At 72.0% G+C, this 112334-nt stretch carries 101 protein-coding genes and 3 pseudogenes (1 of these 104 only partly in view); 41 read left to right on the plus strand and 63 right to left on the minus strand.

What is annotated here, in order from left to right; translation table 11 throughout:
- Nucleotides 1-145 precede the first annotated feature (145 nt).
- From ACZ6EG_RS00540 to ACZ6EG_RS00570, 7 genes are all read left to right on the plus strand, one after another.
- Nucleotides 146-955 (plus strand): NAD-dependent epimerase/dehydratase family protein, encoded by an 810-nt coding sequence (locus ACZ6EG_RS00540; protein ID WP_391972563.1) that lies wholly within the window; start codon nt 146-148, stop codon nt 953-955.
- A gap of 271 nt (nt 956-1226) precedes the next feature.
- Nucleotides 1227-1997, plus strand: a complete 771-nt coding sequence (locus tag ACZ6EG_RS00545; protein WP_383647676.1) for a DeoR/GlpR family DNA-binding transcription regulator — start codon at nt 1227-1229, stop codon at nt 1995-1997.
- Between the two features lie 86 nt (nt 1998-2083).
- Nucleotides 2084-3454 (plus strand): ABC transporter substrate-binding protein, encoded by a 1371-nt coding sequence (locus ACZ6EG_RS00550; protein ID WP_391972564.1) that lies wholly within the window; start codon nt 2084-2086, stop codon nt 3452-3454.
- Nucleotides 3451-4395 carry a carbohydrate ABC transporter permease gene (locus ACZ6EG_RS00555; RefSeq protein WP_356607787.1) on the plus strand — a complete coding sequence of 315 codons (945 nt, stop codon included), beginning with the start codon at nt 3451-3453 and terminating at the stop codon, nt 4393-4395. The genes ACZ6EG_RS00550 and ACZ6EG_RS00555 overlap by 4 nt, the downstream gene beginning before the upstream one ends.
- Nucleotides 4392-5267 carry a carbohydrate ABC transporter permease gene (locus tag ACZ6EG_RS00560; protein ID WP_391972565.1) on the plus strand — a complete coding sequence of 292 codons (876 nt, stop codon included), beginning with the start codon at nt 4392-4394 and terminating at the stop codon, nt 5265-5267. Before ACZ6EG_RS00555 ends, ACZ6EG_RS00560 begins: the two co-directional genes overlap by 4 nt.
- Nucleotides 5264-6253, plus strand: coding sequence for a zinc-dependent alcohol dehydrogenase family protein (locus ACZ6EG_RS00565; protein ID WP_391972566.1), 990 nt, complete (start codon nt 5264-5266; stop codon nt 6251-6253). The genes ACZ6EG_RS00560 and ACZ6EG_RS00565 overlap by 4 nt, the downstream gene beginning before the upstream one ends.
- Nucleotides 6254-6575: 322 nt before the next feature.
- A complete protein-coding gene (locus ACZ6EG_RS00570) occupies nt 6576-7793 on the plus strand; it encodes a TerD family protein (RefSeq protein ID WP_469601626.1) in 1218 nt (405 codons plus the stop codon).
- 39 nt (nt 7794-7832) lie between these two features.
- Here ACZ6EG_RS00570 and ACZ6EG_RS00575 read toward each other — a convergent pair whose 3' ends face one another.
- From ACZ6EG_RS00575 to ACZ6EG_RS00590, 4 genes are all read right to left on the minus strand, one after another.
- Nucleotides 7833-8399, minus strand: coding sequence for a TetR/AcrR family transcriptional regulator (locus ACZ6EG_RS00575; protein ID WP_391972567.1), 567 nt, complete (start codon nt 8397-8399; stop codon nt 7833-7835).
- Nucleotides 8400-8463: 64 nt separating this feature from the next.
- Nucleotides 8464-10047: a TROVE domain-containing protein gene (locus tag ACZ6EG_RS00580; RefSeq protein WP_469600440.1), complete on the minus strand. Its 1584-nt coding sequence runs from the start codon at nt 10045-10047 to the stop codon at nt 8464-8466.
- A 478-nt stretch (nt 10048-10525) separates the two neighbouring features.
- Nucleotides 10526-11986 (minus strand): alkaline phosphatase PhoX, encoded by a 1461-nt coding sequence (locus tag ACZ6EG_RS00585; protein ID WP_469600443.1) that lies wholly within the window; start codon nt 11984-11986, stop codon nt 10526-10528.
- 284 nt (nt 11987-12270) lie between these two features.
- Complete coding sequence (locus tag ACZ6EG_RS00590) at nt 12271-13698, minus strand: hypothetical protein (RefSeq protein ID WP_391972570.1); 1428 nt, start codon at nt 13696-13698, stop codon at nt 12271-12273.
- A 308-nt stretch (nt 13699-14006) separates the two neighbouring features.
- On the opposite strand from ACZ6EG_RS00590, the gene ACZ6EG_RS00595 reads away from it, so the two are divergent.
- Nucleotides 14007-15830, plus strand: coding sequence for an endonuclease/exonuclease/phosphatase family protein (locus ACZ6EG_RS00595; protein WP_469600448.1), 1824 nt, complete (start codon nt 14007-14009; stop codon nt 15828-15830).
- Nucleotides 15831-15851: 21 nt separating this feature from the next.
- Here ACZ6EG_RS00595 and ACZ6EG_RS00600 read toward each other — a convergent pair whose 3' ends face one another.
- The 3 genes from ACZ6EG_RS00600 to ACZ6EG_RS00610 all read right to left on the minus strand — a co-directional run bounded on the left by ACZ6EG_RS00600 (nt 15852) and on the right by ACZ6EG_RS00610 (nt 17673).
- A complete protein-coding gene (locus tag ACZ6EG_RS00600) occupies nt 15852-16556 on the minus strand; it encodes an antibiotic biosynthesis monooxygenase (protein ID WP_391972572.1) in 705 nt (234 codons plus the stop codon).
- A gap of 173 nt (nt 16557-16729) precedes the next feature.
- On the minus strand, nt 16730-17257 hold the full coding sequence (locus ACZ6EG_RS00605; protein ID WP_391972573.1) for a DUF3618 domain-containing protein: 528 nt from the start codon (nt 17255-17257) through the stop codon (nt 16730-16732).
- A complete protein-coding gene (locus tag ACZ6EG_RS00610) occupies nt 17254-17673 on the minus strand; it encodes a phage holin family protein (RefSeq protein ID WP_391972574.1) in 420 nt (139 codons plus the stop codon). Before ACZ6EG_RS00610 ends, ACZ6EG_RS00605 begins: the two co-directional genes overlap by 4 nt.
- A 154-nt stretch (nt 17674-17827) precedes the next feature.
- Between ACZ6EG_RS00610 and dapA the strand changes: the two genes are divergently transcribed.
- Entirely contained in the window at nt 17828-18751 is a 924-nt protein-coding gene (gene dapA / locus ACZ6EG_RS00615; protein WP_391972575.1) for a 4-hydroxy-tetrahydrodipicolinate synthase, read from the plus strand.
- Here the strand turns inward: dapA and ACZ6EG_RS00620 are convergent.
- The 12 genes from ACZ6EG_RS00620 to ACZ6EG_RS00675 form a co-directional block, all read right to left on the minus strand.
- Nucleotides 18736-18966 (minus strand): hypothetical protein, encoded by a 231-nt coding sequence (locus tag ACZ6EG_RS00620; protein WP_356607811.1) that lies wholly within the window; start codon nt 18964-18966, stop codon nt 18736-18738. The genes dapA and ACZ6EG_RS00620 overlap by 16 nt on opposite strands.
- Before the next feature lie 315 nt (nt 18967-19281).
- Nucleotides 19282-20271, minus strand: coding sequence for a 2,3,4,5-tetrahydropyridine-2,6-dicarboxylate N-succinyltransferase (gene dapD / locus ACZ6EG_RS00625; RefSeq protein ID WP_469600453.1), 990 nt, complete (start codon nt 20269-20271; stop codon nt 19282-19284).
- A gap of 98 nt (nt 20272-20369) precedes the next feature.
- Entirely contained in the window at nt 20370-20915 is a 546-nt protein-coding gene (locus ACZ6EG_RS00630; RefSeq protein WP_469600455.1) for a TetR/AcrR family transcriptional regulator, read from the minus strand.
- Entirely contained in the window at nt 20915-21235 is a 321-nt protein-coding gene (locus ACZ6EG_RS00635; RefSeq protein WP_391972578.1) for a DMT family transporter, read from the minus strand. Before ACZ6EG_RS00635 ends, ACZ6EG_RS00630 begins: the two co-directional genes overlap by 1 nt.
- Before the next feature lie 86 nt (nt 21236-21321).
- Complete coding sequence (locus ACZ6EG_RS00640) at nt 21322-21654, minus strand: metal-sulfur cluster assembly factor (RefSeq protein WP_064727279.1); 333 nt, start codon at nt 21652-21654, stop codon at nt 21322-21324.
- Nucleotides 21651-22121, minus strand: a complete 471-nt coding sequence (sufU, locus tag ACZ6EG_RS00645) for a Fe-S cluster assembly sulfur transfer protein SufU (RefSeq protein WP_391972579.1) — start codon at nt 22119-22121, stop codon at nt 21651-21653. Before sufU ends, ACZ6EG_RS00640 begins: the two co-directional genes overlap by 4 nt.
- 17 nt (nt 22122-22138) lie before the next feature.
- Nucleotides 22139-23395 carry a cysteine desulfurase gene (locus ACZ6EG_RS00650; protein ID WP_391972580.1) on the minus strand — a complete coding sequence of 419 codons (1257 nt, stop codon included), beginning with the start codon at nt 23393-23395 and terminating at the stop codon, nt 22139-22141.
- Nucleotides 23392-24156 (minus strand): Fe-S cluster assembly ATPase SufC, encoded by a 765-nt coding sequence (gene sufC, locus ACZ6EG_RS00655; protein WP_356607823.1) that lies wholly within the window; start codon nt 24154-24156, stop codon nt 23392-23394. The genes ACZ6EG_RS00650 and sufC overlap by 4 nt, the downstream gene beginning before the upstream one ends.
- Nucleotides 24157-24163: 7 nt before the next feature.
- Nucleotides 24164-24481 carry a non-heme iron oxygenase ferredoxin subunit gene (locus tag ACZ6EG_RS00660; protein ID WP_356607825.1) on the minus strand — a complete coding sequence of 106 codons (318 nt, stop codon included), beginning with the start codon at nt 24479-24481 and terminating at the stop codon, nt 24164-24166.
- A complete protein-coding gene (sufD, locus tag ACZ6EG_RS00665) occupies nt 24478-25662 on the minus strand; it encodes a Fe-S cluster assembly protein SufD (protein ID WP_391972581.1) in 1185 nt (394 codons plus the stop codon). Before sufD ends, ACZ6EG_RS00660 begins: the two co-directional genes overlap by 4 nt.
- Before the next feature lie 58 nt (nt 25663-25720).
- A complete protein-coding gene (gene sufB, locus ACZ6EG_RS00670) occupies nt 25721-27142 on the minus strand; it encodes a Fe-S cluster assembly protein SufB (RefSeq protein ID WP_003976894.1) in 1422 nt (473 codons plus the stop codon).
- A complete protein-coding gene (locus tag ACZ6EG_RS00675; protein WP_391972582.1) occupies nt 27139-27900 on the minus strand; it encodes a helix-turn-helix transcriptional regulator in 762 nt (253 codons plus the stop codon). The genes sufB and ACZ6EG_RS00675 overlap by 4 nt, the downstream gene beginning before the upstream one ends.
- 160 nt (nt 27901-28060) lie before the next feature.
- Between ACZ6EG_RS00675 and ACZ6EG_RS00680 the strand changes: the two genes are divergently transcribed.
- The 4 genes from ACZ6EG_RS00680 to ACZ6EG_RS00695 all read left to right on the plus strand — a co-directional run bounded on the left by ACZ6EG_RS00680 (nt 28061) and on the right by ACZ6EG_RS00695 (nt 31856).
- Complete coding sequence (locus ACZ6EG_RS00680; protein ID WP_391972583.1) at nt 28061-28849, plus strand: AAC(3) family N-acetyltransferase; 789 nt, start codon at nt 28061-28063, stop codon at nt 28847-28849.
- 235 nt (nt 28850-29084) lie between these two features.
- The gene (locus ACZ6EG_RS00685) at nt 29085-30008 is read left to right on the plus strand and encodes an ABC transporter ATP-binding protein (RefSeq protein ID WP_391972584.1); all 924 of its coding nucleotides are present in this window, start codon (nt 29085-29087) and stop codon (nt 30006-30008) included.
- Nucleotides 30005-30778 (plus strand): ABC transporter permease, encoded by a 774-nt coding sequence (locus tag ACZ6EG_RS00690; RefSeq protein WP_469600465.1) that lies wholly within the window; start codon nt 30005-30007, stop codon nt 30776-30778. Before ACZ6EG_RS00685 ends, ACZ6EG_RS00690 begins: the two co-directional genes overlap by 4 nt.
- 55 nt (nt 30779-30833) lie before the next feature.
- Nucleotides 30834-31856, plus strand: a complete 1023-nt coding sequence (locus ACZ6EG_RS00695; RefSeq protein WP_469600468.1) for a COX15/CtaA family protein — start codon at nt 30834-30836, stop codon at nt 31854-31856.
- 19 nt (nt 31857-31875) lie between these two features.
- Here ACZ6EG_RS00695 and ACZ6EG_RS00700 read toward each other — a convergent pair whose 3' ends face one another.
- The 3 genes from ACZ6EG_RS00700 to ACZ6EG_RS00710 form a co-directional block, all read right to left on the minus strand.
- Nucleotides 31876-32982, minus strand: a complete 1107-nt coding sequence (locus tag ACZ6EG_RS00700) for an amidohydrolase family protein (RefSeq protein WP_391972587.1) — start codon at nt 32980-32982, stop codon at nt 31876-31878.
- A gap of 81 nt (nt 32983-33063) precedes the next feature.
- Nucleotides 33064-33396: a hypothetical protein gene (locus ACZ6EG_RS00705; protein WP_356607841.1), complete on the minus strand. Its 333-nt coding sequence runs from the start codon at nt 33394-33396 to the stop codon at nt 33064-33066.
- 98 nt (nt 33397-33494) lie between these two features.
- The gene (locus ACZ6EG_RS00710) at nt 33495-34463 is read right to left on the minus strand and encodes a heme o synthase (RefSeq protein ID WP_384693099.1); all 969 of its coding nucleotides are present in this window, start codon (nt 34461-34463) and stop codon (nt 33495-33497) included.
- Nucleotides 34464-34819: 356 nt separating this feature from the next.
- On the opposite strand from ACZ6EG_RS00710, the gene tkt reads away from it, so the two are divergent.
- Genes tkt through pgl form a run of 5 tightly spaced genes read left to right on the plus strand, consistent with a single transcriptional unit; the run spans nt 34820 to nt 41436 of the window.
- Complete coding sequence (gene tkt / locus ACZ6EG_RS00715; protein WP_391967534.1) at nt 34820-36922, plus strand: transketolase; 2103 nt, start codon at nt 34820-34822, stop codon at nt 36920-36922.
- Nucleotides 36923-36956: 34 nt separating this feature from the next.
- Complete coding sequence (tal, locus tag ACZ6EG_RS00720) at nt 36957-38075, plus strand: transaldolase (protein WP_356607845.1); 1119 nt, start codon at nt 36957-36959, stop codon at nt 38073-38075.
- Between the two features lie 3 nt (nt 38076-38078).
- The gene (gene zwf, locus ACZ6EG_RS00725) at nt 38079-39602 is read left to right on the plus strand and encodes a glucose-6-phosphate dehydrogenase (protein WP_356607847.1); all 1524 of its coding nucleotides are present in this window, start codon (nt 38079-38081) and stop codon (nt 39600-39602) included.
- Entirely contained in the window at nt 39599-40657 is a 1059-nt protein-coding gene (gene opcA / locus ACZ6EG_RS00730; protein WP_391967535.1) for a glucose-6-phosphate dehydrogenase assembly protein OpcA, read from the plus strand. Before zwf ends, opcA begins: the two co-directional genes overlap by 4 nt.
- Nucleotides 40654-41436 (plus strand): 6-phosphogluconolactonase, encoded by a 783-nt coding sequence (pgl, locus tag ACZ6EG_RS00735; protein WP_391967536.1) that lies wholly within the window; start codon nt 40654-40656, stop codon nt 41434-41436. The genes opcA and pgl overlap by 4 nt, the downstream gene beginning before the upstream one ends.
- Before the next feature lie 71 nt (nt 41437-41507).
- Here the strand turns inward: pgl and ACZ6EG_RS00740 are convergent, their stop codons facing one another.
- The 5 genes from ACZ6EG_RS00740 to ACZ6EG_RS00760 all read right to left on the minus strand — a co-directional run bounded on the left by ACZ6EG_RS00740 (nt 41508) and on the right by ACZ6EG_RS00760 (nt 48172).
- Nucleotides 41508-42347 carry a carbohydrate ABC transporter permease gene (locus ACZ6EG_RS00740; RefSeq protein WP_356607853.1) on the minus strand — a complete coding sequence of 280 codons (840 nt, stop codon included), beginning with the start codon at nt 42345-42347 and terminating at the stop codon, nt 41508-41510.
- A 10-nt stretch (nt 42348-42357) separates the two neighbouring features.
- Nucleotides 42358-43722 carry an ABC transporter permease subunit gene (locus ACZ6EG_RS00745; protein ID WP_469600477.1) on the minus strand — a complete coding sequence of 455 codons (1365 nt, stop codon included), beginning with the start codon at nt 43720-43722 and terminating at the stop codon, nt 42358-42360.
- A gap of 6 nt (nt 43723-43728) precedes the next feature.
- Nucleotides 43729-45057: an ABC transporter substrate-binding protein gene (locus ACZ6EG_RS00750; protein ID WP_469600480.1), complete on the minus strand. Its 1329-nt coding sequence runs from the start codon at nt 45055-45057 to the stop codon at nt 43729-43731.
- A 36-nt stretch (nt 45058-45093) separates the two neighbouring features.
- A complete protein-coding gene (locus ACZ6EG_RS00755) occupies nt 45094-46719 on the minus strand; it encodes a glycoside hydrolase family 13 protein (protein WP_391967539.1) in 1626 nt (541 codons plus the stop codon).
- Nucleotides 46720-46900: 181 nt separating this feature from the next.
- Entirely contained in the window at nt 46901-48172 is a 1272-nt protein-coding gene (locus ACZ6EG_RS00760) for an ABC transporter substrate-binding protein (RefSeq protein ID WP_469600483.1), read from the minus strand.
- A 167-nt stretch (nt 48173-48339) separates the two neighbouring features.
- Here ACZ6EG_RS00760 and ACZ6EG_RS00765 point away from each other — a divergent pair, with 167 nt between their 5' ends.
- Genes ACZ6EG_RS00765 through ACZ6EG_RS00775 form a run of 3 tightly spaced genes read left to right on the plus strand, consistent with a single transcriptional unit; the run spans nt 48340 to nt 52104 of the window.
- On the plus strand, nt 48340-48855 hold the full coding sequence (locus ACZ6EG_RS00765; RefSeq protein ID WP_391967541.1) for a PadR family transcriptional regulator: 516 nt from the start codon (nt 48340-48342) through the stop codon (nt 48853-48855).
- On the plus strand, nt 48852-49640 hold the full coding sequence (locus ACZ6EG_RS00770; RefSeq protein ID WP_384693069.1) for an ABC transporter ATP-binding protein: 789 nt from the start codon (nt 48852-48854) through the stop codon (nt 49638-49640). The genes ACZ6EG_RS00765 and ACZ6EG_RS00770 overlap by 4 nt, the downstream gene beginning before the upstream one ends.
- 55 nt (nt 49641-49695) lie before the next feature.
- On the plus strand, nt 49696-52104 hold the full coding sequence (locus ACZ6EG_RS00775) for an FtsX-like permease family protein (RefSeq protein ID WP_469600488.1): 2409 nt from the start codon (nt 49696-49698) through the stop codon (nt 52102-52104).
- A 28-nt stretch (nt 52105-52132) separates the two neighbouring features.
- On the opposite strand, the gene pgi is transcribed toward ACZ6EG_RS00775, so the two are convergent.
- The 11 genes from pgi to uvrC form a co-directional block, all read right to left on the minus strand.
- Entirely contained in the window at nt 52133-53785 is a 1653-nt protein-coding gene (pgi, locus tag ACZ6EG_RS00780; protein ID WP_391967544.1) for a glucose-6-phosphate isomerase, read from the minus strand.
- A 126-nt stretch (nt 53786-53911) separates the two neighbouring features.
- Nucleotides 53912-54247: an RNA polymerase-binding protein RbpA gene (locus tag ACZ6EG_RS00785; RefSeq protein ID WP_003976875.1), complete on the minus strand. Its 336-nt coding sequence runs from the start codon at nt 54245-54247 to the stop codon at nt 53912-53914.
- 202 nt (nt 54248-54449) lie between these two features.
- The gene (gene secG / locus ACZ6EG_RS00790; protein WP_053128919.1) at nt 54450-54680 is read right to left on the minus strand and encodes a preprotein translocase subunit SecG; all 231 of its coding nucleotides are present in this window, start codon (nt 54678-54680) and stop codon (nt 54450-54452) included.
- Nucleotides 54681-54830: 150 nt separating this feature from the next.
- On the minus strand, nt 54831-55607 hold the full coding sequence (tpiA, locus tag ACZ6EG_RS00795; RefSeq protein WP_391967545.1) for a triose-phosphate isomerase: 777 nt from the start codon (nt 55605-55607) through the stop codon (nt 54831-54833).
- A 5-nt stretch (nt 55608-55612) separates the two neighbouring features.
- Nucleotides 55613-56824 (minus strand): phosphoglycerate kinase, encoded by a 1212-nt coding sequence (locus ACZ6EG_RS00800; protein WP_391967546.1) that lies wholly within the window; start codon nt 56822-56824, stop codon nt 55613-55615.
- Between the two features lie 138 nt (nt 56825-56962).
- On the minus strand, nt 56963-57970 hold the full coding sequence (gene gap / locus ACZ6EG_RS00805; protein WP_053128925.1) for a type I glyceraldehyde-3-phosphate dehydrogenase: 1008 nt from the start codon (nt 57968-57970) through the stop codon (nt 56963-56965).
- Nucleotides 57971-58197: 227 nt separating this feature from the next.
- Entirely contained in the window at nt 58198-61149 is a 2952-nt protein-coding gene (locus ACZ6EG_RS00810) for a M14 family metallopeptidase (RefSeq protein ID WP_391967547.1), read from the minus strand.
- Nucleotides 61150-61374: 225 nt separating this feature from the next.
- Nucleotides 61375-62367: a DNA-binding protein WhiA gene (gene whiA, locus ACZ6EG_RS00815; RefSeq protein ID WP_356607877.1), complete on the minus strand. Its 993-nt coding sequence runs from the start codon at nt 62365-62367 to the stop codon at nt 61375-61377.
- Nucleotides 62358-63449 carry a gluconeogenesis factor YvcK family protein gene (locus tag ACZ6EG_RS00820; protein ID WP_053128931.1) on the minus strand — a complete coding sequence of 364 codons (1092 nt, stop codon included), beginning with the start codon at nt 63447-63449 and terminating at the stop codon, nt 62358-62360. The genes whiA and ACZ6EG_RS00820 overlap by 10 nt, the downstream gene beginning before the upstream one ends.
- Nucleotides 63446-64462, minus strand: a complete 1017-nt coding sequence (gene rapZ, locus ACZ6EG_RS00825) for an RNase adapter RapZ (RefSeq protein WP_391967548.1) — start codon at nt 64460-64462, stop codon at nt 63446-63448. Before rapZ ends, ACZ6EG_RS00820 begins: the two co-directional genes overlap by 4 nt.
- Nucleotides 64459-66576, minus strand: a complete 2118-nt coding sequence (gene uvrC / locus ACZ6EG_RS00830) for an excinuclease ABC subunit UvrC (protein ID WP_469600497.1) — start codon at nt 66574-66576, stop codon at nt 64459-64461. Before uvrC ends, rapZ begins: the two co-directional genes overlap by 4 nt.
- Before the next feature lie 414 nt (nt 66577-66990).
- On the opposite strand from uvrC, the gene ACZ6EG_RS00835 reads away from it, so the two are divergent.
- Entirely contained in the window at nt 66991-67941 is a 951-nt protein-coding gene (locus tag ACZ6EG_RS00835) for a hypothetical protein (protein WP_391967550.1), read from the plus strand.
- Between the two features lie 118 nt (nt 67942-68059).
- Here the strand turns inward: ACZ6EG_RS00835 and ACZ6EG_RS00840 are convergent, their stop codons facing one another.
- Nucleotides 68060-68485 carry a Rieske (2Fe-2S) protein gene (locus tag ACZ6EG_RS00840; protein ID WP_391967551.1) on the minus strand — a complete coding sequence of 142 codons (426 nt, stop codon included), beginning with the start codon at nt 68483-68485 and terminating at the stop codon, nt 68060-68062.
- 240 nt (nt 68486-68725) lie between these two features.
- Between ACZ6EG_RS00840 and ACZ6EG_RS00845 the strand changes: the two genes are divergently transcribed.
- Both ACZ6EG_RS00845 and ACZ6EG_RS00850 read left to right on the plus strand, forming a co-directional pair.
- Nucleotides 68726-69817 carry a LacI family DNA-binding transcriptional regulator gene (locus ACZ6EG_RS00845; protein WP_469600502.1) on the plus strand — a complete coding sequence of 364 codons (1092 nt, stop codon included), beginning with the start codon at nt 68726-68728 and terminating at the stop codon, nt 69815-69817.
- Nucleotides 69814-70722: a carbohydrate kinase family protein gene (locus ACZ6EG_RS00850; RefSeq protein ID WP_383649722.1), complete on the plus strand. Its 909-nt coding sequence runs from the start codon at nt 69814-69816 to the stop codon at nt 70720-70722. The genes ACZ6EG_RS00845 and ACZ6EG_RS00850 overlap by 4 nt, the downstream gene beginning before the upstream one ends.
- A 154-nt stretch (nt 70723-70876) precedes the next feature.
- Here ACZ6EG_RS00850 and ACZ6EG_RS00855 read toward each other — a convergent pair whose 3' ends face one another.
- Nucleotides 70877-71740, minus strand: coding sequence for a helix-turn-helix domain-containing protein (locus tag ACZ6EG_RS00855; RefSeq protein ID WP_469600506.1), 864 nt, complete (start codon nt 71738-71740; stop codon nt 70877-70879).
- Nucleotides 71741-71841: 101 nt separating this feature from the next.
- On the opposite strand from ACZ6EG_RS00855, the gene ACZ6EG_RS00860 reads away from it, so the two are divergent.
- Nucleotides 71842-72411, plus strand: a complete 570-nt coding sequence (locus ACZ6EG_RS00860) for a YceI family protein (protein WP_391967554.1) — start codon at nt 71842-71844, stop codon at nt 72409-72411.
- 110 nt (nt 72412-72521) lie between these two features.
- On the opposite strand, the gene uvrA is transcribed toward ACZ6EG_RS00860, so the two are convergent.
- Nucleotides 72522-75569: an excinuclease ABC subunit UvrA gene (gene uvrA / locus ACZ6EG_RS00865; protein ID WP_469600509.1), complete on the minus strand. Its 3048-nt coding sequence runs from the start codon at nt 75567-75569 to the stop codon at nt 72522-72524.
- A 222-nt stretch (nt 75570-75791) separates the two neighbouring features.
- Between uvrA and ACZ6EG_RS00870 the strand changes: the two genes are divergently transcribed.
- Both ACZ6EG_RS00870 and ACZ6EG_RS00875 read left to right on the plus strand, forming a co-directional pair.
- Nucleotides 75792-76478, plus strand: a complete 687-nt coding sequence (locus tag ACZ6EG_RS00870) for a maleylpyruvate isomerase family mycothiol-dependent enzyme (RefSeq protein WP_391967556.1) — start codon at nt 75792-75794, stop codon at nt 76476-76478.
- A gap of 49 nt (nt 76479-76527) precedes the next feature.
- The gene (locus tag ACZ6EG_RS00875; RefSeq protein WP_391967557.1) at nt 76528-77184 is read left to right on the plus strand and encodes an MBL fold metallo-hydrolase; all 657 of its coding nucleotides are present in this window, start codon (nt 76528-76530) and stop codon (nt 77182-77184) included.
- A 75-nt stretch (nt 77185-77259) separates the two neighbouring features.
- Here the strand turns inward: ACZ6EG_RS00875 and aroQ are convergent, their stop codons facing one another.
- The 7 genes from aroQ to ACZ6EG_RS00910 all read right to left on the minus strand — a co-directional run bounded on the left by aroQ (nt 77260) and on the right by ACZ6EG_RS00910 (nt 86609).
- Nucleotides 77260-77733 carry a type II 3-dehydroquinate dehydratase gene (aroQ, locus tag ACZ6EG_RS00880; protein WP_391967558.1) on the minus strand — a complete coding sequence of 158 codons (474 nt, stop codon included), beginning with the start codon at nt 77731-77733 and terminating at the stop codon, nt 77260-77262.
- 398 nt (nt 77734-78131) lie between these two features.
- On the minus strand, nt 78132-79232 hold the full coding sequence (locus tag ACZ6EG_RS00885; RefSeq protein ID WP_469600515.1) for a calcium:cation antiporter: 1101 nt from the start codon (nt 79230-79232) through the stop codon (nt 78132-78134).
- 204 nt (nt 79233-79436) lie between these two features.
- Complete coding sequence (locus tag ACZ6EG_RS00890) at nt 79437-80438, minus strand: TerC/Alx family metal homeostasis membrane protein (protein WP_384693018.1); 1002 nt, start codon at nt 80436-80438, stop codon at nt 79437-79439.
- Nucleotides 80439-80692: 254 nt separating this feature from the next.
- Nucleotides 80693-82735, minus strand: a complete 2043-nt coding sequence (locus tag ACZ6EG_RS00895) for a TerD family protein (protein WP_469600518.1) — start codon at nt 82733-82735, stop codon at nt 80693-80695.
- 92 nt (nt 82736-82827) lie between these two features.
- Nucleotides 82828-83406: a TerD family protein gene (locus tag ACZ6EG_RS00900; protein WP_356607909.1), complete on the minus strand. Its 579-nt coding sequence runs from the start codon at nt 83404-83406 to the stop codon at nt 82828-82830.
- Between the two features lie 139 nt (nt 83407-83545).
- Nucleotides 83546-85687 (minus strand): excinuclease ABC subunit UvrB, encoded by a 2142-nt coding sequence (uvrB, locus tag ACZ6EG_RS00905; RefSeq protein WP_469600521.1) that lies wholly within the window; start codon nt 85685-85687, stop codon nt 83546-83548.
- Between the two features lie 40 nt (nt 85688-85727).
- On the minus strand, nt 85728-86609 hold the full coding sequence (locus tag ACZ6EG_RS00910; RefSeq protein WP_391968259.1) for an MHYT domain-containing protein: 882 nt from the start codon (nt 86607-86609) through the stop codon (nt 85728-85730).
- A 291-nt stretch (nt 86610-86900) separates the two neighbouring features.
- On the opposite strand from ACZ6EG_RS00910, the gene ACZ6EG_RS00915 reads away from it, so the two are divergent.
- Both ACZ6EG_RS00915 and ACZ6EG_RS00920 read left to right on the plus strand, forming a co-directional pair.
- Nucleotides 86901-87797 carry a glycerophosphodiester phosphodiesterase family protein gene (locus ACZ6EG_RS00915; protein WP_391967562.1) on the plus strand — a complete coding sequence of 299 codons (897 nt, stop codon included), beginning with the start codon at nt 86901-86903 and terminating at the stop codon, nt 87795-87797.
- Nucleotides 87798-87877: 80 nt separating this feature from the next.
- Nucleotides 87878-88432, plus strand: a complete 555-nt coding sequence (locus ACZ6EG_RS00920) for a methylated-DNA--[protein]-cysteine S-methyltransferase (protein ID WP_391967563.1) — start codon at nt 87878-87880, stop codon at nt 88430-88432.
- A gap of 28 nt (nt 88433-88460) precedes the next feature.
- Here ACZ6EG_RS00920 and ACZ6EG_RS00925 read toward each other — a convergent pair whose 3' ends face one another.
- Complete coding sequence (locus ACZ6EG_RS00925) at nt 88461-88889, minus strand: VOC family protein (RefSeq protein ID WP_469600526.1); 429 nt, start codon at nt 88887-88889, stop codon at nt 88461-88463.
- A 124-nt stretch (nt 88890-89013) separates the two neighbouring features.
- On the opposite strand from ACZ6EG_RS00925, the gene ACZ6EG_RS00930 reads away from it, so the two are divergent.
- Nucleotides 89014-89919, plus strand: coding sequence for a pseudouridine-5'-phosphate glycosidase (locus tag ACZ6EG_RS00930; RefSeq protein ID WP_391968260.1), 906 nt, complete (start codon nt 89014-89016; stop codon nt 89917-89919).
- Nucleotides 89904-90833 carry a carbohydrate kinase family protein gene (locus ACZ6EG_RS00935; RefSeq protein WP_469600529.1) on the plus strand — a complete coding sequence of 310 codons (930 nt, stop codon included), beginning with the start codon at nt 89904-89906 and terminating at the stop codon, nt 90831-90833. The genes ACZ6EG_RS00930 and ACZ6EG_RS00935 overlap by 16 nt, the downstream gene beginning before the upstream one ends.
- Nucleotides 90834-91006: 173 nt before the next feature.
- Here the strand turns inward: ACZ6EG_RS00935 and ACZ6EG_RS00940 are convergent, their stop codons facing one another.
- Nucleotides 91007-91801 (minus strand): methyltransferase domain-containing protein, encoded by a 795-nt coding sequence (locus tag ACZ6EG_RS00940; RefSeq protein ID WP_391967566.1) that lies wholly within the window; start codon nt 91799-91801, stop codon nt 91007-91009.
- Nucleotides 91802-92083: 282 nt separating this feature from the next.
- Between ACZ6EG_RS00940 and ACZ6EG_RS00945 the strand changes: the two genes are divergently transcribed.
- Nucleotides 92084-93211 carry a magnesium and cobalt transport protein CorA gene (locus tag ACZ6EG_RS00945; RefSeq protein ID WP_391967567.1) on the plus strand — a complete coding sequence of 376 codons (1128 nt, stop codon included), beginning with the start codon at nt 92084-92086 and terminating at the stop codon, nt 93209-93211.
- Between the two features lie 17 nt (nt 93212-93228).
- On the opposite strand, the gene ACZ6EG_RS00950 is transcribed toward ACZ6EG_RS00945, so the two are convergent.
- Complete coding sequence (locus tag ACZ6EG_RS00950; protein ID WP_469600533.1) at nt 93229-93672, minus strand: PPOX class F420-dependent oxidoreductase; 444 nt, start codon at nt 93670-93672, stop codon at nt 93229-93231.
- 79 nt (nt 93673-93751) lie between these two features.
- Entirely contained in the window at nt 93752-94384 is a 633-nt protein-coding gene (locus ACZ6EG_RS00955; RefSeq protein WP_361018483.1) for a nucleoside/nucleotide kinase family protein, read from the minus strand.
- A 163-nt stretch (nt 94385-94547) separates the two neighbouring features.
- Between ACZ6EG_RS00955 and ACZ6EG_RS00960 the strand changes: the two genes are divergently transcribed.
- Nucleotides 94548-95027 (plus strand): anthrone oxygenase family protein, encoded by a 480-nt coding sequence (locus ACZ6EG_RS00960; RefSeq protein WP_391967569.1) that lies wholly within the window; start codon nt 94548-94550, stop codon nt 95025-95027.
- A gap of 300 nt (nt 95028-95327) precedes the next feature.
- Complete coding sequence (locus tag ACZ6EG_RS00965; protein ID WP_391967570.1) at nt 95328-96818, plus strand: glutamate synthase subunit beta; 1491 nt, start codon at nt 95328-95330, stop codon at nt 96816-96818.
- Between the two features lie 109 nt (nt 96819-96927).
- On the opposite strand, the gene ACZ6EG_RS00970 is transcribed toward ACZ6EG_RS00965, so the two are convergent.
- Nucleotides 96928-97203, minus strand: a complete 276-nt coding sequence (locus ACZ6EG_RS00970) for a DUF397 domain-containing protein (protein ID WP_391967571.1) — start codon at nt 97201-97203, stop codon at nt 96928-96930.
- Nucleotides 97204-98064, minus strand: coding sequence for a helix-turn-helix domain-containing protein (locus tag ACZ6EG_RS00975; protein WP_391967572.1), 861 nt, complete (start codon nt 98062-98064; stop codon nt 97204-97206).
- A gap of 215 nt (nt 98065-98279) precedes the next feature.
- Between ACZ6EG_RS00975 and ACZ6EG_RS00980 the strand changes: the two genes are divergently transcribed.
- From ACZ6EG_RS00980 to ACZ6EG_RS00990, 3 genes are all read left to right on the plus strand, one after another.
- Nucleotides 98280-98921 carry an ATP-binding protein gene (locus ACZ6EG_RS00980; RefSeq protein ID WP_391967573.1) on the plus strand — a complete coding sequence of 214 codons (642 nt, stop codon included), beginning with the start codon at nt 98280-98282 and terminating at the stop codon, nt 98919-98921.
- Nucleotides 98918-99352 (plus strand): hypothetical protein, encoded by a 435-nt coding sequence (locus ACZ6EG_RS00985; protein ID WP_356607943.1) that lies wholly within the window; start codon nt 98918-98920, stop codon nt 99350-99352. The genes ACZ6EG_RS00980 and ACZ6EG_RS00985 overlap by 4 nt, the downstream gene beginning before the upstream one ends.
- A 400-nt stretch (nt 99353-99752) precedes the next feature.
- Complete coding sequence (locus ACZ6EG_RS00990; RefSeq protein WP_469601630.1) at nt 99753-101618, plus strand: ABC transporter ATP-binding protein; 1866 nt, start codon at nt 99753-99755, stop codon at nt 101616-101618.
- A 39-nt stretch (nt 101619-101657) separates the two neighbouring features.
- Here ACZ6EG_RS00990 and ACZ6EG_RS00995 read toward each other — a convergent pair whose 3' ends face one another.
- From ACZ6EG_RS00995 to ACZ6EG_RS01015, 5 genes and pseudogenes are all read right to left on the minus strand, one after another.
- On the minus strand, nt 101658-101843 hold the full coding sequence (locus tag ACZ6EG_RS00995; protein ID WP_053129041.1) for a hypothetical protein: 186 nt from the start codon (nt 101841-101843) through the stop codon (nt 101658-101660).
- A 155-nt stretch (nt 101844-101998) separates the two neighbouring features.
- Nucleotides 101999-102676: a DUF899 domain-containing protein gene (locus ACZ6EG_RS01000; RefSeq protein WP_469601633.1), complete on the minus strand. Its 678-nt coding sequence runs from the start codon at nt 102674-102676 to the stop codon at nt 101999-102001.
- Between the two features lie 150 nt (nt 102677-102826).
- Nucleotides 102827-104353 (minus strand): annotated as a pseudogene (locus ACZ6EG_RS01005) (amidohydrolase); the annotation flags it as partial.
- A gap of 51 nt (nt 104354-104404) precedes the next feature.
- On the minus strand, nt 104405-106291 hold the full coding sequence (locus ACZ6EG_RS01010) for an FUSC family protein (protein WP_469600541.1): 1887 nt from the start codon (nt 106289-106291) through the stop codon (nt 104405-104407).
- Between the two features lie 248 nt (nt 106292-106539).
- Nucleotides 106540-107307 carry a nucleotidyltransferase domain-containing protein gene (locus tag ACZ6EG_RS01015; RefSeq protein ID WP_391967577.1) on the minus strand — a complete coding sequence of 256 codons (768 nt, stop codon included), beginning with the start codon at nt 107305-107307 and terminating at the stop codon, nt 106540-106542.
- 144 nt (nt 107308-107451) lie between these two features.
- Here ACZ6EG_RS01015 and ACZ6EG_RS01020 point away from each other — a divergent pair, with 144 nt between their 5' ends.
- The 3 genes and pseudogenes from ACZ6EG_RS01020 to ACZ6EG_RS01030 form a co-directional block, all read left to right on the plus strand.
- Nucleotides 107452-107949, plus strand: coding sequence for a hypothetical protein (locus ACZ6EG_RS01020; protein ID WP_391967578.1), 498 nt, complete (start codon nt 107452-107454; stop codon nt 107947-107949).
- Complete coding sequence (locus tag ACZ6EG_RS01025; RefSeq protein WP_469600546.1) at nt 107946-108398, plus strand: RidA family protein; 453 nt, start codon at nt 107946-107948, stop codon at nt 108396-108398. The genes ACZ6EG_RS01020 and ACZ6EG_RS01025 overlap by 4 nt, the downstream gene beginning before the upstream one ends.
- A pseudogene (locus ACZ6EG_RS01030) lies at nt 108395-108862 on the plus strand (GNAT family N-acetyltransferase); the annotation flags it as partial. The gene ACZ6EG_RS01025 and the pseudogene ACZ6EG_RS01030, both read left to right, overlap by 4 nt.
- 119 nt (nt 108863-108981) lie before the next feature.
- Here ACZ6EG_RS01030 and pip read toward each other — a convergent pair.
- Both pip and ACZ6EG_RS01040 read right to left on the minus strand, forming a co-directional pair.
- Nucleotides 108982-109959, minus strand: a complete 978-nt coding sequence (gene pip, locus ACZ6EG_RS01035) for a prolyl aminopeptidase (protein ID WP_391967580.1) — start codon at nt 109957-109959, stop codon at nt 108982-108984.
- Nucleotides 109960-110027: 68 nt separating this feature from the next.
- Nucleotides 110028-110741 carry a uracil-DNA glycosylase gene (locus tag ACZ6EG_RS01040; protein ID WP_469600549.1) on the minus strand — a complete coding sequence of 238 codons (714 nt, stop codon included), beginning with the start codon at nt 110739-110741 and terminating at the stop codon, nt 110028-110030.
- Between the two features lie 279 nt (nt 110742-111020).
- Here ACZ6EG_RS01040 and ACZ6EG_RS01045 point away from each other — a divergent pair, with 279 nt between their 5' ends.
- Nucleotides 111021-111605 (plus strand): RNA-binding S4 domain-containing protein, encoded by a 585-nt coding sequence (locus ACZ6EG_RS01045; protein WP_391968262.1) that lies wholly within the window; start codon nt 111021-111023, stop codon nt 111603-111605.
- Between the two features lie 116 nt (nt 111606-111721).
- On the opposite strand, the pseudogene ACZ6EG_RS01050 reads toward ACZ6EG_RS01045, so the two are convergent.
- Together ACZ6EG_RS01050 and ACZ6EG_RS01055 are read right to left on the minus strand one after the other, a co-directional pair.
- Nucleotides 111722-112070: pseudogene (locus ACZ6EG_RS01050) on the minus strand (DoxX family protein); the annotation flags it as partial.
- A 79-nt stretch (nt 112071-112149) separates the two neighbouring features.
- Nucleotides 112150-112334, minus strand: the 3' end of a protein-coding gene (locus ACZ6EG_RS01055) for a class I SAM-dependent methyltransferase (protein WP_469600552.1). It continues 496 nt past the right edge of the window; the window shows 185 of its 681 coding nt (coding positions 497-681); the start codon falls outside the window, past its right edge; its stop codon occupies nt 112150-112152.

Here is a 112334-nt window from a genome sequence, read left to right on the forward strand (position 1 = left end):
AAGCCGCCTCACCAACAGCGTCAAGGAGGCCAGCCCTTGACGGCTGACCACGGGTTCCTTAGCGTGTCCACGCATATGAACGTCTGCCGCTCATGCGTACGGCCGACGGTCCAGGAGCACCACAGGAGACCTAGGAGCCCCGAGGATGCCCGCTCCCCGCACCGTTCTGCTCACCGGCGCCGCCGGCGGCCTCGGCACCCTGATGCGGAACCTGCTCCCCGCCTTCGGCTACGAGCTGCGCCTGCTCGACCTGCGCCCGATCGAGGGCGAGCCGGACGCGATCGTCGCCGATCTCGCCGACCGGGCGGCCCTGCGGGAGGCGGTCCGGGGCGTCGACGCGATCATCCACCTCGCGGGCATCTCCCTGGAAGCCCCCTTCGAGAAGATCCTGAAGGCCAACATCGAGGGCACCCACCACCTCTACGAGGCCGCCCGCGAGGAGGGCGTCGACCGCATCGTCTTCGCCTCCTCCAACCACGCCGTCGGCTACACCCCGCGCCCCCGCGGGGACGACCCGCTCATCCCCGTCGAGACCCCGCGCCGCCCGGACACCTTCTACGGCCTGTCCAAGTCCTTCGGCGAGGACCTCGCCCAGTTCTACTGGGACAAGCACGGGATCGAGACCGTCTCCGTCCGCATCGGCTCCTGCTTCCCCGAGCCGACCAGTGTGCGCATGCTCTCGGTGTGGATGAGCCCCGGCGACGGCGCCCGCCTCTTCCACGCCGCCCTGACCGCCGAGGGCGTCGGGCACAGCGTCGTGTACGGCTCGTCGGCCAACACCCGCCTGTGGTGGGACCTCACCTCCGCGCGGGCGCTCGGCTACGCGCCGCAGGACGACTCCGAGCCGTTCGCCGCCAAGCTCATCGCCGAGCAGGGGGATCTCGACCCGGACGAGCCGGCGCACGCCCGCCTGGGCGGCCACTTCGTGACCGACCCCCCGATCTGGCCGCACTGACCGGAACCGGTCGATCACGAGGCGGGCGGGCACCGAACGGGCCCGCCCGCCTCCGCATACGGGCATCGACGCCGCCCGTTCCCACTCCCCGAGCCGTCGCGTGCCAGGTCCGCGGCGGGCACCCGATGACCGAAGCGGGCACGATCGGGCAGCATCGGGCCCGCAACAGGCCTGGTCAGTGCCGCACCGCCGCTGTAGAAATTCCCCCATGGGTCCGACGGGCCCGAACGGGCAGGAACACGGTGACGAGGCGGTGAGGCAGGTGTTCGGCATGGGCACGAGGACGGCGGAGGAACGCCAGCGCGAGATCGTGCGGATCGCCCGCGCCACCGGCTCGGTCGACGTCACTGCGCTCGCGGCCGACCTGGGCGTCGCGAAGGAGACCGTACGACGGGACCTGCGCGCCCTGGAGGACCACGGCCTGGTCCGCCGCACCCACGGCGGCGCCTACCCCGTGGAGAGCGCCGGCTTCGAGACCACGCTCGCCTTCCGCGCCACCAGCCACGTGCCCGAGAAGCGCCGGGTGGCCGCCGCCGCGGCCGAGCTGCTCGGCGACGCGGAGACGGTCTTCGTCGACGAGGGCTTCACCCCGCAGCTCATCGCCGAGGCCCTGCCCCGGGACCGGCCGCTGACCGTGGTCACCGCGTCCCTGCCGGTCGCCGGCGCCCTCGCCGAGGCCGGCGACACCTCCGTCCTGCTGCTCGGCGGGCGGGTCCGCCCGGGCACGCTGGCCACCGTCGACCACTGGACGACGAAGATGCTGGCCGGCTTCGTCATCGACCTGGCGTACATCGGCGCCAACGGCATCTCCCGCGAACACGGCCTCACCACCCCCGACCCGGCGGTCAGCGAGGTCAAGGCACAGGCGATCCGCGCCGCCCGCCGCACCGTGTTCGCGGGCACGCACACCAAGTTCGGGGCGGTCAGCTTCTGCCGCTTCGCGGACGTCGGCGCCCTGGACGCGATCGTCACCAGCACCCTGCTCCCCACGGCCGAGGCCCACCGCTACTCACTGCTCGGGCCGCAGGTCGTCCGCGTCTGACGACCGGATCCGTCCGCCCTCGTCCCCACCGGGCACCCACACCCTCCCCTCTGCCCCATACCTCCCCATATGTTCAGGAGCGATCCATGCGAACCCAGAGCCGACGGAGGCCGCGAGCCACGCTCGCCACGGCCGCCGCAGGGACGCTGCTCGCCCCGCTGCTCTCCGGCTGCTGGGTCGGAGCGGGCGGGGCGGGATCGGGCGGCGACGCCATCAACGTCCTGATGGTCAACAACCCGCAGATGGTCGAGTTGCAGAAGCTCACCGCGGACCACTTCACCGCGGAGACCGGCATCAAGGTGAACTTCACCGTCCTGCCGGAGAACGACGTCCGCGACAAGATCAGCCAGGACTTCGCCAACCAGGCCGGCCAGTACGACGCCGCCACCCTCTCCAACTACGAGATACCCATCTACGCCCGCAACGACTGGCTGCACGAGATGGACTCCTACGTCGCCAAGGACCCGGCGTACGACGAGAAGGACGTCCTCGGGCCGATGCGCGAGTCCCTCACCGGCGACGACGGCAAGCTCTACGGCCAGCCCTTCTACGGCGAGTCGTCCTTCCTGATGTACCGCAAGGACCTGTTCGCCGAGGCGGGCCTGACCATGCCCGAGCACCCCACCTGGACCCAGGTGGCCTCCTTCGCCGAGCAACTCGACGGCTCCGAGCCCGGCATGAAGGGCATCTGCCTGCGCGGCCTGCCCGGCTGGGGCGAGCTGATGGCGCCCCTGACGACGGTCGTGAACACCTTCGGCGGCACCTGGTTCGACCAGGACTGGCAGGCGCGGCTCGACTCGCCCGAATGGGAGAAGGCGACGAAGTTCTACGTCGACCTCGTCCGCGAGCACGGCCAGTCGGGCGCCGCCCAGTCCGGCTTCGCCGAGTGCCTCAACAACATGACCCAGGGCAAGGTCGCCATGTGGTACGACGCCACCTCCGCCGCCGGCTCCCTGGACGCCGCCGAATCGCCGGTCAAGGGCAAGGTCGGCTACGCCCCGGCCCCCGTGGAGAAGACCGACACCTCCGGCTGGCTCTACACCTGGGCGTGGGGCATCCAGAAGGCCTCCCGCAACACCGACAAGGCCTGGAAGTTCGTCTCCTGGGCGTCGAGCAAGGAGTACGAGCAGCTCGTCGGCGACGAGGTCGGCTGGTCCAACGTGCCGGCCGGCAAACGCGCCTCGACGTACGAGAACCCGGCCTACCGCAAGGAGGCCGCCGCCTTCCAGGAGATGACCCGGGAGGCCATCGAGGGCGCGAAGCCCAGGGACCCCGGGGTCCAGCCGCGCCCCGCGCCCGGCATCCAGTTCGTCGGCATCCCCGAGTTCACCGACCTCGGCACCAAGGTCTCCCAGGAGATCAGCGCGGCCATCGCCGGACGGCAGTCCGTCGAGGAGGCCCTGGAGAAGTCCCAGCAGCTCGCCGAGAAGATCTCCGAGGAGTACGAGGGACGATGACCGCCACGACCACGGCCCCCTCGGCCGCACCCGACCAGGTCCGCACCCCCGTCCGCCGGCCGTCCCCACGGCTGAGGGCCTGGGCCACCCGCGCGCCGCTCCTGCCCGCCCTGATCTTCATGATCGCGGTCACCCAGCTGCCCTTCGTGGCGACCCTGGTGATCTCCTTCTTCGACTGGAACTCCCTCTACCCGGACGCCCGCCGCTTCACCGGCCTCGCCAACTACGGCGACGTCCTCGGCGACGCCGACCTGCGCGGGTCGGTGTGGACGACGATCCTGCTGACGGTGGCGGTGGTCCTGGCCAGCCTGGTCCTGGGCCTCGCCCTCGCCCTGCTGCTGGACCGCAGGTTCAAGGGCCGCGGCGTGGTCCGCACCCTGCTCATCGCCCCGTTCCTGGTGGTCCCGGTGGCGGCGGCCCTGCTGTGGAAGCACGTCCTCTACAACCCCGAGTACGGCCTGCTGAACGGCCTGTTGCACTACGTCGGCGGCCCGCAGCCGGACTGGATCTCCAACACCCCGCTGCTCGCCGTCGAGGCCGCGCTGGTGTGGCAGTGGACGCCCTTCATGATGCTGATCCTGCTGGCCGGGCTGCAGAGCCGGGACCAGCAGCAGATCGAGGCCGCCCGGGTGGACGGCGCGAGCGACTGGCAGATCTTCGTCCACCTCACCCTCCCTCACCTGCGGCGCTACCTGGAACTGGGCGCCCTGCTCGGCTCGATCTACATCGTCCAGAACTTCGACGCGGTCTTCACCCTCACCTCCGGCGGCCTGGGCACGGCCAACCTGCCCTACACCGTCTACCAGAGCTTCTACCAGGCCCACGAGAACGGCCTCGCGTCGGCCGCCGGCGTCCTGGTCGTCATCGGCTCGATCATCATCGCGACCTTCGCGCTGCGCGTGGTGTCGTCCCTGTTCCGCGAGGAGGCCGGCCGCTCATGAGCGCCACCGTCGCACGACCCGCCGCCGTACGCACCGGGACCGGACGGACCCGCCGCAAGGCCGGTGCCGGGCTGGGCCTGGTGGCCTGGCTGGCCGGGATCGTCTTCTTCCTGCCCATCGCGTGGATGGCGCTCACCTCCTTCCACTCGGAGCAGGACGCCGCCACCAACCCGCCGTCCTTCGCCGCCTCCCTGACCCTGGACGGCTACCGCGAGTTCTTCGGCGCGGGCGGCGGCGCGAGCCCCTGGCCGGCGCTGGCCAACTCGGCCGTGGCGTCGATCGCCTCGACCCTCCTGGTCCTGGTCCTGGCCCTGCCCGCCGCGTACGCCCTCTCCATCCGTCCGGTGAAGAAGTGGACGGACGTCCTGTTCTTCTTCCTCTCCACCAAGATGCTGCCGGTGGTGGCCGGCCTGCTGCCGATCTACCTGTTCGCCAAGAACACCGGCCTGCTGGACAACATCTGGCTGCTGGTCGTCCTCTACACCTCCATGAACCTGCCGATCGCGGTCTGGATGATGCAGTCCTTCCTGGCCGAGGTCCCGGTCGCGATCATCGAGGCGGCCCGGGTGGACGGCGCGAGACTGCCGACGATCCTGGCCAGGGTGGTCGCCCCGATCGCCCTGCCCGGCATCGCCGCGACCTCGCTGATCTGCTTCATCTTCAGCTGGAACGAACTGCTCTTCGCCCGGGTGCTGACGGGCGTGGTCGCCGAGACCGCCCCCGTCTTCCTGACCGGCTTCATCACCAGCCAGGGCCTCTTCCTGGCCAAGGTGTGCGCCGCGTCGCTCGTCATCTCCCTGCCGGTGCTCGCCGCGGGGTTCGCCGCCCAGGACAAACTGGTCCAGGGCCTGTCGCTTGGAGCCGTGAAATGAAGGCCGCCGTCATCGAGTCCGTGGGCCGCGCCGTCGTCACCGAGGTCCCCGACCCGACGCCAGGGCCGCGCGAGGTCGTCGTGGAGGTCGCCGCCTGCGGCCTGTGCGGCACCGACCTGCACATCCTCCAGGGCGAGTTCGCGCCCAAGCTCCCGATCGTGCCGGGTCACGAGTTCGCCGGCGAGGTGGTCGGCGTCGGCACCCAGGTCACCGAGGTGGCGGTCGGCGACCGGGTGGCGGTCGACCCCTCCCTCTACTGCCACGAGTGCCGCTACTGCCGCACCGGCCACAACAACCTCTGCGAACGCTGGGCCGCCATCGGTGTCACCACGGCGGGCGGCGCGGCGCAGTACGCCGTGGCCCCCGTGGCGAACTGCGTGAAGCTCCCCGAGCACGTCCGCACCCAGGACGCCGCCCTGATCGAGCCCCTGTCCTGCGCCGTCCGCGGCTACGATGTCCTCCGGTCCCGCCTCGGCGCCCACGTCCTGATCTACGGCTCGGGCACGATGGGCCTGATGATGCTGGAGCTGGCCAAACGCACCGGCGCGGCGAGCGTGGACGTCGTGGACCTCAACCCGGCCCGCCTGGAGACCGCCCGCGGCCTCGGCGTCTCGGGCAGCGCCGCGACCCCCGACGAACTGGACCGGCCCCAGGGCTGGGACCTGGTCATCGACGCGACCGGCAACGCGGCGGCCATCCAGGACGGCCTGGACCGGGTCGCCAAGGCCGGCACCTTCCTCCAGTTCGGCGTCGCCGACTACGCGACGCGGGTGCGGATCGACCCGTACCGGATCTACAACCAGGAGATCACCATCACCGGCTCGATGGCAGTCCTGCACAGCTACGAACGCGCGGCGGAACTCTTCGCGGGCGGCGTCCTGGACCCCGACGTCTTCATCAGCGACCGTGTCCCGCTGGACCGCTACCCCGAGGCCCTGGAGCAGTTCGCGGCGGGGGTGGGCAGGAAGATCGTGGTGGTGCCGTAAGACGTTCTCGCCCCGCCCGGCCCTCCCAGCCCGTCCGGCGTTCGAGGGACGAGGCCGTCCAGGCCGAAGCGGGGGTCCGGGGGCGGCAGCCCCCGGGGACGGGAAGGGAAGGGGCGGCGGGGGCGAAAACCCCCGGGCACCCCGCCCACCCCTCTCAGCGATCCGCGCACGCCCCGACCGAACGGCTTCGCCTACACCACCACATCAACCGGCACCGTTCGCATCACCCACCACAGCCACCCCGCCACCACCCTCACACCCGATTGGCCCCCGGGTAAGGGAACGGTAAAACGCCCTCGCTCGTTCACCCGGCATGACAGCTATGACCCCCGGCTCGAACATCCCCCTCTCCGCCGCCCGCGTGACGGTGGACGTCGCCGCGCCCGTGCGGCTCGACGTATCGGGCCTGCTGCTCACCGCCGACGGCAAGGTGCGCTCCGACGACGACTTCATCTTCTACAACCAGCCCACCGGCCAGGGCGTGACCTACCGCTCCGGTGGCGGCTCCGCCCCGGACGCGATCGTGGTCGACACGGCCGCCGTCCCGCCGGGCATCGAGAAGATCGTCGTCACCGCCAGCCCGGACGCCGCCGGCCAGTCCTTCCAGGGCATCGAGCCCACCGCCACCATCCGCAACGCGGACGACAACTCCGTCCTCGCCACCTTCACGCCCCCGCAGCTCGGCACCGAGACCGCCCTGGTGATCGTGGAGGTCTACCTGCGCAACGGCGCCTGGAAGGCCCGCGCGGTCGGCCAGGGCTACGCGAACGGCCTGGCCGGCATCGCCACCGACTTCGGTGTGACGGTGGAGGAGCCGGCCGCCCCGGCCCAGCCCGCCGCACCCGCCCAGCCGGCGCGGTCGCAGGCGGCCACTCCCCCGCCCCCGCCCGCCGCCGCGCCCACGATGCCCGCCGCGCCGCCCGCGGCACCGGCCGCACCGTCGGCCCCCGCCCCGGGCACCGGCAAGATCAACCTCGACAAGGGCCGGGTCAGCCTCCAGAAGAACCAGACCGTCTCCCTCGTCAAGGGCGGCCGCCCGGTGCTCAGCCAGGTCAAGATGGGCCTCGGCTGGGAGCCCGCGTTCCGCGGCAAGGACATCGACCTGGACGCGTCGGTCATCGCCTACGGCCCGCAGCGCAACCACATCGACAGCTGCTACTTCGGGAAGCTCTCGATCGTGAACGGGGCGATCAAGCACTCCGGTGACAACCTGACCGGTGAGGGCGGCGGTGACGACGAGGTCATCGTCGTCGACCTCGGCCGGCTGCCGCAGGAGGTCAGCGGCCTGGTCTTCACGGTCAACTCGTTCTCCGGCCAGAAGTTCACGGAGGTCGCCAAGGCGTACTGCCGCCTCATCGACGCCGCGAGCGGCGAGGAACTGGTCCGCTTCGACCTCACCGGCGCCGAGCCGCAGACCGGCGTGATGATGGCGAAGCTGATCCGCCAGTACTCCGGCGAGTGGGAGATGACCGCCATCGGCGAGTTCGTGAAGTCCCGCACCGTCCGGGGCATGGTCAAGCCGGCCGCCAAGGCCCTGTGAGTCACCGGGGCGTAGGAGGCTTCCGGCACGGGGAGCCCCCTACGCCCCGAGACCGCCCCACACCAACGACAGGTACCGGCGCACGGACCCGCCCTCCGCCTCCGCCGACTCGGCGGCCGTCACCACCCCGTGCACCAGCCGCAGCACCTCGATCGGCTCGACGTCCGCCCGTAGCGTGCCCTCGTCCCGGGCCGCCCGGACCAGCCGCGCCACCGCGCCCCGCAGGCAGTCGCCGCAGGCCCGGTCCGCCGCCGGACCGCCCTCCGCGACGGCCGTGCCCAGCAGCGCCCCGAGCCCCCGGACCTGGAGCATCCCGGCGGCGAGTTCCTCGAGCCACGCGACCAGCGCCTCGCCCGGCGGCAGTTCTCCCGCGATCACGTCCGCACGCGCCGCGATCGCCTCGATGCGCTCCAGGCACGCGGCCTCCAGCAACGCCCGCCGGGTCGGGAAGTGCCGGTACAGCGTGCCGACGCCGACCCCGGCCCGCCGGGCGATGTCGTCCAGCGAGGCGCCCTCGCCGTGCTCGGCGAAGGCCTGAGCCGCCACCACGAGCAGTCGCTCACGGTTGCGCCGGGCGTCCGCACGCATGGGCCTGACCTGCGCCATACCGCCACTCCCCGCCCACCAGGCAACCTTTGGCGCACCCTACCGCGCGGCGTCCGCGGCCGGCTCAGGCCGCCCAGGGCCAGTCGGCGTCCCGGGCCGCCTCCAGCAGGGGAACCATCCGGAAGGCGGCGTCCGACAGACCGCCGAAGGTGTGCCGGTTGTCCCTGCCAGACGGGCCGTGGCCCGCCCGGTGTCCGGCGAGGTTCCAGGTGTAGACCGGGACGCGCTCCGGAACCTGCTCGGTCGGGTCGCCGTGCCGGTTGTACGCGTACTGCTCGTCGGTGACGATCAGCACCCGGTCGTGCTTCCGGTAGTGCCGCCGGACCGCCTCGGTCGTGTCGGTGCCGCCCAGGTCGCCGAAGCGCTCCAGAATCCTCAGCACCGACTCGCCCCTGCGGTACCCCACGCGGTTGCTCGACGTACCGAACTCGACGAGGTCCGCGTCGGCCGCCCGCAGCGCGAGCGCCGTACCGAAGACCGCCGCCGCGTCGGCCCGGTTGAGCTCCGAGCGGTCCGACAGCCGCGAGAAGAACATCGAGCCCGAGCGGTCCACGAGGACCAGCGTCCGGCCGGGCAGCGCGGGCACGTTGGCCAGCGAGTGGCCGAGCGCCTGCTCCAGCGGGTAGGACCAGCGCAGCGAGGGCGCGTGCCGGTACGCGGCGAGGTAGCGGAACGGGAACTGCCGCGAGCGCGCCACCTGCTCCGGGTCGCTGATCCGCGCCGCCACCCGGGCCGCGACCTCGTCCGAGACCCCGGCCTCGTCGAAATTGCGCAGGTTACGGGTCAAGGCCATCGCCCCCATGGACGGGATCACGGCCTCCCAGGCCGCCTTGTCCATCGGCCCCTGGAGCCAGCCCGCCAGCATCTCCCAGGTGATGCCCGCCGCCGCGAGCCGCTCGGCACCGCCCGGCGCCGTGAGGAGCGCTCGCCGCCGGCCGACGGGCAGCGCCATCAGCTCGCGGTGCGCGGTCAGCAGGTGGTCCGAGGCGGGCGGCACCGCGGTCTCCGGGTGGTGCCGGCGGTCCAGCGCGTACCGGAACAGCTCGCCCTGCCACGGCTTGTCCGGGTCCGGCGCCGCGTGCACCAGGTTGAGGACGTCGCCGAAGCGGTAACCCCTGGACGCGGTGTCGTACTTGAGCAGCGACCTGCCGTGGTAGAGCCGCCGTACGGCGTCGGCGATCCCCCGCTTGACCGGCTTGGGCACGGCACGGCCGTACCTCGACGTCCAGTAGGCGAGCAGCTCGCCGGGCTCGTCGGGCCGCTGGAGGACGGAGGCGACGACCTGCCGGCCCGTGGGGCCGTCGGTGGCGCCGGCGTCGAGGCGTGCCTTGACGTACTCGGCGGCTCCGACGATCGAGGCGGTGCGCAGGTTGCCCTCGCCGCGCAGCCAGCCGAGCAGGCCGGCCGTCCAGGACGGGTCGGTGACGGCGAGGTCGCGCACGAGCGCGGTGAAGCGGTCGTCGCGGGCGGCACCGGCCTCGTAGAACGTCTGCTGGGTCACGAAGTTGGTGACCGCCAGGAGGAAGAGTTCCGAGCGCGGGTCGCGCTCGCGGCCCCGGCCGCCCTCGTAGGTGCGCAGTACGCGCCCCGTCGACGTCACCCGCGAGGCGGGCTGCGCCTTCGCCGCCCTGGTGTTGAAACGCGCCATCGTGAATTCCCCCGAATTCTTTTCGGTGGAAGGCGCGACAGAAGGAGGGTGCCCGAGGTCGAGGTCGGCGGCGGAGAAAGTCGGACGTGTCTTCCGTTTCCACCACGTCGGCCCGGAGCCGACGACGGGATTCGAACCCGCACCCCTTTCGGGATCCGATCCTGAAGTATCCGCCGCCTGCGCACCGGGCACCACCGTCTGTCGCGCCTCCCGAGATCTGTTCGGCCGCGGCGTCTTTTTCGATGAGAACGAAGTAGCCGCGGCCCGCGCACCGGGAGGTGCGGGAAGTTCTGGGTGTCCAGAGTTCAGGTCGGCGGAACCGACAAGGTGCTCCAACCCCTGAGCTACACCGGCGCGTGGTGCCGGTGACGGGACTCGAACCCGTGGCCGCCCCATTATCAGTGGAAGTAGGTCCTGCCTTCGCACCTGGACGTGCATCACTCTAAAAGGGCGGCCACCGCTCGGGCGAGCGAATTAACTAACGGCGCTTCTGCCGCTTCCACGGCCCGGTGATGGCCAGCATGATGCCCGGGTCCTGGATGTTGGCGTAAAGGGTCCTGCCGTCGGGCGAGAAGGTGACGCCGGTGAATTCGCTGTACTCGGGCTCCTCCTCCGATCCGACGTTGAGGTCGTTGCGCGCGATGGGGTACGTGCGGCCGCTGTCGGTGGCACCGAACAGGTGCTGGACGCCGTCGCCGTCCTCGGCGATGACGAGGCCGCCGTACGGGGAGACGGTGATGTTGTCCGGCCCGTCGAAGGCGCCGTCGGCCGACGGGTCGGCGTTGACGCCGAGGAGGACCTTGAGGGTGAGGGTGCGGCGCTTGGGGTCGTAGAACCAGACCTGGCCGTCGTGCGGTCGGCCGGGGCTCTCGTCACGGGCGTAGGAGGAGACGATGTAGGCGCCGCCGTCCGCCCACCACATGCCCTCCAGTTTGCGGGCGCGGGTGACCTGTCCGGCGGTGAACTGCTTGCGCACGGAGGTGGTCCTGGCGTCGCGGTCGGGGACGTCGACCCAGTCGACGCCGTAGACCGTGCCGGTCCTCGTCGCGCGGGAGAGGTCGTCGACGAACTTGCCTCCGGAGTCGAAGCACTTGAAGGCCTGGAGGACCCCGGCGTCGTCGGCGAGGGTGCGCAGCCGGCCGCGGCCGTGCCGGAAGCCCTCCGGCGGCGCCCAGCGGTAGAGGAGGCCGTTGGGTCCGGAGGCGTCCTCGGTGAGGTAGAGGTGACCGCGCCTGGGGTCGACGACGACGGCCTCGTGGGCGTAGCGGCCCAGCGCCTTGATCGGCTTCGGGTCCCGGTTGGCGCGGCGGTCCTCGGGGTCGACCTCGAAGACGTAGCCGTGGTCCTTGGTCATCCCCTCCTCGCCGGCCTTGTCCTCGGTCTCCTCGCAGGTCAGCCAGGTGCCCCACGGGGTGCTGCCGCCCGCGCAGTTGGTGGCCGTGCCGGCGATGCCGACCCATTCGGCGACGTGCCCGCCGCGGCGGACCTCGACGACCGTGCAGCCGCCGGCGGCGGCCGGGTCGTAGACGAGGCCCTCGGTGAGCGGGACGGGGTGCGGCCAGTCGTCGCGGTGTCCGCCGAGTTCGTGGTTGTTGACGAGGAGGGTGGTGCCGCGCGGGCCCTCGAAGGTGGCGGTGCCGTCATGGTTGGAGGGCGTGAACTCGCCCGACTCCAGCTTGGTCCGGCCGCAGTAGGTGACGATCTCGTAGCGGAAGCCCTCGGGCAGGGCGAGGATGCCGTCCGGGTCGGGGACCAGCGGTCCGTAGCCGACGCCGTTGTCGTGCCCGTGTCCTTCGCCGTGCTCCTCCCCCGCGCGCTCGGTGTCGGTGGACGCGAGGGCGTTCGGGGCGGTGGCGAGGGCGCCGACGCTGCCCGCCAGCACGACCCCGGCGCCGGTGAGCGCGGATCGGCCGGCGAAGTCCCTGCGGGTGAGCGACATGGTGTCTCCTGTGACGGTGGACGTGCCGTGGAGGGTGGCGGACCTCGGTTCGGCGTCACGGTCGCGCCTCCGCCTGAACGGGGAGCCCGCCCGTGCCTGAACGAGAGTTGAACTGGGGGCGACCTCTCCCGGTGCCGGCCGCCGGAACGCGCGGTGCCCGGCGAACACCCCACCGGAGTGCGCCAGGGCGGCCGCCCGGAGATGACCCGCCGGGAGCGGGAGGGCGCGCACGGTGCCGAGGTGCCCGCCCTGTGCGGGCAGTTCTCCGTCAGGACCCCGCGCGGTCAGCCGCCGTGCTGGGAACGTGCCTTGAAGGCGGCCTTGCGGGCCTCCTTGGCGATCTTCTTGTCGGGGTGCAGCCGCCCCATCGCCTCCAGGACGTCCGGCGTGGCCGGGTGGTCCACCCGCCAGACGGTGTCGAAGAAGCCGCTGTGCTGCCGCGCCAGACCCTCCACCAGGGCGCGCAGTTCCTCGGAGTTGCCCTCGGCCGCGAGCTGTGCGGCCACGGTGTCGATGGTCAGCCAGAAGACCATCTCCGGCGGCGGGGCCGGCACGTCCCGGGCGCCGTGCTCGGTCAGCCAGACCCGGGCCAGGCCACCCAGTTCGGCGTCGTCGAGGACCTCCCGCAGCGCGGGCTCCGCCTCGGTGCCGACCAGCGCGAGCGCCTGCTGGCAGCGCAGTCGGCGCAGGGGCGCGCCGGGGTCGGAGCCCCGGGCCGCCGCGAGGAGTTCACGGGCCGCGGTGAGCGGGCCGCGGCCGGCCAGCCACAGCTCGGTCTCGGCGTGCGCCGCGGCCGGCGGGAAGGAGGCCGTGCCGTCGAGCAGCGCGTCGGCGCCCTTGTCGGAGAGGTCGCCGACGGCGGGCGCGTCGAAGCCGGCCTCCAGCAGCCGGGTGCGCAGTCCGTACAGTCCGAGCGGGGTGAGCCGGACCATGCCGTAGCGGGCTACGTCGGTGTCGTCGACGGGCGCCGCGGGCTCCTCGTCCGCGTCGGCCATCAGCGCCTCGTCGACCGGCCGGTACGCGACGAGGCCGACGGGCTCCAGCAGCCGGAACCGGTCGTCCAGCCGCATCATGGCGTCGGACACTTGCTCCAGCACGTCGTTGGTGGGCTCACCCATGTCGCTGGGCACGATGACGGAGGCGGCCAGCGCGGGCAGCGGCACCGGCGTGTCACCCGGGCCGTCCTCGCCGACGGCGAGCAGGTAGAGGTTGCCGAGCACCCCGTCGAGGAACTCGGCCTCGGCCTCCGGATCCCAGTCGAGGGACGACAGGTCGACCTCGCCGCCCTCGGACATCGCGTCGACCAGGTCGTCGAGGTCGGGCACGCTCGCGTCGGCGAGCACCCCCTCCAGGGCGGTGAGCCACACCCCGAGCACGTCCTGCGGGGAGCCCGAGGTGAGCAGGGCGAGGTCCTCGCCCTGGGTGACGGTGCCCGCCTCCTCGTCGGTGATCTCGACGAGCCCGGTGTCCACGGCGGTCCGCCAGGCCTCGCTCGCGTGGGCCGCGGCGTCGTCCCCGGTCAGCCCCAGTTCCTCGGCCGCCGCCGGCAACTGCTCCTCGACGAGCCCGCCCCCGGCGTCGACACGGGTGTCCGGGCCGGCCCAACGGGCCAGCCGCGCGGCCCGGGCGAGCACCGGCGTGGACAGCGCGTCGCCCGCCAGCTCGGCTTCGGGACGCAACCGTGCGGGCGGCAGGGTGGAGCTGTCTGACATCGCCTGTTTTCTCCTCGCGCGCCTGGACGGCCGTGCGGCCGCGCCTCGACGGCCGTACGGCCATCCGGGCGCCGTACGGCTCAGCCGCTCAGCCTAGACGGGTTTCGCCCCATGCCGCCCGGTTCATCTCCCCGACGGGTGCAGTACATGGCCGAAACCTTGACAACCGGCTTGGCCAGGCAGGAGATTGACGCGCGTAGAAGGCGGGGGGACAAGTGTTCACTCAGGCCCACGTGTGCCCTGTGACCCCTCGCGCCCCACGTCCCACCCTCGTCCCGGCGCTCTGTCACGTCCCCGGAGGGATTCCGTTGGCCAGCAAGTCCTCGGCGCGCCTCGCCGCGCTCACCGTAGCCGCCGTCTGCTCGGTGACGTCCACCGTCGTACTCACCTCGCCCGCGCACGCCGACTCCGTCCGCGTCCACGACATCCAGGGCAGCACCCGCCAGTCGCCGTACGCGGGCAAGCAGGTCACGGACGTGGCCGGAATCGTCACCGGCGTACGCGGCTACGGTTCCCGGGGCTTCTGGATCCAGGATCCGAGTCCGGACGCCGACCCGGCCACCAGCGAGGGCGTCTTCGTCTTCACCAACTCCGTCCCGAAGGTCGCCGTCGGTGACGCGGTCACGGTCTCCGGCACGGTCACGGAGTACGTGCCCGGCGGCACGTCCTCCGGCAACCAGTCGCTGACCGAGATCACCCGCCCGACGTTCACCGTCGTCTCCAGCGGCAACCCGGTCCCGGCCGCGACGACCGTGTCCGCCCGGTCCGTACCGCGCGCGTACGCCCCCGAGGGCGACGCGGACGCGGGCGGCTCGGTGGGCGGGCTGACCCTGCGGCCGGCGAAGTACGCCCTGGACCTGTACGAGTCCCTGGAGGGCATGACCGTCCGGGTCTCGGACGCCCGTGTGGTCGGCGCCACCGACCCGTACACCGAGCTGTGGGTCACGGTGAAGCCCTGGGAGAACGCCAACCGCCGCGGCGGCACGGTGTACGGCTCCTACGACGCGCAGAACACCGGCCGGATCCAGATCCAGTCGCTGGGCAAGCCGGCCGACTTCCCCGACGCCAACGTGGGCGACACCCTGGCCGGCACCACCGCGGGCCCGCTGGACTACAACCAGTACGGCGGCTACACGCTGGTCGCGAACGAGCTCGGCGCCCTGGAGAGCGGGGGTCTGGAGCGCGAGTCGACCCGTGCGCAGAGCAGCCGCGAACTGGCGGTGGCGACGTACAACGTCGAGAACCTGGACCCGTCCGACGACACCTTCGCCGCGCACGCCGAAGCGATCGTGCGGCACCTGAAGTCGCCGGACATCGTGTCCCTGGAGGAGATCCAGGACGACAACGGCGCCACGGACGACGGCACGGTGACCGCCGGCGCGACGGTCGGCAAGCTGATCGACGCCATCGCCGCGGCCGGCGGCCCGCGCTACGACTGGCGCGGGATCGACCCGGTCGACAAGGCGGACGGCGGCGAGCCCGGCGGCAACATCCGCCAGGCGTTCCTGTTCAACCCGGAGCGGGTCTCCTTCACCGACCGTGGGGCCGGCGACGCGACCACCCCGACCGGGGTGACGAAGGTGCGCGGCAGGGCGGCGCTCACCCACTCCCCCGGCCGCGTCGACCCGGCGAACCCGGCCTGGGCGAACAGCCGCAAGCCGCTGGCCGGCGAGTTCGCCTTCCGCGGCCGGACGGTCGTGGTCGTCGCCAACCACTTCAACTCCAAGGGCGGCGACCAGGGGCTGACCGCCCAGTACCAGCCGCCGTCCCGCGGTTCGGAGACCCAGCGCCACCTCCAGGCGGCGGCCGTGAACACCTTCGTCAAGGAGGTCCTCGCCGTCCAGAAGAACGCGGACGTCATCGCCCTCGGCGACATCAACGACTTCGAGTTCTCGCGGACCACCCGCATCCTGGAGGACGGCGGCGCCCTGTGGTCGGCGGTCAAGTCGCTGCCGCCGGGCGAGCGTTACTCGTACGTCTACCAGGGCAACAGCCAGGTCCTGGACCAGATCCTGGTCAGCCCGTCCGTCCGGTGGGCCGGGCGGCTGTCGTACGACAGCGTGCACGTCAACGCCGAGTTCCACGACCAGGTGAGCGACCACGACCCGCAGGTGCTGCGCTTCCGTCCGTGACCGGCCTGCGGTGGGGGCGGGTCAGCGGGGCACGAGGCCGAGGGCGTGGTCGTAGCGGTTGACCGTGCTGCTCCTGAGGCCCGGCCAGCGCTGCACCCGCTCCCACCGCGCGGTCGCCGAGCCGACGCCGTCGCCGGGAGCGGCGAGGGCGTCGATGTGGGCCCGGGCGCTCTCCCACTCCGCGTAGTTGAGGACGCGGGTGCCGTCGGTGCTGAGGTGGAAGTGGGCGGAGATGCCCCCGGGGTGCGGCTCCGGCTCGCTCGCCAGGGCGTCGAGGACCGCGTCGACCCAGGCGCGCTGCCGCTTCGGGTCGGGACCCTCGAACTCGACGTCGACGATGACGACGCAGCCCGGGACGGCCGCCGCGCCCCCGTCCCGCGTGAGGCTGCGGTACCGCCGGTACCGGCCGAGCCCCAGCCGCTCGATGCCCGGGACGGCGGTGTCGATCTCGTCGACGCGTTCCTGCCGGTGGGTCTTCACGAAGGACTCGTAGGCCCCCTCGCTCGTCCACTGCGAGTGGTGCAGCAGGGTGCTGCCGTCGTGACCGGTGTAGACGTGGTAACCCCGCAGTTCCTCGGCGGGCCAGGGGCGGTTCTCCCAGGTACGGGCGATGGCCTCCACGGTCTGCCGCTGCCGTTCAGGGGTGCGCACGCGCCAGGTGCTGAAGAAGGGCGCCCGGACGTCGGTCCGGAGGAGTTCGGGGTGGGCGTCGGTACGGCGGGTCATGGCCGGTCTCCGGTGGTCGGTGGGCCCCGGATGCGTGCGCACCGGGTGCGGGCACCACCCTCCGACCTCGACCAAGGTTGAGGTCAAGCGCCTCCCGGTGCCGACATGCGCGAGGGGCCTCCGGCCGGGAGGCCCCTCGTCGTGACGCCGGCAGCGGTGCCCCGTGACGCCCGTCAGCAGTGCCCGCGACGCCGGCGCCGCAGTACGCCCGCCACGACCACCGCGCCGGCCGCCGCCCCGGCGACCAGCACCGCACGGGGATGTCCGAGCCCGGCCCGGACGGCACCGCGCGCCCGTTCCGGCACCCGCTGCTGCGCGGCGTGCCCTGCCTGGCCCGCCTTGTCCTGGACGACCTGTCCGGCCTGCCCGGCCTTCTCCTGCGCCGTGTGTCCGGCCCGGCTCGCCTTGTGCTGCACCCGGTGGCCGGCGCGGCCCGCCTTGTGCTGCACGGTGTGCCCGGCCTGCGCGGCGGAACTGCGCAGCTGAACGGTCATGGCGCCGGCCTTGTCCCGGAGGTCGGCGGCCCGGGCCTTGGCACGGCCCTTCACGTCCGCCCTGCCCGCCAGCTCCTCCACGGTGTCGCCGAGTGCGCTGCGGGTCTGCTCGATCTGCCTCCGCAGTTCGTCGGGCCCCTTGGCCCCGCCGGTCGGCTGCGCGGTGGAACCGGCCCTGGTGCCGTCCCCGCTCGTCGCGTCGGTCATCGATGCGCCCTTTCCCTGATCACATCCACGTCGGTCCTGACGCTGCCGAGGGTCTTCTCGGGCTTGGGCGGCGCGGCGCGGCGCAGCTGGGAGCGGCCGGTCATGGCCAGCACGCCCGCGATCACGAAGAGCACCGCCGTCACGATGAGCGCCGCGGCCCAGACGGGCAGCACCAGCGAGAGCGCGGCGACACCCGTTCCGGCGAGGGCGATCAGACCGACGTACGCGATGGCGCCCGCGGCACCCAGCATCCCGCCGCCACGCCCGACGCGTTTGCCCTTCTCGGCCAGCTCCATCTTGGCGAGGGCCACTTCCTGGCGCACGAGCCGGGAGAGCTGTTCGGTGGCCTGACCGACGAGTTCGCCCACGGAGTGGTGTTCGTCGTGCACTGGCCTGGTGTGCATGGTCCCGGTCACGGTTCCGCCTCCTCTCGGTTCGGAGCCACCCGGGTACCCCCGCCGATCGTCGCTACCCTCTCCCTCTCGACCGCCCGACCGCGCAGTGCTCCTTAGAGATACCTCGTAGCAGAATTAAGTGGAGCTACACGATCCGCGCGCCGAGACTACTGCCATGACGACAGCCGACCGCCCCGCCCCGCCCCCCTTCGGCCGCAGCCTGTGCGCCATGGTCACCCCCTTCACCGAGGCGGGCGCCCTCGACCTCGACGGCGCCCGACGGCTCGCCGACCGGCTGGTGGCGCGGGGCTGCGACGGACTGGTGCTGTCCGGCACCACCGGCGAGTCGCCGACCACCACGGACGCCGAGAAGACGGCGCTGATCACGGCGGTGCGGGAGGCCGTCGGGGACCGCGCGGCGCTCGTCGCCGGGGTGGGCACGGCGGACACCCGGCACACGGTGGAGCTGGCCCGGGCCGCCGAGAAGGCGGGCGCGGACGGCCTGCTGGTGGTGGCGCCGTACTACAGCAGGCCCCCGCAGGACGCCCTGGAGGAGCACTTCCGGGAGGTCGCGGACTCCTGCGGGCTGCCGCTCGCGCTCTACGACATCCCGGGCCGCACCGGCACCCGCATCGAGCCCGACACCCTCGTGCGCCTGGCCGGGCACCCCCGGATCGTCGCCGTCAAGGACTGCTCCTACGACCTCCTCGGCACCCAGAGCGTCCTGTCCCGCACCGACCTGGCGTACTACGCGGGGTGCGACGAGCAGGTCCTCGCCCTGTACGCGATCGGGGCGAGAGGGTACGTCAGCACGGTCGCGAACGTCGTACCCGAACTGTTCCGGGCCGTCCTCGACGCCTTCGACGCGGGGGACACCGGGCGGGCCGCCCAGCTCCAGCGGCGGGCGATCCCTCTCGTCGAGTCCGTCATGGCGGCGGGCCTGCCCGGCACGGTCACCGCCAAGGCCCTCCTCGACGCGCTCGGCCTGCCCGCGGGGCCGGTCCGCGCCCCGCTGCGACCCGCGGACCGGCCGACCACCGACCGGCTCCTCGCCGTCTACGAGGAGCTGGTCGGCACCACCGGTCAGCTCCAGGTGTAACCGTCCCCGAGCAGCAGCGTGTGCTCCAGCACGTCCTCCGCCGGGTCGTCGATCTGGCCCACGTGCACGTTGAGAAGGCCGACCCGGGGCCCGTTGTGCGAGCCCGTGGTGGTCTCGTCGGCGTGGGCGGCCCCCGCCGCCCCCCAGCACACCAGCACCGCGGCGCCCGCCCCGGCCAGCAGGCGCGCCACGGTCCTCGACCGCTCGTTCGTCATACCAGGCCCTCGTTTCGTCGGATCGGCTTCTGATCGGACCCTGCGTCCACCCGTTCATCCGCCGACACCGCCCCGAGGACACGGGAGATCATCCGTACGTGCGGGGGGCGCTCGAAGCACGCGCTCCTGTTCCGCTGCCGGGACACCACCCGGCCAGGTCCGTGCCCCACCGCCTCACCGGTCCCGGCCGGCCGGGCCCACGTCACCGCGCTGCTCGAGCGCTCCCGGGCCCCGAAACGCTGAACGCCCCCGCGGCGGGCCCGGCAGGGCACCGCCACGGGGGCGACTCGACCGTCACGGACCGGCCGTGACCGGTCAGTTGTGGCTGTGCAGGATGTCGTTCAGGCCGCCCCACACCGCGTTGTTCGGGCGGGCCTCGACCGTGCCGGTGACCGAGTTGCGGCGGAAGAGGATGTTGGAGGCGCCGGACAGTTCGCGGGCCTTGACGACCTGGCCGTCGGGCATGGTCACCCGGGTGCCCGCGGTGACGTAGAGGCCGGCCTCGACCACGCACTCGTCGCCCAGCGCGATGCCGACGCCCGCCTCGGCGCCGACCAGACAGCGCTCGCCGATGGTGATGCGCACGTTGCCGCCGCCGGAGAGGGTGCCCATCGTGGAGGCGCCGCCGCCGATGTCGGAGCCGTCGCCCACGACGACGCCGGCGGAGATGCGGCCCTCGACCATCGAGGTGCCGAGCGTGCCGGCGTTGAAGTTGACGAAGCCCTCGTGCATGACCGTGGTGCCCTCGGAGAGGTGCGCGCCGAGGCGGACGCGGTCGGCGTCGGCGATGCGGACGCCCTTGGGGGCCACGTAGTCCGTCATGCGGGGGAACTTGTCGATCGAGGTCACCTGGAGGTGCAGGCCCTCGGCGCGGGCGTTGAGGCGGACCTTCTCGACGTCGGCGACGGCGACCGGGCCGAGCGAGGTCCAGGCGACGTTGGCGAGGTGGGCGAAGACGCCGTCCAGGTTCTGGCCGTGCGGCTGGACCAGGCGGTGGGAGAGCAGGTGCAGACGCAGGTAGACGTCGTGCGTGTCGACCGGCTTCTCGTCCAGCGAGGAGATGACCGTGCGGACCGCGACCACCTCGACGCCCCGGCGGGCGTCCGGACCGACCGCGGCGGTGGCGCCGCCGCCGAGCAGCTCTGCGGCCTGTTCGGCGGTGAGGCGCTCGGTGCCGGACGGTCCGGGCTGCGCGGACAGTTCGGGGGCCGGGTACCAGGTGTCGAGAACGGTGCCGTCGGCGGCGATCGTGGCGAGGCCGGCGGCCACGGCGCCGGTGGTGCGGGGAGCAGTCGTGTCGGTCATGAGGGCAACCTAACCGGCCGCCGCCCGCGGAAGCGAGCCGACCCCGTGGCCGTCTCGCGTGCCGGGCGGCGCGGGGCGTGCGGGCGCCGGCCTGCGGGTCACCGGCCGGGGCGGACGACCCGTGCCAGAACCTCCCTCGCGTACTCCTCGTCGTACGGCGTGTCCGTCAGCAGCACCTGGAGGCAGATGCCGTCCAGCACGGCGACCAGGGCCCGCGCCGTGACGGGGTCCGTGCGGTCGGCGAGGAGGGCGCCGACGCCCTGCGCCCACTCGGCCGCGACCGGGCGCAGCGCGGGACGGCGCAGGGCCGCCAGGTACAGCTCGTACTCCAGCTCCACGCCCGTGCGGTCGCCCGCCAGCCACGCGCCGAGGACCCGGGCCAGCTCCCCGGGCAGGTCGGCGTCCGGATCGGACAGGGCCGGGTGTGCGGCGACCACCTTGGCGAAGCCTTCGCCTGCCTGGCGGAGGGCGGCGACGAGGAGTTCGTCCAGCGTGGCGAAGTGATAGGTCGTGGAGCCCAGCGGGACGTCCGCCTCGGCGGCCACGGAACGGTGGCTCAGGCCGGCGATGCCCTTGCGCTCCACCACCCGGATCGCCGCGTCGATGATCCGGCGGCGCCGCTCCGGGTCGTGGCGCCGGGTCATCAGTGCGCGCCGCCCAGGTTCAGCACGACCACGCCGACGATGATCAGCGCGATGCCGGCGGCCTTGGCCGCGGTCATCCCCTCCCCCAGGAACACCACGCCGATGGCGGCGATGGCCGCCGTGCCGACGCCCGCCCAGATGGCGTATGCGGTGCCGACGGCGAGGGTCTTGAGGGTCTGGGCGAGCAGCGTGAAGGAGAGGACATAGGCGAGGGCCGTCAGGAGGGACGGGACGAGCCTGGTGAAGCCCTCGCTGTACTTCATGGCGGTGGTGCCGGCGACCTCGGCGGCGATGGCTCCGGCCAGGAGCAGGTATCCCATGTGTACGATCGTACATAACGACACCGTCCGCGGACGCGAGAACGGCGGCACCCGAAAGGGTGCCGCCGTCGCCGTGCCGGTGCGTCTCAGACGTTGAAGCCGAGCGCGCGCAGCTGCTCGCGGCCGTCGTCCGTGATCTTGTCCGGGCCCCACGGCGGCATCCAGACCCAGTTGATGCGCAGCTCGCTGACGAGGCCGTCCGTGGCGGACTTGGCCTGGTCCTCGATCACGTCGGTGAGCGGACAGGCCGCCGACGTCAGGGTCATGTCGATGGTCGCGATGTTGGCGTCGTCGATGTGGACGCCGTAGATCAGGCCCAGGTTGACGACGTCGATGCCCAGCTCGGGGTCCACGACGTCCAGCAGGGCCTCGCGGACCTCCTCCTCGGAGGCCGGCTTCATTTCCACGGTCTCAGTCATGCCGTCGTCTCCTTCTCGGCGTCGGCGCCGTCCAGTGCCTGGGCCGTCGCGTCCTTCCAGGCCATCCAGCTCAGCAGGGCGCACTTGACCCGGGCCGGGTACTTCGAGACCCCGGCGAACGCGACCGCGTCCTCCAGGACCTCCTCCATCGCGTCGTCGGGCTCGATCCTGCCCTTGGACTGCATCAGCTCCAGGAAGGTCTCCTGGATCCGCCGCGCCTCACCGAGGTCCTTGCCGACCAGCAGCTCGTTCAGCACGGAGGCGCTCGCCTGGCTGATGGAGCAGCCCTGGCCCTCGTACGACACGTCGCTGATCGTCGTGCCGTCGTACTTCACACGCAGCGTGATCTCGTCGCCGCACGTCGGGTTGACGTGGTGGACCTCGGCGTCGCCCTCCCGCAAGCCCCGCCCGTGCGGGTTCTTGTAGTGGTCCAGGATCACTTCCTGGTACATGGAGTCCAGCTTCATGCTCGTCGCTCGTCCCGTCAGCCGAAGAAGTTCCGTACGTGCTCCAGGCCGTCGACCAGTGCGTCGATCTCGGCCGGCGTGGAGTACAGATAGAACGACGCTCGCGTGGTCGCAGGAATTCCGTAGCGCAGGCACACGGGGCGGGCGCAGTGGTGGCCGACCCGGACCGCGATGCCCTGCTCGTCGAGGACCTGGCCCACGTCGTGCGGGTGGATGTCACCGAGCGTGAAGCTGATCGCCGCGCCGCGTTCCTCGGCCGTGGTGGGGCCGATGATGCGCAGGTCGGGGACGTCCGCCAACCGCTTCACCGCGTACTCGGTGAGCGCGTGCTCGTGGGCGAAGATCTTGTCCATGCCGATCGACTGCAGGTAGTCGATGGCCGCGCCCAGCCCGACCGCCTGCGCGATCGGCGGCGTGCCCGCCTCGAACTTGTGGGGCGCCGGGGCGTACGTCGAGGAGTGCATCGAGACCGTCTCGATCATCTCGCCACCGCCCAGGAACGGCGGGAGGTCCTCCAGCAGCTCCTGGCGGCCCCACAGCACGCCGATGCCGGTCGGGCCGCACATCTTGTGGCCGGTGAAGGCCACGAAGTCGGCCTGGAGGGCCTGGACGTCCAGCGGCATGTGCGGCGCGGCCTGGGAGGCGTCGACGCAGACGAGCGCGCCGACCTCCTGGGCGCGGCGCACGATCGCCTCGACCGGGTTCTGGGTGCCCAGGATGTTGGAGACCAGCACGAAGGAGACGATCTTCGTCTTCTCGGTAATGACCTCCTCTATGTTCGAGAGGTCGAGGCGGCCGTCGTCGGTCAGGCCGAACCAGCGGAGCTTCGCGCCGGTGCGCTGCGCGAGCAGCTGCCACGGCACGATGTTGGAGTGGTGCTCCATCTCCGTGATGACGATCTCGGTCTCGTGGTCCACGCGGTAGGGCTCGTCGGCCCAGCCCAGCATGTTGGCCACGAGGTTGAGGGACTCCGAGGCGTTCTTGGTGAAGATCACCTCGTCGCGGGAGGGCGCGTTGATGAACTCCGCGACCTTGTCGCGTGCGCCCTCGTACAGCGCCGTGGCCTCCTCGGCGAGGACGTGCACGCCACGGTGGACGTTGGCGTTGTAGCGCTCGTAGTACTCACTGAGCGCGTCCAGCACCTGCCGCGGCTTCTGGCTGGTCGCCGCGTTGTCCAGGTACACGAGCTTGCGCCCGTCGTGGATCTGGCGGTCCAGGATGGGAAAGTCCTTGCGGATCGCCTCGGTGTCGAGGAGGCCCGGCAGCTGTGTCACGCGGATACGCCACCCTTCGTGTATGCCTCGTAGCCCTCGGCCTCCAGCTTGTCGGCCAGCTCGGGGCCGCCCGACTCGGCGATGCGGCCGTTCGCGAAGACGTGGACGTGGTCGGGCTTGATGTAGCGCAGGATGCGCGTGTAGTGCGTGATCAGCAGGGTGCCGACCTCACCGGTCTCGCGGATGCGGTTGACGCCCTCGGAGACGACGCGCAGGGCGTCGACGTCGAGGCCGGAGTCGGTCTCGTCGAGGATCGCGACCTTCGGCTTGAGCAGCTCCAGCTGGAGGATCTCGTGCCGCTTCTTCTCACCGCCGGAGAAGCCCTCGTTGACGTTGCGCTCGGCGAAGGCGGGGTCCATGTTGAGGCGCTCCATGGCCTCCTTGACCTCCTTCACCCAGGTGCGCAGCTTGGGGGCCTCGCCGCGGACGGCGGTGGCGGAGGTGCGCAGGAAGTTGGAGACCGAGACGCCGGGGACCTCGACCGGGTACTGCATGGCGAGGAAGAGGCCGGCGCGGGCGCGCTCGTCGACGGACATCTCCAGGACGTCCTCGCCGTCGAGGGTGACGGTGCCCGCGGTGATCGTGTACTTGGGGTGACCCGCGAGCGAGTAGGCGAGAGTCGACTTGCCGGAGCCGTTCGGGCCCATGATGGCGTGCGTCTCGCCCTGCTTCACGGTGAGGTCGACGCCCTTGAGGATCTCCTTCGTGGCGTTGTCGGCCTCGACGGTGACGTGCAGGTCTCGGATTTCAAGCGTTGCCATGGGTGCCTCAGGACTCCTGGGTGAGGGAGACGAGCACGTCGTCCCCTTCGATCTTTACGGGGTAAACGGGGACGGGGCGCGTCGCCGGAAGACTGTCGGGCTTGCCGGACCGGAGGTCGAAGCGCGAGCCGTGCAGCCAGCACTCGATGTGGCAGTCGTCGACCTCGCCCTCGGCGAGCGAGACGTTCGCGTGCGAGCAGATGTCGTTGATCGCGAAGATCTCGCCCTCGGTCCGCACGACGGAGATCGGCGTGCCGTCGAGTTCCACCCGCTTCGGGGTGTCCTCCTCCAGCTCGTCCGCTCCGCAGACGCGTACGAAGGTCATGCGACCGACGCCTCCAGCTCCTCTTCGATCTTGACGAGCAGACGCTCCTCGATGTCCGGGACACCGATCTGCTGGACCAGTTCGGCGAAGAAGCCGCGGACCACCAGGCGGCGGGCGTCGATCTCGGGGATGCCGCGCGCCATCAGGTAGAAGAGCTGCTCGTCGTCGAAGCGGCCGGTCGCGGAGGCGTGGCCGGCGCCGACGATCTCGCCGGTCTCGATCTCCAGGTTCGGCACCGAGTCGACCCGCGCGCCGTCCGTGAGGACGAGGTTGCGGTTCATCTCGTAGGTGTCGGTGCCCTCGGCCGCGGCCTCGATGAGCACGTCGCCGATCCAGACGGCGTGCGCGTCGTCGCCCTGGAGCGCGCCCTTGTAGACGACGTTGGACTTGCAGTGCGGGACGTTGTGGTCGACCAGGAGGCGGTGCTCCTGGTGCTGGCCCCGGTCGGTGAAGTACAGGCCGAACAGCTCGGCCTCGCCGCCCGGACCGGCGTACGCGACCCGGGGGTGCAGCCGGACCAGGTCGCCGCCGAAGGTGACCACGAAGGACTTGAAGGTCGCGTCCCGGCCGATCAGCGCGTTGTGCTGGCCGACGTGCACGGCCTTGTCGTCCCAGTCCTGGACGGAGACGACGGTCAGCTTGGCGCCGTCGCCGAGGACGTAGTCGACGTTGGCCGCGAGGACCGCGTCACCGGTGTGGTCGATGACCACGACGGCCTCGGCGAAGGCACCCAGCTCGACGACCTGGTGTGCGTAGGCGGTGCCGCCCTCGCCGTGCACCCTGATGCGGATCGGCTCGGTGAGGACCGTCTCCTTGGGGACGGTGATCACGCCGGCCTTCTCGAACGCCGAGTAGGCCTGGGCGGCGACCCGGTCCACCGGGGTGCCGGCCCGCCCGATGCGCGCGTCGTCGCGGCCGACGGTCTCGACGACGACCGCCTCGGGCGCCTCGACGTCGACCTTCACGCCGTCGCCGGTGGCGACCGCGGTGCCGTCGTGCAGCCCGCGCAGCCGCTCCAGCGGGGTGAACCGCCACTCCTCCTCGCGGCCGTGCGGGACCGGGAAGTCCGCCACGTCGAAGGACGCGGGCGCGCTCATGCGCGTGGCGACGGTCGACTCGGCGGCCACCGCGATCGTGCCCGCGGTGGTGGACCCCACGGGGATGTTCTGAGCCTCAGCCATGGCTGTCGGTCTGCTCTCTTCCTACGTCAGAAATCTGGCGACTGCTTCGGGGCGGGTCTTAACCGACCGCGCCTTCCATCTGCAGCTCGATCAGCCGGTTGAGCTCCAGGGCGTACTCCATGGGCAGCTCCTTGGCGATCGGCTCGACGAAGCCGCGCACGATCATCGCCATCGCCTCGAACTCGCTCAGACCACGGCTCATCAGGTAGAAGAGCTGGTCCTCGGAGACCTTGGAGACGGTCGCCTCGTGGCCCATGGACACGTCGTCCTCGCGGACGTCGACGTACGGGTAGGTGTCGGAGCGCGAGATCGTGTCGACGAGGAGCGCGTCGCACAGCACGTTCGACTTGGAGCCGTGGGCGCCCTCGCCGATCTCGACGAGACCGCGGTAGGAGGTGCGGCCGCCGCCGCGCGCCACGGACTTCGAGACGATGTTGGAGGACGTGTTCGGCGCCATGTGGACCATCTTGGAGCCGGCGTCCTGGTGCTGGCCCTCGCCCGCGAAGGCGATGGAGAGGGTCTCGCCCTTGGCGTGCTCGCCCATCAGGTAGACGGCCGGGTACTTCATCGTCACCTTGGAGCCGATGTTGCCGTCGATCCACTCCATGGTCGCGCCCTCGTACGCCACGGCGCGCTTGGTGACCAGGTTGTAGACGTTGTTCGACCAGTTCTGGATGGTCGTGTAGCGGCAGCGGGCGTTCTTCTTGACGATGATCTCGACCACGGCGGAGTGCAGGGAGTCCGACTTGTAGATCGGAGCCGTGCAGCCCTCGACGTAGTGCACGTAGGCACCCTCGTCGACGATGATCAGGGTCCGCTCGAACTGGCCCATGTTCTCCGTGTTGATACGGAAGTAGGCCTGGAGCGGGATCTCGACGTGCACGCCCTTCGGCACGTAGATGAAGGAGCCGCCGGACCACACCGCGCTGTTCAGCGAGGCGAACTTGTTGTCACCGACGGGGATGACGGTCCCGAAGTACTCCTTGAAGAGCTCCGGGTGCTCCTTCAGCGCCGTGTCGGTGTCGAGGAAGATGACGCCCTGCTCCTCCAGGTCCTCGCGGATCTGGTGGTAGACGACCTCGGACTCGTACTGGGCGGCGACACCGGCGACGAGGCGCTGCTTCTCCGCCTCGGGGATGCCGAGCTTGTCGTACGTGTTCTTGATGTCCTCGGGCAGGTCCTCCCAGGACTCCGCCTGCTTCTCCGTGGAGCGCACGAAGTACTTGATGTTGTCGAAGTCGATGCCCGACAGGTCCGAGCCCCAGTTCGGCATGGGCTTCTTCTCGAAGAGGCGCAGGCCCTTGAGGCGGAGCTTGGTCATCCACTCCGGCTCGTTCTTCTTGGCCGAGATGTCGCGGACGACGTCCTCGTTGATGCCGCGCTTGGCAGAGGCGCCGGCCGTGTCGGAGTCGGCCCAGCCGTATTCGTACTTGCCCAGGCCCTCGAGCTCAGGGTGAGCAGTCTCCGTGGGGAGAGTCATGCGGGGTTCCTCCCGGCCGTGCTTGCAGATGCGTTAGCGGTGTTCGTGGGCGCCTGCGCCGCGGGGGGCGGCGCGTGCGAAGTCTTCGGAATGAACGTGGTGCAGACCCCGTCGCCGTGCGCGATGGTCGCGAGCCGCTGTACATGCGTACCGAGCAGCTCGGCGAAAAATTCCGTCTCCGCCTCGCACAGCTGCGGGAACTGCTCGGCGACGTGCGCGACCGGGCAGTGGTGCTGGCACAGCTGCTCGCCCTGCTGGGGGTGGGGCGCGCTCCGCGCGGTAGCAGCGTACCCGTCCGCGCTCAGGGCCTTGGCCAGCGCTTCCGTGCGCCGTTCGGGGGCGGCCGCCTCGACCGCCTTGCGGTACGCGCCGGCCTGCCCGGCGATCCGGGCCCGGGCGAAGGCGGCGATCGCCTGCTCCCCGCCCTCCTGCTCGGCGATCCAGCGCAGGGCGTCCGCGGCCAGCTTGTCGTACGACTGGTCGAAGGCGTCCCGGCCGCAGTCGGTGAGCGCGAAGACCTTGGCGGGTCGCCCGCGCGTGCGCGTGCCGTAGACCCGCTGTTCGCGGGGTTCGACCACGTCGTCGGCGACCAGCGCGTCGAGATGGCGCCGGACGGCCGCCTGGGTCAGGCCCAGACGCCCGGCGAGCGCGGCGACGGTCGACGGCCCGTGGTCCAGGATGGAGCGCGCGACGCGGTTGCGGGTGGACCGCTCACCGGTCGCGAGTTCCTCCTGCGGAGCCTCGCCAACGTTTTTCACAACGCCATTGTTGCGTAATTCCTCCGGGGCGGGCAAGCCGCGTCGCGATCATCGGACGGTGCCCTGCGTCACTTAGGTATACCTAATCTGACCTGCGGAAACGATCTTTGATCGATCAATCCGGTGGCGCCCCGGACGGGTCTGCGGGACACTCCGCGGCATGCCCACACCCCCTCCCACCGGCCCACTCGTCACCCGGGGCACGATCGCCGCCGGACTGCGCGAGATGGGTGTGCGGAGCGACGACACGCTCCTCGTGCACTCCTCCCTCAGCTCCCTCGGATGGGTCTGCGGCGGGCCCGTCGCGGTCGTCCAGGGACTGCTCGACGCGCTCGGACCGGACGGCACGCTGGTGGTTCCCACGCAGACCGGCGACCTCTCGGACCCGGCCCTGTGGAAGAGCCCGCCGGTACCCGAGGAGTGGTGGGACACCGTCCGCCGGGCGATGCCTCCCTACGATCCCCTGATCACGCCCTCCCGCGGCGTCGGGGTGGTCCCCGAGACCGTGCGCACCTGGCCGGGCGCCCTGCGCAGCGCGCACCCGCAGACGTCGTTCGCGGCCCTCGGCCCGCGCGCCGCCGAGGTGGTCGCCGGGCACGCGACCGACTGCCGGCTCGGCGAGCGCAGTCCGCTGGCGACCCTGGAGCGGCTGGGCGCCCGGGTGCTGCTCATGGGCGCCGGCTACGAGGCGTGCACCGCCTTCCACCTCGCCGAGTACCGGATCGCCTCGCCGGTGGTGGAGGTGGGGCGGCCGGGCCCGGTGGGCTGGGAGCGGGTGACCGAGGTGTCGATCACCTCGGAGCGGTTCGACGAACTGGGGCACGACTTCGAACGGGACCGGCCGGTGGGGCGCGGACGGGTCGGTGCCGCCGTCGCCCGGCTGTTCCCGCTGGCCGACGCGGTCGCCTACGCGGAGCGCTGGCTGCCGGTGCACCGGCCACGGGTGTAGGGGCGCGGCCCGGCGGGCGACGGTGCGGTGTCCGCCCCGGCCGCGTACGCCGGCCGCCGCCCTGCGCTCCGGGCGCGTAAGAGGACGCTCGGGTACGACACCCCGGCCGCCCCCTCCGTTCCGCGCCGGCGGACGCCCCCGCGTGCGCCCCCGGCGGGCGGTGCGCCGCCCCCGGCGGAGGAGATCCCGCACCCCCGCGCCCGGTACCCCGGCCGCGTACCTAGACTCGTGACCCATGCGAAGCGAGCCCGTGGTCCAGGTCCAGGCCCTGGTGAAGCGGTACGGCACGAAGACCGCGGTGGACGGCCTCGACCTGGTGGCCCGGGCGGGTGTCACCGCCGTGCTCGGCCCCAACGGGGCGGGCAAGACGACCACGGTGGAGATCTGCGAGGGATACCGGAAGCCGGATTCCGGCACCGTGCGCGTCCTCGGCCTGGACCCGGTGCGGCAGGGCGCCGAGCTGCGCCCCCGCATCGGCGTGATGCTCCAGTCCGGCGGCGTCTACTCCGGCGCCCGCGCCGACGAGATGCTCCGCCACGTCGCGAAGCTGCACGCCCACCCGCTGGACGTGGACGCGCTGATCGAGCGGCTCGGGCTCGGCTCGTGCGGCCGGACCACGTACCGCAGGCTCTCCGGCGGCCAGCAGCAGCGGCTCGCCCTCGCGATGGCCGTGGTCGGCCGCCCGGAGCTGGTCTTCCTGGACGAGCCGACGGCCGGCCTGGACCCGCAGGCCCGCCGCGCCACCTGGGACCTCGTGCGGGACCTGCGCGGCGACGGCGTCGCGGTGATCCTCACCACCCACCACATGGACGAGGCCGAGCAGCTCGCCGACGACGTCGCCATCATCGACGCCGGCCGGGTCGTGGCCCAGGGCTCCCCGGAGGAGCTGTGCCGCGGCGGCGCCGAGAACACCCTGCGGTTCTCCGGCCGGCCCGGACTGGACGTCGCCTCGCTGCTCAAGGCGCTGCCCGCGGACTCCACGGCGGCCGAGCTGACCCCGGGCTCCTACCGTGTCAACGGCAAGATCGACCCCCAGCTGCTGGCGACGGTGACCTCCTGGTGCGCCCAGCACGGGGTGATGCCGGACCGGATCTCCGTGGAGCGGCACACCCTGGAGGACGTCTTCCTGGAACTGACCGGCAAGGAACTGCGCTCATGACGACGACCACCGGCACCTACACGCCGAGGCCCGGTGCCGCGCCGCTCGGCCGCATGATCGCCGCGCAGGTTGTGCTGGAGACGAAGATGCTGCTGCGCAACGGCGAGCAGCTGCTGCTGACGGTGGTCATCCCGACGCTGCTGCTCGTCCTGTTCAGCACGGTCGACATCATCGACACCGGCGCCGGCGAGGCCGTCGACTTCCTCGCCCCCGGCGTCCTGGCGCTCGCCGTGCTGTCGACGGCGTTCACCGGGCAGGCCATCGCCACCGGCTTCGAACGCCGGTACGGGGTGCTGAAGCGGCTGGCCGCCTCGCCGCTGCCGCGCTGGGGCCTGATGACCGCCAAGACGGTGTCCGTCCTGGTCACCGAGGTGCTCCAGATCGTCCTGCTCACCGTGATCGCCTTCGCGCTGGGCTGGTCGCCGCACGGCAGCCCGTTCGCCGTGCTGCTGCTCCTGGTCCTCGGCACGGCCGCCTTCTCGGGGCTCGGGCTGCTCATGGCGGGCACGCTGAAGGCCGAGGCGACGCTGGCCGCGGCCAACCTGGTGTTCCTGCTGCTGCTCGTGGGCGGCGGCGTGATCGTGCCGCTGGACGAGTTCCCGGACGCGGCGCGGAGCGTGCTGGGGCTGCTGCCGATCTCCGCCCTGTCGGACGGACTGCGGGACGTGCTCCAGCACGGGGCCGGGATGCCGTGGGGCGACGTCGGGATCCTCGCCGGGTGGGCGGTCGCGGGGCTCGCGGCGGCCGGAAAGTTCTTCCGCTGGGAGTAGGCGGGCGCCCGGTGGACGGCCCCCTCGTGAAAGCGTGCACAAGCGGGCGCCTACGATGGACCGCGTGCCAAACGTGACCCGTGCCGACGCCGCAGCCGCCGTGCGCAACCCGCTCGCCTTCATCGCCGCGCGCTGGACCCCGGACCCCCGGACGGTTCAGCGGGCGGCCCTCGTCGCGCTCGCCATGTCGGTGGTCATCGTGATCACCGGCGGCGCGGTGCGCCTGACCGGCTCGGGCCTCGGCTGCCCGACCTGGCCCAAGTGCACCGACGACTCGTTGACCACCACCAGCGAGATGGGCTTCCACGGCATCATCGAGTTCGGCAACCGCCTGCTGACCTACGTGCTGTGCGCCGCGGTCGGCTGGGCGATCATCGCCGCGCGGTCGCAGAAGCCGTACCGGCGCAGCCTGACGCGGCTGGGCTGGACGCAGTTCTGGATCGTGATGGGCAACGCGATCCTCGGCGGCATCGTGGTCCTCGTCGGCCTGAACCCGTACACCGTCGCGGCGCACTTCCTGCTGTCGACGGCCCTCATCGCGGTCGCGACCGTGATGTGGCAGCGCACCCGGGAGGGGGACGGGGCGCCGCGCCCGCTGGTCGGCGGCTCCGTGCGCCAGCTGGTGTGGGTGATGATCGTCGTCTCCGCCCTGCTGATCGCGGTGGGCACGGTGGTCACCGGTGCGGGCCCGCACGCGGGCGACTCCAGCGAGGTCGAGCGGATGCCGATCGACTGGGAGACGGTGAGCAAGGCGCACGCCGTGCTGGCCTGGATCGTGGTGACGCTGACCTTCGCCCTGTGGTTCGTCCTGAAGGCGGTCGACGCGCCCAAGGGCCCCCTGGCCCGCACCCGCGACCTGTTCCTGGTGCTGCTCGCCCAGGGCGTCATCGGGTACGTGCAGTACTTCACCGACCTCCCCGAGGTCCTGGTCGGACTGCACATGTTCGGCTCCTGCCTGGTGTGGATCGCGACGCTGCGGGTGCTGCTGGCGCTGCGCGAGCGGACGCCGGAGGACGGGCCCGGACTGCCGGCCCAGGAGGTCGGGGCGGCGCACGCGTCGCTGGCCGGCCCCCGCTAGCCCCGGCCCGGCCCCCGGGTCACCCCAGTCCGTACACCCGCTCGGCGTTCCCCGAGGCGATCATGCCCGCCACCCGCTGCGCGTCCCCGAGCGACCACGCACCCTCGGCCACCCAGGTGCCCAGCACCCGGCCCAGGGCGTCGCGGAACAGGCGGGCGGCGACCACGTGCAGCTCGGGCAGGCCCTGGGCTCCGCTGGAGAACAGGATCTTGCCGAAGGGCGCCAGTTCCAGAATCTCCGCGAGCACCGTCGCCGCGCGGGCGCCGGTGCGCACCAGGGCGGCGCCGGAGTCGGCGTAGACGTGCGGGAAGACGCCGGCCAGGTGCGCGGCCTGGCGGTGGTACGGGTAGCCGTGCAGCAGGACCAGGTCGGTGCCGAGGCCCGCGGTGGCCCGCACGAAGTCGGTGAGCAGCACCGGGTCGGTGCGGTCGATGCGCAGGCCCGGTTCGCCGAGGCCGGCGTGCAGCTGGAGCGGCAGCCCCGAGGCGACGGCGATCCACAGCAGGTGGCGCAGCAGGACGGGGTCGCTCAGCTCGCCGCCGACCTCGCGTCCGGTCAGCCAGTGGGCGGCGGCGCCGCGCACCTCGCCCGGCCCCGGGGGTTCGGGCGCGAGCGCCAGACCGTGCCGTACCCCGGCGACCGAGGTGAAGGCGACCGCGTCGGCGGCGGCGCCGTGCACCGCCTCGGCGAGGTTGGCGAGGAAGGAGTCGACGGTGCCGGAGGTGTCGGCGACCTGCTCGGCCAGCAGCTCCAGGCGCACGATCTCGTGCGTGTCGGCGTCCGCGGCACGGGCCATCTCCGCGGGGCCCGTGAGGTCACCGGGCAGCCCCGCGTCGACGAGGTAGGTCGTGATGCCGCTGCCGCGCAGCAGGCGGCGGTCCGCCTCCAGGACGCCCAGCTCGCGGCGCCGGGCCAGATAGCGGGCGGGCGGGCAGTGCGGTTCCAGGCCGAGCAGGGGCGGGCACCAGCGGCGTACCGCGAAGCCGGTCTGGGTGTCGAAGAGGGTGGTGCCCGGCGCGGGCGGTCCCTCGGTACGGGCCAGCTGGGCCTCGAAGGTGCCGAGGCCCAGCTCCGTTCTCAGGACGCCGTGGCAGTACTGGTCCACCAGGGACGGCGTTTCGATCATCCGGGCTCCCCGTGCTGGGACCGTGCGCCGCGCGGCGCGTACGCCCTGCGGCTCTCACGGTCCTAACGGGTGAACCCGGTCTCAGGTGTTGCTCGGCCCGCCCACCTGGATGCCCGCCATGCGCGACCACTCGTAGGGGCCGGTCTCCACCTTGGCCGCGAACTCGCCGTCGAAGTCCTCGTGGACGGTGATGCCCGACTTCTCCACGGCCTTGCGGGCCGTCTCGTGGGAGCGCGCGACGACGTCGCCCCAGGCGCCGTCCGCGCCGACGAGCACGATCCGGGCGCCGCGCTCACCGAGGTAGGCCACCTGGCCCTCGGCGCCGCCGTGCGCCTTGGAGAAGGAGTCGATCCGCCGGGCGAGTCGGGCCGCCTCGCGCTCGGCCTTCGCGTCAACCTGCTGCGTGTCTGCCATGACCAGGATGCTACCGACGGGTAGATCGATCGGCGACGGGCGGGGTGCGTGGCCTTGGCCACGCACCCCGCCCGTCGGACGTTCCCGGGAACAGGTGTTCAGCGCAGGAAGGGGTCCACCGCGATCGCCAGGAACAGCACCGAGACGTAGGTGATGGACCAGTGGAACAGCCGCATCTCCTTGAGCTTGCCGCCCGTCACCTCGGCCTTGGCGCGGTTCTGCAGCCCGTGGGCCTCCCACAGCCACATGCCGCCGGCCAGCAGGGCCACCGCCGTGTAGAACCAGCCGGTGTAGCCGAGCGGCGTCAGCAGCAGGGACACGCCGACCATGACCCAGCTGTAGAGGACGATCTGCCGGGCGACGACCTTGTTGGAGGCCACGACCGGGAGCATCGGCACGCCGACGCGCGCGTAGTCGTCCTTGACCTTCATGGACAGCGGCCAGTAGTGCGGGGGCGTCCAGAAGAACATCACGCCGAAGAGGATGATCGGCGCCCAGGACATCGAGTTGGTCACGGCCGACCAGCCGATGAGCACCGGCAGGCAGCCGGCGATACCGCCCCAGACGATGTTCTGCGAGGTGCGGCGCTTGAGGATCATCGTGTAGACGACCACGTAGAAGAGGAGCGCGCCGAGCGAGAGCCAGGCCGACAGCCAGTTGACGGTGAGACCGAACAACAGGGTGGAGACGACGGCCAGGGAGATGCCGAAGGCGAGGCACTCGCGCGGACTGACCATGCCGGTCACCAGCGGACGCTGCGAGGTGCGGTCCATCAGCGCGTCGATGTCGCGGTCGATGTACATGTTCAGCGCGTTGGCGCCGCCCGCGGACAGGTAGCCGCCGACGCAGGTCAGCAACACCAGCCCCAGGTCCGGAACACCCTGCTCGGCCAGGAACATCACCGGAACGGTGGTGATCAGCAGAAGCTCGATGATCCGCGGCTTGGTCAGCGCCACGAACGCCTTGACACGGGCCCCGAACGGCCGGTGACTCGGGCTCTGGCTCGTCCCGATAACCCCCGCAGGACGGGATTCAACGGCCGTCACGCACACCCCTGACAGAGACATCCCAGCGAGCCCCGCCATGTGAAGCGGCGGTAAAGGCTCGCGCGTACCACGCCACTTTAGACGTTGCCCGTACCTCGGCCTTCGCGGGGGTGGGGTCGTGTTGGCCGGGGCGCTCCGACGTGCGTTCGGAGAGTCGATTGAGCGGTCAGATGAGCGGCTCCGTATTCACTTGCCGAATGCGGTTTCACCCAGTCGACAGGCGGATCGCGAAGAGTCCCGGCAGTCTGGTTTCCAGCGGAAAAACGCACGTACTCACGGGGGTAGGCTCGACAACGGCCGGCCGACTCACGGACGCGCCGGCAGCCGGTGCACCCGTGCACCGGCATCCGACATGTGGAGAGGAGCCCTGACCCAGGGTGAGCACCAAGCCGACCACCACAGACCTCGAGTGGACCGAACTGGACCAGCGGGCGGTGGACACCGCCCGCGTCCTGGCCGCCGATGCCGTACAGAAGGTTGGCAACGGCCATCCCGGTACGGCGATGAGCCTGGCGCCCGCCGCCTACACCCTCTTCCAGAAGGTGATGCGGCACGACCCGGCCGACGCGGACTGGGTCGGGCGCGACCGTTTCGTGCTGTCCGCCGGCCACTCGTCCCTGACCCTCTACACGCAGCTGTACCTGGCCGGCTTCGGCCTGGAGCTGGAGGACCTGGAGTCCTTCCGGACCTGGGGTTCCAAGACCCCCGGCCACCCGGAGTACGGCCACACCACCGGCGTGGAGACGACGACCGGCCCGCTCGGCCAGGGCGTCGCCAACGCGGTGGGCATGGCGATGGCCGCCCGCTACGAGCGCGGCCTGTTCGACCCGGAGGCCGCCGAGGGCACCTCCCCGTTCGACCACTTCGTCTACTGCATCGCCGGTGACGGCTGCCTCCAGGAGGGCATCTCCGCCGAGGCCTCCTCCCTCGCCGGCCACCAGAAGCTCGGCAACCTGGTCCTGCTGTGGGACGACAACCACATCTCGATCGAGGGCGACACCGAGACCGCCGTCTCCGAGGACACCTGCAAGCGGTACGAGGCGTACGGCTGGCACGTGCAGCGCGTCGCCCCGAAGCCGGACGGCGACCTGGACCCGAACGCGCTCTACGACGCGATCGAGGCGGCGAAGAAGGTCACCGACCGCCCCTCCTTCATCGCGATGCGCTCGATCATCGCCTGGCCCGCGCCGAACGCGCAGAACACCGAGGCCGCGCACGGCTCGGCGCTCGGCGACGACGAGGTCGCCGCGACCAAGCGCGTGCTGGGCTTCGACCCGGAGAAGACCTTCGAGGTCTCCGACGAGGTCATCGGCCACACCCGCAAGGCGCTGGAGAAGGGCCGGGCGGCCCGCGCGGTGTGGGAGAAGGCCTACCAGCAGTGGCGGGACAACAGCCCCGAGCGCGCCGCCGAGTACGACCGCGTCGCCAAGGGCGAGCTGCCCAAGGGCTGGGAGGAGAAGATCCCGGTCTTCGAGACCGGCAAGGGTGTGGCCACGCGTGCCGCCTCCGGCAAGATCCTCCAGGCGCTCGGCGCGGTCATCCCCGAGCTGTGGGGCGGCTCGGCCGACCTGGCCGGCTCGAACAACACGACGATCGACAAGACGTCGTCCTTCCTCCCGGCGGGCAACCCGCTGCCCGAGGCGGACCCGTACGGCCGCACCATCCACTTCGGCATCCGCGAGCACGCGATGGCCGCGGAGATGAACGGCATCGCGCTGCACGGCAACACCCGCATCTACGGCGGCACCTTCCTGGTGTTCTCCGACTACATGCGCAACGCGGTGCGGCTGTCCGCGCTGATGCACCTGCCGGTGACGTACGTGTGGACGCACGACTCCATCGGCCTCGGTGAGGACGGTCCGACCCACCAGCCGGTCGAGCACCTCGCCTCGCTGCGCGCCATCCCGGGCCTCAACGTGGTCCGTCCGGCCGACGCCAACGAGACCGCCATCGCCTGGCGCGAGATCCTGCGCCGCTGGACCAAGGAGTTCGGCAAGGGCCAGCCGCACGGTCTGGCGCTGACCCGCCAGGGCGTGCCGACGTACGAGGCGAACGAGGACGCGGCCAAGGGCGGCTACGTCCTCTTCGAGGCGGAAGGGCCCGAAGGGCAGAGCGCCGCGCCCGAGGTCGTCCTCATTGCCACCGGTTCCGAGGTGCACGTGGCCGTGGAGGCCCGTGAGGCGCTCCAGGCCGACGGCGTGCCGACGCGCGTGGTCTCCATGCCGTGCGTGGAGTGGTTCGAGCAGCAGGACCAGGGGTACCGGGACAGCGTCCTGCCTCCGTCCGTGAGGGCCCGCGTCGCGGTGGAGGCCGGCATCGGCCTCACCTGGCACAAGTACGTCGGGGACGCCGGCCGGATCGTCTCCCTGGAGCACTTCGGTGCTTCGGCCGACGGCAAGCTGCTCTTCAAGGAGTTCGGCTTCACCGCCGAGAACGTCGCCGCCCAGGCGAGGGAATCGATCGCCGCGGCCCAGCGCTGACGCCCGTACACGACACGTAGGAGATGCATTTTCCATGACAGACGCACTCAAGCGCCTCTCCGATGAAGGCGTCGCGATCTGGCTGGACGACCTGTCGCGCAAGCGGATCACGTCCGGCAACCTCGCCGAGCTGATCGACCAGCAGCACGTCGTGGGCGTCACCACCAACCCGTCGATCTTCCAGAAGGCGATCTCGCAGGGCGACGGCTACGACCAGCAGCTCTCCGACCTGGCCTTCCGCAAGGTCACGGTCGAAGAGGCGATCCGCATGATCACCACGGCGGACGTCCGCGACGCCGCCGACATCCTGCGCCCCGTCTTCGACGCCACCGGCGGCAAGGACGGCCGGGTCTCCATCGAGGTCGACCCGCGCCTCGCGCACAACACCAAGGCGACGGTCGCCGAGGCCAAGCAGCTCGCCTGGCTGGTGGACCGGCCCAACACGCTCATCAAGATCCCGGCGACCGAGGCCGGCATCCCGGCGATCGCCGAGGTCATCGGCCTGGGCATCAGCGTCAACGTCACGCTGATCTTCTCGCTGGAGCGCTACCGCCTGGTCATGGACGCCTTCCTGACCGGCCTGGAGAAGGCCAAGGAGCGCGGCCTGGACCTCTCGCAGATCCACTCCGTGGCGTCCTTCTTCGTGTCCCGCGTGGACACCGAGATCGACAAGCGCCTCGACGCGCTCGGCACCGACGAGGCCAAGGCCGCCCGCGGCAAGGCCGCCGTCGCCAACGCCCGTCTCGCCTACCAGGCGTACGAGGAGGTCTTCTCGACGGACCGCTGGAGCGCCCTGGAGAAGGCCGGCGCCAACAAGCAGCGTCCGCTGTGGGCGTCGACCGGTGTGAAGGACAAGGCGTACAGCGACACCATGTACGTCACCGACCTGGTGGCGCCCAACACGGTGAACACCATGCCGGAGGCCACGCTGCTGGCCACCGAGGACCACGGCGAGATCACCGGGAACACCGTCGCCGGCACCTACGAGCAGGCCCGCGCCGACCTCGACGCCGTCGAGAAGCTCGGGATCGGCTACGACGAGGTGGTCCAGCTGCTGGAGAAGGAGGGCGTCGACAAGTTCGAGGACTCCTGGAACGACCTGCTGAAGTCGACCGAGGCCGAGCTCAAGCGCCTCGCTCCCTCGGAGGGCTAAAAATTGTCAAGCAGCAATCCGCTGCGTGACCCCGCAGACCGACGGCTCCCGCGTATCGCGGGGCCGTCGGGTCTGGTCATCTTCGGCGTCACCGGTGATCTGTCCCGCAAGAAGCTCATGCCCGCCGTGTACGACCTCGCCAACCGTGGTCTGCTGCCGCCGGGCTTCTCGCTCGTCGGTTTCGCCCGCCGCGACTGGGAGCACGAGGACTTCGCCCAGGTCGTGCACGACGCCGTCAAGGAGCACTCCCGTACGCCGTTCCGCGAGGAGGTCTGGCAGCAGCTCATCCAGGGGATGCGCTTCGTCCAGGGCACCTTCGACGACGACGACGCCTTCGAGCGGCTGCGCGCCACCATCGAGGACCTGGACAAGGCGCAGGGCACGGGAGGCAACTTCGCCTTCTACCTGTCGGTGCCGCCGAAGTCCTTCCCGGTCGTCATCCAGCAGCTGAAGAAGCACCAGCTGGCCGACCAGACGGACGGCTCCTGGCGCCGCGCGGTGATCGAGAAGCCCTTCGGCCACGACCTGAGGTCGGCCGAGGAACTCAACGCGATCGTCCACGAGGTCTTCGGCTCCGACCAGGTCTTCCGCATCGACCACTACCTGGGCAAGGAGACCGTCCAGAACATCCTGGCGCTGCGCTTCGCCAACACGATGTTCGAACCGATCTGGAACCGGTCCTACGTGGACCACGTGCAGATCACCATGGCCGAGGACATCGGCATCGGCGGCCGGGCCGGCTACTACGACGGCATCGGTGCCGCCCGCGACGTCATCCAGAACCACCTGCTCCAGCTGCTCGCGCTGACCGCGATGGAGGAGCCCGCCTCCTTCGACGCCGACGCGCTGGCCGCCGAGAAGACGAAGGTGCTCGGCGCGGTCCGCCTCCCCAGGGACCTGGGCCGGGACACGGTGCGCGGCCAGTACGCGGCCGGGTGGCAGGGCGGCGCGAAGGCCGTCGGCTACCTGGAGGAGGAGGGCATCGACGCGAAGTCGAAGACCGACACCTACGCCGCGATCAAGGTCGGCATCGACAACCGCCGCTGGGCGGGCGTCCCCTTCTACCTGCGCACCGGCAAGCGGCTGGGCCGCCGGGTCACCGAGATCGCGGTGGTCTTCCAGCGGGCCCCGCACTCCCCCTTCGACACCACGGCCACCGAGGAACTCGGGTCGAACGCGATCGTCATCCGCGTCCAGCCCGACGAGGGCGTCACCGTCCGCTTCGGCTCCAAGGTGCCGGGCACCTCGATGGAGATCCGGGACGTCTCCATGGACTTCGCGTACGGCGAGTCCTTCACGGAGTCCAGCCCCGAGGCGTACGAACGCCTCATCCTCGACGTGCTGCTCGGCGACGCGAACCTCTTCCCGCGCACCGAGGAGGTCGAGCTGTCCTGGAAGATCCTCGACCCGATCGAGCAGTACTGGGACCAGCACGGCACCCCGGCGCAGTACCCGGCCGGCACCTGGGGCCCCGTCGAGGCGGACGAAATGCTCGAGCGAGACGGACGGAGCTGGCGCCGGCCATGAAGACAGACCTCACGGACACCACGGCCAGCAAGATCAACAAGGCGCTGGTGCTGGGGCGCCGGGCCATCGGCACGCCCGCCATCGGCATGGTGCTCACGCTGGTCATCGTCACCGACGAGGAGAACGCCTACGACGCGCTGAAGGCCGCGAGTGACGCCGCGCACGAGCACCCCTCGCGCACGCTGGTGGTCATCAAGCGGGTCTCGCGTTCACCCCGGGACCGCACGAAGTCCCGGCTGGACGCCGAGGTGCGGCTGGGCGCCGACGCCGGTACCGGCGAGACGATCGTGCTGCGCCTGTACGGCGACGTCGTCGACCACGCCCAGTCGGTGGTCCTGCCGCTGCTGCTGCCGGACGCGCCGGTCGTGGTGTGGTGGCCGGTGAACGCGCCGCTGGACCCGGCCGGGGACCCGCTGGGCGCGCTGGCCCAGCGCCGGGTCACCGACACCTACGCCTGCGAGGAGCCGGTACGGGAGCTGGCCGCCCGGGCCGACGCCTACACGCCGGGTGACACCGACCTGTCCTGGACCCGCATCACGCCGTGGCGCTCGATGCTGGCGGCGGCCCTGGACCAGGTCGACTGCAAGGTGCAGTCGGTCGAGGTGGAGGGCGAGGAGGACAACCCGAGCTGCGAACTGCTGGCGATGTGGCTGGCCGACCGGCTGGACGTCCCGGTCGAGCGCACCGCGTCCGCCGGGCCCGGTCTGACCGCGGTCCGCATGGACACCGACTGCGGTCCGGTCGTCCTGGACCGGGCCGACGGCTCGCTGGCCAACCTGTCCATCCAGGGTCAGCCGGCCCGTGCGGTGGCGCTCAAGCGCCGCGAGACGGCCGAGCTGATCGCGGAGGAGCTGCGGCGCCTCGACCCGGACGACACGTACGCCTCGGCGCTGCGCTTCGGGGTGGACCGGCTGAGCGCTCCGCGCAAAGGGGACTCGGGCGGTGACGGGGACGGGGCCGTCGCGGTCGCCGCTCCCGTCGAAACGGTCGCGAAAGCCCGGGCGAAGGACGCGGCGCAGGAGAAGGCACCGGTGAAGAAGGCGGCGGCGAAGTGAGCACTCCCCAGCTGGTCGTGCACCGTGACAAGGAGCTGATGGCCGAGGCCGCGGCGGCGCGGCTGCTCACGCGGATCGTGGACGCGCAGGCCTCCCGGGGCAGCGCGTCCGTGGTCCTCACCGGCGGCCGCAACGGCAACGGCCTGCTGGCCGCGCTCGCGGGCTCCGCGGCCCGGGACGCCGTCGACTGGGGTCGCCTGGACCTGTGGTGGGGCGACGAGCGCTTCCTGCCGGAGGGCGACCCGGAGCGCAACATCACCCAGGCCCGGGAGGCCCTGCTGGACTCGGTGCCGCTGGACCCGGAGCGGGTGCACGCGATGCCGGCGTCCGACGGTCCGTACGGCTCGGACGTGGAGGCGGCGGCGGCCGCGTACGCGCGGGAACTGGCCGAGGCGTCAGTCCCCGAGAACCACGCGGCGGTCCCGTCCTTCGACGTCCTCCTCCTGGGCGTCGGCCCGGACACGCACGTGGCGTCGCTCTTCCCGGAGCACCCGGGCGTCCGGGAGACGGAGCGCACGGTGGTCGGCGTCCACGGCTCCCCCAAGCCGCCGCCCACCCGCGTCTCGCTGACCCTGCCGGCCATCCGCACGGCCCGTGAGGTGTGGCTGCTGGCGGCGGGCGAGGACAAGGCGAACGCGGTCGCGATGGCCCTCTCGGGCGCGGGCGAGATCCAGGCCCCGGCGGCCGGCGCGCGGGGCCGCTCCCGCACCCTGTGGCTGCTGGACACGGCGGCGGCCTCCCGGCTGCCGAGGTCGCTGTACCCGCCGGCGTCGGCGTAGCCGCCCCGGGGTACGGGACGGGGGCGGCGGGGCCACCAGCCCCGCCGCCCCCGTCCCGTACCGCACCTCGCTCACTTCACCGACCCCGCCATGACCCCCTGCACGAAGTGCCGCTGGAAGGCGAAGAAGACCACCACCGGCACCACCAGCGACAGGAACGCCCCCGGTGCCAGCACGTCGATGTTGCTGCCGAACTGCCGTATCTGCGACTGGAGTTCCACCGTCAGCGGCTGCGCCGAACTGTCCGCGAAGAGCAGCGCCACCAGCATGTCGTTCCACACCCACAGGAACTGGAAGATGGCGAGGCTGGCGATGGCCGGCTTCCCCACCGGCAGCACCAGCCGCGTGAAGATCCGCCACTCGTTGCCGCCGTCCATGCGGGCGGCCTCCAGCATCTCCTTGGGCATCTCGGCGAAGTAGTTCCGCAGCAGGAACACCGCGAACGGCAGCCCGTACGCCACGTGGAACAGCACCACGCCCGGGATGGTCCCGAAGAGCCCGAGCTGCCCGAAGAGCTTGGCGACCGGCAGCAGCCCGATCTGCACGGGTACCACCAGCAGCGCCACGACCCCCAGGAAGATCGCCTCACGCCCCGGGAAGTCCAGCCACGCGAAGGCGTACCCGGCGAGCGCCCCGACGACCACGACCAGCACGGTCGTCGGCACCGAGATCAGCACCGTGTTCCAGAAGGCCTGGGTGATGCCCGAGTTGCCGAGCAGGGCCGAGTAGTTGTCGAGGGACAGCTGCCCGGGACTCGCGAGCGCCGTCCACCAGCCGCCCTCCGCCGTGTCCTCGGCGGAGCGCAGCGAGGAGAGGAAGAGACCGGCGAGCGGAGTCATCCAGACCAGGCCGACGAGTACCAGGAAGGCCTGGACGATCCCGTTGCCCAGATACCGCCGCACGGCGTTCATCGCTGACTCCTCATCGCTGACTCCTCTTGAAGCGGCGGACGTTGAAGACCATGGCCGGGACGACGAGCAGCAGGAGCAGCACACCGAGCGCGCTGCCGAGGCCCTGGTTGTTGCCGCCGCCGAACGACACCAGCCACATCTGCGTCGCCAGTACCGTCGCGTCCTCCTGCACGGGCCCGGGCGCGATGATGTAGACGAGGTCGAAGACCTTCATCACGTTGATCACGAGGGTGATGAAGACGACCGTCAGCACCGGTGCCAGCAGCGGTACGGTGATCCGCCGGAAGATCTGCCACTCGTTCGCGCCGTCCATCCGCGCCGCCTCCAGCGCGTCGCGCGGCAGCGAGGACAGTCCGGCGCCGATCAGCACCATCGCGAAGCCGGTCCAGATCCAGAGGTACGCCCCGATGATCGCGGGCGTGACCAGCGCGGGCCCGAGCCAGGAGACGCCCTCGTAGGGCGGGGCGAAGTTCGAGGCGGGGAGCCGCACGGCGTACGAGCCCGGCTCCAGCGAGTCGAAGCGGAAGGAGCCGTCGTCCCCGGTGGTCGCGGTCGCCACCGTGCGGCCGTCGCGCACCGCCTCGACCGTCATCCCGGGCAGCCCGCTCTCGCGGCGGTCCACCCGGCCCTGCTCCCCTCCCCCGCCGGGCGTGAAGTCCAGGTACACGACGCCGCGCACCTCACCGGCCGGCGTCTCGCGCCCCGCCGCCCCGTACGCGGGCTCCGCGCCGGAGGGCAGGTCGTCGGGCAGCACCCCGACCAGCCCGAGCGCCACCGTGTCGCCGGGGGACACGCCCGCACCGGTCCGGTACGCACCGTCCGCCGCCTTGACCAGGGCGCCGTCCTGCCCCTCGCGCGCCCGCGCCGTCGGGTAGGAGGAGGTGCCGGCGAAGGCGTCGTGGACCCCGGTGACGGCGGCGTTGAGGACGCCTTTGTCCGGGTCGTGGTCGTAGGCGAGCCGGAAGATGATGCCCGCGGCGAGGAAGGAGACCGCCATCGGCATGAAGAGCAGCAGCTTGAAGGCGGTGGCCCAGCGGACCTTCTCGACCAGCACGGCGAGGATCAGGCCGAGCCCGGTCAGCAGGGTGGGGGCGACGACGACCCAGAGGGCCGTGTTGCGGACGGCCTTGAGGGTGGCCGGGTCGCGGAACATCTCGGTGTAGTTGTCGCCGCCCACGAAGCGGCTGCCCGAGGCGTCGAAGAAGCTGCGCCCGACGGAGAACAGCACGGGGTAGACGACGAGCGCGCCCAGCAGGAGCAGCGCGGGGAGGACGAAGAGCAGGGCGACGGCCGCCCGGCGCCGCCGGGGGCGCCGTAGGGGCGCCGGACCGGGGGCGGTGGGCGGGCTCGCCTCTTTCACCAGGGTGGAGGTCATGTCCGGTCAGCCCTTGTAGGCCTTGGCCGCCGCGGCCTCCAGCTTCGCCGCGGTCGCCTTCGGGTCGGAGGGGTCACGCAGGAAGTCCTGGAGGAGCTTCCACTCGCCGGTGCCCTTGGTGCCGCCGAAGGCCGCCGGTGCCTGGTCGGACATGTCGAAGCGGACCGCGTCCCCGGCGCCGACGAGGGACTCGGCGGTGGCGCGGCTGACGTCGTCGCCGTACGAGGCGGGGTCGAGGTTCTTGTTCGGGGAGAGGAAGCCGCCCGCCTCGGCCCACACGGCCGCCGCCTCCGGTGTGGCGAGGTACTCCACGAGCGCCATGCCGGCCTTCGCGTTCTTGCCGTCCTTCAGGACGACGGCCGCGTCGCCGCCGCTGACCACCGGCGCCTTGCCGCCGCCGACCGCGGGGAACGGGAAGAAGTTCGCGTCCTTGCCGATCTCCCTGCCGAACTGGTCCTTGGCGACCCCGGCGACGAAGTCGCCCTCGTAGACCATGCCGGCCTCGGGCCTCGGGCCGAAGACCTTTTCCACGGAGCCGGGGAAGTCGGTGTTCAGGGCGCCCTTCCGGCCGCCCTGGATCAACTGCTTGTCCTTGAAGAGCTTGCCGAGGGTGGTGAGCGCCTCGACCACGCTCGGGTCGGTCCACTTGAGTTCGTGGGCGGCGAGGGCGTCGTACTTCTCGGGGCCGGCCTGGGAGAGGTAGACGTTCTCGAACCAGTCGGTGAGCGTCCAGCCGTCCTGCCCGGCGACCGAGAAGGCGGCCAGCCCGGAGTCGGAGACGGTCCGCCCGGCCTCCAGCATCTCGTCGTACGTCGTCGGCGGCTCGACCCCGGCCTGGGTGAGGGCCTCGGGGCTGTACCAGACGGTCGACTTGTGGGCGGCCTTGAAGTAGAGGCCGTAGAGGCTGCCGTCGACGGTGCCGTACGTCTTCCAGACGTCCGCGAAGTGGGTGTCCACGGACTTCCGGGCCGCCGGGGACAGCGGCTCCAGCCAGCCCTGGCCGGCGAACTGCTTGAGCACGCCGACCTGCGGGACCATCACGACGTCGGGGGCGTTGCCGCCCTCGATCTTGCTGCCGACGACGGTGGAGACGTTGTCGCCGGTGGAGACGAAGGAGGTCTTGGCGCCGGTCTTCTCGGTGAAGGCGTCCAGCACCTTCTGGAAGTTCTCCTGTTCGGTGCCGGACCAGACACCGGCGACGGTGACGGTCTGGCCGCCGAGCGCCTTGTCGCCGCCGCCGGCCGTGACGGGGCCGGAGCCTCCGCAGGCGGTCGCGGCCAGGGCGAGGGTGAGGGTCGTGCAGCCGGTGAGCAGGGTGGTACGTCGTCGCATCATCGTCGATGTCCCTTCGAGGGGTGGGCGAAGCACGGGTCAGAGGTCGGCGATCCACCAGGCGGCGGTGGCGCCGGGCAGTACGCCGGGCGGGCAGGGGCCGTCGCTGGAGAGCAGCGGGGCGCCGGGGACGGGCGCGGGCGTGGGGGCGGTGCCGAAGTTGACGGCGCAGACCAGGCCGTCGCCGCGGACGAAGGCCAGGACGCCGGGCGGGGTGTCCAGCCAGCGCAGGGTGCCCTCGCCCAACTGGGGCAGCTCGGAGCGGAGTTGCAGCCCGTCGCGGTACAGGTGCCAGAAGGAGCGGGTGTCGGCGAGGGCGCGGTCGGTGGCGTACTCGGCGAAGTACTCCGGCTGGGGCAGCCAGGGCTTGGCGCCCCCGTCGCCGGTGGTGAAGCCGAACGGGGAGGCCTGTCCCGACCAGGGCAGCGGCACCCGGCAGCCGTCGCGGATGCGGGCGCGGCTGCCGGTGCGGTGGAAGATCGGGTCGGTGAGCACGTCGTCGGGCAGGTCGACGACCTCGGGCAGGCCCAGTTCCTCGCCCTGGTAGATGTACGCGGCGCCGGGCAGCGCCAGCATCAGCAGGGCCGCGGCGCGGGCGCGGGCGGCGCCGAGGCCGCTGCCGCCGGTGGCGGGTTCGCCATAGCGGGTGACGGTGCGGACCTGGTCGTGGTTGTTGAGGACCCAGGTGACCGTGGAGCCGGTGCCGGCGATGTCCTGCATGGCCTCGGAGATGACCTTGCGGAAGGCGTCCGGGTCCCAGGGGGCGCCGAGGAGGTCGAAGAAGAAGGCCTGATGGAGCTCGTCGGGGCGGACGTAGCGCGCGTGTTCGCGGGCACTGGGGACCGACACCTCGCCGACCAGGAGGCGTTCGCGGCCGTCGCGGCCGGCGTACTCCTCGCAGACCGCGCGCCAGTGCCGCCACACCTCGTGCACCTCGGGCTGGTTCCAGGCGAGCGGGTTGACCGAGTCGCGGGTGCGGGCGTCGGCCTCCGGGTCCGGGGAGTCGGGCAGCTCCGGGTGTTTGAAGAGGCCGGCGGCGACGTCGATGCGGAAGCCGTCGACACCCCGGTCCAGCCAGAAGCGGAGTATCCGGTCGAACTCGGCGGCGACCCGCGGCTCGCGCCAGTTCCAGTCCGGCTGCTCGGGCGTGAACATGTGCAGGTACCACTGGCCGGGCCGGCCGTCGGCCTCGGTCACCCGGGTCCAGGCCGGTCCGCCGAACATGGCGTGCCAGTTGTTGGGCGGCTCGGCACCGTCCGGGCCCCGGCCGTCGGCGAAGTGGAAGCGCGCGCGGGCCGGGCTGCCGGGCGGGGAGGCCAGCGCCTCGCGGAACCAGGGGTGCTCGCTGGAGCAGTGGTTGGGGACGATGTCCAGCAGCACCCGGATGCCGAGGCGCCGGGCCGCCGTGACCAGCGCGTCGAACTCGTCGAGGTCGCCGAAGAGCGGGTCGACGCCGCGGTAGTCGGCGACGTCGTAACCGTGGTCGTGCTGCGGCGAGGGGTAGAAGGGGCTCAGCCAGATCCCGTCCACGCCGAGTTTACGCAGGTAGGGCAGACCGGCCCGGACGCCGGCGAGGTCGCCGACGCCGTCGCCGGTGCTGTCGAGGAAGCTGCGGACGTAGACCTGGTAGATCACCGCGTCACGCCACCACTGGTGCCTGTTCACCCCGAGAACCCGTCTGTTGGGAGCAGCCGTTATGCATGCATGTTAGGTAGCGGTGTCGCGGGGATGTCAACGGAGAGAACAGGTACGCCGGAGCGAACGGGGTCTCATATCCGTACTTTTCGCCGCACTACAGGCGCAGATGAGACGTCGGCGTTACCTAACATGTAACTAGGTGACGGGGTCAGCGGCGTGAGAGTGCGGCCAGCTCGCGGGCCAGCCGCCGCACGGCGGCCTCGGGCGTCTGCCGCCCGGCCATCGCGTCGTGCACGACCGCCTGCACGGCCAGGCTGACCTGGTCGTAGCGCGGACTCTTGGGGCGCGGTGCCGCGGTCAGCACGCTCTCGCGCAGGGTCGGCAGGTAGGGGAACGCGGCGACGAGTTCCGGGTCCTCGTAGAGGTCGGCCCGCACCGGTGGCAGCGCGCCGCGGGTGAGGACCTGGCGCTGCACGCGCTCGCTGGTGAGGTACGCGATGAGGCGCGCGGCCGAGTCGGGATGCCGGGCATGGGCGCCGACGGCCAGGTTGGACCCGCCGAGGACGCTGGTGCCGGGGCCGTCCGGCCCGGGAAGGGGTACCGCGCCGACCTTCCCGGCGACCTTCGAGCCCGCGGCGGACGCGCCGACGTAGGCGTAGGGCCAGTTGCGCAGGAAGAGCAGCCGGCCGTCCTGGAAGGCCCGCTTGGACTCCTCCTCCTTGTAGGCCAGCGCGTCCCTCGGTATCCAGCCCTCGCGCACACCGCGCGCCAGGAAACCGACGCCCTCGCGGGCCGCCGCCGAGTCCACGGTGACCCGCTCGCCCTCGTCGCCGAGGATGCTCCCGCCCGCCGAGTAGACGGCCTCGGCCGCGTTGACCGTGAGGCCCTCGTAGGGCAGGAACTGGCCCGCGTACCCGTCGAGTCCGTGCTTGGGGGCGATGGTCTCGGCGTACCGCTCCAGCTCGTCCCAGGTGCGCGGCGCGGGGACGCCCTCGGCGGCCAGGACGTCCTTGCGGTACAGCAGGAGACCCGCGTTCGTGACGTACGGGACGGCGTACAGCCGCCCGTCGTAGGTCGCCGTGTCGACGACCGGCGGCAGCAGGGCGCCGAGCGGGAACCGGTCGCGCGGCAGCGGACGTATCCAGCCGGCGGCGGCGAACTCGGTGGTCCAGTTGACGTCGATATTGAGGACGTCGAAGCGGTGCCGGCCGCCGTCCCGCAGGTCGGTGGCCATCTGCGCGCGGGTCTCGTCCGCGGAGTCGGGCAGTTCGACGAGGGTGACCTTCTCGGCGGGGTGCGCGCGGTTCCAGCCCGCCAGCAGCGGACCCAGGTACCCGGTGAGGTCACCGGCGGTGGCCAGGGTGAGCGGACCGCGCCCGCCCGTCGCGCCCCCGTCGGCGCGGGCGCCGGAGGCGGCGTATCCGGTCAGGATCACGACGAGGACGAGGAGGCCCCTACCGGCGGCGTGGATCCACCGCATAGGTTCCTCCCTGTACGACCTCGCTCACCGGCCGGTACGTGCGCACCCCGCGGGCCGGCACCGGGCGCCCTCGCCCGGACCAGAGGCCATGTATACCTGTTAGGTATGCGCGATACTAGGGCCTGGAGCACATCCGGGGACATGACCAGAGGCGGGAGGACGGCTGAGTGCGCCTGCACCTCCTGGCTCTCCTGGCCCGCGGTCCCGCCCACGGCTACGAGCTGAAGCAGGACCTTGAGCAACTGCTGGGCTCCGCGTACCCTCAGCCGAACGTCGGCCAGATCTACGTCACCCTCGGCCGCCTCGAGAAGACGGGACTGATCGAGGGCGAGGCCATCGAGCAGTCGAGCCGGCCCAACAAGAAGGTCTACCACCTCACCGACGCCGGGCGCGACGAGCTGCGGGCCTGGTACGAGGAGACGGCGGACGAGCCGCGGGTGCGGGACGACTTCTTCATGAAGCTCGCCCTCGCCCCGCAGACCGGGCTCGCCGACCAGGTCGCCCTCATCAACAAACAGCGGCGGCAGTACCTGAACACCATGCGGCAGCTGTCGAAGCTGGCCGCCGCCGAAGACCGCGACAACCGCGTCGCCCACCTCCTCATCGAGGGCGCGATGCTGCACCTGCAGGCCGACCTCGACTGGCTGGAGAGGTGCCAGGAAGAGCTGGAGGAGCTGGAGTGAGCGCTGGGGCCGACTCCGCGGCGGGCACGGGCCCGGCTCCGGTGCTGCGCGCCGAGGGCCTGGTCAGGACGCACCACGGCGAGGGCGCTCCGGCGCACGCCGTGCGCGGGGTCGACCTGTGTGTGCGGCGGGGCGAGTTCGTGGCGATCACCGGGCCGTCCGGCGCCGGCAAGTCGACGCTGTTGCACCTCCTCGGCGGGCTCCAGCGGCCGGACGCCGGCAGTCTCTGGCTGGACGGCGCGTGCACGGACGCGTACAGCGAGGCGCGCTGGGCCGTCGAGCGCAGGAAGCGCATCGGCATCGTCTTCCAGTTCTTCAACCTGGTCTCCGACCTGTCCGTCGCCGACAACGTCGAGCTGCCCGCCCTGCTCGCCGGACTGCCGCCGAAGCGTGCGCGCGCCGAGCGTGCGGAGCTGCTGGCCGAGCTGGGCCTGACGGGCAAGGAGCGCAGCATGCCCGGGGAGCTGTCCGGCGGTGAGCAGCAGCGGGTGGCCCTCGCCCGGGCCCTGGTCAACCATCCACCGCTGCTGCTGGCCGACGAGCCCGCGGGCAGCCTGGACAGCAAGGGCACCCGCGAGGTGATGCGGCTGCTCACCCGCTTCCACCAGCGCGGCCAGACGATCCTGCTGGTCACCCACGACGCCCGGCTCGCGAGCGCCGCCGACCGGGTGATCAGCTTCTTCGACGGGCGCATAGCCGACGACGCCGCACTGGACGCCGGCACCCCGCCGCGCCGCCGGCCCGGCACCTCCGCCGTGCTGGAACTCGGGGACCGACCCCGATGACCGGCATGCCGACGCACGACCACCGCGCGCACCGCGCCCCGGAGCGCTGAGGCCGGTGCGAGCCACCCTGCGCTGGGCCCACTCCGATCTGCGCACCCATCGGGGCGAGGCGCTGTTCCTCATCCTGGCCACCGCGGGCGTGGTCGCCTCGCTGCTGCTGGCCACCGCCCTGTTCGGGTACGCGACCAACCCCTGGCAGCGCGTCTTCACCCAGTCCCGCGGGGCCCACGTCTGGCTGCACACCGACGCCTCGGCCGACCCGGCCGAGCTGGCCGGCCTGGACGGCGTGGGCTCCGTCGCCGGTCCCTACCCCACCGCCCCCGCCACCGTCTCCGTACGCGGCACCCGCGCCTCCGTGGAGCTGCGCGGCACCACCGGGGAGCCCTCCGTGGGGCGCCCGCTGCTCACCGCCGGGCACTGGCTCGACCCGGCGGATCCCGACGGGGTGGTCCTGGAGAGCCGGCTCGCCCGCGCCCTGCTGGCCCAGCCCGGCGACACCCTCGCCCTGCCGGGCACGGCACGGACCCTGACGGTGCTCGGCATCGCGGACAGCCCCGAACGCCGCTACCGCCCGGGCGAGCGGCCGGGCCTGGTGTGGGCACCGCCGGCCGCGGTGAGCCGTCCGGGCGGTCAGGTGACCGGCCTGCGGCTGACCGACCCCGCCGACACGGACTACGTCGTGCAGCGCGCGGTGACCGTGCTCGGCGCCGGCGCCATCGGCCAGGTCTCCACCTGGCAGCAGGCCCGCGCCGAGGCACAGGGCGACAACCGGCTGCTCGGCCAGGTCCTCGGCCTGTTCGGACTGGGGGCGCTGCTCGCCGCCGGGCTGGCGGTGCACGGGGCGATCGGCACCCGGATCCGCGGTCATCTGCGGGACATCTCCGTGCTGAAGGCGATCGGCTTCACACCGGGACAGGTCGTCCGGGTCTTCCTGCTCCAGCACCTCGCCTACGCGCTGCTCGGCGCGGTGGCCGCAGCCGCGCTCACCCAGGCCCTCGGCAGCCGTGTGCCCGGGCGGCTCGGGGACGCGGTCGGTGTCTGGCAGGGGCTGCCCGGCCACGCCGTCGCGCTGTTCGCCGTACCGGCGGGCGCGGTGCTGTTCATCGCCGCCACCACCGGCCTCGCGGCCTGGCGGGCGGGGCGGGTGCCACCGGTACCGGTGCCTCGTCCGGCGGCCGCGCGAGGCGGGGGGCTGTCCGCCGCGGGCCGGCGGGCGCTGGGGCTGCGGGGGCTCCGGGTGCCACGGCTTCGGGGCCGGGGACAGGGGCACGGGTCAGGCGTCGCGGAGCGTGGCGGAGCGGCCGGTGAGGAGCGTGCCGAGGGGTGGTCCGGCGGACGGGAGCGGGAGATCCGTGTGCCGCCCGCGCTCGTCCTGGGCTGGCACAAGGCGTTCACGCGCCGACCGCGCTCACTCGCCACGGTCGCCCGGCTCACGCTGCCGCTGCTGCTGATCGTGGTGGCGATGAGCGCCTGGACCACCATCGACCGCTTCCAGAGCCGGCCCGAGCAGATCGGTCTGCCCGCCGCCCTCAGCGTGCGTGCCGACGCCGGTCCCGGCGACCGGGGCACCCGTGCCCTGCTGGAGCGCGACCCCCAGGTCGCCGCCGCCTACCCGGGCGTGGAGGTGGCCGCACTGGTGCCGGGGCAGACCGCGACCATAGCGCTGCGCGGTCTCGGCACCCAGGAGGACCCGTACCCCTACGCCCTGGCCGAGGGGCGCCGCGCGCGCGGGGCGGACGAGGCGGTGGCCGGGCAGGGTCTGCTCGACCTGCTGGACGTACGGGTCGGCGACTGGGTCCGGATGACCGTCGGCGACCGGCCGCAGATCCTGCACATCGTGGGCCGCAGCATCGAGACGGAGAACGCGGGCCGGGTCATCTCCACGTCCCTGGACACGCTGCGGGAGAACGACCCGCGGTTGAGTCCGACCCTCTACCAGCTGCGTCTGCACGCCGGCGCCGACCCGGACGAGGTCGCCGGGCGGCTCGCCGGGGCCGGGGAGGGCCGGCTCGACGTGCATCCCGTGGCGAACCCGGCCGACGGGCTCTCCCCCTTGCGCGGGGTCGTTCTCGGGCTGATCGCCGTGCTCGCCCTGATCGGGCTGGTCGAGCTGCTCACCGCGATCGGAGGCACCGTCCGCGAGAGCGAACGGGACCTGCTCGCGCTCAAGGCGATCGGCCTGTCGCCCCGCCAGATCACCGGCATCACCGTCACGGCAACCGCCTGCACCGCCCTGGCGGCGGTGCTGCTCGCCCTCGCGCTGGGGCTGCCGCTCGCGCACTGGCTGATCGACGCGCAGGGCGCCTCCAGCGGGATCGGCGCGGGCATCGCCCGGGCGCCCTCCCCCGGTCTCCTCGCGCTGCTGGGGACGGGTGCGGTGCTCGGGGCCGCCGCCCTGGCCTCGCTGCCGGCGTCCCGGGCGGCCCGGCGGCGCCTCGCCGACACGCTGGGCGCGGTGGCCTGACGGAACCGCCGGGCCACCGCGGTCCGGCTCATGCCCGTCCGCGCAGCTCCCGGTAGGCGGCGACCAGCGCCGTGGTGGAGGCGTCCAGACCGGGTACCTCGGCGCCTTCCGTGAGGGCGGGTTCGACGCGCCTGGCCAGCACCTTGCCCAGTTCGACGCCCCACTGGTCGAAGGAGTCGATGTCCCAGATGGCGCCCTGGACGAACACCTTGTGCTCGTAGAGGGCGACGAGCTGGCCGAGGACCGAGGGGGTCAGCTCCCGGGCGAGGATCGTGGTCGTCGGGTGGTCGCCCCGGAAGGTCTTGTGCGGGACCAGCTCCTCCGGCACGCCCTCGGCCCGCACCTCGTCCGGTGTCTTGCCGAAGGCGAGTGCCTGGGTCTGCGCGAAGAAGTTGGCCATCAGCAGGTCGTGCTGGTCCTTCAGCTCGTCGCTCAGTCCGGGCACCGGCTCGGCGAACCCGATGAAGTCCGCCGGGATCAGCTTGGTGCCCTGGTGGACCAACTGGTAGTAGGCGTGCTGCCCGTTGGTGCCCGGCGTGCCCCACACGACCGGTCCGGTCTCCCACTCCACCTCGCGCCCGTCCCGGCCGACGTACTTGCCGTTGGACTCCATGTCCAGCTGCTGGAGGTAGGCCGTGAACTTCGACAGGTAGTGCGAGTACGGCAGGACCGCGTGCGACTGGGCACCCATGAAGTTGCCGTACCAGATGCCCAACAGGCCCATCAGCAGCGGCACGTTGGACTCGGCCGGAGCGGTGCGGAAGTGCTCGTCGACGAGGTGGAAGCCGTCGAGCATCTCCCGGAAGCGGTCCGGGCCGATGGCGATCATGAGGGAGAGCCCGATCGCCGAGTCGTACGAGTAGCGGCCGCCGACCCAGTCCCAGAACTCGAACATGTTGGCCGTGTCGATGCCGAACTCGGCGACCTTCTCCGCGTTCGTGGACAGCGCGACGAAGTGCCGGGCGACCGCCTTCTCGTCGCCCAGCTCCTTCAGCAGCCAGGCCCGGGCGGAGGTCGCGTTGGTGACCGTCTCGATGGTGGTGAAGGTCTTGGAGGCGATGACGAACAGCGTCTCGGCCGGGTCCAGGTCCCGCGTCGCCTCGTGCAGGTCGGCACCGTCGACGTTGGAGACGAACCGGACCGTCAACGCGCGGTCGGTGAAGGCGCGCAGGACCTCGTAGGCCATGGCGGGGCCCAGGTCGGAGCCGCCGATGCCGACGTTGACGATGTTCCGGATGCGCTTGCCGGTGTGGCCCGTCCACGCGCCGGAACGGACCCGGTCGGCGAAGTCCGCCATCTTGTCCAGGACGGCGTGCACCTTGGGCACGACGTTCTCGCCGTCGACCTCGATCACCGCGTCCCGCGGGGCCCGCAGCGCGGTGTGCAGCACCGCCCGGTCCTCGGTGGTGTTGATCCGCTCGCCACGGAACATGGCGTCCCGCAGGCCGAAGACGTCCGTCGCGGCGGCCAGTTCCCGCAGCAGCCGCAGGGTCTCGTCGGTCACGAGGTGCTTGGAGTGGTCGACGTACAGGTCTCCCACCCGGAGCGTGTGGTCGGTGCCCCGCCCGGGGTCGGCGGCGAACAACTCGCGCAGCCGGACCTCGCCCAGTTCGTCGCGGTGTTTGGCCAGCGCGTTCCATTCAGGCGTCTGGTTGAGCCTGGTACGGCCGTCTGCGTTCATGTTCGGACTTCAGCCTTCTTCCCTAGGTGTCCCAGCTGTCCCGGCTGTTCCAACCTAATTGATCAACGGTCAAGAAGACTGAACCGGACCGAAGTGACCGCGGGAGAAAGCCGCGATGTCGTCGGGCTAGATCTCACCGCGGAGTTTGGCGAGCGCCTCGGCGAGAATCGCCTCCCCGTCCGCGTCGCTGCGCCGCTCGCGCACATAGGCGAGGTGGGTCTTGTAGGGCTCGGTGCGGGGCGGGTCCGGGGGGTTGTCCCGGTCCTGTCCGGCGGGGAATCCGCAGCGCGGGCAGTCCCAGGTCTCGGGGACCTGCGCGTCGCTCGCGAAGCTCGGCTGCGTCTCGTGTCCGTTGGAGCACCAGAAGGAGATGCGCAGGCGCGGCGCGGACTCGCCGCGCTCGGCCTCGCCCATCGGCCCCGCCCCGACCCGGCTTCCCCGGATCGCGTTGCCACTTGCCACGGTCGTAACTCCCTGCGTGATGGTGCCGCGAAGCGAGTCGGCGTTTCGCCTCGCTGCGAGCGCCTCAGTCTACGTAAGGCCCAACGCGCGTCCAGTGATTCGAGTGACAAGCCCAAGCGCACACAGACGCAAGCCCCATGATAGGCGGCGCCGTGAAGCGCGTACCGAACATGGGGCTTTACGTGCGGAAGTGCGTGATGGGTCAGCTGTTCGCCTTCATCAGCAGGCCGAGCACCATGATGCACGCGAACCACAGGAGACCGACCACCACGGTGATCCGGTCGAGGTTGCGCTCGGCGACCGAGGAGCCGCCGACGGACGACTGCATGCCGCCACCGAACATGTCGGAGAGGCCGCCGCCCTTTCCCTTGTGCATCAGCACCAGCAGCATCAGCAGCAGGCTGAAGACGATCAGGGCGATCGAGAACCCCATAACCACGGCTGGACCAACTTCCTCGGCTTCGGATGAACGACGGGGGCACGATGACGCAGGCCACCATGCCCCCGCAAGGGTACGACGTATCGCCGCTACCGCCTACTCACCGGTCGATCCGCCGGGCCACCGGCCGACCGACCGGGCGGTCTACTGGTCGCGGAAGCGGACGATCTTGACGAACTCGTCCGAGTCCAGCGAGGCACCGCCGACCAGGGCGCCGTCGATGTCGGCCTGCGCCATGATCTCGGCGACGTTGCCGCCCTTGACGGAGCCGCCGTACTGGATGCGGACCTTGTCGGCCAGCTCCTGCGAGTACAGCTCGGCGACCTTGCCGCGGACGGCCGCGCAGACCTCCTGGGCGTCCTCGGCGCCGCAGACCTTGCCGGTGCCGATGGCCCACACCGGCTCGTAGGCGATCACGATCGTCTCGGCCTGCTCGGCGGTGAGGTCCTTCAGGCCGCCCTCGACCTGGGCGAGGGTGTGGGCGACGTGGTTGCCCGCCTCGCGGACCTCCAGCTCCTCGCCGACGCACAGGATCGGGGTCAGGCCGTGCTTGTAGGCGGCCTTGACCTTGGCGTTGACCAGCTCGTCGGTCTCGGCGTGGTACTGCCGGCGCTCGGAGTGGCCGATCGCGACGTAGGTGCAGCGGAGCTTGGCCAGCATCGGGCCGGAGATCTCGCCGGTGTAGGCGCCGCCGTCGTGGGCGGAGACGTCCTGGGCGCCGTACTTGATCTTCAGCTTGTCGTGCTCGACCAGGGTCTGCACCGAGCGCAGGTCGGTGAAGGGGACGAGGACGGCGACCTCGACGGCGTCGTAGTCCTTGTCCGCGAGGGCGAAGGCGAGCTTCTGGACGTGGGCGATGGCCTCGAGGTGGTTGAGGTTCATCTTCCAGTTGCCCGCCATCAGCGGCGTGCGGGTGCTCATTGAGGTCAGTCCTCCAGTGCGGCGAGGCCGGGGAGCGTCTTGCCCTCGAGGTATTCGAGGGAGGCGCCGCCGCCGGTCGAGATGTGGCCGAATGCGTTCTCGTCGAAGCCGAGCGTACGGACGGCCGCGGCGGAGTCGCCGCCGCCGACCACGGTGAAGCCCGGGGCGTCGACGAGGGCCTGGGCGACCGCTTTGGTGCCCTCGGCGTAGTCGGGGTGCTCGAAGACGCCCATGGGGCCGTTCCAGAAGACGGTGGCGGCGTCGGCGAGCTTCGAGGCGTACAGCTTGCGGGTCTCGGGACCGATGTCCAGACCCTCCTGGTCGGCCGGGATGGCGTCCGCGGCGACGGTGGCCGGGTGCGCCGGGGTCTTCGTCTTCAGGTCCGGGAACTCGGTCGCGACCAGGACGTCGACGGGGAGGACCAGCTCGACGCCGTTCTTCTCGGCGCGCTCGATGTACTCCTTGACGACCGGGACCTGGTCCTCCTGAAGGAGGGAGATGCCGACCTCGTGGCCCTGGGCCTTGAGGAAGGTGTACGCCATGCCGCCGCCGATGAGGAGCCGGTCGGCCTTGCCGAGCAGCTGGTCGATGACGGCGAGCTTGTCGGAGACCTTGGCACCGCCGAGGGCGACCACGTACGGCCGCCGCACGTCGTCGGTGAGCTTCTTCAGGACGCCGACCTCGGTGGCGATGAGGTACCCGGCGTAGTGCGGCAGCCGCTTCGGCAGGTCGAAGACGGAGGCGTGCTTGCGGTGCACCGCGCCGAAGCCGTCGCCTACGTAGACGTCCGCGAGGCCTGCCAGCTTGTCGGCGAAGGCGGCGCGCTCGGCGTCGTCCTTGCTGGTCTCACCGGCGTTGAAGCGCAGGTTCTCGATGACGGCCACCTGGCCGTCGGAGAGGCCGGACACCGTGGACTCGGCGGACTCGCCGACCGTGTCCTCGGCGAAGGCGACGTCGGCGCCGAGGATCTCACCGAGGCGGGCGGCGGCCGGGGCGAGGGAGAAGACCGGGTCCGGGGCGCCCTTGGGGCGGCCCAGGTGCGAGGCGACGATCACGCGCGCGCCCGCGTCGGCGAGGGCCTTGACGGTGGGCACCACGGCGCGGATGCGGCCGTCGTCGGTGATGGTGGTGCCGTCCAGCGGCACGTTCAGGTCGGCGCGGACGAAGACGCGCTTGCCCGCGACGCCTCCGGAGAGCAGTTCGTCGATCGTCTTCAAGAGTGCTCCTGGGTTCTCGGATCGCTCGTGATCCTACGAGGGCTGGTCGCTGCGGACGCGACGCAGGGCCCGGACAGCGCATCCTTGCGCTGCCCGAGCCCTGCTGTCGCATCGAGGTGCCTGCTGAATCCGGCTGGATCAGAGCTGGTTGCCGACGAAGACCGTGAGGTCGACGAGGCGGTTGGAGTAGCCCCACTCGTTGTCGTACCAGCCGATGACCTTCACGTTCTTGCCGTCCTGGACCATGGTCAGGGACGAGTCGAAGGTGCAGGACGCCGGGGCGTTGACGATGTCCGAGGAGACGATCGGGTCCTCGGTGTACTCCAGGATGCCCTTGAGCTCGCCCTCGGCGGCCTTCTGGAAGGCGGCGTTGACCTCTTCCTTGGTGACCTCGCGGCCGAGCTCCAGGACGAGGTCGGTGACCGAGCCGGTCGGGACCGGGACGCGCATGGCGATGCCGTCCAGCTTGCCCTTGAGCTGCGGGAGGACCAGCGCGGTGGCCTTGGCGGCACCCGTGGTGGTCGGGATGATGTTCTCCGCGGCGGCACGGGCGCGGCGCAGGTCCTTGTGCGGGAAGTCCAGGATCCGCTGGTCGTTCGTGTACGCGTGCACCGTCGTCATCAGGCCCTTGACGATGCCGAAGTTCTCGTCGAGGACCTTGGCCATCGGCGCCACACAGTTGGTGGTGCAGGAGGCGTTGGAGATGACGTGGTGGTTCGCCGGGTCGTACTTGTCCTGGTTGACGCCCATCACGATGGTGACGTCCTCGTCCTTGGCCGGGGCCGAGATGAGGACCTTCTTCGCGCCGCCCGCGATGTGCTTCTCGGCGTCGGCCTTCTTCGTGAAGATGCCGGTCGACTCGATGACGATGTCGACACCCAGGTCGCCCCAGGGGATGTCCGCGGGGTTGCGCTCGGCGAGGACCTTCACGGTCTTGTCACCGACGGTGATGGTGTCCTCGGTGTGCGAGACCTCGTACGGGAGGCGCCCGAGGATGGTGTCGTACTTGAGCAGGTGGGCGGTGGTCGCGGTGTCACCCAGGTCGTTGACAGCCACGATCTCGATGTCTGCACCCTGCTCCAGCAGCGCGCGGAAGTAGTTACGACCGATGCGGCCAAAGCCGTTGATGCCTACGCGGATCGTCACGAACCGATCTCCTCGTTGGTACGCCGGCCCGATGTGCCGGCGAGCTGTATTTGGGATGTCCCCGACCACCACCGACCCTACCTCTCCGGGGCCTCGGGGGTGACATCGAGACGCCCCATACCCGGCAGGGCGGTCCGTACCCGCCAGTAGGGGTACGGACCGCCCTGGGGCGTGGGGACCGATCACCCGATTTCGCTACACCGTGTCAGTCCCCAGCGAACCGGAATTCACTCATCCAGGGCACGCAGCGCCTGGCGGAGCAGGGCCGCCCGGGCGGTCGGCTCCGTGAGGTGCTCCAGGCCGAAGCCCAGCAGCACGGTGTCGTCCGTGGTGACCGCGCCGTACGTCTGGAACAGGGTGCCGGTGCGGGCCCAGTCCTTCAGGACGGCGGGGCTGCCGGCGGGCGGCCCGGCCACCCGCCAGGCGCCGAGAGAGGTCTCGAAGCCCTCGGTCGTGGCCGTGGAGCCGACGACGAGGGAGGCCTCGTCGGCGAGGACGCCGCGGCCGCCACTGCCGGGGTCGGTGACGTAGGCGATCGACAGCTCGACGGACTTCCCGGCGTAGGCGCTCAGGTCGAACTCGACCTGCCGCCAGCCCCCGGACGATCCGGTGAGGCTGTTCCACTGCCCGGTGGTGCCGGCCGCGGTGCAACCGTCGTCGGACAGGGTCAGGTAGTGCTCCAGCCAGGGGTGCTCGCTCACGTAGAACCCGGCCGAGCACTCCGCCGGCACGGCCGTGCCGGTGGCGCCGCCGGCCTCGGGCAGCGTGGTCCAGTCGTCGGCGCCGGTGGTGTGCGCCTCGACCAGGGCGTGGTCGTAGCCGCGCTCGGTGTCCCACAGCAGCTGGGTGCGGAGCGTGGGGCGCTCGGAGGCGGTGACACCGGTGAGGTCGACGGTGCGGGTGAGGCGCTTGTAGGCGTCGTCCGTGTGGACGGCGGCCGCCATCCACTCGCCGGCGTAGGGCCCGTACGGGTTGACCGTCCCGGCGAACTTCCCGGCGCCCGCGCTCGCGAACTGGGGGTAGGTGTCGACGGGCAGCTGGTCCGAGGTCACGCTGTAGGTGCCGGCCGCGTCGAGCGGGTTGCCGGGGGCGCCGCCGAGCGTGCCGGTGGTGCCGCCGAGCTTGCCGGAGCCGGTGAATCCGGTTGCTCCGGGGGTCGAGGTGCGGGTGTAGGCGCCCAGGTAGTACTGGCTGAAGTCGTCGGACAGGGTGCCGCCGCCGAGGTCGACGCTGCCGCCGGCCCGCTCCCCCGCCTCGATCAGCCGGCCGCCCTCGTTGAGGAAGGCGCGCAGCTGGAGCTGGGTGGCGTTGCCGGGCACCGCGGCGCCGGTGTGGTGGACGACGGTGTCGAAGTGGGCGAGGACGCCGAGCGCGTCGGGCGCGCCCTGGGTGGCGACGTCCCAGACGGCCGCCCGCCTGCCGTTGGCCCTGAGCGCGTCCACGTAGGTCTGCGCCTGCGTGGCCTTCGCGCCCTCCTCGGCGACGACGAGGACGTCCGCGCGGGGGCGCTCGGCGATCGTGTAGGTGAAGTGCTCGCTCTCGGTCCGCTTGCCGCTCCGGGTCTCGCCGGCGAACCAGACCTCGACCTTGTCGCCGCGGTCGCCGTCCTTGACCTTGGCTCGGTACTCGTCGAAGTAGAGGTTGTCCTCGCCGCCGTACCGCTCGCCTCCCCGCCACGGCTTGAGGGCCATGTCGTGGACGCGTCCGCCGTTGACGCGGTACTTCAGCTCCTTGTCGCGTACGGACTTGCGGACGACGACCGAGACCTCCTGGTCGGCGCCGCGCGAGTAGGACGTGGTGAAGGGGGCCGGGGTGAAGTCGGCGGCCTCCAGGCCGACCGCGGAGGCAGGCCGGTCGGGGTGCGCGGCGCTCTCGGCGACGGAGAGGGCGAAGGGGATGTTCTTCGCGAACTCCTGCTGGATCAGTTCCTCGTCGTCGGGGAAGTTGAAGCCCGACTGGCAGTCGCCCGCGTTCCACTCGTCGTCGGGGTCCTGCTCGGAGATGGTCTGGCAGGTGGACATCTCGGGGGTGAACATCGCCGTGCCGTTGACGTTGGCCGCGTGGCCGTCCGCCTCGCCGTTGGTGGTGTACAGCTCCGAGGAGACCTGCGGGTGGTAGCCGGGGATCGCGGAGTTGTCCGGCGTGCCGGCGAGCGCCTTGTAGAGGACGTCGTCCGGGGTGTTCGTGGCCACCTGCCAGCCGACCCCGTAGAGGAGGAGTTCGGCGGCGGAGTGGTAGTTGATGCCGTAGGTGAAGCCGATCCGCTTCTGGAAGGCGTCCAGGGCCTGGGTCTCGGGCTCGGAGTTCGGGCCGTCACCGCGGTAGGTCTGGCTGGTGGGGTTCGGGGACGAGCCCTCGTCGTCGTAGCCCCACTTGTAGGCGAAGTTGCGGTTGAGGTCGACGCCGTCGCCGGTGCCGATGGTGCCGTCGCCGTTGTTGTCGCGCAGGTTCTTGCGCCACAGGCGGTTGTCGGTGTCCTCGAACGTGTAGTCGTAGCCGTCGGGGTTGGCCGACAGGAGGAACCACATCTCGGTCGAGTCGACGAGCTTCTTGATCCGGCGGTCCTGGTCGTACTTGTCCAGGTAGTGGTGCATCAGCCGGCGGGTCATCTCCGGGGTGATCCACTCACGGGCGTGCTGGTTGGACATGTAGAGGACGGAGGGCTTGGAGCCGTCCTTCGACTTCTTCGCGTTCTTGGTGAGCTTGAGGGCCAGGATGTCCTGGCCCTTCACGGTCTTGCCGATGGAGACGACCTTGGTGAGGCCGGGGTTCTCCTGCGCGGTCCGCAGGATCTCCTCCCGCAGGCCGCCGCTGCCGCTGTACGGGCGGAAGACGCCGTCGGCGGCGGCCTCCACGCGCCTCTCGGCCCGGGCGGAGAGGGTGTGCTCGGCGAGGCCGACGCCCTGCTTCTCCAGCTTCTCGGCCTGCCCGTCGGTCAGGTAGACCTCGACGGTGGCCGTCCCCTTGTCGGGGACCCGCTCGCTGAGTTCGTGGCCGTCCTGTCCGGCGGCCAGCAGCAGGGGCACCTGCTCCTGCGTGACCTCGGCGCGGAAGACCTTCACCTCCTCCGCGTCCGGGGTCGCCGGGTCCGCGGGTTGTGCCTGGGCGATGGGTGCGAAGCCCGCTCCGCCGATCAGGAGCGCGCCGACGGCGAGGATCGATCTCGCTCTTCGTCTCATGAACCCCCCTAGCTGAAGCCTGTCCGACAGGCTTGAGTCCGCCACAGCAGCGAACAGATGCCAGGCTCATGACAGCTCATGATCGAGTCAAGAGGGCGGCAAGGACACGCCGAAGCCGGTGCCGGTCACCCAAGTGGGCTCCGGCACCGGCTTGTTGGCCGCCCGGCGGGCGGTCGGCGTGCGTGCGTGGAGGGACGCGAACGTCGGTGGCTCGGGGCGTTCGGGTCAGCCGACGAGGTTGTCCGCCAGCTCCTCCTCGCCGAGGTTGGCGTCCGTTCCGGGGATGCCCAGGTCCGAGGCCCGCTTGTCGGCCATCGCCAGCAGACGGCGGATGCGGCCGGCGACGGCGTCCTTCGTCAGCGGCGGATCGGCGAGGGCGCCCAGCTCCTCCAGGGAGGCCTGCTTGTGCTCCATCCGGAGCCGGCCCGCGGCGGCGAGGTGCTCGGGCACGTCGTCGGCGAGGATCTCCAGGGCGCGCTGCACCCGGGCGCCGGCGGCGACGGCGGCACGCGCCGAGCGGCGCAGGTTGGCGTCGTCGAAGTTGGCGAGGCGGTTGGCGGTGGCGCGGACCTCGCGCCGCAGCCGCCGCTCCTCCCAGGCAAGCACCGAGTCGTGGGCACCGAGCCGGGTGAGCAGGGCGCCGATCGCGTCACCGTCGCGGACGACCACCCGGTCCACGCCGCGCACCTCGCGGGCCTTGGCGGGGATCGACAGTCGGCGGGCGGCGCCGACCAGGGCGAGTGCCGCCTCGGGCCCCGGGCAGGTCACCTCCAGGGAGGAGGACCGGCCGGGCTCCGTCAGCGAGCCGTGCGCCAGGAAGGCACCGCGCCAGGCGGCCTCGGCGTCGCACGTGGCCCCCGACACCACCTGCGGCGGCAGGCCCCTGATCGGCCGTCCCCGGCCGTCCACCAAGCCGGTCTGACGGGCCAGCTGGTCACCGCCCGCAACCACCCGAACGACGTAACGCGAGCCCCGGCGCAGTCCGCCCGGAGCCATCACGATCAGCTCCGAGCTGTGCCCGAAGATCTCCAGGATGTCCTGCTTGAGCCGGCGGGCCGCTCTCGCGGTGTCCAGCTCGGCCTCGATCACGATGCGCCCGCTCACCAGGTGAAGGCCGCCGGCGAACCGCAGAACGGCGGAGACCTCCGCCTTCCTGCAGCAGGTACGGGTGACGGGGAGCCGGGAGATCTCATCCTTCACCGCTGCCGTCATCGCCATGGGCCGATCCTTCCATGCATCCGAAAAATACGGTCGTACGCGGCGGCCAGCAGCTCCGGGTCGTGCCTCGGGGTCCCGTCGGTCCGGGCGACCGGAGCCAGTTCGACCGCGGCGCCGAACCGTTTCGCGGCGTCGGTGAGCGAGTCACGGTCGGGCACGGCGGCCTCGTCGGCCAGCACCACGTCCAGGGCGAGTTTAGGGGCGTGTCGTCCCAAAACCTCCAAATGACGCTGCGGAGAGAAGCCCTCGGTTTCTCCGGGCTGGGGCGCGAGGTTCAGGGAGAGCACCCGGCGCGCCTTGGTCTGGGCGAGCGCGTCGAGCAGATCGGGCACGAGCAGGTGCGGAATGACCGAGGAGAACCAGGAGCCCGGGCCGAGCACCACCCAGTCGGCGTCCAGGACGGCGTCGACCGCCTCGGGGACGGCCGGCGGGTCGTTCGGCACCAGGTGGACGGACTGCACCTCGCCGGGCGTGAGCGCCACGGTCGCCTGCCCGCGCACGGTGTCCACCTCGTCGGGCCGCTCCGGGTCGTGCCCCCGGACCAGGGCCTGGAGCTCCAGCGGCACCGCCGACATGGGCAGCACCCGCCCGTGCGCGCCGAGCAGCTTGCCGACCAGGTCCAGCGCCTGGACGTGGTCGCCGAGCTGCTCCCACAGGGCGACGATCAGCAGATTGCCGACCGCGTGCTCGTGCAGGTCGCCCTGGGACTGGAAGCGGTGCTGGATGACGCGGGCCCAGGTCTGGCCCCAGTCGTCGTCGCCGCACAGCGCGGCCAGCGCCTTGCGCAGGTCGCCGGGCGGCAGGACGCCCAGCTCGTCCCGGAGGCGCCCGCTGGAGCCCCCGTCGTCGGCCACGGTGACGACGGCCGTGAGGTCGCCGGTGATCCGGCGCAGTGCGGCGAGCGAGGCGGACAGGCCCATGCCGCCGCCGAGGGCGACGACCTTGGGCTGGGCGCCCCGGCGGCGCGGCTTGCCACCGCGTGCCTGTTCGGGCCGGGCGGCGCGGGTCTCGGCGGGCCGGCCGCCGCGTCCCTCGGGCACCACCCGGCGCAGCCTGCTCAGCCGCGGAGTACGTCCTGTCATTCCCGTCCCATGTCCCGGTGGACGACCACCGTCTCCACGCCCTCCGCGGCGAGCCGGGCGGCGAGCTTCTCCGACATGGCCACGGACCGGTGCTTGCCGCCGGTACAGCCGACGGCGACGGTCACATAGCGCTTGCCCTCCCGACGGTAACCCGTGGCGATCATCTGGAGCAGCTCGGTGTAGCGGTCGAGGAACTCCTTGGCCCCGGGCTGGTTCAGGACGTAGGAGGACACCTCCTCGTTCAGGCCGGTGAACGGGCGCAGCTCGGGGACCCAGTGCGGATTGGGCAGGAAGCGCATGTCCACGACCAGGTCGGCGTCGACCGGGAGGCCGTACTTGAAGCCGAAGGACATGACGGTGGCCCGCAGCTCGGGCTCCTCGTCGCCGGCGAACTGTGCGTCCATCTTGGCGCGCAGCTCGTGCACGTTCAGGCTGGAGGTGTCGATCACCAGGTCGGCGTCGCCGCGCAGCTCGCGCAGCAGCTCCCGCTCGGCGGCGATGCCGTCGACGATGCGGCCGTCGCCCTGGAGGGGGTGCGGGCGGCGCACCGACTCGAAGCGGCGCACCAGGGCCTCGTCGGACGACTCCAGGAAGACGATCCTGCGGGTGACAGCGCGGGCGTCCAGGTCCGCGAGGGACTCGCGGAGATTGTCGAAGAAGCGCCGGCCGCGGACGTCGACGACGACCGCGATCCGCGCCACGTTGCCCTGCGAGCGGGCGCCGAGCTCCACCATCGTGGGGATCAGCGCGGGCGGGAGGTTGTCGACGACGAACCAGCCGAGGTCCTCCAGACACTTGGCGGCCGTCGAGCGGCCGGCCCCGGACATGCCGGAGATGATCACCAGCTCGGGGATGGCCGCCTCGTGCGCCCCGGCTGCTTCCTTGCCCGTACTCACCTGTGCTCCGTCGTCCTGGCCCGGTTCGGAACCGGGCGTCTGCGGGCCCGGATCCTCACCGGTCGTGCGGTGGGCCTGTTCTCGTCCCGCTGTGGGCTGTGCCTCGTGCTCGGTCATCTCTCCTGCCCCCGTCGTTCGTCCGGGGTGCCCGCGGTCACGGGCTCCCCAGGGGCATCCGCGGTCGTCTCGGGTGCCCCGTCCTCGTCATCAATGATCTCTCCCGTCGCCGTGTTCACGGCGGGAGCGGCCGGGGTGGCCGCGGCCAGGGCCACGGCGACGGTCTCGGCCGTCTTGCGGCCTATGCCGGGCACCTCGCAGATCTGGTCGATCGTCGCCGACCGCAGCTTCTTCACCGAACCGAAGTGCTTGATCAACGCCTGCTTGCGGGTCTCCCCGAGGCCCGGCACGTCGTCCAGCGGGCTGGAGCGGAAGCGCTTGGCGCGCTTGGCGCGCTGGTAGGTGATCGCGAAACGGTGGGCCTCGTCTCGGACGCGCTGCAGGAGGTACAGACCCTCGCTGGTGCGGGGCAGGACGACCGGGTCGTCCTCGCGGGGCAGCCACACCTCCTCCAGTCGCTTGGCGAGGCCGCAGACGGCGATGTCGTCGATGCCCAGCTCGTCCAGGGCCCGCTGGGCCGCCGCGACCTGCGGCCGGCCACCGTCGACGACGATGAGCTGGGGCGGGTAGGCGAAACGCTTGGGGCGGCCGTCCTCGTCCTTCAGGGCCGGGCCGTCCGTCGGCGGCGCGTCGCTGCCCGCTTCCCCTCCGTCGGTCCCGCTCTCGTCCGCCCACTCGCCGGTCCTCTCCTTGTCGGCGAGGTAGCGGCGGAAGCGGCGGGTGACGACCTCGTGCATGGAGCGGACGTCGTCCTGACCGTTGCCGTGCCACAGCTGCGTGTCTCCGGCCCGCCCCTTGATCTGGAAGCGCCGGTATTCGCTCTTGCGTGCCAGACCGTCCTCGAAGACGACCATGGAGGCCACCACGTCGTCGCCCTGGAGGTGCGAGATGTCGTAGCACTCGATGCGCAGCGGGGCGCTGTCCAGGTCCAGGGCCTCGGCGATCTCCTCCAGCGCGCGCGAGCGGGTCGTCAGGTCGGAGGCGCGCTTGGTCTTGTGCAGGACGAGCGCCTGCTGGGCGTTGCGCTGGACGGTCTCCATGAGCGCCTTCTTGTCGCCGCGCTGCGGGATGCGCAGGGACACGCCGGACCCCCGGCGGTCGGTCAGCCACTGCTGGACCGGCTCCACCGGGTCGGGCAGCGCGGGGACCAGGACCTCCTTGGGGACGGCGTCCCCGGTCTCCTCGCCGTACAGCTGCTGGAGGGCGTGCTCGACGAGGGCGCCGGTGGTGACCTCCTCCACCTTGTCCGTGACCCAGCCGCGCTGGCCGCGCACGCGTCCGCCGCGCACGTGGAAGATCTGGACGGCCGCCTCCAGCTCGTCCTCGGCGACCGCGATCAGGTCGGCGTCGGTCGCGTCGGCCAGCACGACCGCGCTCTTCTCCATCGCCTTCCTCAGGGCCCCGATGTCGTCCCGCAGACGCGCCGCCCGCTCGTACTCCATCTCCTCGGCCGCGTCGGCCATCTGCCGCTCCAGACGGCGCAGGTAGGTGCCTGTGCGGCCGGCCATGAAGTCGCAGAACTCGTCGGCCAGGTCCCAGTGGTCGTCCGGGGAGATCCGGTCGACGCACGGCGCCGAGCACTTGCCGATGTAGCCGAGGAGGCAGGGGCGGCCGGTACGGGCGGCGTTCTTGAAGACCCCCGCGGAGCAGGTGCGCACCGGGAAGACGCGCAGCAGGAGGTCGACCGTGTCGCGGATCGCCCAGGCGTGCCCGTACGGGCCGAAGTAGCGCACGCCCTTCTTCTTGTGGCCGCGCATCACCTGCACGCGCGGGAACTCCTCGTTCATGGTCACCGCGAGGTACGGGTAGCTCTTGTCGTCGCGGTACTTCACGTTGAACCGGGGGTCGTACTCCTTGATCCAGGAGTACTCCAGCTGCAGCGCCTCGACCTCCGTGGACACGACCGTCCATTCCACGGACGCGGCGGTGGTGACCATGGTGCGGGTGCGGGGGTGGAGGTTCGCCAGGTCCTGGAAGTAGCTCGCCAGGCGCTGGCGCAGGCTCTTCGCCTTTCCGACGTAGATCACCCGGCGGTGCTCGTCACGGAACCTGTACACCCCCGGGGTGTCCGGGATCTCTCCCGGTTTGGGGCGGTAGCTGGAGGGGTCGGCCATGACTCACACCCTACTGGCGGGGGCCGACACTCCGGCGGGGCTGTGGACGACGGCGCGAGGCCCTGTGGACGAACGGGAGGGACCTCTGCGCACGACCGGCCACGGAGTCGAGGGAAGACGGTCCGGGCCGGGGGGAAGACGGTCCGGACCCGGAGGAAGACGGTCCGGGGCCGGTCGGTCACACCGTGTGCCCCCGGGGAGCCGGGCCGGTGCGTTCTCGGCCAGGAGCACGTCGGGGTGGGGCGTCAGGTGTTGTCGGGACTAGGTCAACACGCTTCAATGCGGGGGGACTCGGGGCCTCGATGCGCGGCGTGCGGATGTGAAGACCTCTGCGCCGCGACCGGGGGGCGGCCCCGGTCGATCCGCGCCGAACGGTCTGACCAGCCGTCGTGAACTTCACAGGAAGGCCCCCGCATGCCGCACGCCACCCAGCCCTTGGACGTCGCCACCGCGGACCTGGACTCGGTCCTGCGCGGTGGCCCCTTCCACGTGGCCCTGCGCGCCGCGATCGCCGCTCGCGGTCTGCCCCTGCAGCGCGTGCAGCACCATCTGTCGCGCCGCGGGGTGAAGGTGGGCGTCACGAGCCTGAGCTACTGGCAGCAGGGTGCCCGGCGCCCGCAGCGCCCGGAGTCGCTGCGGGCCGTGCGGGCACTGGAGGAGATACTCGAGCTGCCCGAGGAGTCGCTGATACGTCTGCTCGCCGAGACGGACGAGGACACCCTCGCGCGGCGGCCCGCGGCCCGCTCCTACCGGGCCCACCTGGAGGCCTCCTGCGTCCTGGACGGGCTGCTGGCCGAGCTGGACCACCAGCGGTCGGACGGCGGCGTGCACAGCCTCGGGCACCACGAGCGCATCCGGGTGGGGTCGCGGCGCGAGCTCGCCGGCCGCGAGTCGCACCACATCGTCCGCGCCCACCGCGACGGTGTCGACCGATTCGTCGCCGTCCACCACGGTGACCCGGGGTGCGCCCCCGCACGGATGACCGTCCACGCGCTGGAGAACTGCCGCACGGGACGTGTCCGCACCCACCACGACACCGGTGTGCTCGTGACGGAACTGCTCTTCGACACGCGTCTGCGGGCCGGGGACACCTACCTCTTCCGCTACGGGGTCGAGGACGGCACGGCGGGAGTGTCGCGCGAGTACGTCCGGGGGTTCGGCTCGGTCGGCGGGCAGTACGCGTTGCAGGTGCGGTTCGACGCCGCGGCTCTGCCGGCCCGCTGCCACCGGTTCACGCAGCACTCGCCGGCGGCTCCGCGGGGCGGCCGACAGGAACTGCGCCTCAGCCGCCCCCACCACTCCGTGCACCTCGTGGAGCCGCGGGTGCGGTCGGGGCTGCTGGGGATCGAGTGGGAGTGGGACTGAGGGGACGGCACCCGCGTGGGCAGCGGGGCGGGCCGGACGAGGCGGGTCACGCGGGGCGGGCCGGGTCATGCCAGGTGGGTCGTGCCAGGCGGGCCGGGGTCCGGACGGACCTGGTCGGTCAGGTTCCCGGGCTCACGACGATCCGGCCCTGTTCCACCTCGACCGGCAGCTCGATGAGCGCGACCGTCGCCGGGGCGTGCAGCACCTCGCCGGACCGGGCGTCGAACTCGCTGCCGTGGCAGGGGCAGACGAGTTTCGCCCCCTCCAGCTTCTTGATGGGGCACCCCGCGTGCGTGCAGACCGTGCTGAACGCCTTCAGGGCGCCGTCGCCGCCCCGGCTGACGACCACGTTCTCGTCCCGGTAGAGCTTGGCTTCCCCCGCGGCGACCGCCCCCTCCGCACCGAGGTCGACGGGCGCGGTCGGCCTGGCGGGCGCCGCGCCGTCGTCGCCCGGCGAGCAGGCGGCGAGACCGAGACCGGCGACGGGTGTGGCGGCCGCCGAGCGCAGGACGGTACGGCGGCTCGGGGCGGGACGGCCGGGCATGGGGGGTCTCCACTGGTCGGGGGATGTGCAGGCCGACGATATCCGGCGCCGGGCTCCCGCCCGCCGGGTGGGTCGTCGGGACGTACGCGTGACGGCAAAGCCGCGTAAACGCTTGCGTAAACGTTTACGCACTTGCGCCAGATGGGATACGGTCCCAGCAGCGCGCCGGGAGAACACGCCGGGAGGCACCGGGCGGAGCGCGCCGGGAGGAACCGGGCGGAACACGGAGAGGACCCGCCGATGGCGACCATGACCGACGTCGCACGGAGCGCGGGGGTCTCCGTGGCGACCGTCTCGCACGTGCTCAATGACACCCGCCCGGTGCGGCCGCACACCCGCCAGGCGGTCCTGGACGCCATCGAGGAGCTCGGCTACACGCCCAACACCCTCGCCCGCTCCCTGGTCACCTCCCGCACCCGCTCGATCGGGCTCGCCGTGTCGGCGATCAGCAACCCGTACTTCACGGAGATACTCCAGGGCGTCGAGGCCGCCGCGCTGGAGCACGGTTACAGCCTCCTCATCGCCGATCCGCACGACGACCCGGCGCACGAGCGCAAGGTCGTGCAGCTGCTGCACGAGCGGCGCGTGGACGGCATGATCGTCGCGCCCTCCGCCGACCCGCGCGACCTCATCGCCTACCTGGGCCGCCACCGCGTGCCCAGCGTGTTCCTCGACCGGATCATCGGCACCCCCGAGGGCGCCGGCGCGGCGCTCTTCGACCAGGTCTGCGCGGAGAGCGCCGAGCCCACGACCCGGTTGGTCACCCATCTCGCGGGGCTCGGCCACCGTCGGATCGGCCTGGTCGCGGGTCGGCCGGGACTCAGCACGACGCGCGAGCGGATCACCGGGTACCGGCACGGCCTCGCCGCCGCCGGGCTGCCCTACGACGAACGGCTCCTGGTCCACGGCGACTCCGAGGCGGCCGGCGGCGAACGGGCCGCGGCGGCCCTGTTGTCCCTTGCGGTGCCGCCCACCGCCCTGGTCACCGCCAACAACGCGATGACCATCGGCGCGCTGCGTGCCCTGCGGGAGCGCGGCCTGGCCGTCCCCGGTGACCTCGCCCTGTGCTGTTTCGACGACTTCGCCTGGGCGGACCTCTTCTCCCCCCGGCTCACCGCCGTGGCGCAGCCCAGCAGGGAGATCGGTGCACGGGCCGTCAGGTTGCTGCTGGAGCGCCTCGCCGCACCGGAGCGGCCCGCGCGGACCGTCCGGCTGCCCTGCGCCTTCGTACACCGCACCTCGTGCGGGTGTCCCGAACGCTCCACACCCACCGAGCAGTCCGAACCCACCGAGCAGTCCCCCACCGGGGCCCATGAGAGGAACTCGCAGTGATCGTCGTCGCCGGTGAGGCACTGATCGACCTGGTACCGCAGGGCACGGGCGCCCTCGCCGCGCTACGGCCGGCGCTCGGCGGTGGGCCGTACAACACGGCCGTCGCGCTGGGCCGCCTCGGCTCCCCCACCGCCTTCTGCTCCCGGGTGTCGGACGACGCCTTCGGCGAGGCGCTGCTGGACCGGCTGCGCGCGACCGGTGTGGACGTCTCGCCGGTACAGCGCGGCCCCGAGCCGACGACACTCGCCGTGGCCTCGGTGGACCCGGACGGTTCGGCCGCGTACTCGTTCTACGTGGAGGGGTCGGCCGACCGGCTGTTCACCAAGCCCGGCGCGCTGCCGGACGGCACTCGCGCGGTGTCGTTCGGCACCTGTTCGCTGGTACTGGAGCCCGGGGCGAGCGCGTACGAGGAGCTGATGCGCGAGACGGCCGAGCGGGGCGTCTTCACCGCGCTGGACCCGAACATCCGGGCCGGCCTGATCCCTGACCCGGACGCTTACCGGGCCCGGTTCCGGAGCTGGTTGCCGTGGGTGTCCCTGCTGAAGCTGTCCGCCGAGGACGCCGAGTGGCTCGGTGGCACCCCGCGGGAGTGGCTGGCCGCGGGCCCGGCAGCCGTCGTGGTGACCCGGGGCGGGGCGGGGCTGACGGCGTTCACCCGCGACGGGGGGGAACACGCGGTGCCGGGTCGGCGGGTCGATGTGGTGGACACGATCGGCGCGGGCGACACGGTGAACGCGGCGCTGCTGCACGGCCTCGCGGCGCGGGACGCCCTCGACGGCGACGCCGTGGCCGCCTTGGGGGCGGACGGCTGGGCCGAGTTGCTGGGCTTCGCCGCCCGTGCGGCCGCGGTCACCTGCTCCCGGGCGGGCGCCGAGCCTCCGTACGCCCACGAAGTGGCACGGTGACGGCGGGGGCGGGGCCGGTCGGGGCCGGTCGCGTGGACGGGGTCGGGTCCGGGGGCGGGTCCCATGTGCGAGGTGGGTTCCGTGTCCGGTCGCAGGGGCGGTGTCGGTTTCGGGTCCGGTCGGATGGATGAGCGATCCGGACGAGAGGCCCGGTTCAGCCCGCCGGTCGTACCGCCCGCAGGGCGCCGGGGCGGCGGCCGTTGAGCCGGTCCAGGGCGGCGGCCGTGGCGTCGTCCGCGGGCAGGTGTACGACGATCCGCTGGCCCTCCTCGGGCAGCGCGAGCGTCTCGTGCAGCAACCGCAGCGGCCCGGCCTCCGGGTGCTCGACGTGCTGCGTCCCGGCCCGCCGAGGCGCAGCGCCCAGGTCGGCGAACCGGTCGGTGAAGGGCGCCCCCACCGTCACGGTCAGCTCCTCGGCCAGTTCGGTGACGTACGGGTCCCGCAGCGGGGCCTCGTGCCGGAGCTGGGCGACCAGGTCGTCGGCCATGCGGTCCCAGTCCGGGTAGGCGGCGCGGGCGCGCTCGTCGGTGAACAGGTACCGGAGCAGGTTGGGGCGTTCCACGTCGAGCAGCCCGATCGGGCCGACCAGCCGCGCGTAGCCGCCGGTGTGGGCGAGAACGTCGCCGATCCAGTTGAGGACCACGGCGGGGGTGGGCTCCAGACGGTCCAGAACCGCCCGCACGGTGGGGCGCGCGGTCCGGCCGAGCGAGGGGGCCGCGGCACACAGCAGCGGGTCGCCTCCGTCGGCCTCCTTGGTCAGCCGGCGCAGCAGCATCCGGTCCCGCAGCGGCAGCTGCAAGGCGTCGGCGAGGGCGCCCAGCACCTGGGCGGACGGGTTGCGGTCCCGTCCCTGTTCCAGCCGCGTGAGGTACTCGACGCTGACGCCGGCCAGCGTGGCCAGTTCGGCGCGGCGCAGGCCGGGAGTACGGCGGCGCGGGCCCGCCGGCAGCCCCACCTCGACCGGGGTGACGGACTCGCGCCAGGTCCGCAGGAACGTGCCCAACTCGTTGTCGCTCACGTCTGGAACGTACCAAGCGGCGGGGCTCGGAGGGTGGCCCTGCGACTACCACGCTCGGGCCGGTCTCCCTGCGAAGGCGCGGTGCGCCCAGGGTGGAGGGCATGACGAATGACACGACCGCCACCGCCCGTACCGTCGCCTCTCCCCTGCCCCTCGTCGCCGGTCAGTGGGCCCTGGACCCGTTCCACTCCGCCGTGAACTTCACCATCCGCCACCTCGGCATCGCCAAGGTGCGGGGGCGTTTCACCGGTGTGCGGGCCGAACTGTTCGTGGGCGAGCGGGTCGAGGACGTCCGGGTGTCCGCGACGATCGACCTGGCCACCATCGACACCGGGAACACCGACCGGGACGCGCACGTGCGCGCCTCCGACCTGCTCGACGTGGAGAAGCGGCCGACGATGACCTTCCGCTCGTCCCGGGTGTCGGGCGAGGGCGAGGACTGGACCATGGAGGGCGAGCTGACCATCGGTGACGTGACCCGTCCGGTGACGTTCGCCGTGGAGTTCGGCGGGCTGGGAGCCCTGCCCGGCGGCGACGGACGGCACGCCGGGTTCGAGGCGACGGGTGAGATCCGGCGCAGCGAGTTCGGCCTGGACTTCGCTCCGGGTCTGCTCGGCGAGGTGGTGAAGATCCAGCTCGACATGCAGTTCGTGGAGCCGGTGGGCGCCTGAGCGGAAGGCCGCGCGAGCGACGCGCCGGGCCCCGCGGAATCGTCCGTGGGACCCGGCGCGTCGCTGTACCGGAGGGCCGGGCGCACTTCGCGCACCCGGATCGGCCCGGGTCAGGCCTTGCTCGTCCGCGTCGTCTTCTTCGCGGCGGGCTTGCCGGCCTGGGTCGTGGCCTTCTTGGCCGTCTTGGTGGCGGTCTTCTTCGCCGCCGTACCCGTACCCGTGACCGCCTTGGTGGCAGTCTTCTTCGCGGTGGCCTTCGCGGCCACCGTCTTCGCCGCCGCCTTGCGCGGCGTCTTCACGGGGGCGTCGCTGATCCGGTCGGCGTCGAGGATGTCCCGCAGGAACTTGCCGGTGTGGCTGGCGGGGACGCCCGCGACCTGCTCGGGCGTCCCTTCGGCGACCACCAGACCGCCACCGGCGCCGCCCTCGGGACCCATGTCGACGACCCAGTCCGCGGTCTTGATCACGTCGAGGTTGTGCTCGATGACGATGACCGTGTTGCCCTTGTCCACCAGGCCCGACAGGACGGTCAGCAGCTTGCTGATGTCCTCGAAGTGCAGGCCCGTGGTCGGCTCGTCCAGGACGTAGACCGTGCGCCCGGTGGAACGGCGCTGCAGCTCGCTGGCGAGCTTGACGCGCTGCGCCTCGCCGCCGGACAGGGTGGTCGCGGACTGGCCGAGCCGGACGTACCCGAGCCCGACGTCCTTGAGCGTCTTCATGTGCCGGGAGATCGCGGGAACCGCCTCGAAGAAGTCGGTCGCTTCCTCGATCGGCATGTTCAGGACGTCGGCGATGGACTTGCCCTTGTAGTGGACCTCCAGGGTCTCCCGGTTGTACCGGGCGCCGTGGCAGACCTCGCACGGGACGTAGACGTCCGGGAGGAAGTTCATCTCGATCTTGATCGTGCCGTCGCCCGCGCAGTTCTCGCAGCGGCCGCCCTTGACGTTGAACGAGAACCGGCCCGGCAGGTAGCCGCGGACCTTGGCCTCGGTCGTCTCGGCGAACAGCTTGCGGACGTGGTCGAAGACGCCGGTGTACGTCGCCGGGTTGGACCGCGGGGTGCGGCCGATGGGCGACTGGTCGACGTGGACGACCTTGTCGACGAGGTCGTCGCCGTCCACGCGCGTGTGCCGGCCGGGGACGCTCCGTGCCCCGTTCAGCTCGCGGGCCAGGTGCGTGTACAGGATGTCGTTGACCAGGGTCGACTTGCCGGAGCCGGAGACACCGGTGACCGCCGTGAACACGCCGAGCGGGAAGGACACGTCGATGTCCTGGAGGTTGTTCTCCCGGGCGCCGTGCACGGTCAGGCGCCGGGACGGGTCGAGCGGGCGCCGGATCTCGGGCAGCGGGATGGCCTTCCTGCCGGACAGGTAGGCGCCGGTCTGCGACTCGGTGTTGTCGAGCAGTTCCTTGACGGAGCCGCTGTGCACCACCTTGCCGCCGTGCTCACCGGCCCCGGGGCCGATGTCGACGATCCAGTCGGCGACCTTGATGGTGTCCTCGTCGTGCTCGACGACGATGAGCGTGTTGCCCATGTCGCGCAGCCGGACGAGGGTCTCGATCAGCCGGTGGTTGTCGCGCTGGTGCAGGCCGATGGACGGCTCGTCGAGGACGTAGAGCACGCCGACGAGGCCGGAGCCGATCTGCGTGGCCAGGCGGATGCGCTGGGCCTCGCCGCCGGAGAGGGTGCCCGCAGCGCGGTTCAGCGAGAGGTAGTCCAGGCCGACGTCGACCAGGAAGCGCAGCCGTTCGTTGACCTCCTTCAGCACGCGCTCGGCGATCTTCTTGTCGCGGGCGCTGAGCTTCAGCTCGCCCAGGAAGTCCGCGCAGTCGCTGATGGACATCGCCGAGACCTCGGCGATCGACTTGCCCATCACGGTGACCGCGAGGACGAGGGGCTTCAGGCGCGTGCCCTCGCAGGTGGGGCAGGGCACCTCGCGCATGTAGCCCTCGAAGCGCTCGCGGCTGGCGTCGCTCTCGGCCTCGCTGTGCCGGCGCTTGACGAAGGGGATCGCGCCCTCGAAAGCCGTGGTGTAGCGGCGCTCGCGGCCGTACCGGTTGCGGTAGCGCACCTCGACCTGGGTCTTGTGGCCGTTGAGCAGGGCCTTGCGGGCGCGCAGCGGGAGACCCGCGAAGGGGATGTCCGTCCGGAAGCCCAGCGCGTCCGCGAGGGCGCCGATGAGGCGACCGAAGTATTCCTTGGTGTGCCCGTGCGACCAGGGGTGGATGGCGCCCTCGTCGAGCGACTTGTCCTCGTCCGGGACGATCAGCTCGGCGTCGACCTCCATGCGCGTACCGATGCCGGAGCAGTCGGGGCAGGCGCCGAAGGGCGAGTTGAAGGAGAAGGAGCGGGGCTCCAGCTCCTCGAAGGACAGGTCGTCGTACGGGCAGTACAGGTGCTCGGAGTACATGCGCTCGCGCTCGGGGTCGTCCTCGGGGAGGTCGACGAAGTCGAGCACGACCATGCCGCCGGACAGGCCGAGGGCGGTCTCCACGGAGTCGGTGAGGCGGCGCTTGGCGGAGTCCTTCACCGTGAGGCGGTCGACGACCACCTCGATGGTGTGCTTCTCCTGCTTCTTGAGCGTCGGCGGGCTGGAGAGCTGGACGGTCTCGCCGTCCACCCGCGCGCGGGAGTAGCCCTTGGTCTGGAGGTCGGCGAAGAGGTCGACGAACTCGCCCTTGCGCTCGCGCACCAGCGGCGACAGCACCTGGAAGCGGCTGCCCTCCGGCAGCTCCAGGACCCTGTCGACGATGGCCTGCGGCGACTGGCGCGAGATCGGCCGGCTGCACTGCGGGCAGTGCGGCTTGCCGATGCGGGCGAAGAGCAGGCGCAGGTAGTCGTAGACCTCGGTGATGGTGCCGACCGTGGAGCGCGGGTTCCGGGAGGTCGACTTCTGGTCGATGGAGACCGCCGGGGAGAGGCCCTCGATGAAGTCGACGTCGGGCTTGTCCATCTGGCCGAGGAACTGCCGGGCGTAGGAGGAGAGCGACTCCACGTAGCGCCGCTGGCCCTCGGCGAAGATGGTGTCGAAGGCCAGGGAGGACTTGCCCGACCCGGACAGGCCCGTGAAGACGATGAGCGAGTCGCGAGGCAGGTCGAGCGAGACGTTCTTCAGGTTGTGCTCGCGCGCGCCACGGACGATGAGACGGTCGGCCACGCCGGTCCGCACCTTTCTTGAGAGAAGTGACAGGGGCGGGGCCCCCGTCCTTCTCAGACTAGGGGGAGCCACTGACAACGCCGGTCGATTCACCAGTCGTCAACAAACCCCGACTGTCCAGCATGCCCGACGCCACATCCGACCATATAGCACGTGCATTCGATTAGCGGGCGTCGTCCGTCACCTTCACCCGAAGGTGTGGCGCGGTCTAGGGTCAGCACCATGATTGATCACGCGCATGACCTGGCGTCTGTACGTGACGCTACCGAGCGGCTGCTCACCGCGGTCGGGAAACTGGACAACGCGTCCGTGACGGAGTCGTCACGGCTGCCGGGCTGGACCCGCGGCCACGTCCTCGCCCACCTAGCGCGGAACGCGGACGCCCTCGTCAACGTCTTCGAAGGACGCCCCATGTACGCCTCCGCCGAGGCCCGGGACGCCGACATCGAGCGCGACGCCCCGCGCCCCCTCGACGTGCAGCTCGCCGACGTGCGCGAGAGCGGGGCCCGCTTCCAGGCGGCAGGGGCCGTGCCCGCCGACTGGTCGCGCACCGTGGCGCTGCGCAACGGGGTCACCGACTCGGCGTCCCGGATCCCGTTCCGGCGGTGGATCGAGGTGGAGCTGCACCACGTGGACCTGGGCATCGGGTACGAGCTGGAGGATCTCCCGGCGGAGTTCACCGAGCGGGAGACCGCGTTCCTCGCCGACCGGTTCGCCGGGCACCCGGACGTGCCGCCCACCCGGCTCACGGACGGCACGCGCGCGTGGAGCACGGGTCGCGAGGCGGGCGCCCCGGAGGTGACCGTCACCGGGCGCCCGGCCGACCTGCTCGGCTGGCTGGCGGGACGTCGCGAGGGGGCCGCGCTGACGGTCGAAGGGGGCCCCCTGCCGTCGCTGCCTCCCCTGTAGCTCCCGGGAGGCGGTCTTCGGACCGCCTCCCGGCGCTAGGCTGGCGCTCATGACGTACAGCGGAGAGGTGAGGGTCGGCGGACCCGCCGACGTGCACGAGCTCAAGGACCTGATGATCACCAAGGTCGCGGTCGGCCCGATGAACAACAACGCCTATCTGCTGCGCTGCCGGGCCACCGACGAGCAACTGCTGATCGACGCGGCCAACGACGCGCACACCCTGCTGGGGACGATCGGTGCCGACGGCATCGCGTCCGTCGTCACCACGCACCGGCACGGGGACCACTGGCAGGCGCTGGCCGAGGTCGTCGCGGCCACCGGCGCCCGCACCCACGCCGGCCGCCACGACGCCGACGGCATTCCCGTGCCGACCGACGTCCTGGTCGACGACGGGGACACGATCCGGGTAGGGCAGGTGGAGCTCACCGCGCGCCACCTGGTCGGGCACACGCCGGGGTCCATCGCCCTGGTGTACGACGACCCGCACGGGCACCCCCATGTGTTCACGGGGGACTGCCTCTTCCCGGGCGGTGTGGGCAACACCCACAAGGACGCGAAGGCGTTCGCCAGCCTGATCCACGACGTGGAGACCAAGATCTTCGACGCGCTCCCGGACGAGACCTGGATCTACCCCGGACACGGCAAGGACACCTCCCTCGGCGCCGAACGACCCCAGCTGCCGGAGTGGCACGCCCGAGGCTGGTGAGCCCCGCGCGTTCCCCGTCCCCCGCCTGCGGGGTGCGCGCCGCCGGGCTCCGACTCCGGGCGGCGGCCCGGCGTCTCAGGTCCGGGCCCGCCCCTCCCCGGCCAGCGCCGCGATCCGCTCCACGCCGAACACGTAACCCTGGACGCCGCACCCCGCGATCACCCCTTCGGCGCGCTGGGAGACGTAGGAGTGGTGCCGGAACGACTCGCGCTGGTGGATGTTGGAAATGTGGACCTCCACCACCGGCAGGCCGTCACAGGTGTTGAGCGCATCCAGGATCGCGACGGACGTGTGCGAGTAGGCGGCGGGGTTGATCACGATCCCGCAGTGGTTCGTCCGGGCCTCGTGGATCCAGTCGACCAGTTCGCCCTCGTGGTTGGACTGCCGGAAGTCCACGGTCCCGCCGTGCACCGCCGCCGCCTTCGCGCACAGGGCCTCCACGTCGGCGAGGGTGTCGGAGCCGTAGATCTCCGGCTGACGCTGACCCAGCAGGTTCAGGTTGGGGCCGTTGAGGATCATGATCGGGGCGTTGGCCAGGGTGCGGGGCACGGTTCCTCCGGTCCGTTCGGGGTGCGGCAGCCCTTGCGCGACCGCCGCTCGGTCCCCGGTCTATCACGGTGCACCGGCGACCCGGCCGCCCGTACCCTCCCCGCACGACGCCGATCGCGTACCCGCCCGAGTCCTCGTCCGGCGACCGCGTCGCGGGGATGTCCCTTCCTGCGGGCTGCCGGGACTCTTCCCGCTCCCCCACGACTGGCTCCCCTACGAGTGGAGCCTGGAGCGGCCGCGCGCGGAGCACGGGCTGGAACCGGTCGAGTACCGACCCGCGCAGGGGGTTCTCCCGGACGGCGGGATCTACCGGCCGACGGACCCGGGCCGGCGCAGCACCGTCGCCTGCTGAACCGCCGACCGCCCCGCCTCTCCCCCCTCGTCCTGGGCCCGCGCGCCTAGGGGTTGATCGCCAGCTCCAGATACGCCGCGAACAGCACCAGGTGGACGCCTCCCTGCAAGGGCGTCGCACGGCCCGGCACGACGGTCAGCGAGGCCACCACGACGGTCAGGGCGAGCAGCACCATGTGGGTGGCTCCCAGGCCGAGCACCAGCGGCCCGGACAGCCACACGGACGCGAGGGCGACCGCCGGGATGGTCAGGCCGATGCTGGCCATCGCCGAGCCGAGGGCCAGGTTCAGACTGGTCTGCACCCGGTCGCGGCGGGCGGACCGCACCGCGGCGATGGTCTCGGGGAGCAGCACCAGCAGGGCGATGATGACGCCGACGACGGCGTGGTGCAGTCCCGCGGCCGCCACGCCCTCCTCGATGGTCGGCGAGACCCCCTTCGCCAGGCCGACGACGCCGATCAGGGCCAGGCCCAGCAACCCCAGGCTGAGCAGGGCGGTCCGGGCGGACGGGGCGTCGGCGTGCTCCTCGAAGGTGATCACCTCGCCCTGCCGGGTGATCGGCAGGAAGTAGTCACGGTGCCGCACCGTGAGGGTCGCGATGAACAGGCCGTAGAGGATCAGCGAGGAGATCGCGGCGAACGCCAGCTGCACCGTGGAGAACTCCGGTCCGGGCGCGCTGGTGGTGAAGGTCGGCAGCACCAGGCTGAGCGTGGCCAGGGTCGCGACCGTCGCGAGGGCGGCGCCGGTGCCCTCCGGGTTGAACACCGCGATGCCGTGGCGCAGTGAGTTGACCAGGAGACTGAGGCCGACCACGCCGTTACAGGTGATCATGACGGCCGCGAAAACCGTGTCCCTGGCCAGGGTCGCGCCCTTCTCACCGCCGTCCGCCATGAGGGTCACGATCAGCGCGACTTCGATGACCGTGACGGCGACCGCGAGGACCAGGGACCCGAAGGGCTCTCCCACGCGGTGCGCGACCACCTCCGCGTGGTGCACGGCGGCCAGCACGGCCACCGCGAGCACCACCGTCAGGAGTGCGACGAGCCCGCCGGGCAGATCCCGGCCCCAGGTGAAGGCCAGCAGCACGACCGCGGCCACGGGCACGACGGTCGTCCACTGTGCGAGCAGCTCCCGGGGACTGGCGACCATGCGGCGATCGTCGCAGAGGGTCACTTCCCTCGCACTCGCTGTCACGCGGGGTGCGGGGCGCGTCCGCTCGCCCGTCGCACGCCTCACCCGCCGGTGCTCTCCCTGGACGGTCGCCGTCCTCGGCCCACGCGAAAGCGGCGAACGGCACCTCGCCGCCCGCCGCTTCCGGTGGTGCTCGCTACGCCCGGTCAGGGACGTGCGCGGTCATGCCTCGATGCTGTCCTTCGGAGCCTCGTCGCTCCCGGCGGCCGCGGCTTCCGCCTCGGCCTGCTTCTTGGAGGCGCGGAGGCTGGTGATCGTGGTGACGACCAGGACGGAGCAGATCACGCCGAGCGAGACCGGAATGCTGATCTCGGGGACGTGGACCCCGGACTCGTGCAGGGCGTGCAGGACCAGCTTGACGCCGATGAAGCCCAGGATGACCGACAGACCGTAGGAGAGGTGCACCAGCTTCCTCAGCAGGCCGCCCAGGAGGAAGTACAGCTGTCGCAGACCCATCAGGGCGAACGCGTTGGCCGTGAACACGATGTACGGGTCCTGGGTCAGGCCGAAGATCGCCGGGATGGAGTCGAGCGCGAAGAGCACGTCGGTGGTGCCGATCGCGAGCATCACGACCAGCATCGGGGTCATGACCCGCTTGCCGTTCTGCTCGATCCACAGCTTGGTGCCGTGGTAGCGGTCGGCGACACCGAAGCGACGCTCGGCCGCCTTGAGCAGCTTGTTCTCCTCGAACTCCTCGTCCTCCTCGTCGGCACGGGCCTCCTGGATGAGCTTCCAGGCCGTGTAGATGAGGAAGGCGCCGAAGATGTAGAAGACCCAGGCGAAGTTGGCGATGATCGCGGCACCCGCCGCGATGAAGATCGCCCGGAGGACCAGGGCGATGAGGACACCGATGAGGAGCACTCGCTGCTGGTACTGCGAGGGCACCGCGAACTTCGCCATGATCAGGATGAAGACGAAGAGGTTGTCCACACTCAGGGACTTCTCGGTGATGAAGCCCGCGAAGAACTCGCCGGCGGGCTGGCCGCCGCCGAAAACGAGCAGACCGACACCGAAGAGGCCCGCCAAGGCGATCCAGACGGCCGTCCAGATCCCGGCTTCCTTGATCGATACGTCGTGCGGCTTGCGGCCGATGAAGAAGTCGGCCCCGATCAGGACGGCGAGGCCCACGACAGTCAGGACCCACAGGGTCATGGAAACTTCCACTACTACGCCTCCGGCAGTACGTCACACGGCAGATGTCAGCGTCGTCGCTGCCGGAGGTCTCTTCCACCCGGGTCCGGGACGCTAGACGCGTTCGGAACCCACGGGCCGACGCCCCGGGATCTGGCCTGATCCGTATTGACGGGTACGCCGCACAGACAGGGAGTACTCCCCTCCGTACGGACGACAGTACCCCATTCCCCAAGGGAAGGTAAAGAGATTTGCAAATTACGCTCAAAAGGCCAGGTGGGACGTGGTCACCGATTCCACGAACGGCGGGCGGCGGCGACCTGTGAGAGCACCTGCCGGAGCACCTGACTGCCGGGCGGCACGAGCGGGGGCTCGTACGTCCACGCATGCCCCACCCAGGGGTCGGCGAGGTGGTCGTCGGCCACCGGCGTCAGCCGGAGCAGCGAGCGCCACAGCGGGTCGAGCAGCGGTCCGTACCCGGACGAGTCCTCGCGGGCGGCGACCATCATCAGGTGGACCCCGACGGCGGGCCCCTCGTCCGCGAGGTAACGCAGCTGGGTCACCGCCCGGTCGTCGAAGCCGTGCGGGAAGTCGTTGACGATCAGGAGCTGCTGGGAGGTGTCGAGCCCGGGCGGGAGCGCGTCGGGGGCGCCGCCGCGCAGCGCCATCTGCACCAGGTCGACGCGCTGGGTGAGGCGCGCGAGCACGTCCGCCGTGCCGGCGGCCCCCAGGGCGGGCGGGGCGGCGAGCACCCCGCTCTGCGTCAGGGGTGCCAGTGCCTGCGTCCCCGATCCTGCCGGATCGATGACGTGCACGGTGAACTCGCCCGCCGGGTACACGGCGAGCAGCCGCGCCGCGTGGGCGACCGCCGTCTCCAGACCCAGGCGCCGCATCTCGTGGGAGTCGGCGAACGAACCGTCGAACGAGGCGCTGCGCCCGCTGTCGATCCACAGCCCGCGCTCCAGCGGCAGCCGGACCAGCATCGGGATGCGTATGCGCTCGGCCTCGGGCAGGCGGAGGTCGCCCAGCCGCAGGGCCATGGGGATCTCCATCGGTACGCGGTAGGCGTGCCAGACGGGGCTGTCCCAGCTCGCGTAGGCCGTCGGCAGGGCGGGCTCGACGACCTCCGCCTCGGCGGCGAGCTGAGCCACGTCCCGGTCGAGGGCCTCCTGGGCCTGGGACACGAGCTGACCGTGCCGCGCGCGGGCCGCCTCGCGGACGGCGTCTCCCTGGCCCCCGATGCGGCTGCGCGGGTCGGACAGGACCTGGTCGAGCTCCTTCTCCATCCGGGAGTCGGCGAAGTCCACCGCGCTGCGGTACGCGGCCGTGGAGCGGGCCAGGTCCTCGAACATGCCCCACACCTGGTTGTAGAGCCGCTCCTCCATGGACCATCCCGTGGCGTCGCCCGCTACGGGCGGCGCGGGCTGCCCCGGTGCGGCCGGGGGCGCGGTCGGCGGTGGTGGGGGTGGAGCGGCGTTCTGCCGGCGGGGGTGGCTGTAGTCGACGGGGCCACCACCCGCGGGCGTGGGCGGCCGGGGGGCCGTGGAGGAGTCCCCCGGTCCGCCGGGGTACGGCTGCTGCATCCCCTGCTGCGGTGGGACTCCGGCTGCCCGCGCGCCGGGGGTGCGCTCGGAGTCGTACGGAGAGGCCGGTGGTACGGGGCCCGGGGCGCCCTGGGGTGCGGCGGCGCCGAGGTCCGGCCCCTGCGCCGGTGCGGCGGTCTGCCTGGAACGGTCGCCGTCGGCGGTACGCGCCGGGGGTGTCGGCACGGAACGGGCCTGGCCGCCGGCCACCGCCTCCTGGATGCTTCCGGCGAGCTGGTGGGCCTGGGGCAGGTGCTGGTCGGCGAGGAGCTCGGCGAGGCCTCCCGCGTAGCCCTGGCCGACGGCCCGCACCTTCCAGGCGCCCTGCCGCCGGTAGAGCTCCACCGCGACGACGGCGGACTCCGCCTCCAGACCGGTGAGGGTGTAAGTGGCGACCTCGCCACCGTCGAGATCCGTGACGGAGACGAAGGGGGCGGCGACGGCTCCGAAACGGGCCGGACCGGTCCCGGCGGCGGGCAGGGCGAGCAGCACGCTGATCCGGTGGACGGCGCCCGGCACGGCGCCCAGATCCACCGCGAGACGGTGATCGACGGCCGCCTGCCGGGAGACCTCCAGGCCGGGCAGGGCGGGTGCACCCGGGTGGGCCACCCACTCCGCACCGCGGACCCTGCCGTTCTCGTCGCCGAGCGTGGCGCCGACCACGACCGGCGTGCCGGCCGAGACCCGGATCTCCAGCCTGGCCCGGGGAAGCGGGTGGTTCTGTCCCCGCGTCAGCTCGGCCGTCATCGCCTGTCCCCCTGTGTCACTCGTGCGTCACTCGTGATGTCGTCCGGCGTTCGCCCGCCCCACCCGCCGGGCCCGCCGGTCCGTGTCGGCTGCTAGAGAACCGGCAGGACGGCCGGCATCAGGTCCTGGAAGGTGCGGCCGTTGGCCGGGGAACCGATGGCGGTCATCGCCCAGCCCTGGCCCGCCCGGTGCACCTTGGCCATGATCTGGGCCGTGTAGGCGCCGCCGCCGGCCAGCGTGTAGCGGGCGAGCTCCTGGCCGTTGGTCTCGTCGACCAGGCGGCAGAAGGCGTTCTGCACTTCCTGGAAGGTCTGGCCGGTGAAGCTGTTCACGGTGAAGACGATCTGGTCGATGTGGACCGGGACACGCTGGAGGTCGACGAGGATCGCCTCGTCGTCCCCGCCCTGGCCTACGCCTCCGACGAGGTTGTCCCCGGTGTGCCGCACGGAGCCGTCGTCGCTCACCAGGTGGCGGAAGAAGACGACGTCGACGGGCTGCTTGTCGGCGAACAGGATGGCGGAGGCGTCCAGGTCGATCTCCCTGGTGCGGGAGCCGAACAGGCCGCGCCGGGGAGCCGCCTGCCAGCCGAGACCCATGCGCACCGACGTCAGGCTGCCGCCGTCGTTCTTCTGCAGACTGATGGCCTGACCCTTGGTCATATTGACGGTCACGCGCTGATCCCCTCTCGGACTGTCCCCTGTTGCCGCGGCGCCCGCGGTTGGCCAGAAGCCTACGCAGGGGCACTGACAGTGCCCCACCCGCGAACGCACTTTGTGTCGGTCTTGCAACACAGTGCGTGTCGGCCTGCCGTCAGGCCAGACCGGCCTCCTTCATCTGACGCAGTTCCTTCTTCATCTCGGAGACCTCGTCGCGCAGGCGGGCCGCGATCTCGAACTGGAGGTCCGCGGCGGCCGCCCGCATACGGGTCGTGAGGTCCTCGATCTGCCCGGCGAGCTCCGCCGCGGGGCGATCGGTCACCGCCGTCTCCTTGCTCCTGCCCTTGCCCTTGGCCTTGGTAGCGGCCACCGCCTGGCCACCGAGGGCGGGGACGGGTGCCTTGGCACCCTTGCCGTCCTTCGACTGGCGGTAGCCCGAGCCGAGCAGTTGCTCGGTGTCGATGTCCTCCCGGGCGATCTGCGCGACGATGTCGTTGATCTTCTTGCGGAGCGGCTGCGGGTCGATGCCGTTCGCCTTGTTGAACGCGATCTGCTTCTCGCGGCGGCGATTGGTCTCGTCGATGGCCCTCTCCATCGCCGGCGTGATCTTGTCGGCGTACATGTGGACCTGGCCGGACACATTGCGCGCCGCGCGGCCGATGGTCTGGATCAGGGACGTGCCGGAGCGCAGGAAGCCCTCCTTGTCGGCGTCGAGGATCGCCACCAGGGAAACCTCGGGCAGGTCGAGGCCCTCCCGCAGGAGGTTGATGCCGACCAGGACGTCGTACTCGCCGGCGCGCAGCTCGCGCAGCAGTTCCACGCGGCGCAGCGTGTCGACGTCACTGTGCAGATAGCGGACCTGGATGCCGAGCTCCAGGAAGTAGTCGGTGAGGTCCTCGGCCATCTTCTTGGTGAGCGTGGTGACCAGGACGCGCTCGTCCTTCTCGGTCCGCCGGCGGATCTCGTGCACGAGGTCGTCGATCTGACCCTCGGTGGGCTTGACGACGACCTGCGGGTCGACGAGGCCGGTGGGCCGGATGATCTGCTCGACGGCGCCGTCCGAACGGGAGAGCTCGTAGGTGCCCGGGGTGGCCGACAGGTAGACGGTCTGCCCGACGCGCCCCTGGAACTCCTCCCACTTCAGCGGCCGGTTGTCGAGGGCGGAGGGCAGCCGGAAGCCGTGGTCGACCAGGGTCCGCTTGCGGGAGGCGTCGCCCTCGTACATGGCGCCGATCTGCGGGACGGTGACATGCGACTCGTCGATGACGAGCAGGAAGTCGTCCGGGAAGTAGTCCAGCAGGGTGTTCGGCGGGGAGCCGGGCAGGCGGCCGTCGAAGTGCATCGAGTAGTTCTCGACGCCGGAGCAGGAGCCGATCTGGCGGAGCATCTCGATGTCGTACGTGGTCCGCATGCGCAGGCGCTGGGCCTCCAGGAGCTTGCCCTGCTGCTCCAGCTCGGTCAGACGCTCCGTGAGCTCCTTCTCGATGTCGTTGACGGCCCGCTCCAGGCGCTCGGGGCCCGCGACGTAGTGGGAGGCCGGGAAGACGTACAGGTGCTGGTCGTCGCTGATGATCTCCCCGGTGACCGGGTGGAGCGTGGAGAGGGCCTCGATCTCGTCTCCGAACATCTCGATACGGACGGCGAGCTCCTCGTAGACCGGGAAGATCTCGATGGTGTCGCCGCGCACCCGGAAGGTGCCCCGGGTGAAGGCCATGTCGTTGCGCGTGTACTGGATGTCCACGAAGCGGCGCAGCAGCTCGTCCCGGTCGTGCTCCTCTCCGACCCGGAGCGGGACCATGCGGTCCACGTACTCCTGCGGCGTGCCCAGACCGTAGATGCAGGAGACGGAGGCGACCACGACGACGTCACGGCGGGTGAGCAGCGAGTTGGTCGCGGAATGGCGCAGCCGCTCGACCTCCTCGTTGATCGAGGAGTCCTTCTCGATGTAGGTGTCCGACTGCGGGACGTAGGCCTCGGGCTGGTAGTAGTCGTAGTACGAGACGAAGTACTCGACGGCGTTGTTCGGCAGGAGCTCGCGGAACTCGTTCGCCAGCTGGGCGGCCAGCGTCTTGTTCGGCGCCATCACCAGGGTCGGGCGCTGGAGCTTCTCGATCATCCACGCGGTGGTGGCGGACTTTCCGGTACCGGTGGCGCCGAGCAGGACGACGTCCTTCTCGCCGGCCTGGACACGCCGGGCCAGCTCGGCGATGGCCGCCGGCTGGTCGCCGTTCGGCTGGTAGGGGCTGACGACCTCGAAGGGCGCCACCGTGCGTTCGATGTGAGAGACGGGCCGCATGGGTTCCACCGTACGACCCCGCACTGACAACGGGTCGGGATCAGCGGTTCTGCGGGGTGCGGGAGCGTCGGTGGACGAGGGTGCGGCGGGTGTGGTGCGGGGTGTGGTGGACCGCGGGGTGACGGGTCCTGTGCGGCGGCTCGGTGTGGGCGGGGACGCCCGGCTTCCGGTCCAGCGGGACGTCGGCGGGCTGCCCCGTGACCATCAGCGGGTCGAACATCACCACGACGCCGGCGAGGAGGAGGAAGGCGAGGGGCCCGATCAGCATGGGGGCCAGCAGTTCGGCCGGCGATCCGCCGGAGGCCGGATCGGTCGTGCCGTGGACGTGGACCTCCAGGGCGGCCATGCCGGTGTAGTGCATGCCGGTGACGGCCAGCCCCATGACCAGGCTGGCCCCCACACTCCACAGGAACCCCCGGACCTGTCCGGCCGCCCACAGGGCGGCCGTGGCGGCGGCCATGGCTATGGCGACGGACACGGCGACGGTGAAGGTGTTGTACGTCAGCTGCCCGTCCAGGCGCATGCCGGCCATTCCCAGGTAGTGCATCGAGGCGATGCCCAGGCCCGTGATGGTGCCGCCGGTGAACAGGGCCGTCCCGCGCGCCCCCCGGTACCCGACGATGAAGATCCCGATGCCCACCATGACGATGGCGACGGCCAGGCTGGCGAAGGTCATCAGCCAGTCGTAGCGGATCGGCGTGCGGTCGATCGTGAACCCCATCATCGCGATGAAGTGCATCGTCCAGATGCCGGAGCCGATCGCCGCCGAGCCGAGCGCGAGCCACCCGGGGCGCCAGGACCGGGTGACCCTCATGGACCTCGTGGTGCAGCGCAGCCCGAGGGCACCGCCGAGGCAGGCCATGAGGTAGGCCACCAGCGGTGTGACGAGTCCGTAGTTGAATCCGTCGACCGTGCCTTGCATGTGCGGCTGCCCTTCCGCCTTCTTACGCCCCGGGGTCATGCCCCGGATGTCCTGATGTGCGCCCCTCCCGGGACCGCGCGAACGATCAGGGTCGAGTGCAGAGAGTATGACTCCCACCGGAATGGTCGAACGATTCTCCGGCAAAGAATCACGGGCCTGCCTCACTTGTGCGGTCCCGGTGAGCGGAGTTGAGCGACTCCATTCAGCCTGTGGCCATTCTGCACCCCTCTCCCGTTGACGCTCCGGTGTCACAGTGATGCTGTCCGTGATCGCTCGACGCGAGGAGTACGCATGCACGCGCGCGCAGTTGCCGTCACGACCACCGCGCTCCTGGGGGTCGCCCTGATCGCCCCCCTCTCTCACGCCCGAGCCACCCACAGTGATGACGCCGACGGGCCCTCGGTGATCGCCCACAGGGGCGCCTCCGGGTATGCGCCGGAGAACACCCTGGCCGCCGTCGACAAGGCGGCCGAACTGGGCATCCGCTGGGTGGAGAACGACGTCCAGCGCACCAAGGACGGCCGGCTCGTCGTCCTCCACGACAACAGCCTGCGGCGTACGACCGACGTGGAGGAGGTGTTCCCCGACCGGGCCCCCTGGAACGTGAGGGACTTCACCGCCGCCGAGATCGCGCGACTGGACGCGGGCAGCTGGTTCGGCCCCGAGTACGCGGGGGCGCGGGTGCCGACCCTGGAGCAGTTCGTGGACCGCCTGGAGCACCACCACCAGAAGCTGCTGCTGGAGCTGAAGAGCCCGGACCTGTATCCGGGCATCGAGCAGCAGACGCTCAAGGTGCTCGCCAACGAGGGCTGGCTCGACCGGCACCACGTGGCCGGGCGCCTGGTCGTGCAGAGCTTCGACGCCGACAGCATCCGCACCGTCCACGACCTCAAGCCCACCGTGAAGACCGGGTTCCTCGGCACACCTCCCGTGTCGGACCTGCCCGAGTACGCGGAGTTCACCGACCAGATCAACCCGTCCTACGGCTCGCTGTCCATGAGCTACGTCTCGTCCGTCCACGCGTTCACGGGGCCGCACGGCCGGCCGATGGAGGTCCTCACCTGGACGGTCGACGCCGCGGACACCGCTCGGCTGGTCGCGGGGTACGGCGTCGACGGCATCATCACGAACAGGCCCGACGTGGTGCGGGAGGCCGTGGGCGAGGCGGAGGCCTCCGTCCTCCGGTGACCCCGCCCGGCCCGGGGCCTCGGGGCGTTCTCGTCCCCGAGGCTCCGGGCTCTGTCAGTGGCCGGCCGTACGGTGGGCGCATGGACAGCCATGGGCAGTACGCGCAGCAGGTCGTGTGGACGGTCGTCGACACCGGCATCGGTCCGCTGCTGCTGGCCGCCACCCCCGAAGGTCTGGTCAACGTCGCCTTCCACGCCACCGGGACCACTCGTGAGCGGGCGCTCGAACGGCTCGCGGCGCGCCTGGGCGCGGACCCCGTCGAGGCGCCCGGTTCCCCACTGCTGGCCGAGGCGATACGACAGATGACGGCGTACCTCGCGGGCACGCGACGTGACTTCGACCTGCCGCTGGACTGGTCGTTGATCTCGGGCTTCAACCGGGAGGTGCTGCGCGAGCTGGCCTCCGGCGTGCCCTACGGCTCGGTCGTCGGATACGGCGATCTGGCGAGCCGGGTGGGGCAGCCGGCTGCCGCCCAGGCGGTGGGCATGGCCATGGGAGCCAATCCGCTGCCGGTCGTGGTGCCGTGCCACCGGGTCGTCGAGAGCGGTGGCCGCATCGGCGGGTTCGGGGGCGGTGTGGACACCAAGCGGCAGCTTCTCGCCCTGGAGGGCGTGCTGCCCGAGCCGCTGTTCTGAGCTCCGGCCGCAAGGGGCGTCGGGTGGTTCACTCGTAGTGGCGTGCCTCGATGATGTTGCCGTCCGGGTCCCCGAAGTAGAAGCTGCGCCGGGCCGGGCCGCGCGCGCCGTAGGAGTCGTAGGAGAGTTCCGAGACCGGAACCGCCTGCTCCTCCAGGCGGGCGCGCAGTGCCTCGAAGTCGTGGGGTGACAGTGCCAGGCAGACGTGGTTGACGGGATGGCCCGCGCTGCTTTCGGCACCGGGGACCATCCTCATGCGATCCGCCAGTGAGTGCGGCGCCAGATCGAGGATGGTCTCGTCGTTGAGGCGCACGGAGGGGAAGCTCACGGTCCCCGCGGCGTACTCGGTGACGCGCAGCGGCTGCGTGCCGAGGGTCTTCTCGTAGAAGCCGGCCGCGGCGATCGGGTCGCGCACCCAGAGGACGACATGGTCGAGACGTGTCGTGTGGTCCGTCATGGTGTCCAGGCTGGTGCTCCTGCGTGAGGGCCGCAAGGGCTCGCCCGGGGTCCGCGAGGGGTTTGGCCCGGTCCCCGGCCCGCCAGGGATGAGAGGAAACCGACGGACAGGAGGCGGACACGTGGTGCTGGTGGTGTCGGAGGAGGTGCGGGCGGCGATCGACGCGCGTCGTCCCGTGGTGGCCCTGGAGTCCACGATCATCGCGCACGGGCTGCCGCGCCCGCGCAATCTGCTGGTGGCACGGGAGCTGGAGGAGGCGGTACGCCGGGAGGGCGCCATACCGGCGACCATCGCCGTGCTGGACGGACGCGCGCACGTGGGCCTCGACAAGGAGCAGCTGGAGCGCGTCGCGAACGAGGACGGCATCCGCAAGCTCGGCCACCGTGATCTGCCCCTGGCGGTGGCGGTCGGCGCGAGCGGGGCGACCACCGTGTCGGCGACCGCCCTGCTGGCCGCGCTGGCGGGCGTGCGGGTCTTCGCGACCGGTGGGCTCGGCGGCGTTCACCGCCAGTGGACGGCGACGCAGGACGAGTCGGCAGATCTGGGTCTGCTGGCCCGTACCCGGATCACGGTGGTCTGCGCGGGCGTGAAGTCCATTCTGGACGTACCGGCGACCCTGCAGCGGCTGGAGACGCTGGGGGTCGCGGTGGCCGGGTACGGCACCGACCGCTTCCCCGGCTTCTACCTGTCCGACTCGGGGCATCCGGTGGACTGGACGCTGGACGACCCGGAGCAGGTGGCGGCGGTCATGCGGGCACAGGACGCGCTCGGCGGGCCGCCGTCCGCGCTCGTGGTCTCCAACCCCGTCCCCGAGGAGGCGCAGCTCGACCCCGTGCTGCACGCGCGGGTGCTGGCCGAAGCGCTGGACGCGTGCGAGCGGGAGGGGGTCACGGGCCAGGCGGTGACCCCCTTCCTCCTCGACCACCTGGTACGGCACACGGACGGCGCCTCGCTGAACGCCAACCTGGCGGCGGTACGCGGAAACGTACGCCTGGCGGCACGCATCGCGGCAGCGTGGGCAGGAGCGTGACCGCGGGGCACGGCGGCGCTCTGCTGGTCGTCGGCGACGTCGTCACCGATGTCGTCGCCCGGCACCGGGGGCCGCTGGCCGTCGGCACGGACACGGCCGCCTCGATCCACCGGCTGCCCGGTGGCGCGGGTGCCAATGTGGCGTGCTGGGCCGCGTACGGAGGCTGCGGGGACGTACGGCTGCTGGGGCGGGTGGGCATCGACGCGGCGGTCTGGCACGAGCGGGAACTGGTGGCCCGGGGGGTGCGGCCCCTCCTCGTCGTCGACGCGGCGGCGCCGACGAGCACGGTGATCTGTCTCGTCGACCTGGGCGCCGCGGCCGAGCGGACGTTCCTCACGGACAGCGGGGCGTCGCTGCGGATCGGCCCCGACGACTGGTCGGACGCGCTGCTCGACGGCGTGACCCGGCTGCACCTGTCGGGTTATCTCCTGTTCTCCGAGTCGGGCCGCGCCCTGGTGTCGGTCGCCCTGACCGCGGCACGCGCGCGGGGGGTGCCGGTCAGCCTGGATCCGGCGTCGGCGGGATTCCTCTCCACGCTGGGCGTCGACCGCTTCCTCGGCCTGGTCGAGGGCGTGGAGGTGCTGCTGCCCAGCCGCGACGAGGCGTGCCTGCTCACCGGGGAGCCGGGCGCGGCCGACGCGGCGGCGAAGCTCAGTCGGCACGTGCCGTCGGTGATCGTCAAGCAGGGCGCGGAGGGGGCCTTGGTGGCCCGGTCCGGCGTCGTGTGTGCGCGCGTCCCCGCCGCGCCCGCGTCGCCGCGGGACAGTACCGGCGCCGGCGACGCGTTCACCGGCGCCTTGCTCGCGGCCCTGATCGCCGGTGCGGGGGCCGAGGAGGCTGCCGCCGCGGGGTGCCGGGCGGGAGCCGAGGCGGTCGCACGGGTGGGTGCCAGGCCTCCGCGGTCGTCGGAGTGACGGCCTGTGCACGCCGGGAGGCGGGGGTGCGGGGTGAGGGCGGTGTGCCGTCGGCACCTCCTCCCCCGTGGGCACGGTGGCGGTCGGCCGGAGGGCTCCGCGCCCGGAACCGGCCGGTCCTCGGTGCTTCCCTCCACGTCGGCCGGGGACGGTGGGCCCGGGGCCGTGTGCGCCTACGCCTTGCGTCCCCACGCGGAGACCATCGGCGCCGTCGCGAGGTCCATGGTGCCGGAGGCGACGTTCGCGAGGTGACGGTCGATGTCCTCGTGCGTGGCCACCCCGGCGCCGACCAGTTGGTCGCGGACCTGACGGATCGTCGCCGATTCGAGGGCGGCGCACGCGGGCGAGGTGACCGGGAAGTAGGCGTCGGCCTCCACACGGCGCAACCCGGCCTCCCGGAGCAGGCGCGGGAGGCGTCGGCCGTAGGAGAGGTCGGCGCCGCGTCGGGTCAGCAGGTGGCGGAAGCCGTGCCGCAGCCGGTTGGCCAGCTGCTGCTCGGGACCGTGCTCGTCGGGGCAGAGCAGGGGCTGCAGAGCGGGGTCGGCGTCCTCGATCAGGAGCCGGCCGCCGGGACGAAGGGCCGCGACCATGGACCGCAACGCGTGTTCCCGGTCCGGGACGTGCACGAGGACGAGCCGGGCGTGCACCAGGTCGAAGCCCTCCCCCGGCGGTTCCTCCGCGCCCACGTCGTGGACGCGCACCTCGACCGGCGGCCGGCCGGCCGGAGCGACCCTCGAGGTGTCGATGTCGGTCGCGAGGACCCGGCCGGTCGGCCCCACCTTCTTGGCCAGCCAGGACACCACCGAGGTGCCGCCGGCTCCGGCCTCCCAGCACCGCCAGCCGGGACCGACGCCGAGCGCCTGGAAATGCCGGAACGTCGTCGGGTCGAAGAGGGTGGCGAAGGCGTCGAAGCGCTCCGCCGCCTCGGCCTGTCGGTTGTCGAGAAGGTATCCGTCGGCTCGCGTCATGCGGCGATCATCCCAGTTGTCCGGTCCGCCGGAAGCGGTCGACGCTCCGACGCGGCGTCCCTCCGGGCTGTCAGCGGGCCCGCCCGGACCGGGGCCGGGCCGGGCTCGGGCGGACCGGGCCGTGGCCGGCCCCGGCGCCGTGCGAACCGCCTGTCCACAGCCGGGAACAAAGCGGAACGCTCCCCTTCCACAGGCGCGTCCGCCGCTCCCGCCGGCCTGGCAAACTGGCGCATCAAGGCGCGGGAAGGCATGGCGCGGAGGACCGACGCGAGGGGGACGCGGATGACGATGGCAGGGAATCTACGGAAGGTCACGGGGCTGGGGAAGGTCGGTGGTCTGCGCAAGGTGGCTCGGCTGGCGCGGCGTCGCCCACGTGTGGACCTGAGCCATCCCGCCCGCTCCCCGCTGGGTTCCTCGGTGGTGAACTGCGTGACGTATCGGGACGGTGTCCGCACCCCCGAGGGCGGTGATCCGGTCGAGGCCGTGACGCGCATGCGCAAGCGGGGGGCCGGATTCGTCTGGCTGGGGCTGCACGAGCCGACGGACCAGGAGTTCGCGGGCGTCGCGGAGCTCTTCGACCTGCATCCGCTGGCGGTCGAGGATGCCATCGAGGCTCATCAACGCCCCAAGGTGGAGCGGTACGGGGAGACGCTCTTCGCCGTGTTCAAGACGGTCTGCTACGTGGAGCACGAGGAACTCACGGCCACCAGCGAGGTGGTGAGCACCGGCGAGATCATGGTCTTCGTCGGCGAGGACTTCGTGATTACCGTGCGGCACGGGATGCACGGCTCCCTCGGGCCCCTGCGGGAAGGGCTGGAGGCCGACCCCGCACAGCTCGCCAAGGGCCCGTCCACGGTGCTGCACGCGATCGCGGACCATGTCGTGGACGACTTCCTCAGTGTCATCGAGGCGTTCCAGGCGGACGTCGACCATGTCGAGACGGAGGTGTTCGCGGAGCACGGCGCGCGGGTCGATCCGGGCCGGATCTACCAGCTCAAGCGCGAACTCCTCGAACTGAGGCGGGCCGTGGTGCCGCTCGGCCGGCCGCTGGAGGAGCTGGCCGCACGCCCCTCCCGAGTGGTCCAGCCGGAGATACAGGCCTACTTCCGGGACGTCGCCGACCATCTGCTGCGAGCCACCGAGCAGATCGCGGCCTTCGACGAACTGCTCAACTCCATCCTCCAGGCACACCTCGCCCGCGTGACGGTCGCGCAGAACGAGGACATGCGGAAGATCACCGCCTGGGCCGCGATCGTCGCGGTACCCACCATGGTGTGCGGTGTGTACGGCATGAACTTCGACCACATGCCGGAACTGCACTGGCGGTACGGCTACGGTCTGGTCATCGGCGTGATAGCCGCCGCCTGCCTGGCACTCCACAGGGGCTTTCGGCGCAGCGGCTGGCTCTGAGGGCGGTGGGGCCCCGCTCAGACCGAGAAGCCCACGATCTTCCGCGGCACGACACGGATGATGACTCGAGTCTCCTCCTCCTTCTCCGCGGGCGGATCGATGCCGAGGTACTTGTGGGAGAGCTCGCGCGGAAGCCTCTTCTCGCCGTCGGGGACGATCTCGGCGGTGCCGCGGATCTCCACGGAGGTGTACGGGTCGGTGAGGTCGTAGACGGACAGGCTGATCCGGGGGTCGCGGCGGAGGTTGCGCACCTTCTGGCGTGCGTCCACGGAGGAGAAGAGCACGGTGTCCCCCTCGCGTTTGATCCACACCACGGAGTTGTGCGGGGCGCCGTCGGGACCGAGCGTGGCGACGGAGGCGAAGTTCCTGCCGTCCAGCAGGGCACGGACCGGTTCGTCGAAGGAGAGCGTGGAGACATGGGCAGCGGTGGCATCGGCGGCAGCGCCGGAGGAGATCGTCATGGCGACAGCGTAGTTGTATGCGCGCGCATATAAAAGGAGTTGGAGTGCACGGAGTGCCGGGCTGTACCGGCCGGGCGCGTCAGCCGCTCCAGGCGGGATGGCGTGGATCGTCGGCGCGCACCAGGACGTCGGCGGTGCCGGAGGGATCGGTCTCCTCGTCGTAGCGCTCGAAGGCGGGCAGGGTCCACTGCTCGGCCTCGGGGGTGCGGCGGCGCAGGGCGCCGGGACCGAGGACGACGTGGACGCTCAGGTCGAGGGGGAACCAGTGGTGCAGCAGGAAGGGCCCGTGCAGCAGCAGCGCCCCGCCGGGTGGCAGGGTGGCATAAGGGCTGCGGGTGGCGCGGTCGGTGACCGGATCCCACAGGTCGGGCAGGACGCGCCCGTCACCGCCGGGGCCGAGCGGGTCGAAGACCTCGCGCCAGAGGGCACCGGTGTCGTGCCAGCCGCTGTAGTAGGACTCGACGTCCTGACGTCCGTGCTCCAGGCGCAGCGAGGCGGGGCGCAGGAAGCCCTGCGTGCCGACGACGAGGGCGGGGCGGCCGCGGACGCGCAGCGCCTCGGAGACCCGCTCGGCGAGGTCGCCGGGGCGGGCGGCCGGCGCGCCGTCGAAGGCGACACGCGGCCAGGCGGATCCGTCGGCGGGCGCGAGGTCGAGCACGCGCTCGGCGAGCAGGTCGCCGAGCCTGTCCCAGGTGATCGCTTCCAGTCGCACCCGCCCATGATGCGTCAGCCTCCGGTCCCCCCGCCTGGACGCCCGCGCATGCGCACGCGCCGCTCGGCCATGGCCGGCGCCGCCCGGGCGGACGTTGACTGGGGTGATCGACGGCCGGCGGTGCCGGGCGGACAACGACTCGACGGGTGGGAGCTGACAGGACATGACCGAGGGACCGTACTTCGTGCTGACGGTGGTAGGTGCGCTCGGGACCGGTATGACGGCCGGCGCCTTCTACGCCTTCTCCGCCTTCGTCATGCGGGGGCTCGCCGCGCTGCCGCCCGCGCAGGGAGTCGCCGCGATGAACGCGGTCAACAGGGCGGCGGTGCGGCCGGCCTTCATGCTGCTGTTCCTGGGGACGGCCGGGCTGGCCGCGGTGATCGCCGTGGTGACGTTCGTGCTGTGGCCGGAGGGAGCCGCGGTGGAGCTGCTGCTGGGCAGCACGCTGTATCTGGTCGGGTCGTTCGGAGTCACGGCGGCCGCCAACGTGCCGCGCAACACCGCGCTGCTCCGGCGGGATCCCGGCACCGCGGAGGCGGCCGGCCAGTGGCCCGTCTACGTGCGTGAGTGGACGGCGTGGAATCACGTCCGCACGGGCGCCTCAGCGGCGGCGGCGGTGGCGTACGTGCTGGCCCTCACCTGAGCACGCGGCCGGGATCCACGAAGCCGGCGGCGCCGGCACGAGGCACCGGGCCGCGCGGACCGGAACACCGGCCGCGAAAGGGGTGCGCCGCCACCGGACCCCGGCCACGGCGCAAGACGGCACCCGTCCCACCGGTCGTGACACCGACGCGAGGTGAGCGGGGTGCGCCGGGCGGGGGCGCCGTGATGGAGGGACTCGGGGCGGCCTGCGCCCGGGGGCGGCGGGACGTATCGTGGGGCGGAAGGGCGCCGCACGACGGCGCGCACGGCCAGCCACCCCGGTGAGCAAGGAACGACGGCCATGGCCGATCCCAAGGGTTTCCTGACCACACCCCGCGAGGAGTGGCCCCGCAGGCCGGCCGAGGAGCGGGTCCGGGACTGGGACGAGGTGTACGTCCCCGGTGCGCTGCTGCCGATCGTCGGCGCCCAGGCCGACCGCTGCATGGACTGCGGCGTTCCGTTCTGTCACGAGGCCTGCCCGCTCGGGAACCTGATCCCGGAGTGGAACGACCTGGTCGCCCGGTCGGACTGGCGGGCGGCGAGCGAGCGGCTGCACGCCACGAACAACTTCCCCGAATTCACCGGCCGGTTGTGCCCCGCGCCGTGCGAATCGGGTTGTGTGCTCGCCATCAACCAGCCGGCCGTCACCATCAAGAACGTCGAGTGCGCGATCGCCGACAGGGCCTGGGCGGAGGGCTTCACCCCGCCGCGCCCACCGGACCGGTTGTCCGGGAGGACGGTGGCGGTGATCGGGTCGGGACCCGCCGGACTGGCGGCGGCGCAGCAGCTGACCCGCGCCGGACACACCGTCGCCGTCTACGAGCGGGACGACCGGATCGGCGGGCTGCTGCGCTACGGCATCCCCGGATTCAAGATGGAGAAGCGCCATCTGGAGCGGCGTATCGACCAGATGCGGGCCGAGGGCACCAGGTTCCGTGTGTCGACGACGGTCGGACGGGACGTGGCCGCCGACGAGCTGCGGGCCCGGTACGACGCCTTGGTGATCGCCGTCGGGGCGACCGCCTGGCGCGAACTGCCCGTACCCGGCCGGGAGCTGGCCGGTGTCCACCAGGCGATGGAGTACCTGCCGCTGGCCAATCGGGTGTGCGAGGGCGATCTGGAGCGCTCCCCGCTGTCCGCCGACGGGAAGCACGTGGTCATCGTGGGCGGCGGTGACACGGGCGCGGACTGCCTCGGCACGGCGGTCCGGGAGGGGGCCGCGTCCGTGACGCAGCTCGACATCTACGCGCAACCGGGTGCGGCGCGGGACGAGGAGGCCGAGCCCTGGCCGACGCATCCGAGGCTGTACCGGCTGTCGGCCGCGCACGAGGAGGCGCGTGACCTGCGGTCCGCACCGGCGGCGGACGCGGACGCCAGGCTGTTCGCGGCGTCCACGCTCCGCTTCGCCGGCGACGCGGAGGGTCGTGTGCGCTCACTGCACCTGGTCGGAGTGGACGCCGGGCGCCGCCCGCTGGCCGGTACCGAGCGATCGCTCCCCGCCGACCTCGTCCTCCTCGCCCTCGGCTTCTCGGGACCCGGGCGAAAGGACGGGCTCGTGGACGGGCTGGGGGTGGCGCTGGAGCCCCGCGGCACGATCGCCCGGGACCGGGACTTCATGACGAACGTGCCGGGCGTCTTCGCCGCCGGGGACGCGGCTCGCGGGCAGTCGCTCATCGTGTGGGCGATCGCGGAGGGACGGGCGGTGGCGGCGGCCGTCGACCGGCACCTGTCGGGCGGCGCTACCCGGCTTCCGTCACCGGTCGGTCCGTACGACCGGCCGATGACGGCCTGAGCACGCCCGCCGCCCGGGCGGTCCAGCGGTTGTCCCTCGTTCCTCCTGAGGTCAGGTGGTTGACCAGGTGCCAAGCAGTTAAAAAAGAAGCATCAACAGAGTGCGCGTGTCAGGACAGCAGGAAGTCCGCCTCTCCCGCCTTCGCTCCCTCGATGAAGGCCGTCATCTCGGCGGACGTGTAGATCAGCGCGGGACCGTCGGGGTCGGTGGACTGCCGGACCGCGACGCGGCCGTCGGAGAGCTTCATCGCTTCCAGGCAGTTGCCGCCGTTGCCGCCGCTCCACGGCTTGTGCCAGCCCTCGCTGCCCAGATCACGGGCGGGCATGCCGTTGTAGATCTGCTCGCCGCGTGTCCGTGGCGAGCGCTGGGGCTCGATGCGATTCATTCACAGCTCCTTGCGGAGATCCCGGAGGATCTCCTTCGTGCGATGTGCCGTGGCGGCCTGCGCCGCCATGCGGTCCATGACCTCGAGGTGGGTCGCCACCTCGGCGCGCGCGTCGAGGTAGACGGCGCCGGTCATGTACTCGCTGTAGACCATGTCCGGGAGTTCCGGCACGGCGAAACGGAACAGCACGAAGGGCCCGTAGGTGCCCGGGTGCGGCCCGTTGGAGAACGGGGCGACCTGCAGTGTCACATTGGGCAGCTTCGTGGCCTCGAGCAGCTTGTCGATCTGGGCACGCATCACCTCCGGGCCCCCCACGGGGCGGCGCAGGGCGGTCTCGTCCATCACGACCCACAGCCTGGGCGCGTCGTCACGGGTGAGCAGTTCCTGGCGTCGCATGCGCAGGTCGACATGGCGCTCGATGTCGTCCGGCCGGGTCTGCCCGATGGCTCCCGAGCGGAGCACTCCGCGCGCGTAGTCCTCGGTCTGCAGCAGTCCGGGGACGAAGTGGGGCTCGTAGGAGCGGATCAGGGCGGCCGCACCCTCCAGGCTCACGTACATGGAGAACCAGCCCGGCAGGATGTCGTGGAAGCGCTGCCACCACCCGGGCTTGTTGGCGTCCTCGGCCAGCCGGACGAAGGCGTCGGCCTCCTCGTCACCGATGCCGTAGGCCTTCAGCAGGAGCTGGAGGTACGGGATCTTGAGGGCGACCTCGGCCATCTCCATGCGGCGGACGGTGGCCGGGGCGACCCGAAGGATGCGGGCGGCCTCCTCACGCTTGAGACCGGCGCGTTCCCGCAGGTCCAGCAGGCGTCGGCCGAGAACGACCTGGCCGACCGTCGGCGCTGACCGCGGCTCGCTCACCGCCCACCTCCTGAAGAGTCCCGAAGAATCCACGTGCGGACAGCCCGGCGGCGCCATTCGAAGACCTTTTCGAAAGTCCGGGCAGACCTTCGCTGATCTGAAGTGGCGCCGCTCGACGTGCTGTTGCGAGCAGTGTGCCACGGCCGTCCAGACCGTCACACAGCACTCTGCATTTTTCAGAGTGACACTTGCCAAGTGTTCACGGCGGGGCGATAGTGGCAAGCGTGATTCCGTCCGCGCCCTTAGGAACAGACGCCACCGCGGGCTCCCTGGGCCTCGGTGCCGCCATGGGAGCCGGCCCCTCGGGGACCGCCGCCGCCCCGCGCCGGTTCCGCTTCGAGCTGGCCGCACATCCGGGCTCTCCCGCGCAGGCCAGACGCCTGACGCGCGCTCGGCTGAACGGCTGGTCGGTGTGCGAGGACACCTGCGACACCGCGGCCCTGGTGGTCTCCGAACTGGTGACCAACGCGATCGTGCACACCGCGAGCAGACACATAGTGTGCGAGCTGCACGACGGCGCCGACCTGGTCCGCATAGCCGTGCGCGACGAGGGCTGCGCCCCGGGCCGGCCACGCCCCTCGGCCGATCAGCAGCCGGAGGACGAGCACGGCAGGGGGCTGCTCCTCGTCGACGCCCTGTGCGACGCCTGGGGCGCCCACGAGCACGGCCCCGGCCTGCTGGTCTGGGCCGAGCTGCCGCGCAAGGCCGACGGGCCGCGCGACCCGTCGGAGCCCCACAACGACCTGGGCTGGGGCGCCCGCCCGAAGCCCGGCCCCGCCGACGGCACGGGCGACGACGGCGAGGCGGAGGGACGCCGGCAAGAGGCGCGCCGCGGAACGGAGACCGAATGGCTATGAGGGCTGCGTCCGGCATCCGACCCATCGGTCTGGACACACTGGTCCGCCTCCAGCGCGGACTGCACGCCCCCGGGACACCCCGGCGGCTGCCCGTGCCGGACGGCATGACCGCACCGCTGGGCTGCGACGCGGTGGCGGTACCCGCCCGCCTCGGCCCCCTGGTGCTCCCCCGGCTGCCACGCGTGGGCTGCGTGTACGCCGACGCCGCGCACTGGTGGTGGATCGTCCCGTCCGACTCCGACTACGCCTTGGAGTGGCCCGCGCCCGCTCGGTACGCCACCGGCGCGGTCGTCCCCGACGTCCCGAGCGTCCCCGGCCTCATCCACCGCCCGGACGGCACCGTCCCCTACACCCCGCCCATCCCGCTCTACCTCGCGCTGTGCCGACTGACGAACACGACGCCGACGTGGTCGCGTCCGGTGACCGCGTAGGGACCACGGCGACCTCCCGTACCACCCCGCACAACCACGCCCGCCCGAATCACCACGCCTGCGCCGACACGCCCACCGGGCAACGCCCCTCCCGCACCACACCCTCCGCCGCACGGCGCCACCGCGCCGCCACGCCCTCCCGCCCACCGCGTCTCATCGCACCTCCGCGCTTCCCGGCCTCATCCCGCGCGCCCCTTTCCGGCATCCTCCGGCCGCGTGTGCGCCCGCGCGCCCCGGCCTCCCCGGCTCGCGCCCTGCCCGCAGGCATCCCGCCCCGGCGATAGTGGCCGTCCGTCCACAATCGGGGGGAGGCCGACGGGTGCGCAGGAAGGGCGGCACGGAATCAGCCGGGGTGTCGGATTCGGAGCGGCTGCTCTTCGGCGGCCCGCTCCGCTACGACATGGGCTGGAGCCAGCACGCCGACGCCTTCATGGAGCTGGGCTTCCGGGCGATGCTGACCCGGCTGCCGTCCCTGCTGGCCTCCAGCCTTCGGCTCGCCCGGCAGGCCGACCCGCAGGCGGCGCGGACGGTGCTGGCGGCGGAGATCGGCCGAGGTCTGGCGCAGGCGGTCAGTCTGCTCGCCGTCAACAGTGTGCTGGCCGGTCTGCTGACCGCCGGCCCGATCGAGGAACGGCTGCGCGAGACCGTCCCGGCCCTGGTCACCGTGGCCGCGGCGATGCTCGTCGCGGCGCTGCTGAGGGCGGCGTCGACGTACGCGACGGGGCGGCTGGAGCCCAAGGTGGAGCGGGTGGCCACCGAGCGTTACCTGGAGCGGGCGGCGGCCGTGGAACTGTCCGCCATCGAGGACCACGCCTTCCACAAGCTCCTGGACACCGCCCAGTACGGCGCCGCCTCCGCGCGACGCATGATCTCGATCGGCACCCGCGTGGTGAACGCGATGATCTCGCTCGTCGCGGCGGCCGGCGTACTGACCGTGCTGCATCCGGCGCTGCTGCCGCTCATGGTGACGATGACCCTGCCGAGCGCCTGGAGCGCGCTGACCCTCGCCCGCCGCCGGTACCAGTCCTTCCACGCCTGGGTCCAGCACGAGCGGGCGGGACGGCTCCTGGCCAGACTGCTCATCGAACCGGCCGCGGCCCCCGAGATCAGGGTGCACGGAGTGGGGCCCTTCCTGCTGCGGCACTTCCGCGCGATGTCGGAGACCGCCGAGGCGGAGCAGGCCCGGCTGGCCCGCCTCGCGGCCCGTACCGGGCTGATCGCGGCGGCTTGGACGGGGCTGGCGACGGCGGCCACCTACGTCACACTCGGCGGGCTCCTGCTGGGCGGGGCGATGGCCCTGTCGGTGGCGGGTACGGCCGTGATCGCCGTCCGCACCGGCTCGCAGAGCCTGGGCACCCTGGTCGTGGAGGTCAACGCGCTCCATGAGGAGGCCCTGTTCGTCGGTGACCTGGAACGGCTGCACACGGAGGCCGCCGCCCGCGCCATCCCGATGGGCGGTGCCGCGCTGCCCGAGGACCCGAAGGAGATCCGCTTCGAGAACGTCACGTTCCGCTACCCGGGGGACGCGACCCGCCCGGCGCTCGACGACGTGACCCTGTCGCTGCCGCTGGGCCGGATCGTGGCTCTCGTCGGTGAGAACGGCTCGGGCAAGACGACGCTGGTCAAGCTGCTCGCCGGGCTGTACGCGCCGGACGGGGGCCGGATCACCTGGGACGGCGTCGACGCGGCGACGGCCGACCGGCACGGGCTCGCCGAACGCATCGCCATGGTGGCGCAGGACTTCAAACGCTGGCCGTTCACCGCGCGGGTGAACGTCGCGGTGGGCCGCTCCTCGATGCCGCTCGGTGAGGAACGCCTGACCGAGGCGGTCGCCGAGGCCGGAGCCCAGGACGTGGTCGCGGACCTGCCACGCGGCCTGGACACCTTGCTGGCCCGGGACTTCAGCGGCGGGCACGAGCTGTCCGGCGGCCAGTGGCAGCGCGTCGGGATCGCCCGCGCCGCGTACCGGCGGGGTGACATCCTCATCGTGGACGAGCCGACGGCGGCCCTGGACGCCCGGGCCGAGCTGGAGGTCTTCGAGAAGATCCGCGCCCTGGCCGGCCGCGGGCAGACGGTCGTCCTGATCACCCACCGCCTGGCGTCCGTGCGCCATGCCGACCTGGTGCACGTCCTCGACCAGGGCCGGCTCGTGGAGTCCGGGACGCCGGACGAGCTGCTGGCCACCGGCGGGGTCTACGCGGAGCTGTACTCGTTGCAGGCCGAGCAGTTCACCAAGGCGCCGGTACACGCACCGGAGGCGGGCTGACGGCTCGGAGGGGGCGGACTCGTCAGGGGACCGGGCGCGTCAGGCGGCCGCGTCACCGGCGGCGTGTCCGCCGCGGACGATGACCAGGAACATGTCCGTGGCGAGATCCATGACGACCTCGGCGGGCAGGCCCTCCAGACGTCGCGCGTTCGCGAATTCCTCGGCCGGCCAGGATCCACGCGGTCCGCCGGCGGGAAAGCGTTCGAGCACCGTTCGCCCGTTCACCCCGCACCTCCATGTAGCGCTGTACTCGTAGAGTTAAACGCCAACCATGGAGCCAACGGCTCGTGCGGTGATGGTACTGAGACATAGTTGACACTCGTTCACCGCAAAGTGTGACCCGCGCCTCAGCCGTTCGGCCGTGTTCGCCACTCTGCGTGTCAGGCCTCGTACTCGTCGTGGTAGCGGACTGCCTCGGCTTCCGCAGGCGCACCGAGGGCCGACGCGCGCCCCTCGGGTTTCTCCCAGGGCTCCCGCCGGCCGAGCGCGGTCAGGTCGAGGAGGCTGGTGGTCGAGCCGAGTCCGTCGAGGCCGCGCCCGTAGGTCGAGTAGGTGTGGAAGACCCGGTCGCGGTCCCGCAGGAAGCAGCTGAGTCCGGGTCGCTCGACGAGTTCCAGGGTCACCTCGAAGTCGGTGTTGAAGTCGCTGACGTACGACGAGTACCAGGGCAGGGTCCAGCCCATCCGCGCCTTGAAGGGCAGGATCTTCGGGTACGGCGCCCGGGAGACCGCCGCGAACGACGTACCGCGGGCCCTCAGGTGCGCGAGGTGCCCTGTCTGGTCCAGGAACGCGGAGCAGCCGCGGCAGCCGGCGTCCCACTCCGGAGCGAACATGAAGTGGTGGACGACGAGCTGGTCGCGTCCCTCGAAGAGGTCGAGCAGCGTGGCCTTGCCGTCGCCGCCCTCGAACACGTACTCCTTGTCGACCTCCACCATCGGCAGCCCGCGCCGCTCGGCGTTGAGCGCGTCCCGCGCACGGGTGGCCGCCTTCTCCTTGTCCAGTAAGGCCTCGCGCGCCGCGCGCCACTCCGCGCGGGTGACGATCTCGGGCAGGGACATGGCTGCGGCTCCTCCGGTGCGACGTTCGGTCGAAGGGTGGTGACCGCCGGAACGAGCGGAACTCATCGCGGCTCGGTGGATTTCTTTTCCGAGCCGCCCTACGGATGCGTGTCGGCGGCGCGGACCAGGTGTCGTACTCCTGGATGATCTGGTGTCGTACTCCTGGATGCGGCGGCCGTGCCCCCGGTCGGTCAGGGCGGGCAGCCGCTCCCCCAACTCCCGCACCACCGCGGGGACGTCGAGGGTGAGCAGTTCGCGGTCCCGCATGAGGACGCGCCCGTCGACGATCGTCGTGCGCACGTCGGCGGAGCGCGCGCTGTGCACCAGGGTGGCGGCGAGGTCGTGCACGGGCTGGGTGTGCGGGCCGGTGAGGTCGACGAGGACGAGGTCGGCCCGGAGGCCGGGCGCGATCCGCCCGACGACGTCCCCCAGCCCGACCGCATGGGCGCTCTGCACGGTGGCATGGTGCAGGGCCTGACGGGCGGAGAGCCAGCGGGGGTCGCCCTCGGTCGCCTTCTGGATCAGGGAGGTGAGGGCCATCGACTCCCATACGTCGAGCGAGTTGTTGGAGGCGGCGCCGTCGGTGGCCAGGCCGACCGGGACGCCGATGTCGCGCAGGGCGCGGACGGGGGTGGTGGTGGGCCAGGCGAACTTGAGGTAGCCGCGGGGCGCGGTCGCCACGGCCGTACGTCCACCCGCGCGCGCGAGGAGCGGCAGATCGGCCTCGACGATGCCGGTGCCGTGTGCGAGGAGCACGTCGGTGTCGAGGATCCCGGTGCGTTCCAGGATCTCGATCGGCGTGGCGCCGTGCCGGGCGAGGCTGGTGTCGGTCTGGTCGCGGTTCTCCGCGGCGTGCAGGTGCACGGGCAGACGGTGGTCGCGGGCGAGTACGGCGGTGGCGGCGAGGTCGGCGTCGGTCACGGTGTAGGGGGCGTGCGGTGCGAGGGCGGTCGTGATGCGGCCGCCGGCGGTGTCCCGGTGCCGCAGCGCGAACTCAAGGGACCGTTCCCGCCCCTCGGGTCCCTGCGAGGAGAAGTAGGCTTGGCCCAGAAGGGCCCGCATCCCGCACTCGGCGACCACGGCGGCGACGGTGTCCATGGCGAAGTAGTGGTCCGCGAAGGAGGTGACGCCCGCGCGGATCATCTCGGCGCAGGCCAGCCGGGCCCCCAGCTCGACGTCGCGTTCGGTGAGGTTGGACTCGACGGGCCAGACGACGTCGTTGAACCATTCCTCGGTGGGCAGGTCCTCCGCCAGCCCGCGCAGGGCGACCATCGGCGCGTGCGTGTGGCAGTTGATCAGCCCGGGGAGGGCGACCTGGCCGCGCGCGTCGATTCGGTCGGCGGCGGGAAGGTCCGCCACGGCGGCGGCCGTCGTCACGGAGTGGACGAGACCGTCCCGCACGACGACGGCCGCGTCCTGCGCGAAACCGATCCGCTCGCGATCGTCGTGCACGAGGACGGTGCAGCCGGTGACGATCAGGTCGGCGGGTCCGAGGACCTCGGTGGGCTGCTCGTGGCTGTCGGTGGACCGGGCACGGGAGCCGGTGGGCTGCTCGTGGCTGTCGGTGGACCGGGCACGGGAGCCGGTGGGCTGCTCGTGGCTGTCGGTGGACCGGGCACGGGAGCCGGTGGACCGGGCACGGGAGCCGGTGGGCTGCTCACGGGAGGAGGGGGTCATCACGCCAACGTACGGCCCGGGCGGTGAGGTGGCAGCCGTCCGACGGGATGCTCACTCGGCCGGACGTGGTGCGGGCTCGCGCAGTGCCACGGGCCCGCGGCGCGCGGCGAGTTCGCTTCTCAGCTCTGCGAGCCGTGCGGTGTGGCGGGGCGTGAGCCGGCCGGTGTCGTCGAGGTGCACGGCGCACGCGGTGGTGGTGTCGACGAGCCGTTCGAGGACCGCGGCGACGTCGTCCGCGCCCTCGGAGTGCCGCGCGAGGGCGGGCAGTTCGGCGGCGGCCAGCGCGATCGCGGTACGGGCTTCGGCCAGCGTGCGGTAGGCCTCGCGGCGCAGCGTCCACCGCATGCCGCGGTCGCCGGACTCGCTCAGTACGTGGGCGAGGTAGGCGTGCGCGGCGGCGTCGGCGGCCTCGATGCGGGTACGGACCCCGCCGCCCCGTTGCCCCGGCATCGGCAGGTGCCCGACGACCAGCACGATCGCGCAGGCCAGCAGGGTCTCCCCGATGCGGCTGACCGAGGCCTGGGGTTCGCCGGCCACCATGATCAGGGCCAGGACGAGGACGGTGACCACGGTCGTCTGCGCGGCGAAGTGCCGCGCGGCGACCGGTACCAGGGCGCCGCAGACGGCGACGAGGGCCACGAGCCCTTCCGGGCGGGGCAGCACGGCGGCGAGCCCGGCGAAGAGCAGTGCCCCGAGGACCGTCCCGGCCGCCCGGCACAGCACCCGGGACGCCAGCGGTCCGAGGTCGGGCTTCACGAGGAAGACGGCGGTGGCGGGCAGCCAGTACCAGTGCTGGTGGGCCCCGTGCCAGGGCCCGTGGTGCAGGGCCTGGGCGACGGCGGCACTGGCCCCGAAGCAGAGCCCGGCGCGCAGCCCGTACTCGCGCCCGCCGGCGCCGAGCACGGCGCGCAGCAGGGAGACGGCCGACCGCCTGCGGGTGTGCAGGTCGCGGCCCCGGCCCCGGTCGAAGGCCTCGGCGGCGTGCAGGAGGGCGTCGTCCAGGGCGCGCAGGGCGGGCTCGGTGCGGCTGGGCGCGGGCAGCGGACCGGCCGGGGTGTTGCCACGGACGGCGGCGGCGAGCCGCCGGGGGCCCTCACCGGTCCGCGGCGGGAGGGTCCGCTCGGCCCACGCGAGGGCGGTCGCCGCCTCGCCCAGCGGCAACGCGGCGGCGTACTGGGCGTGCAGCCGCCGCTCGGCCGCGGACGAGGCATGGCGTCGCAGCCGGGGCCCGGTGAGCGCGTCCTGCGCCTGGTCGAGGGCGGCGGTGAGCGCGGCCCTGCGGGCGGCGGCGTGCTCGGTGCCCGCGGCGTCCAGGAGCGCCGCGACGGCATCGTAGACGGCGGCGACCGCGGCCCGCTCCCCGTCGAAGCGGAAGGCGAGGCGGGAGTCCCCGCCGAGGGAACCGGGTGTCGGCAGCGCCAGCCGCAGCACGAGCAGCCACCCGGCGCCGGCGAGAAAGACCGGCGCACTCTGCCAGGCGGGGCCGGGCAGCGGCATCCCGGCCCCTACGGCGGTGGCGACCAGCAACTGCGTGCCAGCCCCGGAAGCCACGGTTCCGACGGCACTGAACCCGCCCGCGACCAGTCCGAGGCAGGTCAGCACCAGCGTCAGCGGTACGGCGTCGAGGTGGTCGCCGGAGTACGTCCCCACGAGCAGCCCGACCGCTCCGGCGAGCGCGGGGACGCCGATCCGTCGTACGGAGGTACGGCGGCTGCCCGGCCGGTCGTTGATGCCGGCGAACATGGCGGCGATGGCGGCGACGACCCCCAGGGGCGCCCGGTCGGCGAGCATCGCGACCAGCAGCAGCGGCCCTCCGGCCAGCGCGCCGCGGACCACCGCGCTCCAGGGCACCGGACCGCGTTGGGCGCTCAGGGTGTGGGCGAGCCACGGCGGAAGCGTGAGGGCGACGGGGCGGGCACGACGGAGGGTGCGGAACACGGGGCGCGGGGCTCCTGTCGTCGGTCGAGGGCGGGGGTGAGCCTTCGGGCGACGGTGGCCGGGCCGGGTGGTGCACGGTCAAGCGTACGGCCGGTTCTCCAGGGGCCGGAAACGGACGGGTTTCGGTGATGTGAAGTCGGCCGGGCGGGCCGGGCCGGGACCAGGCAGTCGGGCCTGACGGGCCAGGCCGGGCCGAGCCGTCGGGCTCCTGGGGGCCGAGTGCGGCTCCGGCCCCGCTACCGTCGTCGTCAGCCCGCGTCCACTGCCTCGCTCAGCATCAGCTCGGCCTCGGTCACCGATCGTGACAGGGACCGCGGATCCGGCCGCAGCGTCGCCAGCAGCCCGTTCATCGTGCCCAGCCCTGCCCGTTCGACGAGCCCCTTCTCGTTGGTGACCCACTCCCCCCGTGCCGCCATCACCGCGTGCGCCGTCTGCGTCGTGGCGAGGGCGATCGCGCCGGCGACCTGGGTGAGGGCGCCCTTGGGGGCGTGGCCCGCCCCGGCGTAGGCGAGGGTGGCCGTTGCCGCGCCGTACCAGTGCTCCGGGGCCGTGGCGCGGAGGGCCTCCGGGTAGGAGGGGCGGGGCAGTTCGCCGCGCAGCACCCTGTTGATCGCCAGCTCGGCGACGACCAGGTACGTCGGGATGCCTGCCAGGTGGAACATGAGCGGCTCGACCTCGAAGCGCCCCGCCTGCGCCTCCGCCACCTGGTGCTCGACCACGTCGAGGTCGCGGTAGTGCAGGTCCACCCGGCGTTCGTCGACGGTCAGCCACGCTCCCCCGTTGAAGACGCCGCCGCCCCAGGCGCCGACCTCGGAGACCTCTCCGGGCCAGCCGAGGGCACGGACGTCGGCCGGGTCGAAGGCGCCGCGGTAGTAGACCGCCAGGTCCCAGTCGCTGTCCGGCCGGTGCGTGCCCTGGGCCCGGGAGCCGCCGAGGGTGACGGCCCGGACGGTGGGCAGGGCGGCCAGTCGGTCGGCGGTGGTGTCGAGGAAGGTCTGGTCCGCGAGGAAGGGCACTGCCGTGGGCTCCTGACGGGAGGGTGCGGTCGGGTGGACGCCGAAGCGTACGCCCGGTCGGTACGCGGCACGAGGGGATTGTCAGTGGCACGCGTTATCAAGGAAAGCGTCACTGAGCGTAGCGGCGGGGGAGGTCGTGTCGTGATGGCATCGTGGAAGCGCGACGAAGGAAGCCCGGGCCGGCAGGGCAGGCGGGACGACGGCGGCCTCGGGCCGACAGAGAAGGAGAGCGCGGTACGGGCCCGGGAGCCCGGCGGGGGCGAGCCCGGGCCGCGGCGCGGTCACGTGTCGGCGGCGGGGTTGCGGGCCAGGGGCTGGACTGCGGAGATGGTGCGCCGGCTGCTCGGCGAGCCCGATCTGCTGCGCAGCCACCCGTACCTCGGCTCGGCGCCGCCGACACGCCTGTACGCCGTGGACCGGGTGGAGGCCGTGGAGCGCGGCGCCGCCTTCCGGGCCGCCGCGGCGGCCGTGACGCGCAGGTCCACCGCGGGGCGGGTGGCGGGCCGGCTTCGGATGCGGGAGTTGCGGGCACGGCTCAGCGCACGGCCGGGGGGAGAGTGGGCCGGATATTCGAGTGCGGAGGCAGTCGGGAGAGCGGACGATCGGGAGGCCGATCGCCCACCGCCCCAGGAGTCCACGTGATCCAGCGCATCACCGTGCCCGGCCTGTTCCCGCCGCCCACCTACGCTCATGCCTCGGTCGTCGGGGCCGGGACGAGGCTCGCCTTCCTGGCCGGATCCGTTCCGCTCGACGGGGAGGGCCGGCTGGTCGGCGAGGGCGACCCGGTCCGTCAGGCGGAGCAGGTGATCGCGAACCTCACCGAGCAGGTGCGCGCCGTCGGGAGCGGGTTGCGCCACGTCCTGTCGACCGAGGTGTACGTCGTGAGCGCCGAGCCCGGCATCCTGGCCGCCGTCTGGGAGGTCGTCGAGGCGTCGGGGCTCAGTGCGGGCCCGCATTCCTCGACTCTGCTCGGGGTGAGCTGCCTCGGATATCCCGGGCAGTTGGTGGAGATCACGGCGACGGCGGTGGTGCCGGACGACGCGCCCGCCGACGCGCCGAACGCCGACGTGACGAGGCGGGAGCATCCGTGAGCGGGGAAGCGGACGGACAAGCGGTCGTCCTTCGGCGGGCGACGGCCGCCGATGCCCGTGGCGCGGCCGACGTCTGGTTGCGTTCCTTCGCCTCGGCGCTGCCCACGGTCGTCAGACCGCGGTCCGACGACGAGGTGCGGGAGTACTTCCACCATGTGGTGGTGCCCCTGCGTGAGACCTGGGTGGCGGAGACGGCGCGCGAAGAGGTCGTCGGCGTGCTGGTGCTGGAGGGCGAGGAGCTGTCGCAGTTGTACCTCGCTCCGGAATGGCGTGGGCGCGGGATCGGGGACCGGTTCGTCGCGCTGGCCAAGGAACGCGCACCGGGACGGCTCTCACTGTGGACCTTCCAGGTCAACACGCCCGCCCACCGCTTCTACGAGCGGCACGGTTTCACCGCCGTGGAGTGGACGGACGGCGCAGGCAACGAGGAGCGGGAGCCGGACGTGCGGTACCTGTGGCAGCCACAGGCGGCGACTCGGGCAGGGAGGCGGTACGGCAGCGTACGTCCTTCCGCCGACCTCCGATCGCCGACCTCCGACCGGGACGCGTCGAAATCAGACACCGGCTTCAGGTGAAGGCTGCGTCAGGTGTCCCGCGCCCCGTGTCCGCGCGCGTACCTGTCCGTCGCCGCCACCAGTGCCTGGTCGCCGAGGGAACCGGCATCGTGCCCGGCCTCGTCCACGACCACCAGTTCGCTGTCCGGCCAGGCGTGGTGGAGCTGCCAGACGATACCGAGGAGGTTGCCGAAGTCGAGGCTGCCCTGCACGAGGGTGCCGGGGATGCCTTTCAGCAGGTGGGCGTCCCGGAGAACCACGCCCTCGTCGTTGCCGTCGCCGAGGAAGTGGTCGTTGCCCCAGTAGTGGGTGACGGTGCGCGCGAAGCCGAAGCGGAACTCCGGGTCCTCGAACCGGGCGACCGAGCCCGGCGGCGCGGGAATCGTCGCCGTCTCCCAGTCGGTCCAGGCGCGGGCGGCCCGCTCCCGGACGGCGACGTCCGGCGACTCCAGCAGGCGGCTGTACGCGGCGGCCGGATCGCCGTCGCGTTCGTCCTCGGGCAGCTCGGCCAGGAATCGTGCGTGGGCCTCGGGGAAAATCTTCCCCAACCCACGCGTCAGGAGGGCGACCTCGGCACCGGAGCCGGTGGCCACCCCGGTCAGCACCAGCTCGGACACCACTCCCGGGTGTGTCTGCGCATACCGCAGCCCCAGCACCGATCCCCACGACACCCCCCACACGAGCCACCGCTCGATGCCGAGGTGGGCGCGGAGCCGCTCGAGGTCCGCCATGACGTGTGCGGTCGTGTTGACGCTCATGTCGGTGTGGTGGTCGCTCGCCGGAGGGACCGAGCGTCCGGCGCCGCGCTGGTCGAGGAGCACGATCCGGTACGCGGCGGGGTCGAAGTAACGCCGGAGGTTCGGACCGGCGCTGGACCCCGGCCCTCCGTGGAGGACCAGCGCGGGCTTGCCCCGTGGGTTCCCGCAGGTCTCCCAGTGGACGCGGTTGCCGTCACCGACGTCGAGCATGCCGCGGTCGTACGGTTCGATCTCCGGATACAGGGCCATCGGTGCACCGTAGCGCCGCCGCGCCTGGCCGCTCAGCTCTTTTCGGCCCGTGCTCCGTGCGCCGGGACTCACGCCGTGGGCAGCCCTGCCGTGCCGGCCGCCGTACGGAGCACGTCCCGGAGCATCTCGGGGGTGAGGCGGCCGGTGAACGTGTTGCGCTGGCTGACGTGGAAGCAGCCGAAGAGGTCCAGACCGGGACCGTCGGAGGCGTCCAGCCTGACGTGGCGACCGTGCCCGAAGGCGGGGCGAGGGCGGGGCACGGTCCAGCCCGACTCGGCGAACGCCGGGAGTGCGGCCTGCCAGCCGAAGGCGCCGAGCACGACCACGGCCCGCAGTGTGGGCCTCAGCAGCCCCAGTTCCCGGATCAGCCAGGGGCGGCAGGTGTCGCGTTCGGCGGGGGTGGGTTTGTTCGCGGGCGGGGCGCAGTGCACCGGCGAGGTGACGCGCACGCCGAGGAGTTCCAGACCGTCGTCCGCGGAGACGGCGGTGGGCTGCGAGGCGAGTCCCACGTCGTACAACGCCTGGTACAGCACGTCTCCGGAGCGGTCCCCGGTGAACATCCGGCCGGTGCGATTGCCTCCGTGGGCCGCGGGGGCGAGCCCGACGATCAGCAGATGCGCGTCGGGCGGACCGAAGCCCGGCACGGGTCGCCCCCAGTAGGTCCAGTCGGCGAAGGCCGCCCGCTTGGTCCGGGCCACCTCCTCCCGCCAGTCGACGAGCCGAGGACAGGCCCGGCACTCCTCGATCCGCCGGTCGAGTACGGAGAGGCCGCTGCTGTTCATGCCTCCACCGTAGAACGCCGCCCGGCCGCTGCCGGAAGTCCGCTGCGGACAAGGCCACCGGGCCTGCGGCCGCAGGGGCGCCTCGGCGGTGCCGGCCCGCCGTAAATAGAGGTCTCCCTCGTCGGGCCGGACGGTTAAGGTCGAACCATGGCTTGCGAGCATGACGAGGGCAGGAGCGGCGGGACGGCCGACCCACGGGACGTCGACACGACGAAGGCCAGGACGACGGCCGACGGCGACATCGCGGCGACGAAGGCCCAGAACCAGGCCGACGGCAGCATCGCGGCGAAGGCCGGGACGGTGGCCGACGGCAGGGCCGCCGGACAGCAGTCCGAGGCGGCCGGCGGCCGTGGCACCGGGCAGCCCGGCCCGGGTGACACGGCCACCGGCGGCTCCCAGCCCCCGGACCCGAAGACCGCCGCCGCGATCGCCGCCGCCGAGGCCGCCGGGCCGAAGAACGGTGAGACCGTCCGTGTGGACAGCTGGATCTGGGCCGTGCGTCTCGTCAAGACCCGCTCCCTCGGCGCGACCGCCTGCCGGGGCGGCCATGTCCGGGTGAACGGTGAGCGTGTGAAGCCCGCGTACTCCCTGCGCGTCGGCGACGAGGTGCGCCTGCGGCAGGAGGGCAGGGAACGCGTCGTCGTCGTGAAGCGACTGATCCGCAAGCGCGTCGGCGCCCCGGTCGCCGCCCAGTGCTACCTCGACAACTCCCCGCCGCCCCCGCCCCGCGAGGCCGTCGCCCCCGCCGGCATCCGCGACCGCGGCGCCGGCCGCCCCACCAAGCGCGATCGCCGCGAACTGGAACGGCTGCGAGGGCTCGAAAGCCTGAGTCGCGCCCGGCGGGATGCCGAGACCAGGCCCTGAGAGCGCGCGCCCCGCTCGCGGCCCTGCCGCAGGCATCATCCGCGGCGATGTCTGCGCCAGGGCTGCCCGGTTCAGACGTGCCGGGGCCGCACCCGACGGAGAAGCTCCTCGTTGCTGACGAACGCGCCGACCATCAGAGCACTGAGGGCCGTCGCGGCCACCGACTGCAGCACCGGGACCAACAAGGCGACCGCACCGGCCAGTTCGAGCGCGCCGATGGCGAACATGCCCGCGTTGCCCAGCCCATCTCGGTGAAGCTGTCGGCCGCCGAGGAGTGCGCGATCAGCTTGGGCAGGGCACTCGCCACGGCGAAGAACACCGCGAGGAGCACCTGCACCACGCGGAGGACGGTCCGGCGCCCCGCCCGCGGTTTGTGGCAGCGGGCGTCGCCGAGGCCGCGGAGGCACCAGGGCTTGAAGGGACAGCGGGAGCGGCGGAGACGGTGGGGGCGACGGGCTGGGACATGTGGGTCTCCTGGGGAGGGGTCCGGAACGCTGCCGGGGAGGTGGACCGCCCGTCGGCCCGGAACTCACCGCCGGCCCCTTCAGGAAAGGGGCAGCGCCCTCACCCACGTCCCGTCCTCGGTCAGCTGCCGGTCCACCCGGAGCCCCGCCTCGCCCAAAGCCCGCTCGAACTGGTCCCCGGTCATGGGCCGGGCCCGGAAGGTCTGCGTCCAGACGGCGTCCGGGAACTCGTACTCCGCGCGCACCGAGTGGACTCCGTCGCCGA

It is taken from the genome of Streptomyces sp. NPDC041968, from assembly GCF_055589025.1.

What these genes read in the sequence shown, in the direction of transcription:
- ACZ6EG_RS00540 (WP_391972563.1), top strand. Translation starts at nt 146, where the DNA reads ATGCCCGCTCCCCGCACCGTTCTGCTCACCGGCGCCGCCGGCGGCCTC.
- ACZ6EG_RS00545 (WP_383647676.1), top strand. Translation starts at nt 1,227, where the DNA reads ATGGGCACGAGGACGGCGGAGGAACGCCAGCGCGAGATCGTGCGGATC.
- ACZ6EG_RS00550 (WP_391972564.1), top strand. Translation starts at nt 2,084, where the DNA reads ATGCGAACCCAGAGCCGACGGAGGCCGCGAGCCACGCTCGCCACGGCC.
- ACZ6EG_RS00555 (WP_356607787.1), top strand. Translation starts at nt 3,451, where the DNA reads ATGACCGCCACGACCACGGCCCCCTCGGCCGCACCCGACCAGGTCCGC.
- ACZ6EG_RS00560 (WP_391972565.1), top strand. Translation starts at nt 4,392, where the DNA reads ATGAGCGCCACCGTCGCACGACCCGCCGCCGTACGCACCGGGACCGGA.
- ACZ6EG_RS00565 (WP_391972566.1), top strand. Translation starts at nt 5,264, where the DNA reads ATGAAGGCCGCCGTCATCGAGTCCGTGGGCCGCGCCGTCGTCACCGAG.
- ACZ6EG_RS00570 (WP_469601626.1), top strand. Translation starts at nt 6,576, where the DNA reads ATGACCCCCGGCTCGAACATCCCCCTCTCCGCCGCCCGCGTGACGGTG.
- ACZ6EG_RS00575 (WP_391972567.1), bottom strand. Translation starts at nt 8,399, where the DNA reads ATGGCGCAGGTCAGGCCCATGCGTGCGGACGCCCGGCGCAACCGTGAG.
- ACZ6EG_RS00580 (WP_469600440.1), bottom strand. Translation starts at nt 10,047, where the DNA reads ATGGCGCGTTTCAACACCAGGGCGGCGAAGGCGCAGCCCGCCTCGCGG.
- ACZ6EG_RS00585 (WP_469600443.1), bottom strand. Translation starts at nt 11,986, where the DNA reads ATGTCGCTCACCCGCAGGGACTTCGCCGGCCGATCCGCGCTCACCGGC.
- ACZ6EG_RS00590 (WP_391972570.1), bottom strand. Translation starts at nt 13,698, where the DNA reads ATGTCAGACAGCTCCACCCTGCCGCCCGCACGGTTGCGTCCCGAAGCC.
- ACZ6EG_RS00600 (WP_391972572.1), bottom strand. Translation starts at nt 16,556, where the DNA reads ATGACCCGCCGTACCGACGCCCACCCCGAACTCCTCCGGACCGACGTC.
- ACZ6EG_RS00605 (WP_391972573.1), bottom strand. Translation starts at nt 17,257, where the DNA reads ATGACCGACGCGACGAGCGGGGACGGCACCAGGGCCGGTTCCACCGCG.
- dapA (WP_391972575.1), top strand. Translation starts at nt 17,828, where the DNA reads ATGACGACAGCCGACCGCCCCGCCCCGCCCCCCTTCGGCCGCAGCCTG.
- ACZ6EG_RS00620 (WP_356607811.1), bottom strand. Translation starts at nt 18,966, where the DNA reads ATGACGAACGAGCGGTCGAGGACCGTGGCGCGCCTGCTGGCCGGGGCG.
- dapD (WP_469600453.1), bottom strand. Translation starts at nt 20,271, where the DNA reads ATGACCGACACGACTGCTCCCCGCACCACCGGCGCCGTGGCCGCCGGC.
- ACZ6EG_RS00630 (WP_469600455.1), bottom strand. Translation starts at nt 20,915, where the DNA reads ATGACCCGGCGCCACGACCCGGAGCGGCGCCGCCGGATCATCGACGCG.
- ACZ6EG_RS00635 (WP_391972578.1), bottom strand. Translation starts at nt 21,235, where the DNA reads ATGGGATACCTGCTCCTGGCCGGAGCCATCGCCGCCGAGGTCGCCGGC.
- ACZ6EG_RS00640 (WP_064727279.1), bottom strand. Translation starts at nt 21,654, where the DNA reads ATGACTGAGACCGTGGAAATGAAGCCGGCCTCCGAGGAGGAGGTCCGC.
- sufU (WP_391972579.1), bottom strand. Translation starts at nt 22,121, where the DNA reads ATGAAGCTGGACTCCATGTACCAGGAAGTGATCCTGGACCACTACAAG.
- sufC (WP_356607823.1), bottom strand. Translation starts at nt 24,156, where the DNA reads ATGGCAACGCTTGAAATCCGAGACCTGCACGTCACCGTCGAGGCCGAC.
- ACZ6EG_RS00660 (WP_356607825.1), bottom strand. Translation starts at nt 24,481, where the DNA reads ATGACCTTCGTACGCGTCTGCGGAGCGGACGAGCTGGAGGAGGACACC.
- sufD (WP_391972581.1), bottom strand. Translation starts at nt 25,662, where the DNA reads ATGGCTGAGGCTCAGAACATCCCCGTGGGGTCCACCACCGCGGGCACG.
- sufB (WP_003976894.1), bottom strand. Translation starts at nt 27,142, where the DNA reads ATGACTCTCCCCACGGAGACTGCTCACCCTGAGCTCGAGGGCCTGGGC.
- ACZ6EG_RS00680 (WP_391972583.1), top strand. Translation starts at nt 28,061, where the DNA reads ATGCCCACACCCCCTCCCACCGGCCCACTCGTCACCCGGGGCACGATC.
- ACZ6EG_RS00685 (WP_391972584.1), top strand. Translation starts at nt 29,085, where the DNA reads ATGCGAAGCGAGCCCGTGGTCCAGGTCCAGGCCCTGGTGAAGCGGTAC.
- ACZ6EG_RS00690 (WP_469600465.1), top strand. Translation starts at nt 30,005, where the DNA reads ATGACGACGACCACCGGCACCTACACGCCGAGGCCCGGTGCCGCGCCG.
- ACZ6EG_RS00695 (WP_469600468.1), top strand. Translation starts at nt 30,834, where the DNA reads ATGGACCGCGTGCCAAACGTGACCCGTGCCGACGCCGCAGCCGCCGTG.
- ACZ6EG_RS00700 (WP_391972587.1), bottom strand. Translation starts at nt 32,982, where the DNA reads ATGATCGAAACGCCGTCCCTGGTGGACCAGTACTGCCACGGCGTCCTG.
- ACZ6EG_RS00705 (WP_356607841.1), bottom strand. Translation starts at nt 33,396, where the DNA reads ATGGCAGACACGCAGCAGGTTGACGCGAAGGCCGAGCGCGAGGCGGCC.
- ACZ6EG_RS00710 (WP_384693099.1), bottom strand. Translation starts at nt 34,463, where the DNA reads ATGTCTCTGTCAGGGGTGTGCGTGACGGCCGTTGAATCCCGTCCTGCG.
- tal (WP_356607845.1), top strand. Translation starts at nt 36,957, where the DNA reads ATGACAGACGCACTCAAGCGCCTCTCCGATGAAGGCGTCGCGATCTGG.
- opcA (WP_391967535.1), top strand. Translation starts at nt 39,599, where the DNA reads ATGAAGACAGACCTCACGGACACCACGGCCAGCAAGATCAACAAGGCG.
- ACZ6EG_RS00740 (WP_356607853.1), bottom strand. Translation starts at nt 42,347, where the DNA reads ATGAACGCCGTGCGGCGGTATCTGGGCAACGGGATCGTCCAGGCCTTC.
- ACZ6EG_RS00745 (WP_469600477.1), bottom strand. Translation starts at nt 43,722, where the DNA reads ATGACCTCCACCCTGGTGAAAGAGGCGAGCCCGCCCACCGCCCCCGGT.
- ACZ6EG_RS00750 (WP_469600480.1), bottom strand. Translation starts at nt 45,057, where the DNA reads ATGATGCGACGACGTACCACCCTGCTCACCGGCTGCACGACCCTCACC.
- ACZ6EG_RS00760 (WP_469600483.1), bottom strand. Translation starts at nt 48,172, where the DNA reads ATGCGGTGGATCCACGCCGCCGGTAGGGGCCTCCTCGTCCTCGTCGTG.
- pgi (WP_391967544.1), bottom strand. Translation starts at nt 53,785, where the DNA reads ATGAACGCAGACGGCCGTACCAGGCTCAACCAGACGCCTGAATGGAAC.
- secG (WP_053128919.1), bottom strand. Translation starts at nt 54,680, where the DNA reads ATGGGGTTCTCGATCGCCCTGATCGTCTTCAGCCTGCTGCTGATGCTG.
- tpiA (WP_391967545.1), bottom strand. Translation starts at nt 55,607, where the DNA reads ATGAGCACCCGCACGCCGCTGATGGCGGGCAACTGGAAGATGAACCTC.
- ACZ6EG_RS00810 (WP_391967547.1), bottom strand. Translation starts at nt 61,149, where the DNA reads ATGAGACGAAGAGCGAGATCGATCCTCGCCGTCGGCGCGCTCCTGATC.
- whiA (WP_356607877.1), bottom strand. Translation starts at nt 62,367, where the DNA reads ATGGCGATGACGGCAGCGGTGAAGGATGAGATCTCCCGGCTCCCCGTC.
- ACZ6EG_RS00820 (WP_053128931.1), bottom strand. Translation starts at nt 63,449, where the DNA reads ATGACAGGACGTACTCCGCGGCTGAGCAGGCTGCGCCGGGTGGTGCCC.
- rapZ (WP_391967548.1), bottom strand. Translation starts at nt 64,462, where the DNA reads ATGACCGAGCACGAGGCACAGCCCACAGCGGGACGAGAACAGGCCCAC.
- uvrC (WP_469600497.1), bottom strand. Translation starts at nt 66,576, where the DNA reads ATGGCCGACCCCTCCAGCTACCGCCCCAAACCGGGAGAGATCCCGGAC.
- ACZ6EG_RS00835 (WP_391967550.1), top strand. Translation starts at nt 66,991, where the DNA reads ATGCCGCACGCCACCCAGCCCTTGGACGTCGCCACCGCGGACCTGGAC.
- ACZ6EG_RS00840 (WP_391967551.1), bottom strand. Translation starts at nt 68,485, where the DNA reads ATGCCCGGCCGTCCCGCCCCGAGCCGCCGTACCGTCCTGCGCTCGGCG.
- ACZ6EG_RS00845 (WP_469600502.1), top strand. Translation starts at nt 68,726, where the DNA reads ATGGCGACCATGACCGACGTCGCACGGAGCGCGGGGGTCTCCGTGGCG.
- ACZ6EG_RS00860 (WP_391967554.1), top strand. Translation starts at nt 71,842, where the DNA reads ATGACGAATGACACGACCGCCACCGCCCGTACCGTCGCCTCTCCCCTG.
- ACZ6EG_RS00870 (WP_391967556.1), top strand. Translation starts at nt 75,792, where the DNA reads ATGATTGATCACGCGCATGACCTGGCGTCTGTACGTGACGCTACCGAG.
- ACZ6EG_RS00875 (WP_391967557.1), top strand. Translation starts at nt 76,528, where the DNA reads ATGACGTACAGCGGAGAGGTGAGGGTCGGCGGACCCGCCGACGTGCAC.
- ACZ6EG_RS00885 (WP_469600515.1), bottom strand. Translation starts at nt 79,232, where the DNA reads ATGGTCGCCAGTCCCCGGGAGCTGCTCGCACAGTGGACGACCGTCGTG.
- ACZ6EG_RS00895 (WP_469600518.1), bottom strand. Translation starts at nt 82,735, where the DNA reads ATGACGGCCGAGCTGACGCGGGGACAGAACCACCCGCTTCCCCGGGCC.
- uvrB (WP_469600521.1), bottom strand. Translation starts at nt 85,687, where the DNA reads ATGCGGCCCGTCTCTCACATCGAACGCACGGTGGCGCCCTTCGAGGTC.
- ACZ6EG_RS00910 (WP_391968259.1), bottom strand. Translation starts at nt 86,609, where the DNA reads ATGCAAGGCACGGTCGACGGATTCAACTACGGACTCGTCACACCGCTG.
- ACZ6EG_RS00915 (WP_391967562.1), top strand. Translation starts at nt 86,901, where the DNA reads ATGCACGCGCGCGCAGTTGCCGTCACGACCACCGCGCTCCTGGGGGTC.
- ACZ6EG_RS00920 (WP_391967563.1), top strand. Translation starts at nt 87,878, where the DNA reads ATGGACAGCCATGGGCAGTACGCGCAGCAGGTCGTGTGGACGGTCGTC.
- ACZ6EG_RS00925 (WP_469600526.1), bottom strand. Translation starts at nt 88,889, where the DNA reads ATGACGGACCACACGACACGTCTCGACCATGTCGTCCTCTGGGTGCGC.
- ACZ6EG_RS00940 (WP_391967566.1), bottom strand. Translation starts at nt 91,801, where the DNA reads ATGACGCGAGCCGACGGATACCTTCTCGACAACCGACAGGCCGAGGCG.
- ACZ6EG_RS00945 (WP_391967567.1), top strand. Translation starts at nt 92,084, where the DNA reads ATGACGATGGCAGGGAATCTACGGAAGGTCACGGGGCTGGGGAAGGTC.
- ACZ6EG_RS00950 (WP_469600533.1), bottom strand. Translation starts at nt 93,672, where the DNA reads ATGACGATCTCCTCCGGCGCTGCCGCCGATGCCACCGCTGCCCATGTC.
- ACZ6EG_RS00960 (WP_391967569.1), top strand. Translation starts at nt 94,548, where the DNA reads ATGACCGAGGGACCGTACTTCGTGCTGACGGTGGTAGGTGCGCTCGGG.
- ACZ6EG_RS00965 (WP_391967570.1), top strand. Translation starts at nt 95,328, where the DNA reads ATGGCCGATCCCAAGGGTTTCCTGACCACACCCCGCGAGGAGTGGCCC.
- ACZ6EG_RS00970 (WP_391967571.1), bottom strand. Translation starts at nt 97,203, where the DNA reads ATGAATCGCATCGAGCCCCAGCGCTCGCCACGGACACGCGGCGAGCAG.
- ACZ6EG_RS00985 (WP_356607943.1), top strand. Translation starts at nt 98,918, where the DNA reads ATGAGGGCTGCGTCCGGCATCCGACCCATCGGTCTGGACACACTGGTC.
- ACZ6EG_RS00990 (WP_469601630.1), top strand. Translation starts at nt 99,753, where the DNA reads ATGGGCTGGAGCCAGCACGCCGACGCCTTCATGGAGCTGGGCTTCCGG.
- ACZ6EG_RS01000 (WP_469601633.1), bottom strand. Translation starts at nt 102,676, where the DNA reads ATGTCCCTGCCCGAGATCGTCACCCGCGCGGAGTGGCGCGCGGCGCGC.
- ACZ6EG_RS01020 (WP_391967578.1), top strand. Translation starts at nt 107,452, where the DNA reads ATGGCATCGTGGAAGCGCGACGAAGGAAGCCCGGGCCGGCAGGGCAGG.
- pip (WP_391967580.1), bottom strand. Translation starts at nt 109,959, where the DNA reads ATGGCCCTGTATCCGGAGATCGAACCGTACGACCGCGGCATGCTCGAC.
- ACZ6EG_RS01040 (WP_469600549.1), bottom strand. Translation starts at nt 110,741, where the DNA reads ATGAACAGCAGCGGCCTCTCCGTACTCGACCGGCGGATCGAGGAGTGC.